A 115,343-nucleotide genomic window follows, 5' to 3' on the forward strand; every position below is an offset into this window, starting at 1 on the left:
AATTTCATTCTCGATGTTTTTTCAAATGTTGTACAACGTTGTTGTATATGGTTTGTTGCGTGTTTCAAGCAACTAATTTAGTAAATAATCACAGATAGAAAGTCCGCGAGGATTTTCGTAAGTAGGCGAGAACAAGCCATTAATTATACATGATTTATGTGAGCTATGCAGTTATGCTGGATTAACACCTATAATAAGGCAAAGCGGAACGAGCATAAATGGAAGAGCACGAATAAGTAAAATAGGCAACCAGAAATTAAGAAACCTACTGTTTATGTGCAGTTTTAATGCTTGTAAATACAACAAAGCATGCAAGGCAATTTACGATCAAATAGTAGCCAAAGGAAAAAGTAAAAAACTAGCTTTAATAGCTGTCTGTAATAAGCTCTTAAAACAGGCTTTTGCCATAGCAAAATCAGGATTAATATACGATGAAGGATATAGAAGTGTACTGGTTAGAAATTAAGTGAAATTCGCTTGTTTTTTACCACAGTTCTTTGTTACCACACGTTTTTATTTCAGAAGTTTATCTATTTCTTTTTCGATATCATTTTCTCCTTTTGAAAATCCAATGAATGATTTTACAACTATACCGTTTTTATCAATTAAAAAACTATTTGGTAATGCTGTTACTGCGTATTTTTTAATATTTTCTCCATCATAGCCATTCAAATCCGAGATGTTTAGCCAGGTAATATTATCATCATTACTTGATTTTTTCCAAGTACTTTTATTCATATCAAGAGAATAACTGATAAGAACAAAATCGTCTTCGTTATATTTCTTAATTAGATCGGGAAATTCGTTTTTATTTTGCAATCTACAAGGCAAGCAACCTGATGACCAAAAATCGAGTAATATAACTTTTCCTTTGAAATCAGATAATTTGTATTGATTATTCCTTAAATCTTTACCACTTATGTTTCTGAAATTACTACCAGCCTTCATTTCAGTTGATGAGGCGTAATCCATTAACTTTTGTCCATTTTTTGAATTCGCATTCAGGGAATCTAATTTATTGTAGAACATTAACAAACTGTCTTTTGCTATCGTTTTTCTTTCAAACAATAACGCGGTTAGTGCCATTTGATTATTTGCATTAGAATACAAAAATTCTAATTGTTTGCTCCTTCTATCTGAATTTTCACTGTACCAACCTATAGAATCGTAGCGTTGATATAATTCTGACTGATATGAACCTTTTACTTTAGCATATTCAAATTTCGAATACTCTCCTTCAATGTAAATATTTTCATTTTCTAACATAAAATATTTAAATGGTTTCAACCAATTCTCTTCTTTATCTTTAAATTCCAGATATGAAAGCGATGGTAAATCAACTTCTCCAGAGAAATTAAACTTTTCGTTTATTACATAACTAGAATCTATATATTTACCAATATTTCGATTACGTAAAAGAACCTTCGTACTATCAGGGAAATTTTTAGCGGTAACTGTCAAGTTAAAAGCCTTCTTATTATTTGCCGTTTCTTTTTGATTACAAGCAGCCAATAGTGTGATAATACCTAACAATAAAATGGTTCTTTTCATAGTCGTGGTTTTTTAAATGTGTGGTAACGTGTTTGTATAATATTAGTTGCGTATTCTAAGTACCTAATTTAGCAAATAAAAACCGAATAGAAAGTCCGCGAGGATTTTCGTAAGTAGGCGAGAAGCCAGCAATTAATTATGCATGATTTACGTGAGCTATGCAGTTATGCTGGATTAACACCTATTATAAGGCAAAGCGGAACGAGCATAAATGGAAGAGCACGAATAAGTAAAATAGGTAACCAGAAGCTAAGAAACCTACTGTTTATGTGCAGTTTTAATGCTTGTAAATACAACAAAGCATGCAAGGCAATTTACGATCGAATAGTAGCCAAAGGAAAGAGTAAAAAACTAGCTTTAATAGCTGTCTGTAATAAGCTCTTAAAACAGGCTTTTGCTATAGCAAAATCAGGATTAATATATGATGACGGATATAGAAGTGTACTGGTTAGAAATTAAGTGAAATTCGCTTGTTTTTTACCACAGTTCTTTGTTAGCTGTAGTTTTTTGGCACTTCATCTTTATCTATCCAAGTTACACCAAATCGTTTGCAAATGTTTCTTAAAGACTCTTTATCTTCTGGTTTTTCATTTCTTAAAGTTGCTCTACCTAATTTAACAATACTATTTGGTGTTTGCATAAGAGGAATTGAATAAGTGTATCTTTCATAATAATTTATACATTGTGCATAAAAGAACAGAGTTCCTGCAATCAAATTAGAGCTGTCTTCTTTTATTGTATTATACGATTCCATAATGTTCAAATCATCTTTCAGAGTTTGACCATCTCTTATAAAAATTATATAAATTCTATCGCCAGTGCAGATGTAAATTGAACTTGTTTGTATGATATGAATAAGGTTGAATTTAGACTCTTCCTCTAATTCAAAGACAAACACAGAGCCAAAAGGGTCTGGATAAGTTGTGTAATTACCTGTTAGGCAATGTAAAAAGTTTCTGCTTTTCTGTAAATAATCGTTTGAGCCAAACATATTGATTATTTTAAGACCAGGATTTTTTCTGTCAAACTCATAGAAATAATCTTTATATCTCAAAGCAGCGTGGATTTTATTTGCCCACATCCAAATATCTTTTTCTGTACAATTTTTCGTGCTTATCTTTATTTCTAATTTTGAATAAACTTCGTTGTTACATTTTTTACAACAAGGGACAACTAATTTTTTATAAGTAGTATGAGTTAGATTAGGTATCTCGATTTTCTCATCCCATAAATTAAACTTTGTCTGTAACCATTTAGGCACTGTGTGTTCTCTTGTTTGAGATTTTTTTCCACAGATGAAACATTTGTCTTTATCGAAATCAAAATTTATTAAGTCGCTTTTTACTACGGTCATTTTTTTTGATAAATTACAGCTAACGTTTATGTATAAGAATAGTGCGGTTTTGTGTGCGAGGATTTTCCGCAGGAAAATCAGACGTAACAAAAGTGCACGGACTCTTGATTAAGCACTAAACTAAGCATTATTTTTATACGGTGTTACCACACGTTATTATGCTAATTCTTCTGAAATAATATCTATTTTAATTCCACTTTCATTAATTCCCCAAATTTGTAAAGTGTCGAATCCATTTCTTTTCACTTTTTCAAAATCAATTTTCTTTCCACTTACCAATTCTATTTTTCCATTTGAATCAACTTCTTCCCTAAATTCATCCTCGTAATCAATTCCGTTATAAGTTGATATTATTAATTCAAACTTATCATTTCCATTTTCAGAAATATAGATTTTGTCCGCTATTCTATTTTTTATTTGGTCTTCTGAATATTTATCGCAGAACATTGCGTTATAACCGTGAAAACAACCGTCAAATAATAAAAATTCCTCATTATTTGAAATATCAACAGCAAATATTTTCGAAGGAGCAAATTCCGTTTGAACAATTAGGTTTTTGTACTTGGAATGAAGTTCTCCATAGTATTTTATTCTGAAAATTTTTCCGCCAGATTTTGTTTTCAATTTTCTTCTCCATTCGTGAGAGTGAAGTTTTTCTGGATTAATTATATTTTCAACATTATTCTCAAGAAAAGTCGGTCCTAAAACTCCTTTTTCTGTTGTAGAGTTTAAGTTAGATTTCTCTTTTTTAAAAATGTCAAATATTCCCATTTTTTGTTTTTTTGTAATGTGTGGTAACGGGCAAAGGTATAAGGCGTGTGAGGCGTTTTGCTTTGTATCCCAATGTTAGAGATGTTAATTTAGGATTTTAAAGATAGATTAATTTTGAATTATACAGCCTCACAGGTAGCCTTTAAAACGCCTGATAAGCTTTATGCTTTGTCCACGCCAGTTATTTGTGGCAGCATGACAAAAGCAAGTATGCACCGGATTTAAGACGAGGCGTTTTACACCTTTGCCTGTTCAGGCCAATTAGTAGTTTGGGAGTCTTAAAACAGGCTTTTGCCATAGCAAAATCAGGATTAATATATGATGACGGATATAGAAGTGTACTGGTTAGAAATTAAGTGAAATTCGCTTGTTTTTTACCACAGTTCTTTGTTGAGACCAGTTATTTTAAACGATAGATTGTTTTACTTTTTTCTCCTATTTTTTCAAATAAATCCAATTCAACTCCTTTCTTTAAATCTCTACTTGCAGTTGCTGAAGAAATATCTTTAAAAATATCCATATAATCTTTTCTTGTGAATTCAGTTTCATTTAAAGAAACATAATATTCTATTCTATCTTTTTCGGTAAACGTTCGATTATTGAAATCTAATAGTTCACTTATTGATATATCAATAACGTTTAGCATATATTCAATAAACTTAGTTGACTTTCCAGATTTATCACTTTCTGCTAAAGACTTGTAATATTTTTTCTGGTCTTTACTAATTAGAGTTTCAAAAGGCAAAAACTCAAAGATTGGATATTTTTCCATTAAAATTAATGTTTGCCATAATCTTCCCATTCTACCATTTCCATCCAAAAATGGATGTATAAATTCCATTTCATAATGAAAAACACAACTTTTAATTAATTCAATTTCATCAGACTTTTTCAAATATTCAAAAAGGTCTTTCATTAAGTATGGCACATTTCCAAAAGGTGGTGCTAAATGCTCAACTTTTGAGCCTTTTACAATTCCAACACTTTGATTTCTATATTTTCCAGAATTTTCAATTAAACCTTCCATTAAGTTTTGATGTGCTTTTAAAAAGGATTTTTCATTTGAAGGATTATAATCTTCTAAGTTTTCATAGATTTTAATTGCATTTAAAACTTCAAGAACATCTTTTTTAGGACCAATAACTCTTTTGTTTTCAAGAAGTGCTGTTATTTGTTCTTCAGTAAGTGTGTTTCCTTCTATTTTTAAAGAAGAATGAATAGTTTTGATTCTATTCTGTTTTCTCAATTTAGGTGAAGGTCTGTTTAATAAATTAGCATTTACTTCTCCTATTTTTTCTGAAATAGAAGTTATTAATTTTAAAATAGAAGATGTTATTTCGTAAGGTGGTTTCATTTATGATACTATCATTTGATACTATCAAAGATACGATCATTTAACCTGAATTATCTTATGCAAGGTGATTTCTCAAATGTTGCACAACAGTTTTGTATATGGTTTGTTGCAAGGTTAAGCAACTAATTTAGTAAATAATTACGGACAAAGAAAGTCCGCGAGGATTTTCGTAAGTAGGCGAGAACAAGCCATTAATTATGCATGATTTACGTGAGCTGTGCAGTTATGCTGGATTAACACCTAAAATAAGGCAAAGCGGAACGAGCATAAATGGAAGAGCACGTATAAGTAAAATAGGTAACCAGAAGCTTAGAAACCTACTGTTTATGTGCAGTTTTAATGCTTGTAAATACAACAAAGCATGCAAGGCAATTTACGATCGAATAGTAGCTAAAGGAAAGAGTAAAAAACTAGCTTTAATAGCTGTCTGTAATAAGCTCTTAAAACAGGCTTTTGCCATAGCAAAATCAGGATTAATATATGATGATGGATATAGAAGTGTTCTTGTTAGAAATGAAGTGAAATTCGCTTGTTTTTTACCACAGTTCTTTGTTGTACAACGTTTTTATTTCCATAGGTGTTCATTTTCATTCAACCATTTATCGGCAAATTCAGGTGGTCGAATTAACTTCACGAAATCAGAAAAACTTTCACTAATAATTTGTCCGTTTTTTATTAATTCAGACGCATTTTTTCCGCAATCGTGATAAATGTAAATAACACGTGGATTTTGTTCTTTTGTATTTATGTAATATCCATCTCCATCTTTGTTAGTATCCTCTGCAATACAGATATGATTCTCTTTTATAAGCTCAAATCCTGGAAATTCCTCTGTTGCAATAAATTCAATATTCTCAAAACTATTGAAAACTGTATTCATAAATGGAAGTTCGCTTTGACTTTTGTTTTTTAAAGATTCCCAGCCATAATTAAAAGGAATTCCAATTTTTAAGTCCGCAATTGGATATTCAATAAGCAATTCCTTGTACCAGTTCGGAATTTTGTTCTCTATTTTTCTTTTAAGATTTTGAAAAATATTTTGTTCAGATTTTACTCCGATGCCAGTCATTTCAGGATAATTCTTGAAGAATTGCTCAATATTTTCTCTAATTTCTCTTTCCAAATTCGATTTTCCTCAAATGTTGTACAACGGCTAGTATAAGAAACGTAGGGCAGGTGATAAGCACTTTTGTTTCGGTTTATTACTTAGCTAAATATAAATATTTTGCTTTTATCTTTTCTTTTATAAACGCCAAATTTTATATTTAGCGGACTTTGTTAATATGCACAGACCTTTCGGTTAAGCCACAAACGCCCTATGTTTTTTATACCTTGTTGTATGGCGTTTTACTTATTCTTCAATTCTATTTTTCGTCCATCTAAATCTTGAATAACTGCTATTATTCCCCATTCAGTTTCTTTAATATCAGATTTTATTATCCAGTCAGTTCCTCTTAGTTTATCAATAACAGAACTTAAATTAGATATGTCAAACCCTAGCCTAAGATTTCCATCCGCTTTTGTCATTGATTTAGTCAAAGGATAAATTTCAAAAACAAAACCATTTTGTTCAGAGGCATAATGAAAAGGACCTTTTCCGTGTTGATGATAGTCAAATTCAAAACCAATTTTTTCATATTGATTTTTCAATATTTCAGGTTTTTCAGTTCTAATTACAAGAAGGTTAATATTCATTTTATTGTTTAATGTTTTGTTTTTTAGAATTGATAAACAGTTTTTTAATCATATCCATTAAAGATTACTTCTCCTTTTGTTTCAGACTTCCAATATTCTACCTGTTTTCTTTCTACTTTAGATAAATTTCTAATATCCATATCGTTCAATTTTGAATTTAAATATTCAGGTTTCAAACAAGGGAATATATCTTTTACTTTATTTTCTAAAATAGTCGGGATGTCGATAAATTTAAGATTCATCCAAGAGCTCTCATTTGTTACAGCACAGGAGTATCCATATTGACCATTTATAAGTAAATCTATTTCTGTGTTTTCAATATAATCACGAAGCTTTATTCGAACATAATTACTGGATTCATTTTGGTCGTATACTGTCTTTATTTTAAATTTTTTCAAACTCAAAATGCTTACTTTTAAAGACTCAAGCTTATGGTCTAAGTCGTGCAAATCGGAACAGTTAAAACCAGTTATGCCTTCTTTTATCATATTTTAGTTCGCATTTTTTTTAATGACATACAACGTCTCCGTATATGAAACGTAGGGCAGTTAATAAGCACTTTCGTTTCGGTTTATTACTTAGCTAAATATAAATATTTTGCTTTTATCTTTTCTACTATAAACGCCAAATTTTATATTTAGCGGTCTTTGTAAATATTCCCAAACTTTCGGTTAAGCCACAAATGCCCTATGTTTTTTATACACTGTTGCCCACAGTTATTTTTTCGCAATACTGTCAATAACAACAAATTTATGTTCAAAATAAGTTTTTGGTCCAATGATACTATCGATTTTCATTCCGTCCTCATCTAATTCAGTTGGACCCATAAAATATTGCTGATAAAATCCTCGTAATGTTTTCTCTCCAACAGTTTCGTACCATTGTCCAAATGTCGCTAAATCTCTAAATTCAGCGCCTTTAAACCATTTTTGATTTATTGTGTCTTTCGTTAGGTCGTAAAAAGTGTCTAATTTAACTTCTTTTTCGTTTGAGAAATCGTAGTTATAATTGTTTTCCTCTCTTGCTAATAAAACTCTTGTATTAGCTGGATGGTCTCTTATTAAGTGAGAAAATATTTCGACAGTTCCGATTAGAGGTTCGTCCATTTTTAGAGTATCTCGATTGAAAAATATAATATCATAAACTGTAGCTCTGCGACTTACAGTATCATTTATGAATTCTTTCTGTTGATATATTCCGTCTTCACTTCGCCAAGCAAGCGTATCTCCGCTTTTGTTTAAATGCCAAATTCTGTTCAGTCTTGAATTACCTTTGAAAGGAAACCATTCCCTAATTTCCCTTAAATTTCCATCTTTATCGGATAAAACCCAATTTCCAAATTTTTGTTTTTCATTGAGCTGTTTTCCTCTTTTGAAAACATTACCATTTCGATAAAAGTAATGAACACTATCAAAGTCTTTGTAATGTGTTACCCTTTTAAATTCAGTCTGATTTTTATAATATTCAATCGTTGTCTTTTCGGAATTCCGCTTTGAAACATCATTACATCCTTTTAAAAGAATTGTGATTATAAATGTCAGCAGGATGTTTTTCATAATTGTGGGTAACGGGCAAAGGTATAAGGCGTGTGAGGCGTTTTGCTTTGGGGCCCAATGTTAGAGATGTAAATTTAGGATTTTAAAGATAGACTAATTTTGAATTATACAGCCTCACAGGTAGCCTTTAAAACGCCTCACACGCTTTATGCTTTGTTCACGCCAGTTATTTGTGGCAGCATGACAAAAGCAAGTATGCACCGGATTTAAGACGAGGTGTTTTACACCTTTGCCTGTTCAGGCCAATTAGTAGTTTGGGAGTCTTAAAACAGGCTTTTGCTATAGCAAAATCAGGATTAATATATGATGACGGATATAGAAGTGTACTGGTTAGAAATTAAGTGAAATTCGCTTGTTTTTTACCACAGTTCTTTGTTGTACGCAGTTTTTATTCTTTTCAATTATAGTTTATCGCAATTCCGCTATTCAATTCCGATGCTTTTTTAAATCCAGATTTATATAATTTTAGATGCCAATTATTTATATATTCCCAATGAACTTCATATTTGGCGTGATAAACGTGATTTGCAATTAGTTTTTCTTTATTGTAGACATTTTTTAAATCCTCAATGTCAATTGATTCCAATTCTTTACTTATCAACTTAACGTCGTTGGATTTTACGAATCGTTCATTTAATTTGGTCAAAATATTATTCGGTGAGTTGTCACATTTCTGAATCAAAAAGCGTGTAATTCCCCAACCTTTGTCCATAGAAAATACTGTGTCATTTTGTTTGTGATATTCCGAATCGACCCAAGCAAATTTTTCATCAAGATATTCTTCCACGTCGTCAATATTCAGTTTTTTTAATTCCTCAATTTCAGAGTCAGGCATTCTGTATATTTCGCAAACAATTCCCAAATTCAGTTAGTTTTAGATTAGTAGCTCAAATTGCGTACAACGGTCTTGTGTATGAAACGTAGCGTGCAAAAACACACTAGCTTTTCGGATTAACACAGAGCCGAATTTTTATATTTTGTTTTTAATTTTTCTATTCTAAAAGCCAAATTTAAAAATTTGGCGGTCTTTGCAAACCAAACCGAACCTTACGGTTTAGCACTTATTAGCTATGTTTTATACACCGTGTTAGCAGCTGCTTTTCTTTTTTCCGACTTCCGGACTCACGTATAATTGAAATTCATCATCAAGTCCAGCAGATATATTCATTTTATTAACCGCTTCTGCAAATCCAGTTCCTTTATAGTTAGTTAAATGATAAAAAGTGATGAATCCAGTAAGTGAATCTGACCACCCAATATCTACAATTGGACCAATTACACATTGATAAGGGCAAATGTTTATTTTATCCCATATCTTAAAAGCGTTAAATCCTTTACAAGCTGAAAAGCACAAAGTAATTCTACTTACATCATCTGAATATTCTGTAGAATGAGGAACATAACCAATTTTGTTGTTAATTTTTTCAAGTTCAATTTTGAAATCAGACCAATCAAATAAATCTCCATTTGTTAATTCAATTCCATCTTCATCTCCGTGGGCTGAAATATGAATGTATGGCATTGATGTCCATTTTCCTTTTTGAACAAAAAAATCTTCTATAATAAATTCCATTGCTTCAATAAAATCAGCTTTAGATTCTATCAAAGAATAAATCACATCACAATTCGCAAGAGTCAGCGCTTCAAATAATGCCTTCCCTTCAATTCTATCTTCTTCAATGTCTTCTTGATTTGGAGATTCTATAATATACACTCTGTCCATAATAGTTGCTGCTAACGTTTATGTATAAGAAACGTAGGGCAGTTGATAAGCACTTTCGTTTCGGTTTATTACTTAGCTAAATATAAAATATTACTTTTATCTTTTCTACTATAAACGCCAAATTTTATATTTGGCGACTTTGTAAATAAACACAGACCTTTCGGAAAGCCTAAACTGCCCTATGTTTTTTATACCTTGTTAGCAATAGTTTTTAATCTTTTATTGATTTAGTATTCTTATCCATTGTCGATTTAGAAGGTTGTAGAAAAACATTTTTTGGAATATCTGCACCTAATTCTTTAAGCATTTTGTCTAATTCGTAAATAGAACTTAAATCAATATCTAAATATACAGCTGTTCCGTGTGTCTCTAAATCAAATTCTCTCTGTTGTTTATCGGTTAGAAGAATACCTTTGTTTCCACTAGAAATAAAAAATGAACCACCTTTTTTACAAATATTACTTGTCATATATAGACCATAACCTGAATTTACCCATTCTCCTTTTGGTTTTCTTTTTTGGCCTGGATATACCTTTCCTGATACACCAGGTTTAATACCCCATAAAAGTGCATCTAAATCATTTTTAAGAGATAGTTTAGGATTGTCGGAAAGAGATTTTTTGAGACCTATACCATTATCTAATACTGCAAAATTGACTCTTTTTTTACTTGGTAAATATTGAGCACAAAATCTAAATTTTTCGCTTTGACTATGTTCAACGATATTCCTTAATATCTCTCTCATAGAATATCTTAAAACATTAGTTACAATATCGCTTGTGTTTTGAGTAAGTATATTACTAACATTTTCGGCATAATCATCTAGTACAACACCAGGGTTAACAAGTAAATCTCTTGCAGATTTTTTTATATCTTGAACATTTAAAACCTGTATAGGGGAGTATGTGCTTGAACCTTTTGCTTCTCCTGGTTCTTTTCCATAATCTAGACCAAAAGACTTAAAAAATCCCATATGAGCAGGATAAGTTAAGTGGGAAAAATTTCTAGCGTGAAAAGTAGATTTAGGATTGTTTTTTTTAAAAATCTCTAATTCTTGGCTTACGAATAATAATGAGAAAGGGTCTATTCTTGTTGTCTTTTTAAAATCAAAAACATAGTTTCTTTCTTTTCTGATGCTAGCAAAACTATTTACAAAATCAATTGTCTCTTCAAAGTAAAGATGCTGTGGAACCTTAATTTTTTTGTCTTTCATTTTTAATTATTGCACAACGGGCAAAGGTATAAGGCGTGTGAGGCGTTTTGCTTTGGGGCCCAATGTTAGAGATATTGATTTAGGATTTTAAAGATAGACTAATTTTGAATTATACAGCCTCACAGGTAGCCTTTAAAACGCCTGATACGCTTTATGCTTTGTTCACGCCAGTTATTTGTGGCAGCATGACAAAAGCAAGTATGCACCGGATTTAAGACGAGGCGTTTTACACCTTTGCCCGTTCAGGCCAATTAGTAGTTTGGGAGTCTTAAAATTTTTAATTTGTTTAGCCTAGTGATAGCTTTATGTTTTTCATTGCTATGGAGTAGAGTAATTTTAAGAATAGGTGGTGTTTAGGTTCCGCTTTCGCGAAAGCGGAAACCCCATCCAACTCTTTTCATTTATCCCAGTACTTCATTTAAAAGAGCTGCAAGACGCACGCCTCCTTTTTGTAACTGTCCACGTAATTTATTAAAATAGGCGTACATGTAACGGTAGCTTAGTTTTTCTCCTACCTCTGTATGTGCATAGATATCTTTTACAAGTACGCGGCTGTCTGCTAGCCACTCTCTATGGGTACCGCTGCCCATTGCTTTGCGTTCTTTTTTAGTTAATTGTGGCATGTTGCTAGCCAGTTCTGTATAAGACATGCCGTAGCTTTCTATCATTTGAGAATCCCAAACGCGGTGCAGGTTAGACCCATCTCTAAACCAGCGTACCTGAAAATCGTTACCACCTTTATCTTCACTTATACCGGTGTGTAATGGCTGGTGCAGGTCGCCTATAAAATGTACGAGCATGCGCAGTTGAAATGCTTTTTCTTCTTTACTAGCCGTTTTTGATTTAAGCGTTGCTATACAGGTGTCTATGGCTTTTATAATGTCGCCACGCTCACTTTTTTCATGACTGTCATAGTCTGCCTCAAAGGGTATGTTTACATAGTGATGTGGTCCATATTTTCTATAAAGGGTATCGCTCTTTATATCGTCTGCATAGGTAGAAACCAATGCTAGAGACTCACCGTCTAACAATCTTGAGATGGCTTTTCTAGCTTTTTTATTAAGGTACTGTTGTGCGATGGCACCAGTGGTGCGGTGGCCTGTTTTTCCCCAGTCGTCTGCAAGGGCAGGAGCGGTGGTACATAGAACTACTAGAATAAATAAGAAATGACGCATGATTATTTTTTTAATGGGGACTAAGGTAACTTGCAGGTCTGGTTTTAAGGTTATGTGGACGTTAAAATTAAAGGTCTTTTAAGTTTTAATTTTTAGGTTTTTTTCTTTTTTGTGGGTTAAAGCACAGGTCCAGCATGTTATATAATTCTGGGTGTTTTCTTCGCATTAATTTGGGTCTAGAAAAAAAGTACTCTGCAGTAACAGCAAAGAATTCTGCCTGGTTAGTTGCCCCATAAGATCTTATGTCAGACTCATCTCGGTCTATGGCGTCCATCTCTTTGTGCATGAGATTGATCCACGGCAGTACATAAGATTTATCTAGAAATGCCTCTGGTATACCGTTAGTCTCTCCATCTATTTTATCTAGCAGGTGGACAAATTCATGGATGCCTGTGTTGTGTTTATCGGTATCGTTTTTAAAACCGTGGTGCAGGGCTGTTCTAGAGAGTATCATTTGTTTTTCAAAACGTCCTGTACCTACCAGTCCACCTATCATGCGGTCTGGATGGTCACCTCCATAACCTAGGTCTTCATTAAAATTATCTGGATAGATTATAACGCCTGTAAGGTTATTATAACTCCATTCTTTAAATTTAAAAACAGGTATGACGGCACTGGCCGCGACTAGAATTTTATCGAGTTCTTCTATCTCAAAACCTACGGCGTCTACATAGGTTTCTTCTAGAAAGGCTACCATGCGCTGTCTAAATATCTTTTGATCCTCTGTAGTAAGTTGCTCATAAAAAGAAACATGCTTTTCTAGTGCAGCATGCCACGATGGATGGTCCTTTTTTCTTTGTGATGCAGATTCTTTAAAGACTAAAAAATAGAGTACAACTGCCGCGATTAAAGGAATGATAAGGTAAAACATGTAGGTAATTATGGTTAGTAATGTAAAATGGTAATAGAGGTGTAAAGTAAACTTAAATAGATCAAAGAAGTCGACTACTTAAACACTTTTATATATTGTTTACTAGTATGCGTGGTGGCAGTTACCATTTTATTGTTTTATAAAATAAACTGGGTTGTGCGTGGATAACAGTTGGGTGGCTGTTTATTACAATTGGGTTGTTTTGATTTTGGCTTTTTGTTTTCTGTTCTCATTTTTGTGGTGTTCTAAGGGAATAAAGTACTTTTAGAATTCTAAAACAGATTCATGACTTTTAAAAGGTTCATAAAATTTATAATTGCGAGTATCCTTATCTCCATAGGGATTAACCTTATTAATGCCTACATGCGTAGTGAATTTTTAACTTGGGAAAGAGAGTTAGAGGGTTTTGGTATCAACTTTTTGTTTGCCACGGTTTTAAGCATAGGTAACCAGTGGTGGTTTGAGGTGATGACCAAAAAGTTTTCATGGCAAGAAAATATTGTAAAACGTGTCGTGTACGGTGCTATAGGCTCTGTAATACTAACTTTCTTATTACTGGTGTTGCTCAACGGTATTACCTATATGTTTATATATGGTGCTAGTTGGGATTATTTCTTAAAAAAGCAAAGGCTAAGTTGGTACCTATTCGGTATGATTATAACGCTGGTAATGACGCTTATTTATCACGCGATTTATTTTTATAAACTGTCGCAGACACAAAAGGTAAATGAGCAAAAGATAATCGCAAGAAGTGCCACAGCGCAATTTGACGCGTTAAAGAATCAGCTAGATCCACATTTTTTATTCAATAGTTTAAATGTATTGGTTTCTCTAATAGAAGAGAATCCTAAAGCCGCAACAAAGTTTACGACATCTTTATCAAAAGTATATAGGTATGTACTGGAACAGCGCAATAAAGAACTGGTCTCTGTAGAAGAAGAGCTGGCATTTGCCCGTACTTATGTAGGGTTGCTCAAAACCAGATTTGAAGATAGTATCACGATAGAAATTCCAGATCATGGATCGCGTACAGACGCTATGGTTGTGCCGCTATCGCTACAACTGCTTATAGAAAATGCGGTAAAACATAATATAGTAAGCGATAGTAAACCGCTGCACCTTAAGATATATGAAAAGGATAACTTGTTGGTTATAGAAAATAACCTGCAAAAAAAGCAAGTGATTAAAAAGAGCACCGGTGTAGGGCTGCAAAATATAGCCAGTAGATATGGACTGCTCACAGATCATAAAATGACCATAGAAGAGACCAGTACTTCTTTTATAGTCAGCCTGCCTATTCTCACGCAAGAAACCATACATATGAAGACCCTAGAATTTACTACAGAAAATCTAGAAGATAAAAAACTAGTTCAGGCAAAAACGAAGGTAGCTGCCATAAAAGACCTTTATGATAGCGCGCTCAAGATGATTTTAATAATCGCTTTTCTAGCTGTAATTAATGCGTTTACAGGTGGTTTTCCTTGGGTTATATTTCCTGCTATAGGTATGAGTATAGGATTGTTTTTTCAGTACCAGCGCACTTATGATAAGAGTTTAATTTTAGGTAAAAAGTGGGAAGAAGAAAAGATCAATAGTTTAATGAACGATAAAAACTTTTAAGAGATGAAAAAAGAAGAAACCTACCAGGAGAGATATACCAGAGCAAAGGCTCGAGTAGAAGAGATAAAAGCATTTTACAGTCATTTAACGGTCTACATTATAGTTAATATAGGCATCGCAGGTTTAAATTATTACCAGAATGGTTGGGAAGAGCCATGGTTTCTATTTCCGCTAGGTGGTTGGGGTATAGGTGTGGTAGGGCATGCGATAGGCACCTTCGGTAGTAATCCGTTTACGAGTAAAAATTGGGAAGAACGCAAGATTCAAGAACTTATGGATAAAGAAGGATCTTAAATACCATTGCTCACCTTATTATACCTAACCAGCCATTAACACATCATTTACCTACCATCACATGAGTACATTTAAAGCCATTATCATAGAAGATGAAAAACCAGCAGCGCGACGTCTACAACGCATGCTAGTAGAAATAGGAGTAGAGCCAGAGGTCATGCTACACTCTGTACAGGAGTCTGTAGAATACTTGCTTAATAATGATGCACCAGACCTTATATTTCTAGACATACAGTTAAGTGATGGACTCTCTTTTGAAATCTTTGACCAGGTAGACATACATAGTGCGATTATTTTTACCACTGCTTATGACGAGTATGCTTTGCAGGCTTTTAAATTAAATAGCATCGACTATCTATTAAAACCTATCGATCAAGAAGAGTTAGAAAAGGCAGTAGATCAATTTAGGTTACGCTTTCGCGAAAGCGAGAACAAAAACAATAAAGCTGCGACCATCAATTTTGAGGACATAGCAAAATTACTAGGCAATCCCATAGAGCGCAATTATAAAAAACGATACACAGCAAAAGTAGGCGAGCACCTAAAACTGTTTCATACCGACGATGTGAAACTGTTCTATTCTGAAAATAAAGGTACCTACTTGCATCTAGAAAATGGGCGCAACTATTTAATAGACTCTAAGTTAGAATCTCTAGTAGAAGAACTGGACCCAGAGCAGTTTTATAGAGTCTCTAGGCAGGCTATAGTAAATATAAATGCCATAGATGACATGATTTCTTATACTAATTCTAGAATACAAATTAAAATAAATTCTTTTAAAGAAATGGATTTAATAGTTAGTAGAGAGCGAGTTAAGGATTTTAAAAGCTGGTTAGAACGCTAGTTTTATTCATCAAACATATTATTTAATTGGGCATTGGCAAGGTTTTAACACTCTGGTTAAAACCGCACCTTTCTTTCTGTCGTATGTAATGGTATAAATTAATAAAACCATTTTAAGATGAAAAAAATTGCCCTTTGGTCCACTCTTGCGATCGTAGCTATCGCTGGTACATTAATCGCGGCTGACCACCTTGATGCTCCTAACGTTGCTATGCAACCGTCAGACATCGCAGATTTTTATGCTTTTGAAGGAGAAGATGCTAACTCTACCACATTTATAGTAACCTTACCAGCAGCAAGCGCAGCATCAAATTTTGATGAAAACGTGATGATCGAGATCAATATCGATAATACTGGTGCAGATGTACCTGGAGGTTTTCCAGCATCTGTAGGTGTAAGTGAAGACCTAGTAATACAAGCATTGAGACAGGGCGATCGCATGTACTTTTTCGGTCCTTATGCGCCTAGTTCTACCACTATAAGTAGTTCTATCGATGTAAATGAAGCTATAGGTAGTGTTGCTATAGGTTCTACAGGAGAGACGTTAACTGGTGGTGTACGTGCTTATGCAGGACAACGTCAGGATGCATTTTTCTTTGATTTCCAACAGTTTAATACCGTAATAGGTACAGCACCGGCTGAAGGTTTTGGTACAACAGGTACTAACGCTTTTACAAATGCAAACGTAAATGCTATCGTATTAGAAGTTCCTAATACTCTTTTAGGTGCTGCACCTACACACCTTGCAGACCAGTTCCGTGCAGGATTAGGCGCGCCAGTATATGGTTTACCTAACTCTTACAATGTATGGGTAGAGACTAAAAGAAGAAACTAGAACAAGTACAAGCAAAGTTTAAATTTAAAAAACAATACAATGAAAATATTCAAATATATAATGGCAGTAGCAGTTATGGCTACTATTACAGTAAGTTGTGATAATGATGACGATGTAACCGGTGGAGAAATCGCGACAACAGACTTCTCAGGTACTTTTACTACTCAAGATCAAATGGGTAGACCTGGTATTAACACGGTACTATCTGCAACAGATGCAGACGAGAACAGTTTTAATATCACTACTCCAGCAGGGCAAATCGCTGCTTTTTCTGGACCATTTAACGATAGATTACAGGCGTATTATGACGCATATGGTGCATCATTTGAAAATAACATTCTAGGACTAGACCAGGCGCAAACTACGGCGGTACTTTCTCTAGACGTTCTTCAAGTATCTCCAGAGGCTCCTACTTCTTATTTTACAGATACGAGCAGTTTCTTAACTGGCCGTACTCTAGAAGATGACGTTATCGATGTATCTTTAATCGTACTTTTTGGTGGTAACACAGGAGCACGTTTTGATGGTAATAACGGTACTCCTAACCTTGTGTCTGATAATGTAGCACTAGAAGGTGGTGTTAGTACAAGTACATTCCCATATTTAACAGCAGCTCAGTTTTAATTAATTGATTCTATTGATAGAATGCCGATTTTCTGTCAGAAGGAAATCGGCATTTTTAATACCCATACTTATGAAATTACTTTATACCTTTTTAATACTTCTAGCAGTTACTTCTTGTAAAAATGAGACAGCAACTACCTCTTCTTCTACCACAACAGCACCTAGTGTTGTCACCTCTACAGCAGACTATGATTCTTATCTAGACCTAGATGATTCTAACTATATCGCTGCATTGCGTGCAGACATAGACAGTTTAGAATCTCTAGTAGCTGTAAATGGTACTGGTGTACTAGATTTAGGTAGACTAGCTTCAAAATTAAACGAGCTGTACGATCTTAAAGCAAACGTAAAAGATTTAAACAGAGCCGTAGAAATGCGTGAGGCTGTGGTGGCAAATATGTATGTAAATCCTGCCGGTTCTAAAAGAGCTCTTGCACAATCTTACATAAAACAACACCGCTTTAAAAAAGCAGATAGTTTAATGAAGTCCTTTGCGACAGGAAAATTATCTGCAGAGAGTCAGATGGTTTATTTTGATATAGCTATGGAACTAGGGGACTATCATCGTGCGAGAAAAATGCTGGATTCTTTAACGAGTAGCAACGATTATAATTACTTGATAAGAGCGGCAAAATGGAATGATCATAAAGGGGATTTGAGCGCCACAATTAGACTTATGGAAACTGCCAAAGATCTTGCTGATAAAAGTGGTAGTCCTGCTTTGCAATTGTGGAGCAATTCTAACATAGCAGACTATTATGGACATGATGGACAGATTCAAAATTCTTATGACCATTATTTAAAGACCTTAAAACAAGACCCAAGTAATACTTATGCTTTAAAAGGCATCGCATGGATCGTTTATTCTCATGAAAAAAATCCTGAAGAAGCCCTGCGCATTTTAAATAAAATTAAAGAGCGCCATCCATTACCAGATTATGATCTAGCCATAGCCGAGATTAAAGAATATCAAAACGATACTGAAAACGCTGAAAAATTAAAAAACGCATTTCTTACAGAGGTGGCAAAACCTGCTTATGGAGCGATGTACAACACCTATAAAATTGAACAATTGTTAAGTGGTGATGCAACACAGAAGAAAGAAGCGCTGGTTATAGCGTCTAACGAGGTGAAAAATAGATCTACACCAGAGACTCAAAGTTTATTAAGCTATGCCATGCTTAAAAACGGTAATAAGGAACATGCTCTCAAAAATCAAGAGATGCACGTGATCGATAAAACTTTTGAACCTGTTGCACAGCTACATTCTCTAGAGATTTTAATGGATAATGGTAAGAATAAAGAAGCGTTAACCTATACCAGTGATTTATCTGGTGCGGCTTATGAATTAGGCCCAGTTACTATGAAAAATTATTTTGAATTAATTTCAAAAATTTAAAACCAAGTTGTTGATATATACGTATATATAAATGTTAAGTATAAAGAAAAACAATTTGTTTTAGCAGAATTACAGTTTTTTTTTGGTTGGTTAGTTTTGGTGCCTGGTTCTGGAAAGAGTCAGGCACCTTTTTTTGTGGGCTATTTTTAAGTATTCGTGATCTGTAATAGTCTTTAAAAGAAGTTTCAATAATGTAGTTAGTAGACTGGTAATCATCTATTCTATATGTAGTTAAAGCTGTTATAGAGTCCGCTTTCGCGAAAGCGAGACCATTTTAAAGATTACTTATAATTATTATCAAGTGGATAACTAAATGAAGATGAAGTACTTAAATAAAACGGTTTACAGGTATAAAGTATTAAGGTGACTGTAAAATGATACTGTAGAAACAACTAGTTATAAGGATCAATAAAACACAAAAAAAATGCGCAACTATAGCGTTGCGCATTTCATATTTTAAAAGAAGTTTACTATTAATTAATAACTCCTAGGGTATAAAGTTGTTCTAAGTTAGGTCCTGCTGCGCCGCCATATTCTTCTAGTGTGATACCAAAAGCCTCTGTTGCGTTTGCATTTTCTACTCTTATTAAATCATTGCTATTCTCTACAACACCTAGACTGGTAGGTGTTAATGGATTTAAGGTTAATGACCATAGTTGATAAGATTTACCTTGTGGCGCTGGTGGTAAACCGGCAACATCTATATAAGTAACGTTTTCTACAGCGTTATGAAATGCTGTTGCATAGGTGTCTTCAAATCCTTTTTGTCCAGCTAGATCTACTCTACGTGTGTTCTTATCTTTTATAAAAGCAAGTGCTTCTTGATAGTCGTTATTTACTTCTTTAGTTTGTTCCATTTCTGTAGATAAGAAATCTTTTTCTTGCTCTATAGTAACTACCTGATTTTCTAAAGTAGTATTGGTTTCTTGTAGGTTTGCATTATTCATATACAAATAGCCACTACCTATAAGAAGTGCTACCGCAGCAGCCCACCCTAGATAATTGCTCCATGAAGAACCAGTTGTGGTCACCTCATTTTTATGATCACCTATAATGGCTTGTAACTTATCAAATAGTGCCACCTCGTTAGTAGTAGGAGCGAGACCTTTGGCAAGTTTTATATACGTTTCTTCAATTTGTTGTACTTCTAATTGAAGAGGTATGTTATCCTTTATTAGCTGTGTGATCTCAATGGAACGTTCTAAGTCCAGTACTCCACAAACGTAGAGTTCTAAATCGCCGCTATTTATTAATTCTTGAGTATCCATTAGTTTAATATCATGTTTCTTAATGCCATCATACACTTTCTATGTCTGGTTTTCAAGGTTCCAGAAGGCATGTCTAATTCTTTTGCACCATCTTGAAATGTAAATCCTTTAAAGAATATTACATCAATGATTTTAATACACATAGGCTCTAATTTTTCTACCCATTTTTTCAAATAAATAGCATTAGTCGCTGTATCTAAATCATCACTGGTCTCTAGTATATCTACGAAATTATCTGTGCTTAGGTTTTTTAAACCATCCTTATGTCTCTTAGATCTTAAATAATCTATAGAAGCATTGCGAGATATGTTTAAAGCCCAAGTAAAAAACCTGCCTTGTTTTACATCGTAAGAATCAGAATTTTTCCAAATTTTGATAAAAACATCTTGTAATATCTCTTCAGAGACATCTCTATCTTTAACAATATTATAAATAACCCCATGTAAAGCCTCTTGATATCGATCATAAACACGTGTAAATGCTGTTTGATCACCGCTTTTCATTCTGGCAATAAGTAAATCTGGTTGTGCGCTCATTAATTAATGATTAGTTGATAAAGATGCAAAAAAAAGCCTGACTACAGGAATAGTCAGGCGTTAAAGTTTTGGGAGCTATGATTATTCAATCACACCACAAGCGACACGAGCACCAGCTGCACCACTAGGTTGAGATTTAAAATCGTCTGCACTAGCGTGTACGATAACTCCTTTTCCTACTATGTTTCTAGTCTCATCGTCACAGTCTATACACCATTTATCTGTTGTAAATTCTAGGGTAGCTTTACCGTCCTCAGCAACTTCTAGGTTACCTATGTCTCCAGAATGAAACATTCCTTCGCCCCATTTTCCATGATCTTCACTAGTTGGGTCCCAGTGTCCGCCGGCGCTTTTACCATCGTCAGAGCTACAGTCTCCATTCTGGTGTATATGAATAGCGTGTGTTCCTGCAGTTAATCCTGCAAGGTCTGCATTCATAGTAACACCTTCTTCGGTTTGCATAAACTCGATAACACCGTTTACATCGCTACCACTTTTTGCAGACATGGTTACCATAATCTCTTTACCTACCATTAAAGTAGTGTCATCATGATTTGCATGATCGTCGTGTTCTCCATGATCGTGAGAGCCGTCATCTGTGTGCTCCGTTTCATCAGTGATTTTTTCTGTTTCTTTACCTTCTTTACAAGATGTAACACCTAGTGTTAAGGTAAGCGCGATTATTCCTATTGCAATTCTTTTCATAATTTGGTTATTTTAGGTTACTTAATACTTTAAAAGTAAGAAGTTAAAAATAACTTTATCATAAGAGTTTCTCAAATTTCATAGGGTTATGATTTCCTACCTTTAAATTTTCCATGGCATTTAATGCTAGATCTACTTTTTTCTGAGAGCCTTTTGCATTGTAAATCATAAAAATAATATTGCGCTGTTTACCAGGTAATAGATTTTCAAAAATCTCGTAGGCTTCATAATCACTTAATAAAACAGCCTCTAACTCTTCAGTCATAGGCGCTTGATATTTGCTGGTGTCCTCTTGCATGATAACATTCATAGCATCTCCATGAATGACAGCTAGTTTTTTCTGGTTAGCCTTTGAAAACATAAGGTATACAGAGCCGTGTTTTTTAACCACACCTGCATATAAAGTAATCTGGTTCTCACCAGCACTTATTTGTGCCACTACACGTTTAATTTTATCTAGTGCTAGCTGTCCGGCAATATCTTCAGGTATAGGCAGCGCACCCATGAAACCATCTGTATTAAGATAGGTGTCAAATTCAAAAATCATTAACTCATTAATTTAGTAACTACTTGTGTTTCTGAATGTAGCGTTTTATGCACAGGGCACTTATCTGCTATTTGTAATATTCTTTTTAATTGTTTCTCGTCTAGATCGCCAGTTATTTTAATTTCTCTTGTAAATGTGTCTATTTCCACACCATCTAGATTACCGTTTATAGGAAATTGTTTGTCATAATTCACGTGGCATTGTACGTTATCTACTTTCCATTCTTTGCGACGAGCATACATTTGTATAGTCATTACAGTACAAGCGGCTAGACCACTAGAAAGTAAATCAAAAGGAGTTGGGCCGAAGTTGTTACCACCTACGCTTTCTGGCTCGTCTGCGGTAAAGTAATGATTACCAGCTTTCATTTGAGTAGTGAACACGTCTTCGTGATTAAGACTAGCGGCAACGTTATCTTTAGAGTTTAATACCTCTTCTTTAGGTTCTTCTATATATCTAGAAGCCCATTTTGCGATTACTTCACCTATATATTTAGAATCAGTTTTATTCATTAATAAATGGTCTGCACCATCTAGACTTATAAAACTTTTAGGATGTACGGCAGCGTGGTATAATTTTTCGGCATGTTTTATACCTACCGTATTATCTTGTGGAGAATGTGCAATTAGAATAGGTTTTCTCAACTCCTTTAATGTATTGGTCACATGTTGCTCGTTGATATCCTTGAGGAATTGTTCCTTAATTTTAAAAGGTCTACCGCTCAATTGTACGGTAGCTTCTCCATTTTCTGTAATGGCATTAATTTGATCTCCAAAAAGATGACTCACATGTTTAGTATCACTAGGTGCGCCTATAGTTGCAACAGCTTTTATGGAGCTCGCTTTCGCGGAAGCGAATATAACAGCAGCACCACCTAAACTATGACCTATTAATAAAGAAGGAGCTTTATAGTTAGTCTCTAGAAAGTCTATTGCAGCAAGAAGATCGTCCACATTTCCAGAAAAATTAGTATCTGCAAAATCACCGTCAGAATCTCCTAAACCTGTAAAATCAAAACGTAAAACACCATATCCAGCAGTGGTTAATGCTCTAGAAATATTCTTTGTGGCGCTGAAGTTTTTACTACAAGTAAAACAATGTGCAAAAACAGCATAGTTATGAGGATGGCGATTTGCAGGTAATTCTAGCCTACCGCTTAATTCATATCCTTGTGCGTTTTTAAAATTTATCTTTTCAAAGTTCATGATCGTGATTTTGTATAAAAATAATACCTTTTTATCACAGCAATATTGCATTAACTAATTATTGTAATAGTTACAGTCATTCTTTTTAGATTCTATACTTTTACAACAGATATATTTATTATGAAAAATCTATACTTTTTACTTGTTCTATCGCTGGTTTCCTGCATGAATAACTCATCTGATAAAACACCAGAAGAGCAACAGAAAGACCAGCTTACTACCTTTTATTTTATACGTCATGCAGAAAAAGCTGTAGATCAAGGTAGAGATCCAGAGCTTACTGAAGCTGGAAAAAATAGAGCAAGTCAGTGGGTAAATTATTTCTTCATTAAAGATGTAGATCACGTCATATCATCAGACTTTAAAAGGACTAGAGAGACCGCCGCACCACTGGCTAGATCTAAGAAGCTGCCAGTAGAATTATATGATGTAAGCAAAGTAGATGGAGTATCTTTATTAGAAACTTATAGAGGTAAAACGGTTGCTTTATATGGACATAGCAACACCATAAATGTTTATGCAAACGCGTTGCAAAAAGATAGTATCTATAAAGAACTAGAAGAATCAGATTACAATCACTTTTTTATCGTGCGTGTCGATAAGGATGGAAATTCTAATGCTACAAAAGAGTCCATGGACTTCATGGAGTAAGCACAGTTAGTAAACCATCATCTATTAATAGTATCAACTACCTTTTTTATACCATATGAAAATTTTAAGCTGGAATGTAAATCGCCATGATGGGGATCTAGAACATCAATCAAATGCAACACGCAAAGAACTAATTCTTGAGCATGATGCAGACATAGTAATACTTACTAATACAAGGCTTAAATTTCATTTAGGAGATTCTTATAAGAGAATTTATACTACTGAGATGCCGCAAAGACACGACGGTATAGCGTATAAAGCTGGAGAGAATAGAGTAGCTATTTTTACTAAGTTTTCTTTTAAGAATAAAGTAAAAACCTATGACGATTATTCTAGTGTGTGTCAAATGCTAGAAACACCTCTAGGTAATCTTAATGTGTATGGTACTATAATCGGCGCTCAAAAAGATCTTTTTGAATCTGACTTTGTAGAACAAAAAGATGATCTAGAGCGCATACAAGGTGCTATATGTTACGCAGGAGATTTTAATATGTCCTTTGTAGAACCATTCTTACCTAGTGAGGATAAGGTAAAGGATATGAATAGCTTTATTGAAGAACAAAAAATGGCAGTCCTTACTGCCGATTTTGAAAACCTAAAGAACCATGTTGCAGTAAGTAAGTCTTTCTTAAAAGGTAATACCACACAGGTAGAGCTTTTTGAAGTACCTAAAGAAATCTCTGAAGAAGAAATAATCGTAGTAGAAATCAAAGAAAAAGAGATTAAAAAACAAGTTAACAACCCTTTACATGGTGTTAAACTAGCTTATATGTTAGAGAAACTTGTCGATCACTACGGTTGGGACGAGTTAGGAGATCGCATAAGAATCAACTCTTTTAATAGCAATCCTGGAATTAAATCGAGCCTTAAGTTTTTACGTAAAACAGACTGGGCAAGGAAGAAAGTAGAAGATATGTACTTGCGTACGTTTGTGGATTGATTTATCCATAAACAAGAAAAACATCGTCCTTATAAAAGGACTACAATACTTAATAGATCTATAGTTACCTTAAATTAACACAAGTCTATATGCTAATAGTAATTCATCTTAAATTATAATTTATTGATGATCAAGTTTTTAGTCATGATGTGATACTATTACTTAACATTTCTAGAGCCCAAATTAACTTTTAGTTAATGTTTACAAGATAAATTGATTCAAATAGAGTAAAAATTCGTAATATTTAGTTAAAATAGTTAGAACATACATCCATTTATTTTGCAGCTAATTAAATCAGTTAATAAAATTAGCATTATGAAAAAATTGTATGGATTCATCTTAATGGTGTTTTTCACTTATACCATTAGCTTTGCACAAAGTGGTAATATTCAAGGAGTAATATTTGACGATCAAGGTCTATTTGTACCATATGCGACGGTAACAATTCCTAATCTTAATAAGGCAACCACTACTGATGTAGATGGTAAGTTTACATTACTTTCTATACCAGAAGGAAGTCATGTATTAAAAATTATTTACTTAGGATATTCTGAGCAAGAAGCAAATGTAGAAGTAAAGAAAAGTGAAACTACAGAGATAAAAGTTAATTTATTACTAGAGGTTGAAGTCCTAGATGGTGTTATTATCACTGGCTTTAATAGCGGTCAAGCAAAGGCTTTAAACACTCAAAAAAACAAACAAAATATAACTAATATAGTTTCCACAGATCAAATAGGTAAATTTCCTGATGCAAATGTTGGTGATGCTATAAAACGTATTCCAGGTATTACGATGCAAGTGGATCAAGGTGAAGCTCGTAATATAATAGTTAGAGGTTTAGCTCCACAACTCAACTCTGTAACATTAAATGGTTCTAGAATACCATCTGCCGAAGGAGATAATAGAAATGTACAACTAGATTTGATACCTGCTGATATGATCCAATCTATTGAGGTGAACAAAGCGGTAACACCAGATATGGATGGAGATGCATTAGGTGGCTCTGTAAACTTAATAACGCGTTCAGCGCCAGAAGGATTTAGATTTTCTGCTACAGCTGGTTCTGGTATAAGTTTTATAACAGATAAAAGAATCATAAACGGTTCGTTTCTTTTAGGAGATAGATCAAAGAATGGAAAATTTGGATGGATGGTTTCTGCATCTATTAATGATAATGACTTTGGGTCTGATAATATTGAAGCAGAATGGACTGATGAATTTGAGTTTTTTGATGGTACTGATGTGGCAGAAGCAGATGTAAATCCATATACAAATGTTTTTGAAGAACGTACATATTTAGTACAACGTATAAGGCGTAGTTTTTCAGCAAATTTTGATTATAATTTCAATGCTAACAATTCTGTTTATCTAAAAACAATGTACAATTGGAGAGATGATCGCGAAAATAGATATCGATTAGAACATGAAATTCTAGATGGAGAGGATATTAATATTGGAGATTTCACTATAGATGCAAACGGAAATCCAACAAGTTTTCCTGTTGCTGTTTCTCGTCAAACTAAAGGAGGTATAGATAATGATAGGAATAAAAATAGAAGATTAGAAGATCAGCGTTTACAAAACTATACTTTAGGAGGTAATCACCTCATACATCGTCTTAAAATAAACTGGATGGCATCATATGCTAAAGCATCTGAAGAAAGGTTAAATGAACGATATGCAGAGTTTGAGTCTGAATATATTATTAACAATAGAATTTCAAATTCAGAATTTCCTTTATTTTCTTTGGTTAATCCTTTAGACGCTAATGATCTGTCTAATTTTGAATTTGCAGAAATCACTGAAGAAAATCAATATACAGAAGAGGAAGATGTTAATTTATTTTTAAACTTTGAATTACCTGCTGATTTTTTTAATGAAGGTGATGGATTTGTAAAGTTTGGTTTACGAGGACGTTTTAAAAATAAATTCAGAGACAATGATTTCTTTGAATTTGATTTAGAAGACGATTATCCTTTACTGTCTGGTGTTCCTAATCGTAATTTTTCAGACCCTGATTATCTGGCAGGTGGTGAATATCAAATAGGATTTTTTGCATCACCAGAATGGTTGGGACAATTAAACCTTGCAGATGGAGAACCTGTTTTTGATGAGTTTTTAAGAGCTAATTTTAATGTAGAAGAAAATGTATACGCAGGTTATTTAATGGCTAACCAAAAGTTATCTGATAAATTTAGTGTCCTAGCTGGTTTGCGTATTGAGAATACTGAAGTTACTGCAACAGGTAACCAAATAGCTGATGAAGAAAATTTAGAAGGTACTGTAATTGAAGAAAGTTCATACACTAATTTCCTTCCTAGTCTACATTTTAAATATGATTTAAATAACAGAACTGTTTTACGATTTGCATGGACAAATACGTTGGCACGTCCTAATTATCAAGACCTTGTACCATCTGTTGACGTTGTTAGTGCTGATGAAGAAATATTCTTAGGTAATCCAGAATTAGCCCCTACAACATCTATGGGGTTTGACCTTATGGGTGAGTACTATTTTAAAAGTGTAGGGATACTTTCGGGAGGTTTATTTTATAAAGACATTCAAGATTTTATTTATACCTCTCAATTTGAAGATGGCACTACAGGTTTTGATGTGTTTCAACCTCAAAATGGTGATGGAGCAACTATATTAGGTGCAGAATTTGCATTTCAACGTCAACTAGATTTTCTACCAGGATTTGCTAAAAATTTCAGTATCTATTTAAACTATACATATTTAACATCTAGTGCAGATGGTGTAATTAATGAAGATGGTGATGAACGTGCTGATCTAGATCTACCTGGAACTTCTCCTAATATGTTCAATAGCTCCATAGCTTATAATGATAAAAAGCTTAATATCAGACTTTCAGCAAATTATTCAGATGCATACATAGATGAAATAGGAGGTAGTACTTTTGAAGATCGTTACTATGACGAACAGTTCTTTTTAGACTTTAATGTAAGTTATACATTAACTCCAAAGCTACGAGTATACGCAGATTTAAATAATATAACAGATCAACCATTGCGTTTTTACCAAGGAATAAAAACCAGAACACAACAAGCAGAATATTACGGAAGACGTTTAACTTTAGGATTGAAATATGACTTATTTAAAAAGAAGTAATCTGGTTATTTCAACTGTATGTATCACAGTTTTATTGCTTACATCTTGCGGACATAAGCTCCCAGAAATTAAAGCAACTCTAGTAACAGAGCAAACTCCACATGACACAGATGATCCAGCTATTTGGGTCAATAATGAAAACCCAGAAAAAAGTATTGTTTTTGGAACAGATAAAGACGAAACTAATGGAGGTGTTTATGCTTTTGATTTAGATGGTAAATTAATGCCAGAAAAATCAATCACAGGGTTAAGTTATCCTAACAATGTAGATGTTGCATATGGTTTTAAAATTAACGATTCTACTAGAACAGATGTTTTAATGTTTACAGAGCGTGAAAAAAACCAAATTAGACTATTTTCTATCCCAGATATGAAAGCTCTTGATAATGGTGGTTTCCCAGTTTTTATTGAAGAAACTGAACTTATCAAGAGAAGACCTATGGGAATCGCTTTATATAAAAATCAAGTTTCTGATAAAATGTATGCCATAGTTAGTCGCAAAGTAGGTCCAGAACAAAACTATCTTGCTCAATACCAAATCGTATCAGATAGTACTGGTGTTACAGTTAATCTAGCAAGAAAATTTGGTAACTTTAATGGAAAAAAAGAGATCGAGGCTATAGCTGTAGATCAAGAGTTAGGTTATGTTTATTATTCAGATGAGATGCATTGTTTACATAAATATTATGCAGATCCAGAAAAAGGAAATGATGAATTAAGCTGTTTTGGTGCAGAGCATTTTGAAAGAGATATTGAAGGAATTGCGATTGTAAAAAGAGAAAACAATTCAGGATATTTAGTTGTTTCTAATCAGCAAGCACATAGCTTCTCTGTTTTTGACAGAGATTCTAACCTTTTTATAAAAGAGATAAACTTAGGCACCATAGAAACAGATGGTTGTGATGCTACAAGTATCCCACTAGGAACAAAATTCCCAAATGGATTATTTGTCTCCATGACAGATTCTAAAGAATTTCACTATCATGATTTAGATAGTCTAGGTTTAAAATAGATTAGCTTAGTTCAAAAGACACTACCCTATAAATGGGTGAGTTTTTACATTACCTAAACATAATAAACCACTATAGATTTAAAATCTATAGTGGTTTTATTTTTTAATAGTACTCACGAACTCAAAGACTATTCCTCAAACATATCTACCGTTACCAGTTTCATCTCTGATACAAATGCTTTCCATTCTTTATTTAAAAAGTTTTGAGCTTCTATATTGACTTCTTTTGCAAGCGTTTCTGCTTGTTGGTACAATTGCTTCTCTGTTGCTGTTTGTGCTCCCTGACGGCTTCTTATATAGCCAGACGCACTTCTCACACGATTTAAAACAGTAACCTCAGGATTGCGAGTGATTCCTTGACGCTTGTCAGGAGTACCGAAGTATTTATTCTGTAGTTTTTCTATTTGTTTTACTATAGAATCTGTAGTTTTTATTTGTTCTTTAAAAGCTTTTTTATCTTGAGATTTTAAAAGTTTTTTAAAGCTATCTGCTGTTTTTTTGTTTTTAGCCAGTTGACTAGTTACCTGCTCAATATCACTCATTAAAGTTTGTAATTGATCTTGTGCAGCGCGCATTTCTTTGCGATTAGCTAGTGTAAATTCATCAATACGTGGGTCTTCTTTTACCTCGATCATGGTCTCACTGGTTAGGTCTCCATAATGCAATACGGCTTTGTATGTACCAGGTAAAACGCTATTGCCACTTGGTTCTCTTTTAGAATCATTTACACCGCGAGATGGAGATTTTGCACCTTTTTCATCCAGTCTCCAGGACCAGTTATGGATGCCTTTTTCTTTAGGAACTTTACGATTTAGTGTTCTGATTAACTCTTCCCCTTTATAGATTTTTAAGAATAAAGAATCTGTTTTTGTAGTGTCAGATTTTGCCTTTAGATCTTTATCAAAGAAGTATTTGAACTGTCCTATAGGTCGGCTTCTGTTCTCTCCACGGAACATAGCATCTGCACCAAATCTACTACCTGTAGGTTGCTGGTAACGCGCAAAGTACGCTGTAGGAGGCTCGTATAGTGCTATAGATTGTGTTGGTCTCGCTTTCGCGAAAGCGGTAAAAGGAGCAAGGTCATCTAGAACCCATGCAGCTCTACCGAAGGTACCAATAATCAAATCGTCCTCACGTGGGTGAATTACTAGATCTTTTACAGAAACGGTAGGAAAACCGTTAGTGTATTTAGTCCAGTTATCACCAGCATCTATACTAACATAAAGCCCGTCATCAGTACCTAAAAAGAGTAGGTTGTTCTCTTCTGGATGCTCGATAATACAAAGTGCATAACTAATCACGTCGTCTTTATCCACGATGCGAGTCCAGCTTTTACCATAGTTAGTGGTGCGGTAAGCATAAGGCTCAAAGTTAAACCTGCGGTAATCGTTTGCAACGAGTAGGGCATGGCCTTTCTTAGTTTGAGAAGCTTTGATCTGTGTGATCCAGCTACCTTTAGGCAGGCCGCGTAAACCACTAGTTATATTATCCCAGCTATCGCCACCGTTTTTAGTAATGTGCACCAGTCCATCGTCAGACGCAGCATAAAGTACATCTTTTTCTACAGCGCTAGGCTCTATTACTAGTATGGTGGTGTGATTTTCTGCACCAGTGGCATCCATGGTTAAACCACCAGATTCTGATTGTTTTTGTTTTTCAGGATCGTTAGTGGTAAGGTCTGGAGATATTACCTGCCATGTAAGTCCTTTATCGGTAGATTTATGTACAAACTGACTACCAAAATACAGGGTAGAATTATCAAATGGATCGATATTAATAGCACTGTTCCAGTTGAAACGTAGTTTAACGCTAGCGTCTGGATGTGTAGGTTTTACACTATAGTTATTACCAGTTTGCCAGTCATATCGCTGTACAGAGCCTTGCTGGCTCATAGAATAACCATAACGGCTGTTATCAGGATCTGGAACGACATCAAATCCATCGCCAAAACTGATTTCTTGCCAGTAACTGTTTCTTATAGATTGTGCTCTCCACGAGTAAGCAGGACCGCGCCAGCTACCGTTATCTTGCATACCACCATAAACATTATAAGGAGTTTCCATATCTACATTAATATGGTAAAATTGTGCTACAGGTAGATTACCTATAAAACGCCATGTTTTACCACGGTCGCGAGTAATGTTTAAACCACCATCGTTACCGTCTATCATGAATTTACCATTCTTAGGGTGAATGTACCACGCGTGGTGATCTGGATGCACACCATTATCTACACCATAAGCTGGCATTAATTGGGTAAAACTCTTACCACCATCTTCTGAAACGTTGATGTATGTAAAAACAGAATACAAGCGGTTCTCGTTTTGAGAATCTACATAAATCTCAGAATAATAAAAAGGACGGTTACCTATGTCACTTTTATTGTTGATCATTTTCCACTTAAAACCACCATCGGTAGATTTGTACAATGCGTTTTTCTTTGCTTCTACTAGTGCATACACTACACTAGGATCGCTAGGAGCAATGGCAACACCTATTCTACCTAATTCACCTTTAGGAAGTCCTTCTTCACTAGTTATTTTTTTCCAGTTATCACCACCATCGTGGGTGATGTACATTCCAGAACCTTCTCCACCAGATTTAAAGAACCATGGATCACGTTTGTGTTCCCACATGGCAGCAATCAGTTTATTAGGATTTGTAGGATCCATAACAAGGTCTGCCGCACCAGACTTATCGTTAGTGTATAATATTTTTTTCCATGTCTTACCGCCATCTGTAGTTTTAAAAACACCACGTTCTGGATGCACGCCCCATGGAGAGCCTATTGCTGCTGCATATACGATATCTGGATTTGTAGGATCGATAATCACACGATGAATATTGCGTGTTTTTTCAAGTCCCATTAAAGTCCAGCTGTGACCGCCGTCTAGAGATTTATAAATACCAGCACCACCGTTTAAAGAATTACGTGGGTTACCTTCTCCAGTTCCTACCCATATAACGCTAGGGTTAGACTGTTGTACGGCAACTGCACCTACAGATGCTGTTGCTTCATTTTCAAAAATAGGTTTCCATGTGATACCGCCATTTTGCGAATTCCATAATCCACCACTGGCTGTACCTGCAAATATGTTTTCTGGATTTTCATGAACCACATCTATAGAGGTGACACGTCCAGACATACCGCCTGGGCCTATGTTTCTAGGTTCTAGATTTTTTACTAGATCTAAATCTAGTTTCTGGGCAAATGCTTGAATGGATAGTAAGCACAATGCGAGCAGTAAAATACGTTTCATATTGGTTTTTGTTGAGACCTTAAAGGTAAAACCTAAATATGGAACCTTGAAGAATTTAGGAGATTGTTAAGATTATCAAAATCTAAACCTGATCAAATAAATTAAATATACCAATCATTATTCCCGATGCTAGACCATTAACTCCCAAAACTAATCCTACGATAGAACTTATTCTTTCTAAGATAGTAAGCCCTTCTTTGATTCGTATTTTAAGAAACTGACTATTCGTAGGTTTACTGAATAAATTCTTAATTAATAATTGTGATTGATAAGACTTTACATCTGTTATATGTTCCATTTTTAAGGTATAGGTACCTGGTTGACTAATTTTAAAGCTCCAGTACTCAACACCATAAACTCCATTAGATCTAGTGACTACGTTTGGGAAACTTACTTTAAGCGGTATAGATTCATTAGTTTGAGAATGAAACAAATTTATAGTTGTGCTGCCTATTTTAATATGTCTGCAACCTATAAAGGATATTTTATAAAACCCTGCTGCGTTAAAAATAATATCATGAGCTTGAGTATCTAGCGCAAACTCTGCAATTTGTTTGCATCTATATGCTTTGATAAAAATTATAATCGAATAGTATAGCAGTAAAATGCTTATCAATCCTAATCCTAAAAAAAGTAGTTGTGTATTGCTCAATTAATCAGCTTTATAGTACGTGGATCTATCTGTAATCTCGCTTTCGCGAAAGCGGAATTACCATAGAACTATTTTGAGGGATTAAAAATCTTAGGTGGTTTAATCTCTTCTTTAGATAATAATAAGGTGATAGGTTTTCTGTTGGGACTCATACGAAGGAAATTCTCTTTACCATTCCTGAGTCGTCTTAAGTTTAAATTATCAGAATGCTCCTTATCTAAGGTATACAGCTTCCCATCTGGATATATTATAAGATTCACACCATTTACTGCAGGTCCGAAAGTGGAAATTCCTTTTCTTACGGCGTCCTTAATATCGTACACACAACCTTCAGGTATATACAGAGAACCGGCCTGTGCCATCCATACTAATTTTATAGAGTCATATTTATCTACCTTATCTTGTAATTGTTCACGACTTTGGTTTTCATTATAAAAGTCTTCGTAATCATTGGTATACAAATGAAAATCTAAAATTATCGTATCATTTCGTTTGATGGTTTGCCTAGTTAATTCAGTGAAGTATTGAGCATAAGAATTTCTTAATACGGTATCTATTTTTGTTTCTCTTTGATCTTCATGTATGACTTTAAATAGTTGTCCTTCATCAAGATTTAAATATTCTATTCTACTTATAGGTTTTGAAAACGTAGATAAATCTATTTTCTTCAGATTTTTATCTACCGTAACTAAACTGTCTGGGCTACTATCTTTTGTAACTCTCAGATACTTTTTGGTATTGATTACCGTATAATTCTGAATGAAATCTATAGGCTCAGTAAAGGTGTTTTCTTCAGAGATCCACAAAAAGGAAGGTGTCGCAATGTTAGAATTGAAATAAGTGAGCTGAAAAAAAAGTAAATCGTCATTATAAATTCCAGGTAGTTCAATTCCATTACCGTTAGGTGCAGACACGATAAGTGTATTGCCTAGATTTTTTTTAATGCTTTTAAATATTATCGAGTTTTGATAGGTATACCAGTGTTTTGAATACAATATTTCATCTCGTACTAAAGTCGCTTCTTCAATAGAAGGGTAATATAAAACGAGTAAAGGTGCTTCTGTATCAAAATTATTACCAGTGATTTGATTTATAGAGATGATTTCATCTTTGGCACTTGAGATTTTTACAGGTTTCCTTTTTAGAAACAGTTCATTAATCTCTTGATCATAGGAAGAAATAGCCATCAAAGTATCTCTTCCTTTTCTTTTTAATTTCCTGAACTCTTTTTTAGTAATTTCCACACCATTCTGATTAAGGTATAAATTCTGGCTAGTTGCTATTGCTGTTAACAATACTATGATGAGAAGTACTATTTTTTTCATGGCTATTTTAGAATTGAGGTTTTAAAATTAATGGACTTGGTTTATTTCTTAGCTTTTTCTTCTTGATGATCCATTATCTTATCCCATGCTTTTTTAGTAAGTATCAATAAAGTTTCTTCTTCTAGGTTTAAAATAGATACGTACTTTTTACTTACTACAATATGTTTATTTATACCAGTATAATCTTTGTAAAGTAACAGCGTGCATACATCTGTTACGTCTATAAAATCAGACACTACATGAGAATGAAAAGAAGATTCTACGTTTTCATTTTCTGTATAATCAAATGTCAAAATGCTCTTATGCAGTTTTTTACGATCCTTAATTTTGTTTCTCTTATTAAAAGTTATTTGGTAATCATTACCTATCAACATTTTAGGTTCATTGCTGCCAGAAATTACATATACTTTTTTCTTTCCTTCAAATATGATAGGTATTAAATTAGGATTTACCTTTTTATAGAAAGAATAGAATCCTTTTTTATTATCCATCATATCTTCAAATGCTGTTTTTCTCATTTCTAGTAAATCAGCTTCTAGATCGGTTATTTGTAAATTTTCAATATCGACAAATAGACGCTCTGGAGATGGAATACCTTTAAATAAATATCTAGCAAGAATTGAGTCCTTACCTTCTCCATAAAATACAGAGACGAGGTCATCATCTTTATTTACATAGGAAAAATAGCCTCTAATTAAGCTTTTCTTATCTGGAAAGGTAGCAAGAAAATGATCTGTAGCATGCCAAGATGCTTGCTCCATTACCAGTAATTCTTTGGCTTCTTTTAAAATAGCATCTGCTTTTTCTTGCAGATTTTGAGAAGAAACAGAAAGACAAATAAATAAAAAGGAAAGGCTAAGAAAATATTTCATGAATTTAAATTTAGAATAAATTGAGTTGGTATTCCGCTTTCGCGAAAGCGGGAAACCACAATTCACTAATTTAATTTAAATATATGAAAGATTATTTCCTCCACGGCGGATTTTTTCTATTCTCACCTGCGCGATACAATACCAAATGATTGCCATCTGGGTCGTATAAGTGCGCCTCTCTCCATAACCAGGACTGATCTATGGGATCATTTTTAAACACCACTCCTTGTGTTTTTAAATAGGTAACCTTTTTATCTAGGTCATCACATTCAAAAAAGATTTTAATACCATCGCCTTGCGGCACTTGATTTACCTGAGAAAGACTAAGTGTAGCATCTCCATGAGGTAGTTCTAACCTAGCGTAAGAGTCATGGGTATGAACTATCAAGTTTAAACCTAGTGATTCATAAAACGCAATGGATTTAGGAATGTCTAAAACAGGTACCGTGATTTGATTGAGGTTCATTAATTATTTGAAATTTCTTTCCACATCTCGTTACCAAAAGGTTTCAACTCATTACTACCCATAATCTCTTCATAAGTAGTAGTAGGGAAGGACTGTCTAGAAGCACGACCGTTTAACATAATGTCATCTAGACAACGTGCTAGAAGTGGTTCATTGATATCTCCTAAGATTCCTAAGTTTTCAAAATCTTCTCCTTGAGCGATGTCTGGCGCTAGACCGTCAAAATAATCTGTGTTTCCTACTGAGTTTAAGCTTTTAAGAATTAACGGTTGCATGGCATATCTGTGAGCAGGGTTTGCACCAGACCTTGCAAAGTTTGCACTATCGTATAAAGTAGTACTTGCTTGAAATTTACCAGCCGTATCATCTCCTACTTGAACCACGTTGATATAAGGATCTAAGGAGTTTATGACTAGTTCACTTGCACTAGCACTGTTACCGGTAGTAATAATATGAACCTGACTTAAGTTTAATGTGTTAAGTGTAGAGCCAGCACCAGTTTGATTTCTAAATAGATTGATCAATTGGTCTGGATTACTAGCTTGTAATTGTGCTTGTACATCTGGATTCCATTCTTCGGTAGAATATACGTCAGTTACTGGATTACCAGATATTAAACTACCTAGAATAATAGCACTGTTTACAGACCCACCACCATTATATCTCAAATCAAGAACTAGATGAGTAACACCTTGCGCTCTGAAGTCTGCAAAAACACCATTAAGCTCTTCGTCAAATTGAGACAAGAAACTGTTGTACATTAAATAACCTATTTTTTGAGTTCCTTGATCGATAACCTGACTTACTAGAATAGGGTTTTCTTGAATAACGGCTTTGGTTAAAGTAATCTCATTACCATTAGAAGTAGTTACTCCAGCGCTTAAAGTAGCAAGACCTATCGTGTAAGTGTCTTGAGCTAATAAGGTAGCTACGTTAGTTCTGCTTAAACGTATACCGTTAATGGAGTTAAAAATCATACCACGCTGTACGTTTTCTGCGGCAGCACTGGTATTAGGGTGTACATATCTTACATAACCATATACATCTGTGGCGCTACCTGTTTCTCCCACCAGGCCAAATTCCATACCGTTGTTAAGCGTGTTACCAGATAAGATATTTTCTAAAGCAACGTAGTCACTAAAGATGACACTAAAACGATCTGTTCTAGGTCTATCAAAAACTAGAGATTCAAAAAACGATTCTGGAGAATCAAATTGATCGTGAAAAGCTTCTAATTCTCCTTGGTTTGCAAAGCGATCATCAGCAAGAACATCAACGTCTGCTTTATAAAGGTAAAAAGCATTCATACCTCTATATATAAAATTATTGACCTCACTTTTACCTGCAAACACATCATCATTATCTTTGAAACAACTGGATAAAGTAGTGAATGCCACTAGAGCGAGTAATGTGTATTTAATAGACTTCTTCATGTTCTATGCTTTATTTGAATCAAAAATAGGGAAAAGGCGTCACAAAATAGTGTCAATATAATGATAGCTTATATTATTAGAACAGATAATAAGGTTTTGTATTTTATATGAAGCAGAAAAAAAAATAACATAACCTTGTAACAATTAAAAAGCAGTCTCGTCATGAGAGTATAACCAACCTAATGAACCAGAAAACATTTGTAAATACCTTTAGGGACGTACAGCAAAAAATGTACTTTCTTTCTAAACGTCTTCTTACCTCACATGAAGAGGCGGCAGACGCAGTGCAAGAAGTCATGGTGCGACTCTGGGAAAAGCGTTTTAAACTAGAAGAGGTTAAGAATAAAGAAGCCTATGCCATGCAAATGGTAAAGAATTATTCTCTAGACCGATTAAAAAGTAAACAAGCTAGTCATTTAAAAATAGTACATACTAACTATGATAATGAAGAACGCAACGTAGAAGAAGAACTAGAAAGAATAGGCAAAGTAAAACTGGTACAGAAAGTGATTAATGAACTACCAGAACAGTATAAAATGATTATCCAGTTAAGAGATATACAGCGATATGACTTTGAAGCGATAGAAAATATTATGGACATGAAGGCTACAGCAGTAAGAGTAGGGCTGAGCAGAGCAAGAAAAATGCTTAAGGAAAGAATAGAAGAACAATACAAAACAGAAATCGCATGAACGATTTATTAGAAAAATACTGGAACGGTGACACTACACTGGTAGAAGAGCAAAAACTTAGAACCTATTTCAGTTCTGAGAACGTATCTCCAGAGCATGAAGTGTACCGCAGCGTGTTCAACACTTTTGAGTTAGAACAAGTAATGGAAGAAGGAGATTTTGATGCTTTTGCAAAAGTGAAACAAAAACAATCTCAAGATAATAAATTCCAGAAAAAGACATGGAAAGGACTTGCTATAGCTGCTGGATTTGCTTTACTCATGACAGTAGGAGCAGGCTATTATAACAACCAGTCACAACCGCAACCTGACTTAGGAACTTATGAAACACCAGAAGAAGCTAGAGAAGCAGCATTAAACATGTTAGAACTAGTAAGTGCAAAATTCAATAAAGGCCGCAATAATATGGCACCTATAAATACACTAGATAATAAAACTGCTTCAGTTTTTAATCTTAAATAACAACAATAGAAATCTCAATCACAATTTAATAAAAGTCAACATGAAAAAAATAATCTTAACCCTAGTACTAGCAGTAATGGCAACACCATTATTTGCTCAAGATGCCTTTGAAAAAATGGGTAATCTTAAAAATATATCTGAAACAGTAGTTACTAAAGACGCCTTTGAACTCCTTGCCGAAATAGACATGGACATAGAAGATGACGGTATAAAAGCTGGTAAAGGTCTTCTAGACAGCCTTAAAGATGCACGTTTCTATTCTACTTCTAATGCAGACAGTGCAAAGAAAATGATAGCCATGGCAAATTCTTATATTTCTAGCAATGGACTTGTAAAATTAATGAGCGTTAAAGAAGATGATCAACTGTTCTCTTTTCACGTTAAGAAAGGCTCTAACTCTAAGAAGGTAAAAGTACTTGTAATGGTAATAGACGAGACTATGAATGCAGGTAATCCAGAGGCTCTAGTAATGAAAATTACAGGAGACATCGATCTAGCACAAATCTCTAAGATCACAAAAATGATCAATGTACCTGGACAGAAACAAATAGAAGACGCTACCAAAGAATAGTAGCGTCTTTTAAAAACCTATAACTAACCCCATTAAACACTAACTATGAACAAGATCATTTTAAAAGTCGTTTTTTTAAGTATCGCTATTATGGCCGCACTTACTTCATGCGATGCAGACCCAACATTACAAAGTTATATAGTAGACAGTGGTGATAAAGAAGGATTTATCAGTACTTCTATACCTAAAACTATTCTAGGAATCGATGATAATCAACTATCACCAGACTCTCAAAAAGCATTTAGATCCATTAAAAAAGTAAATGTTTTAATGTACCCTAAAACAGACGAGAACACAGCGACATTTGAAAAGGAAAGCAAACAGTTGAGCAACATTCTTGATAATGAAGATTATAAATTATTGATGACTCATAATGATAATGGAATGAAAGTGAAGTTTCTATATGAAGGTGATAAAGATTCTATCGATGAAATTATCGTTTTCGGTACTTCAGATCAAATGGGTATGGGCGTTGCTCGTATTCTAGGTGATAAAATGAATCTTTCTAGTGTAATGAAGATGATGAAAGAATTAGAAAAAGCAGATATAAATCCTGCAGGTATGAAAAGTATTCTAGGCGGTATGGGAATCGATACAGATCATAATGGAGATGTAAATGAAGACGCGGTAAAAGCAATACTAGAATCTAACGGTATAGATACCTCAGATTTAGATTTAGAAAACGAGTAAATAGTACTGGTACATAATTATAAAAATCTGCATCATCTCGATGCAGATTTTTTTATGTCCAGCTCCTTCATTTTATCATATAAAAATGAATCGCAAAGAGTTATATTTGCACGCTTTCGCGAAAGCGGAACAATAACAAATAACATTACACATGAAAGCTGGAATCGTAGGACTACCTAATGTAGGTAAATCAACTCTTTTTAACTGTTTATCAAATGCAAAAGCGCAAAGTGCAAACTTTCCTTTTTGTACTATAGAACCCAACGTAGGAGTGGTAAATGTACCAGATCCTCGTCTTAAAAAATTAGAAGAACTGGTTAATCCAGAACGCGTGATACCTGCTACTGTAGAGATAGTAGATATTGCAGGTCTTGTAAAAGGAGCAAGTAAAGGAGAAGGACTAGGGAACCAATTTCTTGGTAATATACGTGAGACAGACGCTATTATTCATGTATTGCGTTGTTTTGATAACGATAACATCGTACACGTAGATGGTAATGTAGATCCTATACGTGATAAAGAAACTATCGATATAGAACTGCAATTAAAAGATCTAGAAGCTGTAGATAAAAAGCTGGAAAAAGTAAAAAGAGCTGCTAGAACTGGTAATAAAGAAGCCATAAAGGAAGAAGAGACTTTACTAAAACTTAAGGATGCTCTAGAAGCAGGTACTTCTGTACGTGCGGTAGAATTAAGTGATGAGGTAAAAGAAGAGTTTGTAAAACCACTTCAATTAATTACAGATAAGCCTGTAATGTACCTTTGTAACGTAGATGACGAGTCTGCCGTATCAGGAAATAAATATGTAGATTTAGTAAGAGAAGCTGTAAAGGATGAAAATGCTGAGGTTCTTGTACTAGCTGTAGGAACAGAAGCTGATATTACAGAATTAGAAGACTATGAAGAGCGTAAAGAATTTCTTGCAGACATGGGGCTAGAAGAGCCAGGTAGCGCAAAATTAATACGTAGTGCTTATCAGTTATTGAATCAACAAACATACTTTACTGCTGGTGTTAAAGAAGTAAGAGCATGGACAGTCAATATAGGTTCTACAGCGCCACAAGCTGCTGGTGTGATCCATACTGACTTTGAAAAAGGATTTATACGTGCTGAGGTAATCAAGTACGATACTTATGCAGAATTCGGTTCTGAAGCAAAAGTAAAAGAAGCTGGTAAATTAAAAGTAGAAGGAAAAGAATATATCGTACAAGATGGTGATATCATGCACTTCTTGTTTAACGTGTAGAAGCGGCGCATCGCATGCGCTTTGCGTATGAGGCATGTTGATGAGGTTTTTCTCGCTCGCTTTGCTCGATTGATACTTCAAAAAAGCTCCTTTTTCAAATAGAAAAAGGAGCTTTTTTTTGTTTTCCCAAGGGTAGAATTAATTCTATCATTGGGAAAGTGAATCAACAATTATTGAATTTATTAATCAATCTCTTCCCATTCTCCTTTTCTGAAATACATGTTATTAAACTTAGGAGATTTAAATACCATCATGAAATTCCAGCTTTTTCTATATATCGTTGGATTGGTTGTTAAAATATGATGAGTAGGTTCTTCCATTCTAATTACTGGTCGAGCAGATTTAAAAGGTGCTCGAGTGTAAATTTTTCCTTTATATGTTTTGACAATATCTGAACCTTCAGTAACGTAGAAATATATGGAATCATTTTCTTTTATTTCAAATCTAAAATGATTGTACTGCCAGTCTGCTTGCTCTCCAGGAAAATAGTTGCGATCGATGGTATAAGTTCCATAGAAATCTTCTTTTTCTAGAACTATTTTTGCATTCAAGTGATGCACCCCAAGAGCTATTAAATATAAAACCAGAATGATACACCAAAATAACAATGGTAATTTGATATAATTATTATTCTTAGTAATAAGTCCAACAATAAAGAATGAAAAAGTAATTAAGAGTAGAAAAACAAGGAATAATGTTAGGAATAGCCAGCTCATAATTTATTTTTTTTTATCAATAAAAACCTTTTCTTAGAGAGCAAAGTTTAACAATAGAATCATAAAGAAGGTAATAAACTATCAAATAATTGATCAAATACATTCAATCTGAGCCCATCATCTAATCGTGCAAGCCAAGTTGCTGCTTCATTTGTTATCACATTTTTGTTGTTTCCCATGGGTAGAATTAATTCTACCCATGGGAAGTAAAAGAACAGATAAAAAGGTCAATATACCGCAGAGAAGATTTACTATATTCTTTCGTGATATGGGTTGTATTAAAAACCTCGCTATTTACAAGTATCTTAATTTTAGAACTTTAAAATCTAAATGTTCTTTAAACCGTATACTTCCTTTTCCTCAACCACATAAATACAAAACCAAAACCTGCGACAAGCAATAAAGGCATTACAACGTTGATGAATTGCCATTTAAACTTTTCATCTATTACCTTTTCAGTATTTAAAAATGGTACGTTTATGTTCTTGTTGCGCAATTTGATCAAGCCAGTATCATCTAGTAAATAGTTAATAGTATTCATTAAGAACTCTTTATTACCATACAGCTGTCCTGTTCTCATGTCATAACCTAGTTCTTGTGCTTGTCCACGATCTACTTGGTTTTTCATAATATCACCATCGGCTATAAGAACTATGGCTGCATCTTTTCCTTGATCTAGATTGCCTTTTAAATTGATAGGCTTAACGCGATTTTTATAAGCGCTAGTAAAAGAACCTTCGGCAAGAACGGCTAGTGGTAGGTTAGATCTATTATAGGTTTCTGGGTTTATTTCTTGTCCTATTTCGTTTAAAGAAACTACAGCAGGTAAAGTCATAACTTGTGTACGGTCAGACGTGCTTAATAGAATAGTCTTTTTAATTCCGTTTTTTAAAGTATCTATTGTTCCTGTGTATTCAAATTTTACGTCTTCTAGATTCTTGGTAATAAATTGTGCTGTAGCACTTGTATCTAGAGATGTTTTTGAAATAGGGTAGTAGGGCCATGCATAAGCTTCGTACTGTGTATTTCTACCCTGGCCAGAAGCTAGAGCAATAGGGCCGTGATTCATATCTTTTACCAGTCCATTATTAAGACGTAAGCCGTATTTAAAAAGCATATCGTCTAGATTTAGTTTTCTAGGTAAAGGATAGGCTTTTGCTTCTTCATTAGATAGACTATCATTCTCGATAACAATAGGATCTGCTGCCAGAAGTAATTTACCTCCTTGCATTAAATACTGATCTAGAATATATTTTTTAGTCTCACTAAAAGCTACAGTGGGTTTAGGATCTACGACCAGATCAAACTTGTTTAAAGACTCTAGAACCTGCTGTGGCTGTATAGAGTCACTAGTGGTTACAAACTCTATCCCAAAAGGCGCTGCACGATAATACTCCTGCACACCTTGTATAAAATCGCGAATTTTTAAATCGGATAACGTACCACTGTCCCTTAAAAACGCAACTGTTTTTGTTTTTTCTTGTGACGCTTTACGTAAACCGTCTGCAAATTGATATTCTAGTTGCTGTATGCTAGAATTAACACGTTCTTCCGTACTGGCACGAGCCACAGTTTTTAATAGCGGTACGGCAGTTGTTTTTCCATCATATAAAACCAGTGCATATGGAAATACAGTCACATTGGTGCTTTTACCACCTTCTTGTATGGTCGCAACAGCGCCTTTTACACCGCTTTTTGCGAGTTGTGCTGTAATTTGATCTGCCTCTTGTTGCGATGTGTTTTCAATAGGATTTATAAAATCATATTTAAGATTAGGATGTATTGACGCCATTTCTTCTAGAAACTGTCCAGTTTCAAGTTTCAGTTTGCGGAATTCTCCTGGCAGCTCACCATCTAGAAATACGTCTATTATTATAGGTTTATAAGCTTGTTCTAGAATTTTTTCAGTCTCTTTACTTACAGTATAACGACTGTCTTTAGTTAGGTCAAAACGTTTATAAATAGATCGTGATGCTACGTTCACAACGATTAACGCTATTAAGATCACGACAAAGCTGGTGTAGGTTTTTTTCATGATTAACGTTTTGAGAAGATTGATTTTAGTGAAATTTCGCTTAAAGCGAAAAACAAAACAGCAACACTAACAAAGTAAATCACGTCACGAGTATCGATAACACCTCTGGCCATACTCTCATAGTGATATTTAAGACCTAGAGAGGCCAGAAAATCACTGTCAGATAAATAACTAGACAGACCATCAAAACCAAAATAAAGAATAAAACAAAGTACCGCAGCGAGTAAAAATGCCACGATCTGGTTAGATGTAACGGTAGAGCTAAAGATACCTATAGCCGTGTAACTAGTCGCTAACAATACAGCACCTAGGTAACTACCTAATGTACTACCATAATCTAGATTATTAGTAATTTCTCCTAATTGTCCAACGCTTAACACGTAAATTAGGGTAGGAATCAATGCGATAATAATTAAAACTAAAGCAGCTAGATATTTACCACCTATAAGACCTCTAGTAGAAATAGGTCTGGTGGTAAGCATTTCTAAAGTTCCTAGATTGCGTTCTATGGTAAAACTGCGCATAGTAATGGCAGGAATTAAAAACATGAATAGCCAGGGAATAATTAGAAAGAAAGGAGCAAGGTCTGCAAATCCATAATCTAGCACGTTATACTCGCCTTTAAAAACAAATACAAAGAGACTAGTTATCAATAAAAATATAGCTATAACCAGATAACCAGTCAGACTAGAGAAAAATCCTGTGAGTTCTTTGAGGAAAATTGCTTTCATAAAAGGCTGTGAATTTTTACCACAGAGTTGGCTTGCGGTTTTTCATCAAACATAGCTTTAGTCTGTGGCCATACTTCTTCAAATAACGTACTTTTTCTATATTTATTTAAAGCCTCTTCATTTTCCCAATAACTATAGGTGTAAAAGCGCTGTGCATCATCCTTATCTTGATATAATTCTAGAAAACTACAACCAGGCTGATTTCTTATTTGTTCTTTATATGCGTCGAACATATTTTGAAACTTACCTACAGAGGTTTCTTTAAAATGCATGTTTACTATACGTACTATCATTCTTCTATAAAAGTTATAATCACAGGAGCATTAATTTGTAGACCGAATAAGGTACTAGCACTGCCCACCGTAAGCGGATTTGATTTATATGTAGCCAGTTCTAAATAACCAGCACTGTTAAAAATAACGAGACCTTTGCCATCTACATCTCGTTTCTTCTGTTCATCGTCAAAGTTAACGATATCACTATACTTTTTAAAGATCTTATTAAAACGCTCATTACGAGCAGATATCTCAAATTTGCGACCTTTTCCTACCTCATTAAAAATATCTTCGGTAATATTAGAAACAGAGTTTCCATAATTATCAATATAAATAACCTGACCATGGATCACGTTTTTATTATCAGAGATTTTAGGAGTAACACCAGATAGTGCTCTAATTCTAGAAATAGGTTTACCTATAACCTCAAGAGTACCGCCACGAGCTATGTGACACGCAGTACTTACAAAAGCGTTTAACGTCGTAAAATTAGAAGAGATGCGATCATGAATATTAATCTCTACTAGTTTTTCAGGATGTAGCTTATTCATAATTAATGCCAGCACACCGTTATCTGCACATATAAAATAATGGCCGTTAAGTAAAACGGCTATGTGTATATTTTCTACCGTATGCTCTGCATCAACACCTATAATATGTATCGTACCATCAGGAAAAGAATGGTAAGCATTTTTTATAATGTATGCAGCCTCAGCAATATTAAAAGGCGACACTTCATGAGAAATGTCTACTATGTTCACGTTTTCTATCTCTTTATAAATAGCACCTTTTACCGCACCCACATAAGGGTCTTTCCAGCCAAAATCGGTCGTAAGGGTTATTATAGGCATAAAGAATATAAATGTTGTTAATTAAATTATGGTTAAAAAATAGGCGAGATACCTATTTAACGATCGATTTTTTACTACTTTCAAGCTGTTTATCATCGATAAACAAAATTATAAAATTAAACACGTAATTACTTATATAATTTACTGCTTTTGAACGAACTTATCATTGACCTGTCAGAATCTAATCCAGGAGAATTTTTTGGAGTTAAAAACAAAAACCTTGCTTTCTTAAAATCTCATTTTCCAAAACTTAAAATAGTCGCTCGTGGTAGTACTATGAAGGTTTTTGGAGATGAGGAACAGTTAGAAGAATTTGATAAACGCATACAGATGCTACTTGCGCATTTTGCAAAGTATAATAAAATGGACGAGAACGTCATCGAGCGTCTTCTTACTACTGATAGCAATGATGCAGACCTAAGTAAGAACCATGACGACATCTTAGTACATGGTAATTCTGGTATGTTGATACGTCCCAAAACACCTAACCAGCGCAGGCTAGTAGCACTTGCAAAGAAAAACGATATGGTCTTTGCCGTAGGTCCAGCAGGAACCGGTAAAACCTATATAGGAGTGGCACTGGCAGTAAAAGCACTCAAAGAAAAACGTGTTAAACGTATCGTTATCACACGTCCAGCAGTAGAAGCAGGAGAGAATTTAGGGTTTTTACCTGGAGATCTTAAAGAAAAACTAGATCCATACATGCAGCCTATTTATGACGCATTGCGAGACATGATTCCTGCAGAGCGACTTGCTACGTATATAGAAAAAGGGACGATTCAAATTGCACCTCTTGCTTTCATGAGAGGTAGAACGCTAGATAATGCCTATGTGATTCTAGACGAATCTCAAAATACCACTCATGCCCAAATGAAAATGTTCTTAACTCGTATGGGTAAGGACGCAAAATTCTTCATTACCGGCGACCCAGGACAGATAGACTTACCTAGACGTGTAACTTCAGGACTTAAAGAAGCACTTCTTGTTCTCAAAGATATAAGCGGTATCGGTATGATGTACCTAGACGACAGCGATGTAGTACGTCACAGACTTGTTAGAAAAGTCGTTTCTGCCTACAAGAATATTGAGAATAGTAATTAATAGAATAGTAATTCCGCTTTCGCGAAAGCGGAACTATTAAAAACCCCATTGCTCATATCTAGTAGATAACTTGATTAAAAAAATAGAGATACGTACGCTAAAATCAAACTAATTGTAGAAATTTGCTTAAGACAAAATATCTAATCATGGCAACCAAAACAGCTGCAACCATTACCGATACTAATTTCGACTTTCCTAACCAGAAAAGTGTTTATAAAGGAAAAGTAAGAGAAGTTTACAATATTAATGACGAGTTGTTAGTAATGATAGCGAGTGATAGATTGAGCGCATTTGATGTAGTAATGCCTAAGGGAATACCTTTTAAAGGACAAATTTTAAATCAAATTGCTACTCAAATGATGGCAGCTACTGTAGATATAGTCCCTAACTGGTTAATTGCTACTCCAGATCCTAATGTAGCTATAGGACATCTTTGTGAGCCATTTAAAGTAGAAATGGTGATACGTGGTTATATGTCTGGTCATGCAGCTAGAGAATATAAAGCAGGTAAAAGATTGCTTTGTGGTGTAGCCATGCCAGAAGGTATGAAGGAGAACGATAAATTTCCTACACCTATCATCACACCAGCTACTAAGGCAGAGATGGGTGACCATGACGAAGATATTTCTAGAGAAGATATCATTTCTAAGAACATAGTCTCTCAAGCAGATTATGAAGTGCTAGAACAATATACTAAGGCTTTATTTGAACGCGGTACAGAACTAGCGGCACAAAGAGGTTTAATTCTTGTAGATACTAAATATGAATTTGGTAAAACTAAAGATGGTAAAATAGTCTTGATAGACGAGATTCACACACCAGATTCTTCAAGATATTTCTATGCAGACGGTTATCAAGAACGTCAGGAAAAAGGAGAAGCTCAAAAACAATTAAGTAAAGAATTTGTGCGTCAGTGGTTAATTTCTAACAACTTTCAAGGACTAGAAGGTCAGACAGTTCCAGAGATGAGCGATGAATATATAGAATCTGTAAGTGAGCGTTATATTGAACTTTACGAGAATATAACAGGACAGAGTTTTGAAAAAGCAAACACAACAGACATTATGACTCGCATAGAGACTAATGTAGTGGAGTGGATGAAAAACAATTAATATTACCTCTATACCCTTTTAACTTATCAGAATAACCTATTTTCCCTTCAGACGAAGGGAAAATAGGTTATTCTGCTTTGCTGAAAACCAAAAGGGTTTGATGCGATTTTTGAATCGATGATAAAATTGGTATTCTTTATAATTTCCATCACCGCAAACCCCTTATTTAATTCGCAAGCAAATTAAATTTCCCCCTTTACAAAAGGAGAAAGCTTTGGACTAAGGTTTTAAAAGCTTTTATTTTTTTGATGGTTATTTTTATCTGAAAGAGAACCGTTTAGGTTTCATGGTCAGAATTCAGAATTAAACAGAAAAAAACATTAATTAACTGTTGACTATTCAGCTGTTAATTTATTTAAAATCTATAGTTAAACCCTTCTAAACATTTAGTTTCCAAACCGTTTCTATTTGTATTTTTAAAATAAAAAAATGATAACAACCATAAATCCATATACAGGTAAAGAACTTAAAGATTATCAAGAGCTTAGCAAAAAAGAGATAAAAGCAAAGTTAGATATAGCTCAGTTAGCTTTTGAAGACTGGAAAAATACGAGTTTTGAACATCGTGCTGAGCACATACGTAAAGTAGGAGAGTTGCTTAGAAAAAATACAGACAGCTATGCTGTGTTAATGACTGACGAGATGGGTAAGCCTATTGCACAATCTCGAGCTGAGTTAGAAAAATGTGCCTGGTTATGTGATTTCTATGCAGAAAAAGCAGAAGGTTACCTAGCTAAAGAACACGTAGAAACTGAGCATTTTAAATCATATGTAACTTTTGAGCCTATAGGTGTTGTACTAGCTGTAATGCCGTGGAATTATCCATTCTGGCAGGTATTCCGTTTTATTGTGCCTGCACTAATGGCTGGTAACGTGGGTGTTTTAAAACACGCTAGTAGCGTTATGGGTTGTGCAGAGTTAATAGAAGATATATTTCTAGAAGCTGGTTTTCCTGAAGGTTGTTTTCAAAACTTTGTTATTAATAGTGATGAGGTAGAAGCGATCATAGAAAGTAAAATTATAAAAGCGGTTACTCTTACAGGTTCAAAACCTGCAGGTGCAGCAGTGGCATCTACTGCAGCAAAAAACATTAAAAAAGCAGTCCTTGAATTAGGTGGTAATAATGCACTAGTCGTTTTTAATGATGCAGATATTGATAAGACAGTACAAACTTGTGTAGAAGCTAGATTTCAAAACACAGGGCAAAGTTGCATAGCCGGTAAACGCCTGTTACTACAAGAAAATATTGCTGACGAGTTTCTAGAAAAATTCACTAACAAAGTAAAGGAACTGACATCAGGAGATCCTAAAGATGAGGACACTTATATAGGAGTAATGGCTAGAGAAGATCTGGCTGAAGAGCTAGAAGAATTAATGAATGCCTCTATAGATAAAGGTGCAGAATTGCATTATGGTGGCTCTAGAGACAAGGCTTATTTTGTACCTACCATCTTAACAGATGTGACTAGTGATATGCCCGTTTTTAAAGATGAGACTTTTGGACCTCTTATGGCAGTAAGCACTTTTAAAACAGAGGCAGAAGCTATTAAAATGGTGAACAATTCAAAATTTGGTCTAGGAGCAAGTCTTTTTTCTCAAGATTTGAAAAAAATGGAAAGCCTAGCTACACAAATTAAGGATGGCGCTGTTTTTATAAATCATAAAGTAGCGAGTCATCCAGCATTGCCTTTTGGAGGTACTGGTATTTCAGGTTTCGGTAGAGAGTTGTCTCATTACGGTATCAGAGAGTTTGTGAATATCAAGACCGTAGTGATCGCATAGATTTTTAATAATTCCGCTTTCGCGAAAGCGAGATAATCATACATATCTCTTTAAAAAAGAGTAAAAAAAAGCCTGTCAAAATCAATTGACAGGCTTTCTGAATTTAAAAGATAATTAGAATTACTTCTTGATAAACTTTTTAGTTACTATTTGCTCACCGTCATTGATTTGAATAAGGTAAACATTTGATTGAAGAGCAGCCACATCGATAGACTTTTCATTTACCACGCCAGCAGCAACTCGTTGACCAGTTAAGTTATAAATCGTATAAGTTAATTTTTCACCAGTCGCTGTAGTGAATAATTGAGAACCGCTTACAGGGTTAGGGTAGATGTTAATCTCATTACCTGGTATAGCGACTTTGCTTGCCGTTACCGCAGTTCTTGCTGTACCACATTCTCCTAAATTTACCCACGAAGAAACTTCTCTCTCAAAAAGAACATTTTGATATACTACTTGATCTCCTACAGAGTAGCTGTTTGCACTGTTGTAAGCTGGTACGCCAGCACACTTATCATTAGACGCAGCACCATTAGTTATTTTAAGATCATCTACAGCGATATCACCTTGCCATGAAGTACTTGTGTTTACTGTTAATCTTAACTGTAAATTATCACCAGCGTAGGCTGCGAGGCTAACACTTGCCGTTTTCCATGCCGCACCTTGATCACCAGACTGAGTGAATATAGTTGTATATGAACCACCTGTACTCGCTTCTACTTTTAAAGTACCTACGGCATTACCAGTCATTTGGTATTGAAAAGATAGTGTCGCATTACTCTCACTAGAAAGATCAAAACAAGGAGAGTCTAAAGAAGCTGTCTTACTGAAGTTAGGGTCAGATGCCTCAACATATATATAATAAGAACCTTGTGCAGCGGCACTAGGACCTGTGCTAGAAGATGGAGTTCCTCCAGTTCGTAACGACCAGTCTAGAGAATCACTTCCATTTTGAGACCACTGTCCAAGAGTATTTTCAAAACCTACAGAATAAGGGAAGGAAGAAACGCCATTTACACAACCGGTAGAACCACCGCCACCAGAAGTAGCTGTTGTAATACCAAATGCATCTACCGCAATATCACCTTGCCATGAGCTTGCTGTATCTACTACGAGTCTTACTTGTGCTGTATTTGCTGATAAACCAGCACTAGCTGTTAACCAGGCTGCACCTTGATCACCAGATTTAGTAAATACAGTAGACCATGATGTAGAGCCACTTGCTCTAGCTTGTAATCTTAAAGTACCTACTGCGTCTCCAGTCATCTGGTATTTAAATGTAGCGGTAGGAGTAGAACCGCTAGCAAAATCTAAACATGGAGAGTTTAAAATAGCAGTTTTGTCAAAATTAGGGTTAGATGCCTCTACAAATACATAGAAAGAACCTTGGTCTGCAGCGCTAGGACCAGTACTGCTAGAAGGTGTCCCGCCAGACTGTCTAGTCCAGTCTAGTGAGTCGCCAGTGTCTTGTGTCCAGCCGCCTAGAGAGCTTTCAAAACCGTTAGAGTATGGAAAACTATCTATAGTACTGTTACAGCCTGTATCATTACCGCCACCACCAGATGGAGGTGTACATTTAGTTGATAATGCAAGAGCAGAATGAAAACCACCATTTAATAAATTAGCTCTCATACGTGCTTTTTGTCCTACCGTGAATAAGTTCATACAAGAGTCGTTAGAATAATCCATGTAATTTTGCACCATATCTACAGATCCACAAGAAACATGTCCTGTGTTACAACCGCCGTTAGAAGCGTCAGATTCTGGTGTGTCGCTTACAAAGTCATCAACACCACAACCACCGTCGCCCCAAATATGGCGCAAACCAAAAAGGTGTCCTACTTCATGAGTAGTCGTTCTACCACCATCAAAAGGAGCAGATACAGCACCTGTACGACCGAAGTAATTATAACCCATTACCACACCGTCTGTTGCACGGTTGCCACCAGGAAATTGAGCATAACCTAGAATACCTGCCTGACCGTTACTATTTAAGGCAGATACCGTCCACATGTTAAGATATTGTGTGGTGTCCCATGGTGTAACTCCACCTGTTGCCGAATTTTTCATTCTGTTTTGAGTAGTATTCCATGAAGTTACCGACGAAGCTTTTCTTGTTATACCATTAGTTGCATTTCCATTAGGATCTACTTGCGCCAGACAGAATTCTATTTGCATATCTGCAGCTTGTGACCAGGTATTATCTGCATCGCTATTTGTTCTTCTAAAATCTTCATTAAGAACATCTATCTGAGACTGTATTTGAGCAACACTAATGTTTTGAGTTGAATTTGCATAAAGTACATGAACGACTACAGGGATAGTGATCACGCTACCATTTACAGATTTTTGAGTGAGCAATTGGTTTGCTTTTTGTTGAGTAAACCGCTCTGCATTTGCTACGCTTCTTGCTAGTGCAGGGTCTTGGGACATAGCGAGAACCAGGTCGTTATGAGTCGAGCATTCTCTTTGTTGAGCAAAACTAACCGCAGTAAAAAGAACTGCTATTAGAAGTGCTAATTGAGTAAAGTTTTTTTTCATTATAGGGGGTTTTAATTAGTATATATGTTGCCTAATGTAGAACCTTTTGATAATAATGCAATGAAAGTATCTATTATGCTATGAATAGTGTATGAAATAAGCTTACTAATTATCAATTTGATATTGAAGCTGCGCGCTGTTTATTAACCTACTGATTTAGTAGGTTAATATGTTTGTTTTCAGTTTGTTAAATTTATATTAATAAAGATGTCTAAAACTCTGACTTTCAAAATGAAGATAATATTCTACTCCATAATTAATTTAAATTTTAACTTTATCCATGTGTATTTCATCGATGTATGATATCGTTTCATCTTATTTGATTGATGAATTGACTTTGTGATGTAATGTTTGTTGTTGAGACTAGAGTTGTTGTAATCTCGCTTTCGCGAAAGCGGAACTACTTATATTGCAATGATACTTTTTGCTCTACGTATTTAAGTATGATCAGAGTAGAAAAAATAAGAAGTGAAATATAGCACATAGGAGTAAGATTTGCCATTTTAGGGCATTGTGCTAGATCGTTAAATTGTAGATATGATGCTACTGCGGCTATACCAAAAGCAAGTGTTGTGAAGAGGTAGTAAAATACTGTCTTCTTACGTGTTAAGTGAGATATGGCTGGTATTAAAAAGCAGAAAAATATAATGATACAAGCTGGTATCAAGGCTATTTTAGGACAGCCGTTGCCCGTTTTTAACTCTTCTAAAACCAGTCCACCTGCTCCCCATAATCCTATGAGTAGCAGGAGAGTGATAAGGTATGATAAGAATGTTTTGAATATCATTTACTTGAATTAATCACACAAGTTGGACATTCAGATCCATTAACGGTGCTTTTTAATTTAATACCATTAAGATGAGTAACCATAAACTCTTGAATAAATGCATATCTCTCGTTGTGGTTATTTACATCTATTTGAGAGTCTTTAAATTTTTTTCTTACAAGGTTACCATATTCTTGATCACCCCAACAGTTAGGGCAATATCCTTCTAGAACTTCGTCTTTTTTACTACCTGTTAGTATCGATATCAAATTCATGTTATAAAGTATTTTCGTTTAAATCTAAGTCTGTGTTTGAATCAGTGTCTTCTATATCTTGTACTTTTTGAAGTGCAACATTAACCACTGTATTTATAGCAGGATTGTTAACAGTATCTATAGTACCGTCTATGTATTCTATAGTTATTTTTTCTATTTGAGTGTCGTTTTTTAAACCAAAATGAACTAACGCTGTTTGATCACTTACGAGTCCTTCTCCGGTAACGAGCCAGTCTGTTAATTTTCTATCCTTAAGATATACGGTGATTTTTGCTCCTATTTCTTTACCGGTATCTGCAAGGTGTACTTGAACATAATTGTTTTTATTATTTCCTTTATTGATAAAGGCTTTGGCCTGATCATTAATGTTAACCCATATAAGATCTAAGTGTCCGTCTTTATTAAAGTCACTAACTAGTGGAGTGATAGCATATGTAGGATTAGTAGCACCACCTTTCTTAATACCTGGAGCAAACGTATGATCTTCTTTCTGGATTAAAAGACGTCCATCTAATTTAAAGATTTTACTCATAGGGAAATCTATGTAGTTTTCGGCAACCATTAAGTCTTGAAGACCGTCGTTATTCATATCGGCAAATGCCGCACCCCATGAAAATTCATAATCGGCTATTAAAGCTTCTTGGGCAACGTCTTTAAATTTAAAGTCGCCTTGGTTTTCAAATAAAATCCATTTCTCAGTGAATAAAGAGGCATCTTTTATATCTCCTTTTACTATAAAGACAGGAGCGGTACTACCTGTGTTAGAAAACATGAAATCTACAAGGCCATCATTATTATAATCTCCTATAGCAAGCCCCATAGGGTAAGCAAACCTATTTGTGATAGGGTTATCTACCATGGTATAAGTAAGATCTCCATTGTTTTTATAAGTTCTTACTTCTCCAGTGTCATGCACAGCGATTATATCTAACCAAGAATCATTATCGATATCAATCAAAGAACCTTGAAAAGTATTATGTATATAATCTAGTCCAGCTTCTTTAGTGATACTTTTAAAAGTATTGTCACCATTATTAAGTAGCAATTCACTTGTAGAACCATAGGTATAGTCTTCAAAAATGGTCTGACCTTCCATTAATTCTTTGCGTAAATAGGTAGACAAGAAAATGTCTAAGAGTCCATCTTTATTAATATCACCTACGGTAATACCTACTGGTGTAGACTTTTCATTAACAGGCGTGTCTATTACAGTCTCTGTGAATTTACCGTTTGTGTTGTAAAAAATTACCAATCCGTTTTCACGGCTTATCATTAAATCGGTAAAACCATTGTTGTCAAAGTCTGCACTAACTGCAGCTAGAGTAGTAGTGCTATCTATTTTTTTAGGTAGATTAACAGTTGCGCTTATTTCAACAAATTGTCCATCACGGTAAGCAAATAAAGCATCGTCTTGAGACATTCCACCACCGAAGAATAACTCATCTACATTATCATTGTCAATATCTATAAGAGCCGAAGATGCTAGAGGTAATGATTTCTCACCATTGTGTTTGTGAGTAAAATCTATGGCAACAGATTCAAATAGCGGTATTTGATCTTCAGCAATCTCTACATCATATTTGTCGGTAGTGGCATCGAGCCAAAACTTACCGAAAATGAAAATTAAAGCAATAACAATTATTGCGAGTAGGGATAAAGCTATTTTTTTAAACATGGCGATTGTTTTTGTAAAGTTGAATAAGTGAAATGGTAAATAATATGAAATGAGTAACATTCATGAGAATAGGGATGATATGCTGTCCTATACTAGGTAAAGCAAAGCCTATTAAAACGAGTGCAATTAATATGGTAATAGGGTTTAAGATGGCCATCCATTTTTTGTATTGCGTACTTCCTTTAAGTATGGCAATAATAAAGAGGATAGAAAGAACAGCAATAACTATTCTCAATACCTGAACCAGTACTTCCATGTGTGCCGTATAATGATCTATGAGATTTTTATAATCTGTAGGATTGATACTGTCTTGTAGGTGTACAATATTACCAATAGAAGCTCTAGATCCTATCCATACACCACCTATGGCAAATGCTATAAAACCTGTTGCAAGTACTAGTTGTGCGAGTAATTTATTACCAGTTTTAAGCATGTAATAAATATGAAAATACCCAGCAAAATAAAAAGGTAAACCTATCATAGCTAGGGTATGTCCTAAACTTAGATTACTTAAAGGGACGTAAGAGAAAAAGTTATAATTTTCAGATTCTCCCATAATTTGTGGAGAGTAATGAAGTAGGTATTCTCCAGCTCCTACAAGTATAGAGGCTAGAATACCTGAAAAGCCTAATATTTGGGCTGTTTTTGTAGTCATTATATTTGAATTTTAATTATTTAGTAATGATGAATTAATTACCACAACGCTACAATGATACAATAAAAATCAAAAGGTATTTGTATATACATGTAAAGCTAACTTACTTATAGAGGAGTTTTTAGATCAAATTTGCAATACATAATTCAACATATCACAAAGAGATCGCATATGTCGTTAAAAATACGGTTTTTAGAGTTTTTTATCACAAAAACATAACAAATTTTGTGAATAAAAATTTACTATTTTTATTTTTAAAGTTGTCGTCTAGACGACTGTTGAATTCAAATGAAAAGGGTTAATGACTATCTTTTAAATCGATGAAATAGCAATTAAGTTGATTCTAAATCACCTCAAATTCCTAGCTATAATGATTAACTATTTTTATTCACAGTAATAACTTAAAATATGTTAATTAAAATAGCTTTTTAGACTAGGAATTAAAGCAGTACAATTCTTATATTTCCACATACCACAGATTTTACTTTAATGGACGGAACAACACAATATACCGAGGATAATATACGCTCACTCGACTGGAAAGAACACATAAGAATGCGTCCCGGAATGTATATCGGGAAGCTGGGAGATGGCTCTAGTGCAGATGATGGTATTTATATCTTACTTAAAGAAGTTATAGATAACTCTATAGATGAGTATGTCATGGGTGCAGGTAAAACTATCGAAGTATCCATACAAGGAGAACGTGTTATAGTACGTGATTACGGTCGTGGTATACCTCTAGGTAAGGTCGTGGATGTAGTTTCAAAGATGAATACTGGTGGTAAGTATGATTCTAAAGCATTTAAAAAATCAGTAGGTTTAAATGGTGTAGGTACAAAAGCTGTTAATGCTTTATCCTCTTATTTTAGAGTAGAATCTTCTCGAGAAGGTAAAAGTGCTAGTGCAGAATTTGAAAGAGGTGAGTTAACCGGAAAAGATTTTCTAGAAGAAACCACAAGACGCAAGGGTACAAAAATGACTTTTGTGCCAGATTCTGACATATTTAAAAACTTTAAATACAGGCCAGAGTACGTTGTACGTATGTTAAAATACTACGTATACTTAAATCCAGGTCTTACTATTATATTTAATGGTGAGAAATTCTTCTCAGAACATGGTTTAAAAGACCTACTAGGAGAGACTATAACAGAGACAGATAGATTATATCCTATCATACATTTAAGGTCTGAAGATATTGAGATCGCTATGACACATAGTAGAACTCAATATAGTGAAGAATACCACTCCTTTGCAAACGGTCAGAATACGACGCAAGGTGGTACACACCAGGCAGCATTTAGAGAAAGCGTGGTAAGAACCATAAGAGAGTTTTATAATAAGAGTTATGACGCTAGTGATATACGCAAGTCTATAGTTAGTGCCATTGCTATAAAGGTAATGGAGCCCGTTTTTGAATCACAGACTAAAACTAAGTTAGGCTCAACAGAAATGGGAGGAGATTTACCTACGGTAAGAACCTTTATTAACGACTTCATTAAAACAAATTTAGATAATTATTTACACAAGAATCCAGATGTAGCAGAGGCTTTACAGCGCAAAATTATACAGGCAGAAAGAGAACGTAAAGAACTGTCTGGAATTAGAAAGCTAGCTCGTGATCGTGCAAAAAAATCTAATTTACACAACAAAAAATTACGTGACTGCCGTGTACATTTAGGGGATACTAAAAAAGCAAATAATCTAGATAGTACTTTATTTATTACCGAGGGAGATAGTGCAAGTGGATCGATTACAAAATCTCGTAATGTAAACACTCAGGCAGTATTTTCTTTAAGAGGTAAACCATTAAACTCTTATAACATGAGCAAGAAAATTGTTTATGAAAACGAAGAGTTCAATCTATTACAGGCAGCCCTAAATATAGAGGAGAGTATGGAAGACCTGCGTTACAATAAAATAGTAATCGCAACAGATGCCGATGTAGACGGTATGCACATACGTTTGTTATTAATAACGTTCTTTCTTCAGTTTTTTCCAGAATTGATTAAAAAAGGACATTTATATATTTTACAAACGCCACTTTTTAGAGTAAGAAACAAGAAAGAAACTAGATATTGTTACACACCAGAAGAAAGAGCAGAAGCTCTTGCCGAGTTAGGTAAAAACCCTGAGATAACTCGATTTAAGGGACTTGGAGAGATAAGCCCAGATGAATTTGTGCATTTTATAGGAGAAGATATACGCCTAGACCCTATCATGCTGGACGATGGTATGAGTATTGAAGATTTATTAAAATTCTATATGGGTAAGAACACACCAGATAGACAGGAGTTTATTATTAATAACCTTAAGGTAGAGCTTGATGTTGTTGAAGATCAGTGATATATAACTTATTATTTAACAATGATTAAATATAAACACATAGTAATAGTCGCAGTAATAGCTGTATTGTTCTATATAATTGGAGCATTATTTAAGATATTGCATTGGGCATTTCCTTTAGGTGAAAACAGTCATTTTGGTGGGCCAGAATTAATTGTAATTTCAGTTATGTTTTGGGCTATTGCTGCTGGGCTGCTTATCTTTAAAGCAATTACTGCTAGAGGTGATGATTTTTTAAATAAATAGTGGTTTAATTAATTCCGCTTTCGCGAAAGCGGAACGATAATAGAATAAACAGTTATTAATTAACTGAAGAGAATTAACTGATAACGGACTAGTGTCCTATGAGTGAAGAAAACGAAGAGTTAGAAAATTTAGGAGAAAACGTAGAAGAGCAATCTACAGAAACCATAACACGTGTCACGGGCATGTACAAAGAATGGTTTCTAGATTATGCCAGTTATGTTATTCTAGAACGAGCTGTACCTGCTATAGAAGATGGTTTTAAACCAGTACAACGTCGTATCATGCAGTCTATGAAAGATTTAGATGACGGTCGTTATAATAAAGTAGCAAACATAGTAGGGCACGCAATGCAGTACCACCCACATGGTGATGCGAGTATAGGTGATGCGATGGTGCAAATAGGTCAAAAAGACTTGTTGATAGACATGCAAGGAAACTGGGGTAATATCCTTACTGGAGATCCTGCTGCAGCATCTCGTTATATAGAAGCCCGTATATCAAAATTTGGTCTAGAAGTACTCTTTAATCCTAAAATTACCGAGTGGCAATCTAGTTATGATGGACGTCGTAAAGAACCTATTAATTTGCCTGTAAAATTTCCGCTTTTACTTGCCCAAGGAGCTGAGGGAATCGCCGTAGGATTATCTACAAAGGTCTTACCACATAACTTTAATGAATTAATAGATGCTTCTATAAAGCATTTACAAGGTAAGCGCTTTAAAATTTATCCAGATTTTCCGACTGGTGGAGAGGCAGATATCTCTAATTATAATGATGGTTTAAGAGGTGGAAAAGTACGCGTGCGTGCAAAAATGCATTCTCCAGAAAAGAATAGTATTGTTATTACTGAAATCCCGTTTTCCACAACGACTAGTTCTTTGATAGATTCTATTCTTAAAGCAAATGAGAAGGGAAAGATCAAGATCAAAAAAATAGAAGATAATACGGCTGCAAACGTGGAGATTATGATCCATTTACCAGCAGGTTTATCTCCAGATAAAACTATGGATGCTTTATTTGCATTTACTAACTGTGAGGTGAGTATCTCTCCTTTAAGCTGTGTAATTGAAGATAACAAACCATTATTTGTAGGTGTGTCAGAAATGCTGAGACGCAGTGCAGACCATACTGTAGAATTACTAAAAGCAGAATTAGAAATATTACTACATGAGGTAGAAGAGCAATGGCACTTTGCATCACTAGAACGTATTTTTATTGAAAACCGTATCTATAGAGATATAGAAGAGGAAGAAACTTGGGAAGGTGTTTTAAGTGCCATAGACAGAGGTTTAAAACCTCATATAGGTCATTTAAAACGTGAAATTACCGAAGAAGATATCGCAAGATTAACAGAGATACGTATCAAACGTATTTCTAAATTTGACATAGATAAAGCACAACAAAAAATAGATGCTTTAGAAGACCGCATTGCAGAGTTAAGACACCATCTAGAGCATTTGATCGATTTTGCTATTGATTATTTTGCTAAACTTAAAAAAGATTATGGTAACGGTCGAGAACGTAAAACAGAATTAAAGACCTTTGACGACATCGTAGCTTCTAAGGTGATTATACGTAGTACAAAGCTCTATGTGAATAGAGAAGAAGGTTTTGTAGGTACGACACTTAAGAAAGATGAGTATGTAGGCGATGTGTCTGATATTGATGACATCATATGCTTTACAAAAGAAGGAACTATGATGGTTACTAAAGTAGATGCAAAAACTTTTATAGGTAAAAACATCGTTCATGTAGCTGTTTTTAAGAAAAAAGATAAGCGTACCATATATAATGTCATTTATAGAGATGGTAAAACAGGACCTAGTTATATAAAAAGATTTGCAGTAACTAGTGTTACTCGAGATCGTGAATATCCTATGGGTAAGGCAGATAAAGGTTCGCTCATGCATTATTTTAGTGCAAACCCTAATGGTGAGGCCGAGGTGGTGACGGTAAGCCTAAGGCAGCAAGGTAGCATCAAGAAGATCAAGTGGGATATAGATTTTTCGGACATCTTAATTAAAGGTCGTTCTTCAAAAGGTAATCTAGTAACTAAGTATAATATCAAAAGAGTAGATCTTAAAGAAGAAGGAGTTTCTACATTAAAACCACGTAAAATATGGTTTGATGATACAGTGCAACGTCTTAACGTAGATGGAAGAGGTGAGTTATTAGGTGAATTTAGAGGAGAAGATCGTTTATTGATTATAACTCAAAAAGGTATTATTAAAACTATTATTCCTGAGGTTACAGCAAGATTTGACGACGATACGATAGTTCTAGAAAAATGGATACCTAATAAACCACTTACCGCTATTTATTTTAATGGAGAGCGAGATTTGTATTATGTAAAACGTTTTTTAATGGAAAATGAAGAACGTGAAGAGTCATTTATTCCAGATCATGAAGGGTCGTATCTAGAAGTAGTCTCGACAGATTATAAACCCATGGCCGAACTTGTTTTTAACAAGCCTAGAGGTAAAGAACAACCTGATAATGAAGAGATCAATCTAGAAGAATTTATTGCTATAAAAGGAATAGCTGCCCAAGGAAATATGCTTACTAAGGCTAAAGTAAAGCAAATAAATTTATTAGATCCCATACCTTTTACACCAGTAGAGGCTATTCCAGAAGAGGTCGTTGAGGAAGAAATAACTCCTAAAAGTGATACTACTGATAGTGATGTTCCTAAAGATCCTAATGCTCCAGATCCTGAAATAGATGATACTGGACAGTCTATTTTATTTTAAGATTATTATAAAATTTTTAAAAGCGATAAATTCTATATTTATCGCTTTTTTTATTTCAATACCGCTTTCGCGAAAGCGAGATAATTACAACTTATAAAACACTTACATTAATGGGGTTATTAAAAGAATTCAAGGAATTTGCAGTTAAGGGAAACATGATAGATATGGCGGTAGGTATCATAATAGGTACAGCCTTCAATAATGTGGTGCAAACTCTTGTAAAGAAAGTGCTATTACCACCCTTATCTTATTTAACAGATGGAGTTAATTATGAAGATAAAAAGTATGTTTTAAGAGAAGCTATTGAAGGAGCTACCGGAGATCGGGCTAAAGAAATAGCAATAAATTATGGAGAACTAGTAAATGTGAGCATAGATTTTCTAGTAATAGGTTTTACGGTTTTTATAGTCATAAAATTAATGAATAGGTTACGTAATAATGCTCAAGATCCTAAAAATAAGAAAGTCGTAACTCCTAAGGATATAGAATTACTTAATGATTTAAAAGAGTTAATGAAGGAGCAGAATCAATTGTTGAGTAAAAAATAAATTAAAATGGTTTTTTATCTAGCTTTAAAAGTAGGAATACACTTATTATTAGTGATTTAAACTGTTAAATTAACATATTAACGTTTTTATGTTTTTTTTTAATTTGAATTTCAATCTACACCTAATCTAGGGATTAAGTTTGCAGGCGATTAAAATCCCTTCAAATGAAATTTTTATTAAAAGCTATACTTTTATTAATTCCCTTTTTAAGTTTAGGACAAGTAGGTGTTAATACTATAGATCCTAAAGCAGATATAGATGTAGTGGCAACTATACCAAGTTCTCCGACTAGTGAGACTGGTATATTATTACCTAGAGTATCAAATTTTCCAACTACAAACCCTACCATAGAACAAAATTCTATGTTAGTTTACTTAAACACAGCGGTAAATAGAAATATCACAGGATCAGGTGCAAAGGATTATCCTGTAGGTTTTTACTACTGGCATTTTTTAAGCACAGACTGGATAAAACTTGAAGTTAGCGGTAATTCAAATGGGTGGCTTACAGAAGGTAATGACGATACTGTTTCTGGAACAAATTTTTTAGGTACAACTAATGCTCAAGATCTTGATTTTAGAACGAATGATGATCTTAAATTTAGAATGTCACAAACTGGACAATTAGAAGTGTTCGTCAAGGATAAATCTGTTTTCATAGGTTTTGAAGCAGGTGAGTCTTATAATCCTACAGATGGTGGGAGCATAAAAGGAGAGCAAGATGTCTTTATAGGTTATCAAGCTGGTAAAGCTACTACCACAGGTAGAGATAATATGGCGATAGGGACACTAGCTATGACAGATAATATAACAGGTAATTTTAATACTGCTATAGGTGATGAAGCGTTACAAAGCAATACAAATGGTGATGAGAATACGGCTATAGGTAACGACGCAATGAGGTATGGTACCTCAGGAGATAGTAATACTGCTATAGGTGTAGGAGCTTTATCACGTAATAGTGGAGATCGCAATGTTGCAGTAGGAATTGATGCTTTACAAAATAATGGAAGTGGTGATGATAACATAGCTATAGGCGCCGAGGCGTTAAAAGAAAATGATGGTGGTAAGGAAAATATAGCTTTAGGATATAGATCCCAACTAGCTAACTCAGGTGGGCAAAGAAATATATCCTTAGGTAAAAATTCTTTGATTGCAAATACAGGAGGAAATGATAATGTTATAATAGGTGATAATGCTGCTATAGTACTTAGGGGAAGTCAGACGGTTGCTATAGGTGCAGACTCTGGTAAAACACCTACTACAGGAGCAAGTAATGTATTTATAGGTTTTAATGCAGACGCTACTTCGACATCAACAGCTAACTCTGTAGTAATAGGTCACAGGGCTAGAACAACAGGAAATTTAAGTACTGCGGTAGGATTTAACGCTATTGCTACTGGTGCAAGTTCTTTATCTTTAGGTAGTAACTCAACGGCATCTAGTTCTAATAGTATTGCTGTAGGTTCTCTTTCTGAAGCATCTTCTAACGATGGTATAGCAATAGGTAATAGTGCAAAAGCAGATGGTAGCAATGCGCTAACCATAGGTAGTTCTGGTACAAGTACTGGTAATAATTCTGTAACTATAGGAGATACGACAAATAGTAGTGGAAACTCTTCGGTATTAATAGGTAGTAACGCAAATTCTAATGCTAGCTTTACCACTTCTGTAGGTTATAATGCAGATGTTAATGGAGCAAATGGAGTAGCAATAGGTTCAAATACAGATGCAACTGAATCATCAACCGCTGTAGGTAATGCATCACAAGCTACTGGACTGGGATCAGTTGCAATAGCACATAATGCAAAAGCCATAAGAAGTTATGCAATAGCTATAGGTTTTAGTTCTCAAGCTCAAGAGGAAGATGCTCTTGCAATAGGTAGAGATAGTGAGGCAAATGCAGCCAGATCTGTTGCAGTAGGTTTTGAATCTTCATCTACTCAGGTAGGTTCTACCTCATTAGGATTTAAATCTAAAGCAACAGGCTTAGTAAGTACTTCTTTAGGGTCTGAAAGTATAGCATCTGGAAACAATTCTATTAGTTTAGGTAATAAGGCTAATGCATCAAATTTAGATGCTATCGCTCTAGGCTTTAACGCTATCGCTTCTCAAAACGCTTCTATTTCTCTTGGAAAAAATGCTACTTCTACTGGTATTGATGGTATCTCAATAGGTCAAAGCAGCGGTGTTACAGGTAATAGAAATATTGCGATAGGAGCAAATGCAAAAGCAACCTCTAATTCTGAAAATGCTATGGCATTAGGAGCAAATACAGAGGTAAAACACAAAAGATCTATTGCTTTAGGCGATGGAGCGATAACTACTAAGGATAATCAATTAATGTTAGGTAATATTTCAGAAATACAAGCGAATGCAGCAAATATTAAAACTACAGGAACTATAACTGCAAATAGTTATGTAGCTACTGCATCTAGCACTACTTATGCAGATTACGTTTTTGATATCTATTACGATGGTGTTTCTGAGCTTAGTAAGACCTATAGTTTCCCAACTCTAGAAGAAGCAGAAGCCTTCGTTAAAACAAATGGTCACTTAATTGGTGTAAAATCCATAGAAGATATTGAGGCTCAAGGTATGACGGTTAATGTAACTGATACGGCTCTTAAAAATTTAGAAAAATTAGAAGAGCAATTTTTATATATAACAGAACTTAATTCTAAAATAAAAGCACAAAATCTAAGAATAGAAGCTTTAGAAAATCAATTAGATAAGGTAAGCGAATTAGAGAAGCGTATAATGGCTTTAGAATCTAAATAAGATTTCATTCTCTCAAAGAGAAAAGGACAGTATCATTCATTGATGTTGTCCTTTTTTTTGTTTCAAACCTTACTTATAATTAATTAAAAGTAATCTGTTTGATGATGAAAATAGTATAAAATGGTTTGTGTTGAATTATTAAAATACAACACAATTATCTAATTGTACGATTTCCTAGTCTTTAAACGGTTTTATAAAAAGGTTAGATTAGGTCACTTCAGCCGATTAAAATCACGTTTAATCGCATCTTTATATTTCAGAATTCTCTTTTTTATTAAAAGAATGTAAGGGCATTAGATTGCAGAGAATCAAAACTATTTAAATGAAAACTTTATTAAGATCGTTCTTATTATTTATACCGCTTCTAAGTATCAGTCAGGTAGGAGTTAACACTGTTAATCCTAAAGCAGATTTAGAAATAGTAGCAACGGTTCCAGGTTCTCCTACAAGTGAGACTGGGATATTGATACCTAGAATAAGTAATTTTCCTAATACAAATCCTGGAGTGGCACAGCATTCTATGCTTGTATATTTAAATAATAATATAACTAGAAATATAACTGGTTCTAATGAACTTTATGAAAGAGGCTTTTACTATTGGGATAATAACCTAAGTAACTGGATACCTTTTAATAGCTCATCAAGTAATGTTTCTGAAGGTTGGAAAGTAAAAGGAAATGATGGACTATCATCTGGAACAAATTTTATAGGTACAACAGATGCTGTAGAATTAGACTTTAGGGTTAATAATCAAGAAATATTTAGAATGTCTCAGAAAGGGCAATTTGAAATCTTGTCTAATTTCAATAATATCCTTATCGGTAGAAATGCAGGAGAGAATATTTCTGGAGGTAGAGATAATGTTATCATAGGTCAATATGCAGATACTAACAGTACTGGTTATACAGAGACTGTCATATTGGGTAATAATCTAAAAACTTACGGAAATAATTCTATTTTAATAGGTTCTGGTAGATCTAGAGCTACTACAGACGGTATTTCTATAGGTAGAGATGCTCAAAGTACCGCAACAGAAGCTATATCGATAGGTTACCTGAGTGAAGCTACTAGAAATGGAGCTATAAGCATAGGTAAAGGAGCTGTTACCCAAACTGGTGAATCTATTGCTATAGGAGTAAATGCAAAAGTATCATCTAATTATTCTAGATCAATAGCCTTAGGAGTAAATGCAAATGTGAATAAAAGCAACCAGTTAATGGTGTCTAATGATATTAAAGAAATTAGTGCAGAGCAAGCAACCGTAAGAGCTCGTAATTTTTTGGCAACTGCGTCTAATTCTAATTATGCAGATTATGTTTTTGATATGTATTATGATGGTGCTTCTGATCTTAATAATACCTATAATTTTCCAACTCTAGAAGAGGCAGAGTCTTTTGCCATAGCTAATGGTCACCTAATAGGAGTAAAGTCTATAGAAGATATACAGTCTCAAGGAATGACGGTAGATGTAGCTGAGACGTCACTTAAAAATTTAGAAAAAATAGAAGAGCAGTTCTTGTATATAACAGAGCTCAATTCAAAAATAAAAGAACAAAATAAAAGAATAGAACAATTAGAAGCTCTTTTAAATAAGGTTATTGAATTGAAACAACTTTAAGAAATAGAAAAATGAAAGTTTATTCTTTCTGAATATAAGTTAAGAGCGGTATCCTAGATACTGCTCTTTTTTTTATGTTAAAGATTCGCTTTCGCGAAAGCGGAATATATACCAAACCTGTTTTAAACTTTACACTAATTAAAAAGTCTTAATTATAATAAAACACTCTAACTATGAAAATTTTAAAAATAACTATTTGTGCAGCTGCAGTAGCTATTATGACATCATGTGGCTCAAAAGATGAAGTAGCGTCTAAAACGGCCAACTCTAAGATTTCTAAAGCAACTACAGAATTAATGACTAAAATGGATGCCAATAAAGATGGTAAGTTATCTAAAGATGAAGTAAAAGGACCTTTATCAAATGACTTTGATAAAATAGATACCAATGAGGATGGTTACATAAGTCTAGAAGAATTAAATAATGCACCCAAGCCAGAACGTGGTGGCAACCGTCAGGGGCCGCCTAGAGGTGGTAGACAGTAGTGTGATAACTCAACATCATATCGCATAAAAAAAAGCGTCAGATACTATCTGACGCTTTTTTAGTTTAATGGAAATGTATTTATGAAGATATATTGTTCTTAGCTTCATTCTCTGCTATCAACTTCTTTTGATAGCGACCTTGTACGACATCCACGATAACTAATACTACGATTACAAAGTAGAAAGTCGTCTTACTCATAGGGACTATTTCATTACCAAAGAATTCTAGATGAGCTAGATGGCCACCTTCAGTTACTAGCATGATACCTACTATAAAAAGTATAAATAACCCTAGTACTTCATACATTCTGTTTTTGTTTAAGAATATAGAAATTCTATCTGCTAAGAATAACATTAGTAAACCACTACATACTATCGCTATAGCCATAATAATAAATGCTACTACAGAGTTTTCAATATCACTAGTCAGTCCTATAGCGGCTAGAATAGAGTCAAAAGAAAAAACTAGATTCATAATAACGATACTAGTAATTACAGCATTTGCGGTTTTCTTTGATTTGCCATCTGGATTTTCTCCTATAGATAAATCAGGAGAGGAGATCATGTGCCATATTTCTTTAATAGCGGTATAGATTATAAAACCACCACCAGCAAGAACTATAAGGCTATGACCATTAAAAGCAAAGTGCACGATATCATCTATTCCACCAGATAAGAATGAAAAAGGATCTTGGAAAAAGTCAATAATAGAAACCAATACAAAGAGTAAAACGATTCTTAAAACGATGGCTATAAGAATACCCACTTTACGTACTCTTTTCTGGTCTGCCTGAGGAGCTTTCTTAGATTCTAATGAAATGTATAAAAGATTATCAAATCCTAAAACAGCTTGTAATAGGACTAACATAAGTAGGGTAAAAATGTTTTCTAACATTATATAGGGTTGTTTATTGTTTAACGGCAGTTCCTTTGTAAATCTGGTCACGACCGGACTGCTTAAATTCAAAGGTATATGAATCTTTGCTAGTTGTCAATATTTTAAAGAGGTATGCACGACTTTCTGCATTTGATTTAGGATCGATAGGAATGACTCTCCATTCACAATCATTAATCCACTCTATTCTCGATGTGTCTACTTTATTTTCAAATCTCTCGATTTGTAAATCTTTGGTTCTAGTAAATTCTGTCTTTAATAGTTTACCACCACTTTCTTGTTCCCATATAAAAGTACCTACTTGAAAATCTGTACAGTCTCTTGTGTTTTCATAACAGCTGGTTAAAGAAAATAGGAGTAGTAAAAATAGAGGTGCATACTTCATGTAATAATTTTTCACAAAGTTAATTCTTGGAAGGTGAGTTATGGTATAAAATATTCAAAACTTCCGTCGTCATATAGTAAAATTACCTTTTGTATATTTTTCCCTTTATTTTTTTTAATAGGTAAAGGGTTATTGTCTGTATAAGGAGCAGAGAATAGGTCGTTAGTCTCTGTAGATATAGGTTCTGTTTTTGTAGTGCTGGGTTCTTTTTGTAAAGGTGTTGGAGCAGGATTGTTTCTTGTAGGTGGAGAGATAGGAGCCTCGTCAGATTTAGGATAAGTACCCTTACCGTTAAGTAACCAGTATAGGTCTACTTCTGGAAATTCCTTCACGGTATTTACTACAAAATCAAGACTAGGTTTGTTACGACCGGACAGTATATGAGAGATAGAACTACGTCCTACATTAATACGTTCTGCAAAGGATGAAGCGTTTAAATCGTTTCTATCCATGATTTTTTGCAATCTTTTTGAAAAATCTACTGAATTCACCATAGGTTACAAAAGTAAACTAAATGAAGTTTACAAATGTGTTTATTATTGTAAACATATCAAAAAGTTACATCTGTATCTATGTACTTATAGTTACTTATGTGTAATGTATTACCTTACTTCAGATGATCTAATAAACTGAAAAATAGTAGTAAATGATTATTAAGAATATTGTTATTGTTAAAATATACTAAATAGAATTGATTGTTACATTAATCAACATCTGATATGTTTCCAATTGTAAACAGACTAAGGCTTGACGTTGTTTACAATTGTAACAAGCGTGGTGTTTACATTTGGAAACAGTAAAGAGTTTACATTTGTATAGTCCGATTACAGTTGTGTATAGGCGATTTTTCAACTCTTATAAACTTTTATCATTTATGCTATCTAGATACTACTCTTACCTTCAATTTGAAGATGCTTTAAAAACGATCTTAGAGACTCTTGGACAAAAAAGCTTGTCAGATATTGAGATAGGTAAATCAGTTAATGGACGTTCTGTATATGGTATAAAATTGGGTACTGGAAAAATTAAAGTGTTAGTGTGGTCGCAAATGCATGGTAATGAATCCAGCACTACTAGAGCGCTTTTTAAACTGTTTAAAAGCGATAGTTTTAATAGTTTACTTAAAAATATATCATTGTATATTATTCCTATTTTAAATCCCGATGGATCTGAAAACTGGACACGTGTAAATGCAAATAATGTAGATCTTAATCGAGATGCGATAGATTTAACTCAGCCAGAAAGTCAAATTTTAAGATCTGTTTTTGATGATTTTGCTCCAGATTATTGTCTTAATCTTCATGGTCAGCGTACCATTTTTGGATCTTTAGATGGAGACCAGCCTGCTCAAATTTCATTTTTAGCCCCTGCAGGAGATTTAGAAAAAACCATTTCTCAGGCTCGTTTAAGGTCTATGCAGATTATTAATGCTATCCATGGCCAACTTAATAATAGGGTTAGTGGTATAATAGGTAGATACAGTGATGACTTTAATATTAATTGTGTTGGTGATTATATGACGAGTAAACAGGTGCCTACTGTCTTATTTGAAGCCGGTCATTCTGGAGATGATTATTCTAGAGATCAAGTTACAGACCTTATGTATGAGTCTTTAAAAATAGCTTTTAAGACTATTCAAGATAGTCTCGTTGTAAATGAATCTAATGTGGTAGATGCTTATAACTCTATACCGCATATGAGTAAAGCTTATGTAGATGTTCTAGTTAAGAACTATAGATCGGTATCTGGATTACAGACACTAAGTGTGCAATACCATGAACAGGTTAAAGAAGGTGTCCTTTACTTTGTACCTATATTAATAGGTATAAATAGAGAAGATGTTTTAAATGGTCACAGAGTAATAGATTTAAACGATTTCCCTCATTATAATGACGATTTAATCATTGAAGGAAACCTAGAAATAAGGTCTAAATCTTTGGATATCGAAATTTTTTACTAATAATTTGTGAAATCACGAATTTTGTTAGTTTATTATCAGCTTTTGTCTTTATTTTGCAGAAAATTGACAGTAAAAGACTAATTATGGCAAAGATTGATGATATAGATAAGCAAATTTTAGACGTGCTTATAGAAAATACGAGAACCCCATTTACAGATATAGCTAAAAGATTGAGTATAAGTGCTGGTACAGTGCATGTTAGAGTTAAGAAGATGGAAGAATCTGGTATTATCCATGGATCTTCTCTTACAGTAGACTACCACCAGTTAGGTTATACCTTTATCGCTTACATAGGTGTCTTTCTTGAGAAAACTAGTGCAACACAGTTTGTGTTGAGTAGAATTAAAGAGATTCCATTTGTAACAGTAGCGCATATTACAACAGGTAAATTCAATATATTTTGTAAAATACGTGCTAGAGACACAACTCATGCAAAAAGAATTATCTTCATGTTAGATGATATTGATGGTGTGAGTCGTACAGAGACTATGATTAGTCTTGAAGAAAGCATTAATGATAAAAAGAGATTGTTACACAAAGTATTTCAAGATCTATAATGGTGTATTTAAAAGATATACCGTCTGACGAGTACACTTCATATTTTGATACTTACTTGAACCTTGTTGATAAAGAGAGTAACATAAATAATGTATTGCAACAGTCGTTAGATAAAACACTGGATTTTATAAATTCTATTGACAAGCCGCTAGACTATCGCTACGAATCTAGTAAGTGGTCTATAGGGCAAGTAATCCAGCATAATATTGATACAGAGCGTGTCTTTGCATATCGTGCATTACGTTTCCTTAGAGGTGATGATACAGCGTTATCTGGTTTTGATCAAGATGTCTTTGTTGATAGTTTAGGAGATTACGCTTTCGCGAAAGCGGAACTTTTAAAAACAACAGAGAGTACTAGAAATGCAACTATAGCTTTATTTGAAAACGTAACTGCAGATTCCCTCTTATTCAAAGGAAATGCTAGTGGAAATATAATGACCGCAAGAGTGATCCCATTTTTAATAGCTGGACACAACTTACATCACGAGAATGTTATAAGAGATCGTTATTTAAGTTAAATTAAGAAAAACATCTCATATTTAAGAGCCTGCTAAGAATATCTTAGCAGGCTCTTGTTATTTAAAAGACTTCTATCTTTTCATCTTTGTACTATAATAATTTAAACAAATATATAGACATGAAAAAGAGAGTAGCAATTTTAGCCACAGACGGATTTGAAGAAATAGAGTTAACTAGTCCTAAAAAAGCACTAGAAGACGCAGGAGTAGAAGTGGATATTATAAGTCCTAAAAAGGATTCTATAAAAGCTTGGGATAATGATAACTGGTCCGATACTTACAAGGTAGATAAACAGGTGAGTGAGGCAAATGCAAATGATTATCATTCATTAATGCTTCCTGGTGGTGTTTTAAACCCAGATCAGTTGCGACAAGACAAGGATTCTATAGAATTTATTAAAGCCTTTTTCAAGCAGAAAAAGCCTGTAAGTGCTATATGTCACGGTATACAGCCTTTAATAGATGCAGACGTACTTAATGGACGTAAATTAACCTCATATCCTTCTTTACAAAGAGATGTAGAAAATGCTGGAGGTAATTGGGTAGATCAAGAAGTGGTAGTAGATGAAGGTTTTACCACTAGTAGGACGCCAGACGATCTAGATGCGTTTAATGCAAAAATGGTAGAAGAAGTGCGTGAAGGAAAACATGAATTACAACACGCATAATTAGAAGTAGTTTTAAACTTAAAAAGGCTCGCAAAATGCGAGCCTTTTTTATTTTATAAACTATGTCAGTTTACTGATTAAGCATAACTGGCATTACAAGCATAGTTACGTTTTCACCTTCGTCTAGTCCATCTACAGGTGTTAAAATACCGGCACGGTTAGGTAGCGACATTTCTAGAGATACGTCGTCACAAGTTAGGTTATTTAGCATTTCTATTAAAAACCTACTATTAAAGCCTATTTGCATATCATCTCCTTGATAGTCACAAGTTAGGCGCTCGTCTGCTTTATTGCTATAATCTAGATCTTCAGCACTTATATTAAGCTCTGCACCAGCCATTTTAAGTCTTATCTGGTGTGTTGTTTTATTAGAGAAAATGCTAACACGTCTTACAGAGTTAAGAAGTTGCGTTCTAGAAATAGTAAGTTTGTTAGGGTTTTCTTTAGGTATAACAGCCTCGTAATTAGGGTACTTTCCGTCGATTAGACGACATATGATAGTTGTACCATCAAAGCTGAATTGTGCATTACTATCATTATATTCCACTAATACCTCAGACTCGCTTCCTTGCAGCATTGCTTTAAGCAAGTTAAGAGGTTTTTTAGGCATGATAAATTCTGCAGTTTCACTTGCAGCGATATCTTCTCTTTTATAACGTACAAGTTTATGTGCGTCTGTAGCGACAAATGTTAGTGAATCACTTGTAAACTGAAAGAATACACCACTCATTACAGGTCTTAAATCGTCATTACCAGCTGCAAATATGGTTTTGTTAACCGCAGTTGCTAGTGTATCACCCATTATGGTGGTACTGCTAGGCTCAGATATAGTTACTGCTTTAGGAAATTCTTCAGCAGCAGCGCAAGCTATTTCAGATTTACCTTTATCATGACTTACAGTAATCATAGTGCCTACTGCATGAAAAGTTAATGGTTGTTCTGGAAATGTTTTTAAAGTGTCTAGAAGTAATTTTGCTGGTAAGGCGATGCTACCGTCATCTTCACTTTCTACCTCTAGTTTACTAACTATGGTAGTTTCCATATCGCTGGCAGAAACCTTAAGCTCACTACCTGTTAATTCTAGAAGAAAGTTATCTAGAATAGGTAAGGTATTATTGTTATTAATTACTCCACCTAATAACTGCAGGTGTTTTTGTAAATATGAACTAGATACTATAAATTTCATCTTGGTGTTGTTATTTTGTGATGATAATTCCGGCTATTTAATTAAACGGAATTATTAAAATAGAACTCCATAAAATACGTGTATTCAATGTCTGTTCTGCAATTACAAAGATATTTTATATATAATTAGTAACATAACATACTTATTAACAATTAAGCCCTTTTTATAAATAAACTCATGACTTGCAAGGTGTCTTTACGATATACAGTTCTTTTGCGATCATTTTTCTTGAGCTTATGGTTTTTTAATTGGTAGATTTTAAGAGTTCTATCTTGTGATTAAGCTGTATAGAAAGGAGTTTTTTATTATTACAAACTTGTTAAATAGACTCCCTACATTTTAAATAATCAATAACTTGCCATTTGTTAAGTAAAGTCTCTTTATTATGATAGATCCAGCATTATTAGAATTTTTAAAAGAACTAGCGCAAAATAATAACAAGCCATGGTTTGAAGAGCGCAAAGCAGATTTTAAAAAACTAGATAATGAGTTTAAGGATTTTACGGCTGCCGTAATGGTAGAGTTGAATCAAAACGATGTGATCGAAAAAGCAAAAAACTATAGAATTTATAGAGATATAAGATTCTCCAAAGATAAAACTCCATTTAAAGCACATCGCAGTGTGAACTGGTTAAGAGCAGGAGCAGATAGGCGAGGTAGTTATTACATGCGTATAAAACCTAATGAAAATGTAATAGGCATAGGTTTTTTTGGGCCAGAGAAAGAAGATCTTTTAAGAATAAGAAAAGAGCTAGAATTAGATGCTCAAGAAATGAGAGATATTATTTCTAGCCCTTCATTTAAATCTTGTTGGGGAGAATTACAAGGAGAGCAGCTTAAAACAGCACCTAGAAATTTTGATAAAAACCACCCAGACATTGATTTAATTAGGTTCAAAGCTTTTTATTTTATGAAAAGCTATACAGATAAAGAAGTTACATCTCCTGATTTCATGGATAAAGTCATAGAATCCTTCCATACTGGCCGTACATTTCTTGATTACATGACAGATGTACTTACTACAGATTTAAACGGAGAATCGCTGTTATAAATCTAATTGCGGCTTTTCAAATACTTGAATACTGCTTATTAATCTTTCACGTACTAAATTCATCATGCGTTTATTCAATGCGCTAGAATTAGTGATGTAAGTACTGTATTCTGCAATAGTAAAATGTCCCATCATGATTCCTTTTAGAGAATTTCTAAATTTTTGATCTCTATTTACAGCGTTTTCTATATAATCGATACGTTTATGAGCAGTCAGGCCATAAAAGACATTTTTGTGCTTTTTTATGTAGTTTCTAAAAACCGCAATGATAAGATCGTGTTGTAATTTTGCGATAGGACGCAAGGTTACATTTTGAAAACGTTCTTCTTCACTCATTTGCTCATCTACACGTATACTGGGTATTTCTGGTCTTAATGCGACTAGATACTCGTCTCGATTATTCATAGTTTTAGGGTTTTAATAAAGGTAGTAAAGCTGTGTTCTAATTGTATATGCTATCGATCTAGTTTTCTCAACATGTTTTTAACAGTGATATTTATAGTGTAAATAGTTTTGATGGAGGTCTCGCTTTCGCGAAAGCGGAACTATTAAAAACTACTATATAATTTTTCTTACTGTGGCTTTAAATGTAAAAAGTGCTTCTTATTTTTACATCTTATGCAACACTTCATTGATGTCATATTACCGCTTCCATTAGAGCGCTTTTTTACCTACACTATTAACCCTGCAGAATCTGAGTTTCTTAAACCTGGAATGCGAGTGGCTGTGCCGTTTGGTAAATCAAAAATCTATACAGGTATAGTGCATAAAGTCCATCAAGAAAACACAGCGACTTATGAGGTAAAAGACATAGAGTTTATAATAGATGAGCAGCCGGTGGTAACTGCAGGTCAACTCAAATTTTGGGAATGGATAGCCTCTTATTATTTATGCGCTGTAGGAGAAGTAATGAGGGCGGCGTTACCTAAATCTTTTCTATTAGAAAGTGAAACTATAATACTCAAGAAAGATTCTGGTTCTATAGAAGAACTAGATCTAGACGATCGTGAGTACTTGGTTATGGAGGCTCTTAATAATCGCAATGCATTAAAAGTGCAAGAGGTAATGGATATTCTGGACCGTAAAACGGTTCTTCCTATACTTCAAAAAATGATTAATAAGGATTTGATTCTCTTGCAAGAAGAACTTTACAGTACTTATAAAGCAAAAAAGAAAAAATTCATCTACTTACATCAGGATTTTAAAGAAGAAGATGCACTTAAAACCCTTTTAGATACGTTAAGTAGGGCGCCTAAGCAAAGAGATGCTGTCATGACTTTATTCATGATGCAAACTGGAGCGACTAAGGATATTGCAAAAAAAGATCTTATCGAGCGTGCAAATGTGACCAGTACTGTCATTAAAAGTCTTATCAATAAAGATATTTTAATAGAGATAGAAAAAGATGTAGATCGAGTTAAGGATGATGTAGAAGATGGTCAGGATTTATATAATCTTAATGAAGACCAGGTAAGCGCCCTAGCACAAATTAAATCTAGTTTTAAGATTAATAAAACGGTATTGTTGCATGGAGTGACTTCTAGTGGTAAAACGCAGTTATATGTGCAGCTTATTAAAGAACAATTAGAAAAGGGGAATCAGGCACTTTATTTACTTCCTGAGATAGCGCTTACTACACAATTGATATCTAGGCTCAAAACTTTTTTTAAGCATCAAGTGTTGGTTTATCATTCAAAATACAACCTTAATGAAAGACAAGAAGTCTGGCATCATGTTCTAGAACAAAAAGAACCTTATGTTATTATAGGAGCGCGTAGTGCGATGTTGCTGCCTTTTCAAAAATTAGGACTTATCGTTATTGATGAAGAGCACGAGAGTAGTTTTAAGCAATTTGATCCAGCCCCTAGATACCATGCTAGAGATGCGTCTATTGTTTTAGGGTACATGAAAAAAGCAAATATTCTTTTAGGTAGTGCTACACCATCTTTAGAGAGTTATCACAATGCAAGTACGGGAAAGTACCAGTTGGTAGAGCTTAAAAGGCGTTATGGTAACGTTCTTATGCCCGAAATTAATATGGTGAATATTAAAGAAAAGCATAAACGTAAAAGAATGAATGGTCATTTTTCTGATACGCTTATTGAGCATATGACAGAGGCTTTTAAGGATAAAAAGCAAGTCATTTTATTTCAGAATAGAAGAGGTTATGCGCCTATTATGGAGTGTGATACTTGTGGACACGCACCACAGTGTCCTAATTGTGATGTTAGTCTTACGTATCACAAATATAAAGGTCAGTTAAGATGCCATTATTGTGGTTACCACACATTTGTCCCTAAGGAGTGTCCTGCTTGTTCAAGTACAGCTATAGATACCAAAGGATTTGGGACAGAGCAAATAGAGCAGGAGTTTAGAATGTTGTTTCCTAATCATACGGTGGCGCGTATGGATCTCGATACTACCAGAGGTAAAAATGCCTATGAAAAGATAATTAATCAAATGGATTCTGGTGAGATAGACTGTCTGGTAGGTACACAAATGATTACTAAAGGGCTAGATTTTAGAAATGTAAGTCTCGTAGGTGTTCTTAATGCAGACTCTATGCTTAATTTTCCTGATTTTAGGGCACATGAAAGGTGTTTTCAATTACTTACTCAAGTAGCTGGTCGTGCAGGTCGTACTAAAGAAAGAGGCAAAGTGTTGATACAGAGTTATAATCCAGATCATATGATTTTGCAACAGGTCAGTTCTTATGATTATGGTACTATGTATAGGGAGCAAGTAGAGGAGCGTTATCAATTTAAATATCCGCCGTTTCAACGGTTAATTAAAATCACTTTTAAACATAGAGATTATCAGACCACACTAGATTCTAGTCAGTGGTTTGTAGATGCTTTAAACCAGATACCACATGGAGTAGTGGTGTTGGGGCCAGAGTTTCCTGCTGTATCTCGTGTGCGCAATTTGTATAATATAAATGTGATTATTAAAATGAACAGACAGCAAAAACCTGATGTTATTAAAAACTATATCACCAGGGTTAAGAAGAGTTTTGAATCTATTAAATTGTATAGGTCTGTACGTTGTAATATAGATGTAGATAGTTACTAGGCTATTGGTTGTTGAGAGTCCGCTTCCGCGAAAGCGGAATTAAAACAAGTATCTTATAAAATAAAAAGCTTTCTAGATGGCATTTTTAAAACACAAAAAAGCCACTCTAAAGAGTGGCTTTTCATTGTATAAATGAAATATGTAACTAGAATTGAGATAATGCCTCAACCAGTTCTGATTTTCTATTGCGACTTAAAGGCAGTACCTCAGAGCCTAATTCTACGGCTTTAGAGTTGAATTTTTCTACTTTTCTTAGATTTACGATATATGATTTGTGAATACGTAAAAAATCTTCGGATGGTAGAGTGCCTTCAAATGATTTCATAGTAGAAAGTACGATAAGGCTGTCTTCATCGGTAATTAGTTTTACATAATCACCTAGAGCCTGTATGTATCTTAATTCTTTAAGATAAACCTTACGTTTCTTAAGGTTGCTCTTTACAAAGATGAATTCACCACGATCTTCGATCATTTCTGTCTTCATCTTGTGAGATAGAAGAGCGCGCTCTACAGCATAAAGAAAACGATCTTTCTTAATAGGTTTTTGTAAATAATCTATTGCGGCATAATCAAATGCCTTAAATGCATACTTAGTCTGACCAGTAACAAAGATAACACCTGGTTTTTCAGTAATATCGTCTAAAAGATCAAACCCTGTTAGAATAGGCATTTCAATATCTAAGAAAATTAGATCAACAGTAGTTTCCTTTAAGGCGGCTTTAGTTTCTACAGCGTTACTAAATTCACCTACTAATTTTAAATTAGGGTGACCTTCTATCATCTTTACGATAGCTAGTCTCTGTATACTAGAGTCGTCAACTACAAAACAGTTAAGGATGGTGTTACTCATTATTATTTATCAATAGTTATAAGACAATATTAAACTGTTTACAGATGAAATACAAGTTAATTTATCTTTTTGTCGGATATTTTAACGACTTAGCGAATTTATCACAGTTTTTGTAAGATGTAAATATTTAGTTTGTAGGGTGTTAGAGGTGTGTTTCGTCGATGTTTTTAATGAAGATAATTTTGGTCTTCATTAAATGAATGTATGAAATTACTGAAAAACAAGTCTTTAGATAACTTTATATTTAACTTATGTTAAGTAAATAATCTTTTATCATTCTTTAAAAGCTGTTTAACTTTTGTTTTTAATAGTGTTTTGAAAGTTTTTTTTAATGATGTTAAAATAAGGTAATGAATAATAAGTAATAATGGTTTAAAGTAAAGTTGTGTGTATAAAGGAAAAAGAGTATTTTTGCAGCCGTTTAAAACAATATTAATTATGAATCAATACGAAACTGTTTTCATTTTGAATCCCGTTTTATCTGATGATCAGGTAAAGGAAACAGTAAAGAAGTTTGAAAATTTCCTTACTGACCGTGGTGCTAAAATGATAGCCAAAGAAGATTGGGGTCTAAAAAAACTGGCTTATGCAATCGAAAACAAAAAAAGTGGTTTTTACCACCTTTTTCAATTTGACGTACCTGGTGAGGTAATCAACGACTTCGAAGTAGAATTCCGTCGTGATGAGCGTATCATGAGATACCTTACTGTAAAACTTGACAAGTATGCTGTTGAGTGGGCAGAGAAGAGAAGAGTGAAAATGTCTAAAAAATCTAAAGCTTAAAACATGGCATCATTACAACAACAAGCTAAAGGAAAGAAAGATGGTGACATCCGTTACCTTTCTCCTTTAAAGATCGAGACTCAAGAAAGAAAGAAATACTGTCGTTTCAAACGTAGTGGTATCAAATACATCGATTATAAAGATGCTAATTGGTTATTCGGATTTGTAAATGAGCAAGGGAAATTACTTCCACGTCGCCTTACAGGAACTTCTTTAAAATACCAACGTAAAGTAGCAGTAGCTGTAAAACGTGCTCGTCACATCGCTATCATGCCTTATGTAGGTGATTTACTTAAATAATAAAATCAGATTAACAATATGGAACTTATATTAAAGAAAGATGTAGAACATTTAGGTTTTACTGACGATTTAGTGAGTGTTAAGCCTGGTTATGGTCGCAACTTCTTAATCCCTAATGGTATGGCTGTAATGGCTACATCTAGTGCTAAGAAAATGCTAGCCGAAACACTTAAGCAAAGAGCTCATAAAGAAGCTGCAAATGTAAAAGCTGCTCAAGAGCAAGCTGATCAACTTGCTGCTCTTGAATTAAAAATAGCTGCAAAAACTGGTGACGGAAACAAATTATTTGGTTCTATTACTACTGCAGATGTTTCTGACTTACTTGCAAAGAACGGTATCGAAATAGAGAAGAAATTCATCTCTGTTGCTGGTGGTTCTATCAAGAGATTAGGTCAGTATGATGCTGATGTACGTTTTCACAGGGATGTGACTGCTAAAGTTACTTTTACTGTTGTAGAAGATAAATAAGACTTATTCTTATCATTATAAAGCCGTTTCATTAGATTGAAACGGCTTTTTTAATTTCAACTTTTAATTAAGGGTTTTATGAAATATAGAAGACTTACTAAAGAACAACTGGATGAAATGCATCCAGAATTCATTAACTTCCTTGCTACTCAAACTATTACGGCCAAAGAATGGGATGATTTAAAAACTAATCAACCAGAAGTAGCAGAGCAAGAAATAGACGTATTCTCTGACCTTGTCTGGGAAGGTGTTCTAAACAAAGCAGAGTTTCTAGAACATATATCTGCTAGGACCATGAATTTATTCTCTCTAGGAGAAAAAGAAATGGAATTGATATCAATTATGGTAGGAGACGAGCTAATTGATATTACCACACCAGAAGGTTATAAGTGGCTTCAAAAAAACCTGCTCGATGATGAAGTGAAAATTTTTACTGCAAAAAAAGCGTATGGAGAAGATCCTAATGCTGATAAATTTAAACTGATTGAGTCTGGTGCAATTATTACCAAAGGTCAATTGTTCAACTACTTTGACGACCTGATGGAGCTAGGTAAAGAAACTAATGGTTTCTAAATATGAAAAGAATTTATTATAACAAAAGCCGACTCTCATGAGTCGGCTTTTGTTATTCAATAATGCTAGGTGTTTACTTATTCTACAAGTTGATTTTTTTATGCTGAACCTTATTCAACAAATACCATTGTAAACTTATAATACTTATAGAATTATTGAAAAAACGATCATTAAGCTTCTGTTTAATGTCGTTTCTAGGTATTTTAATTAATTCTATATCTTCATTTTCTGAAGTAGCGCCTCCACCTCGTAGTGTTTTTTGACTAGAAGTAACTTCACCATAAAAGATGCTTATTTGCTCTGACAGCATTCCAGGAGATGGAAAGTATTCTACTATAAACTCAAGGCTTTCTATTTCATAGCCTATTTCTTCCTCAACTTCTCTAATAGCAGCTTTTTCTGCCGATTCATTTTTATCAATAGCTCCGGCTGGTATTTCTACGATCCAGCCTTGATCACGACGCGAACTAGGATAGCGGAACTGACGTATAAAAAGAAAGCTATCGGTATCTTTTTCATAAAGTAACACAGCAACCGCATTACCACGGTCTAAGGCTAGGCGAGTGCTATTAATCTCTTTTTTACCATCAAAGCTATCTTGAGTAACTTGAGCCTTATATATTTTAAGAAACTGATCAAATACTTTCTCTTCGTTGTTTATGGTATGTTTCATACTAGATAATTTTAAATAAAAAAATCGTCCATTAAATGAATAATGAACGATTTAATATACTATAAATGAGATTATCTTTTAATCTCAGCGCCAAATTTATTCATGTAACGCTCATATAATTCTGTTTGATGAGAATTAAGAGAAATGTCTCTACCGTCTATAAATGCACGTGTAATTTGGTTACCACGCATGTCTAGCGCATTTCCTTTAGAAATGAATAGAGTAGCACTTTTACCTTGCTCTAAAGAACCATATTCTTTATCGATACCTAATATTTGTGCAGGTGTAAGAGTGATCATTTTTAAAGCCTGTTCCATATCCATTCCATAACCAGCAACGGTACCAGCATAGAAAGGGAAATTACGTGTTTGGTGTCTTTCCATATCTCCAGAATTTTCTAGACCTACCATAACGCCTTTGTCAGCTAGTAGTTTAGGAAACTTATAAGGCATGTCAAAGTCTTCATCTTCACGAGAAGGAAGATCGTGTACACGACCTGCTAGAACAGGAATATTCATTGCAACAAGTTCTGTTGCTACTTTATCACCTTCACGACCACCTACAATAACAGGTTTCTTAATTCCGTTTGCTTTAATAAATTTCAAAACATCTCTGATGGCTTTTTCTCCATCTACATGGATGTAAAAATTCTCAGTACCATTAATAGCAGGTTGTAATGCAGCATATTTTAAGTTTAAACCAACTGGTTTTGTCGTTGCATTATAGGCCTTTGCATTATTTAAGAAATCTGTTAATTCAGTAACTTGCTTTTCGTAATCTTTACTAGGCTCTATAGGTCCTGGCTCATACCATGTACCAGTTCTTCTAAAACTAGATGGCCAGTTTACATGTACACCGTCATCCGTACGTATAGAAGCGTCTTCCCAGTTCCAAGCGTCTAATTGTACGACACTAGATTTTCCAGAAATACGACCTCCACGAGGTACGATTTGAGCGATAAGTACCCCATTAGGTCTCATAGACTCTATCACTTTACTCTCTGCATTATAAGCGATAATAGATCTTATGTGTGGGTTATAGGTTCCCATCTCACGCACATCAGAACTCGCGTTTACCGCATCTATTTCTACTAGACCTATAGTGGCATTCATAGCAATTAATCCAGGATAAACATGCATGCCAGATGCGTCTATTCTTTCTCCTTTAATATCCATTTTAACCACTGTCGCGTCTGCAATTGCAGTAATAGTACCGTTTTCTAAAACTATTATAGAGTTATCTATAACCTCACCATTACCTATGTGGGCAGTGGCATTCATAATCGTGTAAATACCTGTTTGTGCAGGTGCTGGTGTCTGTTGTGCAGTTGCAGTCATGGCAAATAAGGCACAAATCGTATAAAATAAGTTTTTCATTGTCTTCATATTACCAGTGAATAGTTTCGCATTCATATAATGTCTTGTCTTTCTTTTTAGGCGTTTGGGTTTTCATCCCTTTGTTTTTGGCCATGATCATTTCATTAACAAGTTCTTGTCTTTCTGCTTTTATGCTTTCGCGAAAGCGTAAGTCACGTTCTTTATCAAAAAACACAATTCCATCTATCATTGTGATTTCTGGCCTAGCAGTCACGCTCAATGGATTAACATTCCATAAAACAAGATCTGCATCTTTTCCTTTTTTGATACTACCTGTACGGTCATCGATGTGTAAAAGTTTTGCAGGGTTTAAAGTCACAAACTTCCATGCATCTTCTTCACTAACGCCACCATATTTCACAGCTTTTGCAGCTTCTTGGTTTAAACGTCTAGACATCTCAGCATCATCAGAATTAAAAGCAACTACCACACCTTGCGAGTGCATAATGGCACCGTTATAAGGAATAGCATCATTCACCTCATATTTATAAGCCCACCAGTCGCTGAAGGTAGATCCACCTACACCATGTTCGGCCATTTTATCTGCTACTTTGTAACCTTCTAAAATGTGTGTAAATGTGTTGATACGGAAACCGTGTTTCTCTGCTAATTTCATTAACATATTGATCTCACTTTGTACATAAGAGTGGCAAGAAACAAAACGTTCACTTTCTAAAATTTCTAGAAGTACTTCCATCTCTTCATCATAACGGAAGTCTTTACTTCCTTTAGCATTTGCATAAGCACGAGCTCTTGAGAAATAATCTTCAAAAACTTGTTCTACACCCATTCTAGTTTGTGGGAAACGCACACCGTTTTGATAACGAGATTGTTTTACATTTTCACCTAGAGCAAATTTGATAAATTTAGGAGAGTTAGAATAGATCATCTCGTCTGCTTTGTAACCCCATTTTAATTTAATAATAGCGCTACGACCACCTATAGGATTTGCACTACCGTGTAGCAGTTGTGAGGTAGTAACACCACCAGCAAGGTCTCTATAAATATTTACATCTTCATGGTCTACAACGTCTTCTATGGTAACCTCGGCAGTAGAGTTGTGACCAGCCTCATTTACACCGTTATCTATAGCGATGTGACTGTGCTCATCTATTATACCACTAGTTAAGTGTTTTCCAGTTGCATCTATTACTCTTGCATTACCAGCACTTAGGTTTTTACCTATTTTAGATATTTTACCATCTTTAACGAGTACATCAGTATTTTCTAAAATACCATCTTTCTCATTAGTCCATACTGTAGCATTGCGGTATAAGATAGTTTCTTCGGTAGGTTGGGTTTCACTACCGTAACCTACGTTAGGAAAAGTCATGCGACCCATTTTTTTGATTTCTTTAGAATCGCCTTTTTTATTTCCATCCTTACCATTTGTTTTTGAATCTGTAGGTTCTTTTACAGCTACAAAGGCAGGTTCCTGACCATTAGGTAGGTAAGCGATACCATGAAAATTATTATCATCACTTATTACACCTAATAATCTGGTATAAGATTTATCTTCTTTATCTTTTTGAGTAGTGATAATATTGATCCAGTTACCGTCATAAGTTATTTTAGAACCTAGAGTCGTACTGTCTATTTTTACCGTAGATTTTTTACCGTTTCCTTTAATAGATATATCATATTTTACTCCATTTAAGGTAGCTACATAAGAGCCATCAATATCTTTAATACTTCTGTTTTTGATAACTTGTTTAGATCCTTTTACCCAGTTTTCATAGATTTCTGTGTCGTCTTCAAATAATTTTCCAGATGTAATAATGAAGTTTGCTAGTTTTCCTTTTTCAAGGGTACCTACCATATCATTTACTTTTAAGATACTTGCCGGAGTAGTAGTAAGAGCAGCTAAGGCTTGATCTTCAGTAAGACCATATTCCATAGCTATTTTTAATTTCTTCATTAATTCTGCAGGAGATTTTAAGTCCTTAGTAGTAATGGCATAAGTAATACCAGCTTGAGATAACATCATTAAGTTACCAGGAGCTTGTTTCCATTCTCTCATGTCACCTAGGTTTACAAACCACTCTAGATTAGGATTAGAAACATCATATGGATTAGGGAAGTTAATAGGTACAATTAGTGCCGCGTTAGTTGCTTTTACGTCTGCTATCATTTCATAAGCATCTTCACCACCTACGATAACAAATTGTTTACCTACACGATCACCCAGTTTGTCTACTCTTAGTACATTCTTTTTATCTCCAGCTTCAATTATCTGAACAAGATTTTTCTTTGTGTTTAATGCTTCTAGAGATAGGTCTTTTGTTTTAGAATGTCCATTTGCATACCAGTCTGCATCAAAATGTGTCTGACGTAATAAAGCCAGCGCACCCATAAGAGATGTAGGATAACTCTGTCTAGACTGACGGCTTTTACTCAATGAAAAGAAGTTACCACTCTCTTGTTTAAGAATACGGTCTGCATCAGTTCCTGTGTTATCTAGAGCGATTAACATACCATTACCACGAGCGATACCATCTTGAAAGTGAGTTTGTACGGTACCAAAACCAGCATCAATATACTTCTTAGCTTCTTTAGAATCATATTCAAAATGATCCATAGCGCTTTGTTCTGCTCTTATGTGATCATTCCAGTAATATCCTTTACGACCTTCGTCATATTGCGCTGTTCTACTACCAGCAGCTCTTTTAGGAGATTTCATAGCTATGTTTCCATAAGACTCTATAAAAGAAGGGTAGATGTAATTACCTGCAGCGTCTTCAATAACAGCATTTTTAGGAATAGAAATACCACTACCTATAGCTTCTATCTTACCATTTTTAATGATAATAGTACCATTAGATATCATTTTACCAGGACTGGTGATTATGGTAGCGTTAGTAATTGCACGAGTGACATTGCTTACCGCACTTATGTCATCGTTGTTAGGAAAATACTCTTGAGCCTGCATGGAAAAACAAGCCAAAAGCATGAGAGATAATAATCTTTTCATGAATATAGGTTTAGTCCATAAAGATAGATCAAAGTCCTATAAAGTCGTTTCTTAAAGATTTCATAAAAAGCTAATAGTTATATGAGGTAATTAACAAATGTGTTCTGTACAATCTCTTCCGTTTTTTTTATGACGTTAAACGGTATAAAGTCCTTGTGTCTAACTTATACTTCATAACTTAAAGAGAGAAAACTCACCGATGCAGTAGTCTAGATTTACTTATAATAATTAACTAATAAGGCTACTACATAGCTATAGGTCTCCATACCACCAGGTTGATTATTAGCTTTTAAATAAGTATTATAAGTAGCTTGTGATACATCTTCTATAACACCTTCATATTGTACCCAGAAATCTCGCAACTCCTTATAATTCTTAAAAATACCATCTTTAATTATAGGTCTTATTTCTTCATAAGCTGCTGGATCACGGCGGTACAAGTCATTAATACAATAGCGTAAGGCAAAAATACTCGCGCTGTATTGAAAATGAAGGTCGTCATGATTCATACCTGCTATTATGGCTATAAAATTGGCTTCATTTTCCTTTGCAAACCCTAACTGGTGAGACATTTCATGTAAAGTAAGGACAGGTGTTTTATAGTTGTTGATCCAGGCATTAGTATGCGCCTCTCCAGTAATAGGGTTTAAATAACCGCTGTATCCCATATAAGAAAGTGGCATGGTGAGCAATGATTTTTTAATACTCGCATTTCCATAATCCAGTGCAGGGTAAACATGATTTATCTTTTCAAAACCCTGTGGTGCGAGATCAAAAATTTCTGACTGAGGACGTGTAAATGCGACTGGTAAGGAGTCTATTTTTTGTAATTGCTCGTGTAATTTATTAGAGGTGTAAACCAGTTGTTGCACTACGGTCTTCAGTTCTTCGGTAGTGTACTCGTTATCTAGTTCTAGTACTTTGTGCAGGGGTTCTCTGTAATAATTAAAACCCCACATGCAATGAAATAATGCGATAATTATATTTAGGGAAAGGAATAGTTGTGTGTACCGCTTTCGCGAAAGCGAGATCAAATCCTTCTTACTTATCCACAACCATCTTATGATCATGATAATAGCAATGCTGTACACAAGATCGCCAAAGGAGAACGGCAACCAGCCTAACCCAAATCTCATAGCTTTGGATATATAAGGATAAATACCTGTGCTATATAACGACTCTACTACAGCGGGAAAAAACCTTAAACTGTAATAAAATGCAAGTTGTGCTAATAGTAGAAATAGGGCAAGAAGTAAGGATCTATTTTTATGCATAGGGCTAAGTTATTAATTAAAGTAGAATAAGTAGGAAATGAAAATGTAAAATGAGAATAGTTTTACGACCTTTGAATTCTGAAAAGAATGACCATCATGAATTTTATCCTAGCAGACTTTAATAAACACCAAGCATTATTACCTTTTACTTATACACGACCTACTTGCGAGATACGTTGTGGAATTATTACACTACGTGAGAAATGGGAAAAGCAACTAGGAGAGAGCGTGAGTTTCCAGACAGAGGACTATTTACAGGCTAAATATCCACTGGTAGAGACAGATGATAATGTAGTAATCGCAGGAAATGTGTTTGCAACTGCTTCATTGTGTAAAGCTATTAAAGCATTAAAACCTCAACAGAAATTACTAGCAGGAGATGCTATAATCGCTTATAGAGTTAAAGATTTACATACCCCTACTATAGAGTTAGAACAGGTACTTTTCTTAGAAGAAGAGGTAGATGCTATTAATTTTACTTGGGATATTTTTTCTAAAAATGGAAAAGCTCTAGAGGCAGATTATGACCTTATTACACAAGGTAGAAAATCGCAGCCTATACCAGCAACGGTTCAGTCTATAAATGAAGACCGCATTTTTATTGAAGAAGGTGCAAAATTACAGTTTGCTATCTTAAATGCTTCTACTGGTTCTATATACATAGGTGAAAATGCAGAGGTTATGGAAGGTTCGATCATACGTGGTGCATTTGCTTTATGTAACAATAGTGCAACAAAGTTAGGGACTAAAGTATACGGACCTACTACGGTAGGACCACATTCTAAGATAGGTGGAGAGGTGAGTAATTCTGTGATTTTTGGTTATTCTAATAAAGGACATGAAGGTTTCTTAGGAAACTCTGTTCTAGGAGAATGGTGTAATATAGGTGCAGATTCTAACACAAGTAACCTTAAAAACAACTATGCCGAAGTAAAACTATGGAATTATGAAACCAGCCGTTTTGCAAAAACAGGATTGCAGTTTTGTGGTCTCATGATGGGTGATCATTCTAAGTGTGGTATCAATACTATGTTCAATACAGGGACTGTAATAGGAGTGAGCGCAAACATTTATGGAGCTGGTTATCCACGTAATTTTATTCCATCCTTTAATTGGGGCGGTCCACAAGGTAATATGACCTATAAAACTAATAAAGCATATGAAGTGGCCGATGTGGTTATGAAACGTCGCGGTCTTTCATTAGAACAAATCGATATCGATATTCTAGATCAAGTTTTTGAGAAAACTGCTCAGTATCGCAAGGATTAATTATGAATTTTATATAAATTGGAATTACTGATACACATACTATCGTGGATTTTTCTACTACTATTATCCGTAATTCCATTTTTAATTCTTCAAAGTATTTTAAAGAGAAATAATCTAAAATTTAAGTTTTGGATTTATTTTATATTCACTTTAATAGTAGGCTCGGTTATCATTTCATCTTTTGCTTATTATGTTCATTTATCAAACGGTTTTTTACTAACACATTACGGTTATAATAATGATGGCATATCAATATCTGAAAGATTTACAGATGTTTCAACGAACAATAATGAAGTCATTGAAAATCTATTGATTTCTCAATCAGGAATAGGATGGCCTTTGAAAGCAGTTTTTGGAATAATCTTTTATATGCCGTATTTACTGATAACTTACCTCTTTTATCTAATTTATTTTAGATATAGAAGAAGGATTAATTTACCCTAACATAGCGCTCACCACAAGGTTCAATGCACAAGTGTGAAATTTCTATCGTATCTGCATCAATAAAAATGTAGGTTCCTATACAATTTTCTACATCGATAGTTGTGGTCATTACGTCATAAGTACCGGTGCTTGTAGCTTGTGTCAAACTACCGAAGCAGAAACTTACATTACAATTCACAACACCTTGATCTGTAAAATTTAAACTTTTACCACTAGCTGGTTGAAAGGTACCGCTACCATCGCCAGGATCTGCAAGAGTTGCAGTTAGATTCCAGTTTCCTACTATACTTAACGGTGTTATACTGTCATTACCATCATCATTATTGCAGGAGATAAAAGCTATTGCAATAGTTAAGATGATTAAAATTTTCTTCAAGTATTTCATGGCGGTTGAGTTTATAATAAGATGCAAATCCTAATAATAGGTTGCGTGGTTAGATTCATTTTTTATTTTTATGATTTATCTTTCTGACCTTAAATATCCATACATGAAAAGCACCTGTTATATTTTCTCTTTGTTTTTATTTGTTTCCGCTTTCGCGAAAGCGCAATCTACATCTAACACTCAACAATTTACAGGCTATTATAACTTTACTTATCAAGAAGATAAAGGTAGTATAATGCTAGAGGTCAAAGATCTAGATAAAGAGTTTCTATATGTACATTCTTTAACTAGTGGTCTAGGATCTAATGATATAGGACTGGATAGAGGACAATTAGGTGGTGGTGTCGTAGTAAAATGGGTGAAGAGTGGTAATAAACTATTACTCATGCAACCCAATTTAAAATACCGTGCGAGTTCTTCTAATGTTGATGAAAAAGCATCTATTGAGCAGGCATTTGCAAGATCGGTATTATTTGGTTTTGAAATTAAAGAATCTAAAAATGGTGCTTATACCATTGATTTGACACCATTTTTAATGCAAGATGCTCACGGCGTGGCAAAACGTTTAAAAGATCGCAGACAAGGAACATATAAACTTGATAAATCTCGTAGTGCTTTATGGATGGAGAATACCAAGAGTTTTCCAAAGAATTCAGAGTTTGAAGCTATGCTCACTTTTACAGGTACACCTACAGGTCGTGATGTAAGAAGTGTTGCGCCAGATGCGAGTAGTATATCTGTAATTCAACACCATAGTTTTGTAAAATTACCAGATGCTGGTTATGAACCTAGAGAATTTCATACACGTAGTGGTTCTTTTTATACCAGTTATATGGATTATAGCGCACCAGTTTTTGAACCTATACAGAAAAGATTTATTACCAGACATAGACTAGAAAAGAAAAACCCTAATGCAGCACAAAGTGAAGCTGTTGAGCCTATTGTTTATTATCTCGACCGTGGTACACCAGAACCTATACGTGCAGCATTATTAGAAGGTGCAGGATGGTGGAACGAGGCTTTTAAAAGTGCTGGTTATATAGATGCTTTTCAGGTAAAAATGTTGCCAGAAAATGCAGATCCTATGGATTTGAGATATAATGTGATTCAATGGGTACATCGCAGTACACGTGGCTGGAGTTATGGCGGTAGTATTACAGATCCACGTACAGGAGAAATTATTAAAGGTCATGTAAGTCTAGGTAGTTTAAGAATAAGACAAGATTTTTTAATCGCACAAGGTTTAATTAAAGAACCTTTTAAGAATAGTGATGATAATTATAAACCTATGATGGAAATGGCACTGGCTAGAATCAGACAGTTAGGCGCTCATGAAGTAGGTCATACACTAGGTTTTGCACATAATTTTGCCGCAAGTGTAAACGATCGCGCTAGTGTTATGGATTATCCGCATCCTAAGTACGACATCGTAAATGGAGAGATAGCACTAGATGATGCTTATGGAGTAGGTATAGGAAGTTGGGACGACCTTATCGTTCAATATTCTTATGGAAACCCAAATGGTAACCAGTCTGAGGTAGATTATTTAAAATCTATTATTAAAAAGGCTGATGTTGCTGGTTTAAAATTCATATCTGACAGTGACGCAAGAGCTACCGGTGGTGCGAGTGCGAGTGGCCATTTATGGGATAATGGTTCTAACCCTAGTGAAGAGTTGGACCATATATTAAGAGTACGTGAAATCGCGATGAATCAATTTTCTATTCATAACATAAAGTCAGGTGAACCTTTAAGTGTTTTAGAAGATGTTTTTGTACCAGTTTATTTTGCACACCGCTATCAAGTGGAGGCTACGGTAAAATTAATAGGTGGAGTAGAGTATGGGTATTTAACTAAAGAAGAGTCACAAAATTTTAAAGCCGTAGATGTAACCTTACAACGTGAGGCTCTACAAAGTATCTTGAGAAGTATAGAACCAGAAACATTAAAGATACCAAGTTCTGTTCTCCAATTATTCCCACCAAGAGCTTATGGGTATGGAAGAACTAGAGAAAGCTTTAAGTCTGAAACTGGTGTCAGCTTTGATGCACTTAATGCTGCAGCAACTAGTGTAGATATGACTTTTGATTTATTGTTCCATCCACAACGTATGAATAGAATAGCAACGCAGAATTCAACAAGAATGAGCGGCAATAATGATAATTACTTGGACTTATCTACTGTGATTAAAGGTGTATCAGAGATTGTTTTTGATTCTAATAATGGAATTGATTCTTATGAAACATCCATTGCACATAGAAGTCAAGAATTGTTCTTAAATCACTTAATGAACTTGATAGCAAGTACGCGAACTAATATAGAAGTAAAAGCTGCGGCAAGAAATGAGTTGAATTCTATTGAAAAAGAGTTGAATAAGCGTGATTCTTTTGAAAACCAACTACTTTCTCAAATCAAAAATTTCAACATGCATCCAGAATTATTTAAAGTAAAGCAATTACCTAGCATCCCAGATGGTAGTCCTATAGGATGCGGTTATTAGGTAATTGAGAGAGTATGAGGAATGTTTTTAAAATTAAAACGTTATTTCTGTACAATGGTTGCCGTCTCTTTGGCTATACCAATAGTTGCTATAGAACCACTATTAAATTTTAGGAAGTCCTTTTCTACACCATCACTAAATATAACGCCGTTATTAGGCATAAAGGATTCTATTGTTAATGTGTTTTTTCTAATAATACCAGCGGTAATTTTAGTTTGCGTTCTGATACTTTTAAAAGGTTCTCTTACAACAAAGAGCAAATCATTTTCCCTAAGTTTAGGTTGTTTTACAGGTTGGTTTCTTTCAAATAAATTTGTGATACCATATGCCATGTTAAATACAGAACTAAGCCATCCAGTAGAGCCAGCTTGTGTAGAGACTATAATACCACTTGAAGAGTGTTGTTCTGATTTATCTTTGAAAGTTAATTTATACCGCGCTGAAACATGTGAAGAAGCACCAATAAAAAGATCATTAAAAGCAAGCAATCTTTGACCATCATTTAAAATAACCTCAGCAAAACTCATTACTTTATAGCGGTGAGTTTGTTTCATAACGTTATCAACGGCCTCTATAAAGTTATTTGTAGTGAATGGTAATAATACTCCGTCATATCTCTCTGGATCTGGATTAACCGCAATTATGGGTAGGTTATTAGAATATTTTGCTGTGTTGGCCACAAGTCCATCTTGCCCAATAACGACAATAATGTTTTTATTAGAGAATATATAGGAGGATACAAATTGCTTATCTATAGTTTTATTTTTTATAATCTTAGATAATTGTGTTTGCAAAGAGTTTAAAGATTTTTTAAATATTTCATCTTCAACTTCATATTCATTGAAATCGCCCCCCAATCGTTCGATATAAAACTTAGCTTGAGCTTTAGTATTAAATCTGTCAACTAGATCTTCTAATCGCGTTTTACTTTTTACAATAATGGCATATTCATAACCCATTTATCTAGAGTTATTTTTATCATTTAAGATGGAATCTAATAGGTCAGGGCTAATGTTCAAATTACCTATTTTACCAGCATTATCAGCTAATTCTCTAAAAGCAAGGGATATGTTGAATCGTGGATCTGAATTATTATTCAGAGCAGTTAATGTTTTCCAATCCATATCTCGATAAGGCTTTAGTGTTGTTTCTAAAACATAACCTTTAGTTTCTGCTTCCTTCTTATCATTTTCAGTTTTCTGTTCGATAAGAGATTTACGTTGATTTTCTACTGAGATATCAGCTTCTATTTTCATTTCTCTTAACTTTCTTTGATTATCAGATTTTTGAACATCTGACTCCATTTTCTTTTCTGCTATTTGCTTTTGTTTTTCTTCTACAGCAATTTCTGTATTTAATTCAGATTCTTTAATTATACGCTCTTGTTCCACAGCAAAATTTCGTCTTTCATAAATAGCTTGATCGGCTTCTTGTTGTAATTTTTCACGTGTTTCAGTTTCTAGAGCTCTAGCCATTTCTGGAGTTGCTTGAATAGCGAGAATATTTGCTCCTAGAATTTCTATCCCTAACATTCCTATTGCTGCTGAAGATTTAAGACCTTCTGTTATGTTATTTTCAATTGCTTTGGCAGACCTTATGGATTCCTTTAATTTTATACCATGGATATAAGCTGAAGTTGCCGTTTGCGCTTCGTTTATGATTCTCTGATTTAATTTTTCAATATCATTTTTTTTATACTGTCCGTTATCTTGCACAGTAAAATCTAATACATCAGCCAGTGTTTTTGGTGCATTTATTTTATAACTAATCTGTCCTTGAATGGTAACGGTTTGATAGTCGTTAGTGGACTCGTTAAATACAAAAGGAAGGTCGTTACTTCCCATAGGTATAGCGACTATGGAACTATTGGGCGAAAAATAGAAAAAAGAAAGTCCTCGACCTTCTTTATTTATGGCTCCATTTTTAAAATGAAGTACATAGGTCATTGAGTCAAATTTTATATGTTTAATTCCGAACATAAACTTTCTATTTTTAAATTGGTTGTCTTAATAATTACGTTTTATTAGTAGCATAATTATCATTAAATAAAGATACAAAAACAGCAGGCATTAAAATTAGGAATATATAACTATTGAGAATTAAATTATAAACCATTATTTCATGATTAGAAACACAGAAGATTTTATCTATTTTTGTTTAACATGAAGATTATTCAACTATTTCAACATGTTGTTATCAATTTATTATTTAATCTGCTTAAAATGTCTGTTTAATTAGGGTATCATCAAAGGATTCTTAATTTTGCAAGAACTTTTATAAAATTGTAATGAATAGTAAGATGTTAGATTATGTGATAATAGGTGGTGCACAAGCAGGTCTAGCTATGGCTTATCATTTAAAACAAATGAATAAGAAGTTTATAGTTCTTGATGGAGAAAATGAAATAGGTGCCTCCTGGTTAAATAGATGGGATTCTTTAAAGCTTTTTACCCCTACAGAATATAATCACCTACCAGGACTGGACTTTGACGCTCCTAAAAGTCATTATCCATCTAAATTTGAGGTAGCCAACTATTTTAAAAATTACGTAGAAAAATTTGAAATCCCTGTTCAATTAAACACGCTAGTTATTTCCGTTAAAAAGAAAGAGAAAACCTTTTGTGTAGAACATAAGGATGGTGTCATAGAAACTAAAAATGTGGTAGTGGCAACTGGTCCTTTTCATATACCGTACACACCACCATGTCACGTAAAAGCATCAGACAGTATATTGCAAATGCACAGTAACTATTACAAAGGAATCGATCAATTACAAGATGGTGATGCACTAGTAGTAGGTGGTGGAGATTCTGGTTATCAAATTCTTAATGAACTATCTAAAGACGGTACGCGCAAGGTCTATTTTTCTGGTGATACGACTGTAAAATCTTTACCTCAAAATTTCTTAGGTAAAACGCTATGGTGGTGGTTTACTAAAATAGGTTTTTTAAGCTATAACAAATACAGCTGGATAGGGAAGAAGATCAATTCTTCTACGCAACCAGTTATAGGTACTGACGTAAAGGGTATTCTAGCTAGAGAGAATGTATTTCCTGTAGGGAGAACAAAAGATGCTTTGAAGGATAAAATCTTCTTTGAATCTAAAAACGTTTCTACCATTAAAAATATAATTTGGGCTACAGGTTACCGCCCTAACTTTTCATGGATAGAAGGTCTAGAACTTGATGCAGATAATTATCCTAAAAACTATAGAGGTGTCAGTAATATAGAAGGACTTTATTTTATGGGCTTACCATGGATGTACACTCGTGGGTCTGCAACACTAGGTGGAGTTTCTAAAGATGCGAGCTATCTAGCAGGTATCATGTCTAAAAAGTAATAAATAATCTTCTTATTAATAGAAAATAGAAACGCCGCTTCATTTTACATGAAGCGGCGTTTTAAGTATAAGGTTAAAAACTCTTAGATAGAATCTACAAATTTAGAAAACACATTCTTATGTAATTCAAGATCTAGGTTAGGAGATAGAGATGCACGTACGATGTAATCTTTATCACCTTCTTTAGTCGTTCCTTGTGTAGACGTTGCTGGTATAGTCCAGTAACAGCCTTTTAACTGTCCATAGCTCACACAAAATTTACTTTCGTCAGGAATCTCTGTAATCATCAAGTTAATTAACTTAAGGTTTAATTCCCTTTTATAAGCTTCTTTCTCTTCAGCATTAGCACCTTTTGTAGGTAGATCTAGTGAAAATACAGAAGGGGTAAACCCTTGCTGCGCTAATTCTTCTGATACAAAATTGATTTTTGCACCAGGTAGAGCCTCGTGAATATAATTTACAAATTCGCGAGTATTCTTATACGCATCTGCAATCCTTTGATTCATGGACGGCAGTTGCTCTGCAAGTATTTCATATTGAAGATCTGTAGCTTCGTTATCACAAATACCTAGGTGCAATTCTATTTTTTCCATTAAAGCAGTAGTTTTCTTATTTCCTACACAGTAACCAGCCGTACAACGACCACCACTAGGGAATTTAGAACCACTAGCAAAAGAGATAGTTCGCACACCTGATAACATATCGTCTTCACCTAAAAAGTGAACATTAGGACAGAATGTTTGATCAAGAATAAATACAGGATCTATCGCAAGATCTCCATGAGGTGTTTTACGTTCTTTTGTTAAAACCTCTTTTAATTGAACCAGGTCCGGTACCTCAACTCTAGGATTAGTAGGTATTTCGGCAATAATGTAAGGTATCGCGTCTTCCTTAGCAATTTGATTTAAAACGGTATCGATACTTTGTACCATATCATTATCACCATCTACTAGTAAATCTACAATATCTACATTATCAATACATGCCGCGACTCTTCTTGCCTGGTCATTTGTACCACCATAACAGTTAGGTGGTACGACTATTTTAATCGCTTTTCCTTTATGATTTTCCTTGGCATCGTTAATAAGCCCCATCATTATAGCATACTGAATCGATAAACCACTAGAACCTACTAGAGGTGTAGTACTCGATCTTGTAATCTCTTTAATAGAGTTTAAAACACTTGCTTTGTCACTAACTACAGTAGTTTCTTCTACTTTAAAAGCAGTTTGTGATACTAGGGATTGTATAGCTATAACAGAGTTTGCAGGAGTCATCGCAATCGTTTCTCTTCTACGCACATGTTGTATGTCTGCAACATAACTTTCATTCTCCTGACCATTAATAACCAGTACACTACCTAACTTACCGTGCAGGCTTATATAAAAATCTATGTTGTCATGCAGCTCTATAGCACCTATTTGTTGTTCATTCTTGATAAAAATCGTACTACCGTCAAAGGCTGAAACATCTTTAATAGAATCTACCTTTTTTAATTCAAACTGGTATCCATAAACTCGTTCTATTGCTTGTGCATCAAAAGAGTCAGGTAAAGTACCAGTATAAATAATTTGGGTATTCTTATGGTCAAAAAGATTTTTTCTCAATACGGCTAGAACAGGTACTGTCTTTGACGAAAAGCTAATTACGTTCTCAGATTTAAGTCCATCTAATTGTGCAATTCCCCATTCTAGAACACAAGATAATGGATGCCCTAATCTTATATAATCATAAGCTGTAGGTAATATTTCTAGTGCAGATTTCTCTGAATTATTATCATTATATAAAGCTTCAAATTGCTCTAGAAACTGAGTTTTTGCAAGTTCTTCATTATAAATATCTAGTCTATGCGTTGTAATATCCACCCAATCAGATGGCATATTTTCTAATACGTCTTTAATATAATCTAGCATTTTATTCTTTTCCATAATTTTACCATATTAATGGTCAATAATATACGTTAATTTCAATTGTTACCATCCAGTATATAAGCTTTGAAATACTTATGATTACTCATTTTGATAGACATTTGTTTTACAAAGGGAAGCTAAATTATCTTAGTTACCCAGCGAGGACTTTTAAACTTTTCCTAATGTTTATTTTATCTAATCATCACCTGTCAAAACTAGTGTTTTAAATCATTGACTTATAGAGTCGTATTTAAACGTTAGACATAACTGCCTTTTCTCATCATACTGGTCTCTTAGTTGGTTTTAGATTCGCTTTCGCGAAAGCGGAACTCATAACAACCTTTTTTTATTAATTTAAAACTCATACAGTAATCCAGTAGGGCAGTAGCATCATTTACCTAACGATATGATCTAGAGAACTTGTTTTTTAAATAATTCTTCTAGCGTCTGTTGTGGATCTTCACACAGTCCGGAGTGTGTATTTGAGCTCTGGATAATCGTGCTTCTACAAGCGGTTAACCATCTAAAACGGTCAGATAATTCCATTGCGCCTATTTTGCCACCAGCAGGCGAGCCATCGCATACTTTTATCCAAGCATTTAAATAATCCTCAAAAACTTCTATATCTACATCAGGAGAAAAAGCCTTTAATTTTTCTGGATTTATGTAATATTTCATGCCCACAAACTTCTTGCGTTTACAAAAAAGAATCACACCTACATTAATAAACTCTTCTCGCTCTACCTTAGGTACGATTCTTATCGTAGCATACTCAAATGTAAATTTATCTTGCATCTTGAGCTTCTTTAATAAGTAAATCTATCTTAGATAGGCGCGTGTTTAAAAACAGGTTATACGCCTCTCTTATCTGGTCGCTAGTCATAGCGTCAGACTCATTTATAAGCCAGTCTTCTGGTATGTTAGAGATTATTTCATTAATTCTTTCTGGAGTAAAAAGCGGTATAATTTCTTTAGAAGCGTCTTCTAATTGGGTAGCTTTTTCTAAAAGCACATGATCTTTTATCAAAGGAAATGTTCTGGTCAAATGATTTTCCCATGTTTTCCAATCGTGATGAAAATAGAAACTGGCACCGTTATCAATAATCCACAGTTCTTTATTCCATTGCAATAGATTGGTATTCTTTGCGGTTCTATCGATGTTGCTTATAATGCTGTCCAGTAAAACGACTTTAGAAGCAGTTAAAGAATCTACCTCACTAACTAGTGGATCATAGGTTATAGAGCCGGTTAAGAAGTGAAGCCCTAAGTTTAAACCCACACTAAATTTTAATAAATCCTGTATCTCTTCATCTGGCTCGGTTTTACTAAAAGAGTCGTCTAGATTCATGAAAACTATTTCAGGAACGTGTAAGCCTAATATGCGAGCTAGTTCACCACCTATAAACTCTGATATAAGTGCTTTTTTACCTTGTCCTGCGCCTCTAAACTTGATTACGTATAGAAAGCCATCGTCTGCTTTTACAATAGCAGGCAATGAGCCGCCTTCTCTCAAAGGCTGTACATATTGCACCACATTTACAGTGCGAATATCAATTTTATTCATAGAAACCAAAATTACTAAATTTAGAAGTGCTTATTCTGATTTTTAGTATTCTTATAAGGCATAAAAAAACTCACCGTATCTAATAAAAGAAACGGTGAGTGATGAATTAAAATACTATGTAAAAACTAGAGAATTTAAAGCATTAATAATTTGCTCATTAGTTACTCAAAGGAGCTTTAAACCAAAACTCTATAGAGACCGGTTCTCCTTGCGATTGTGCTCTATCGCCACGACTGCCGCCACCTTGACCACGACCACCTTGTCCGCGTCCACCGCCGCCTTGACCACGACCGCCGCCACCTTTGCCGCCTCTTTTACCTTGAGATGCACCTTCTTTATTTTGCCCTTCAGACTTTCTTTCCAGCTTATTAGTCATAACACCTATTAATAGTTGAGAAAAATCTGCTGTACCGTTAGCATCTATTCTTGTTTTAGGAATTTTTAAATCATATTCAAAAAGTTCTCCTGTAACCTTATAACCTAGTGCGATGTCATACGCATTAAGATCTTTATGAAACTGCTGTCTTTCTTGAAAGTAAACGTATTCAGCCTCACCAGGTAAGTCTGCTATAATGGTATTTAAATCTATAGATGGCTTTTCGTCACTGTCACTATCTTCTTTAGATGGTTTAGGCATGCGCACCGGTTTTGAATCGTATGGATATTTTACATAAACACCCTTATCTTCATTTCCTTTTACATCAAAGTAAATCGATAGACCATGTCTTAAAATAGACATAGAGGTTTTCTTATCCTCTGTACTTATGTTCACATAAACATAGTCTGCGTCATCATGTACTTTATAAACAACACGATCATTTGTAACCACTACAGGATCTGTAACTAGAGGTGTTTTATCACTTGTTTCAGGAGTTGTAAATGATGCTAAGGCAATAGATAGGAATAACAGAAACTTCATAAAATGTTTTTTATATTCTATGAGACTTTACATTTATAAAAAGGTTTAAACAGTAGCGGTGATCTAATTAAAAAGCTCATAAAATCAAGGAAATGATTTTATGAGCTTACTAACTAAAATAGGTAAGAGCAGCCTACCTGAGATATCTATTACACTAAAGCGCCATTTGCACCTATCACTTGTCCAGAGATCCACTTAGAATCGTCAGATGCTAGAAATAAAACCACCTTTGCAATGTCCATAGGTTTTGCTAGTCTATTAAACGCATTCATAGAACTTAATTTATCAATTTGTTCTTGCGACTTACCGTCTAGAAATAATTTAGTTTCTGTTGCTCCAGGTGCTAGTGCATTAACAGAAATACCTCTTCCTATTTCCTTAGAAAATACACGAGTCATTTGCTCTACCGCAGCTTTGGTAGCTGAGTAAATAGAGTAGGTGGGCAACATTAATTTTGTAGTACTAGAAGAGAAGTTGATAATAATACCGTTATCAGCTAGTTTGCTATCTGCTTCTTGTAGTGTGTTAAAAATACCTCTCACATTAACGTCAAATTGTTTTGTAAAATCATCCTGAGTAGTATCCTTTAATTTTTTAGAGATCATGGTACCAGCATTGTTTACCAGTACATCTATTTTGCCATATGCCGCAATCGCTTTGTCAAATAACATCGTTACCTGTTCTCTATCGCTTACATCTGCTTTAATCGCAATGGCATCACCACCATTTTTAATAATAGTAGCAACCGTATCATTTGCTTGTTCCTCACTGTTAGAATGATTAACAATAACTTTGGCTCCATTTTTACCTAATAGAATAGCTGTTTCTTTACCTATTCCTTTAGAAGAACCAGTAACTATAATTACTTTGTTTTTTACATCACTCATAATTTCTATTATTTTAATGCGATTAATTGATTTGTAATTAACTTTAAATCTTTTTCATTGAATTCAGGGTTAGGAGCAAGCGGATATAACTGTGCCCCAGGTCTACCTATAAAAGCACCTCTCCATTTTGCCCATAAAGCACCAGCAATATCCCAACCATGCGCCGCTATTAACATACACTCTTCAGGTTGTACACCCATCATTCTAGCTGCCCAATCATAAGCATCTGTATGCGGTTTATATTTACCTAGGTCTTCTATACTTAAACGCTCATCAAAATACTCTATTAAACCAGCATTTTCAAACTGTGTTTTTACACCTATGTTAGAAGAGTTAGTAAAAGAAACTAACTTATAACCAGCTTTTCTTAAACGAGCAAGAGATTCCTTCACCTCAGGATGTGCAGGTATAGAACGCAATGGCGTTAAAATAGCAGTTTTTGCCTCTTCTTCGCTTATCTTAATTCCATGGTTAGCAGCAACCATTTGTAAGGCTGCCGCACCTATAATACCAAAATCATTATACTGTCTCCCCACCGTAGTTACTAGAGAATACTGTAACATAGTAGTAAACCATAAAGGCAATAAATCTGGTCTATTACCTAGTGCATTTCCCACACTAGTCTTCATGGTCGTTAAGTCTAATAATGTCTCGTTAACATCAAAGAATAACACTTTAGGTCTCGTTGTGTTTTCTAAGCCATTAGACGCTGTTCTCGTTGAGGTAGCCGCCATTGCTGGTGCTGCTGCTAGACCCATTCCTAATACGGCAGTTTTCTTGATAAAATCCCTTCTATTGTTACTCATTTATACGCTGTTTTTTAAAACATACCTAGTGGTATGTTTTTAGTTAAAAAAAATATTAGACTTTAATTTGTTTTAGATACAGTTGTAAACCAGATAGATAGTCTACTAGAATAGCGTCGTTATCATATAGTTTTCTGATACCTCTTATACCTTCAAAAGAGCTTATCAAATACACCGCTACCGCCTGATTAGATATTTCTTGTTTTATACTATTCTCTCGCTTACCTCTTTCTATAAGTTCTATTAAGGCAGCCTTCCATTTTTCAATAATACTTTTAAGCGCAGTTTGATATAACACCTCGTTATCACCCAGTTCATTAATAAAATTATTCATGGGGCAACCATGCTGCTTATCATAAAAAGGAAACTCCTTAAGTCTATTAATAAAAACAGACTCTAAGATATCAAATGCGTTACCAGGCTCTTTTAAAGGAGCTATCATACCGTCTACAACTCTCTTTTGTACCTTAAGCTGAATCACCTCTAGACCCAGTTCTTTTTTACTTTTATAATGATGGTAAAAAGCACCTTTACTCAATGCCGTTTCCTTCATTATTTTATCGATGCTCGTCGTTTTAAATCCATGTTCATAGAAAAGGTTAAATGCCTTATCTATAATAAGTTGTTTAGTAAACTCAGATTTTAATTCTTGTTGCATATGGTAAAGGTATATAAAAATACCAGTTAGTATGTTTTTGTTATGTTAATTAAAATAATTTCGCTTTCGCGAAAGCGAGACCAAAAAAAACTCACAGAATCTAGTATTAGATTTTGTGAGTGGAATAGGGTGGAGGTAGTTGTTATTTTAGTTTTTGTTATTGGTTCTGTCTATATTTTCTCGTTGATCCAAAATAACTTTGACATTGTGGTAAGCAATTTTCCATTTATCAGTCTGTTTAAAGTAAATTATTGAGTCATCTAGTAATTCTGGGTTTGTAATGAAATCAGATTTTTCTAGTGTTTCTTCACAACGTCTTAATTTTGTAAGGTATCCTAATAACTCCTTCGTTCCCTTTTTCTCTAGTTCAATAATGCTTAAAACTATCGGTTTCTTTCTTTTAGGCATTTTAATAGTATCAGCAAATTATTTCTCAGATTTCATACTGAAGCCTTTTTCAAATGCTCTTTGTTCCGCTTCAGTTAGTTTTCTTTCTTGTATTTCTTCCCAAAGTTTGTAGGCTTCTTCTTCTGTAAATTGTTCAGTCATTTTAATAGCTTTTGCCCATAGTAAAATGCCCATGTCTTTACGGTTATAAAGAGTGTTTTCCACGCGATAAAATGGTGTAGAGACATCTTTCATTTTTAACTCAAAATCCAGTTTCCCACCTATAGTTTCTTGTTTAAAGTACTCTATAATAGTTTCCTTGTCTTGATCATAGACACTAAAATTAGACTGCCCAAATACAGAGTAGGATACTGTCATTAAGAATAGCAATAAGAATTTATTCATGTTATATGATTTTATTAGTGGATTACATTTTAATATTTTAAAATCCCTAAAGGTTCTAAACTATCTTTTTTAACGTACCAAAATTGACTTTTATGAATGTGTCCAGTTACATTTAACTCTATGATGGTATCATTTTGATTACAATTGTTTGTAAGTGTAGATAATATGCTTATTCTTTTAGGAACATCAAAGTCTTGTATAGAATGTAACGGATACTTTTTTATACTATCCACTCTATAGGATTTTGTATTATTTATTAAAATAGAATACAATTGGTTCTTAGCTTGATAATTAATGGATTGGGTTTTCATGTATCGTTGAGAAAAAATAAATGAAAAGCCAAAGAAGATAACTATGATTCCACTTCCTATAATTTTAAATATTATTTTTTTAAACAATAAGAAATTAGCGATAAGGATAAAAACAATGATTATTCCAAACATGGTTATTTATTTTACTAAGAGTACAATTTCAGAATTATCGTTATTTACAAGCCAAAATTCGTACGTAAACCATATTTTCTCATATTTCAAATAAAGAATTTTAGTATTTGCCTCACAATATATGTCTTTAAAGAAATGTTTAAAATCGTCATCGTACTCTGTAACTAATTTTTGATTTAAATAATCAGGTTTACCGAATTCAGCTATTATTTGTTCTTTATTTAAACCAATATATTTATCACCAAAATTTTGAGATTTAGAGAGTTCCTTTCTGAATTGCCAACCAGAAATAGTAGTTAGAACAATTAATAATACAAAAGATAGAATTTTTAAAAATATTCTCATTGTTTAAAGATAGTTAGTTTTTGTAGTTACTATTAATAGTTATTATTTGCGTATGTTAAATTCTATGCATCGAGATTATTTTTTGTTTCATCGTTTCTGAATCCCAAGTATTTATTGTTTTAATATTAATTTTAGAAGTAATAGTTGAGTCGTTGACTAACTCTTCAATTACTTTACTTTTTTTAGCTTGTTCAATAAATTTCTTAGTCATTTCTCTATCATTTGATATAGAAAATTGTTTGTCTACGTTTTGAAAATTTAATATCCATAATTTACTAATTTTATATCCTGAATTCGATAATAAATCGTTTAAAGTTGTGAATTGTTCTTTTGTTTTAGGATATCCTATAATCAATAGATCATTTTTAATTACACTAATTTTTTTACGTAATAGTGCTGTAATTAAAGATGTAGGAATCAATTTACCAGATTTTAAGTACTCATTTATTGAATCTGATAATTTAGATTCATTACGCAATTCATTAATTAGTAAATCTTTCATTCGAATTTTGGATAAATTAAAACAATCTATCAATTGTTTAGCAAATACTTCTTGTGTTATAAATGAAGCTGATATTATTAAATGACACTGTTTCATATACTTTTTTCAAAGACAATATTTATAAATTTTACTATAAAAATACCGATTAATTAAAAACAGCAGTTCTAAATTTATTTTAACCCCAGCAATATACCTATTTAACCCAAATTGCATTTACGGTTTTCCGCAATGGGTTATGCGTAGCAGCTTTAAAAGTAAGTAAATTTAAAAAAAATACACTCCTATAAGTATTACTACTTAAAGGAGTGCTTTTATAATTGGTCTTATCTATGGAATAGGATAAGGGCAAGGTGATGGATGGTGTTCTGCTTTCGCGAAAGCGGAATTTTTCTAAAACAACTTTTTCCTTAATGCTATGACACTGGTGGCACATACAGTAAAAACGACGAGTAGGGACAGTCCCATGGTCAGGTCGCCATAGAGTAATTTACCGGTGGCAAATAAAAGGCTATAGATTCCTATAACGCCTAGTAAGAAACCGAGAGTCTTGTACTGGAAATTATGAAACTTAGATTCTGCCCCAAAGATGGCTGCTTGAAATTTATCTAGGGTATTCTGGTCGCTTTTTTCGGTGATGAAGGTAACGGCTAGCCATGCGATACTGGTAATAAGTACGTTAATGCATATCATGTGCCAGTTGAGTAACTCACCAAATAACTGTCCTTCTAGTCCTAATAGCTCGCTAGAATTAATAAAGAAAAGTACTGCCATGGTAAAGGATACTGCCATAGCGGTGATCTCTGACCATGGGTTAATGCGGTACCAGAACCATCTAAGGATAAATAATAATCCTGATCCTGCGCCTATCTGTATAATAAGGTCAAAGGCAAATTTTGCCTCTTCTAACACAAAGGAGAGTGCTGCTGCGGCTACCATCATGACTATCATGGAGAGGCGTCCTGTGATTACTTTTTCCTTTTCGGTAGCGTTTTTATTTATAAATCGGGCATAATAATCGTTTACTACATAACTAGAACCCCAGTTTAAATGGGTAGAAATGGTGCTCATAAAGGCTGCGATTAATGAGGTAACGACTAGTCCTAATAGTCCTGCTGGTAAGAAGGTAAGCATGGCTGGATAACTGAGGTCGTCTTTTATGAAACCTGGTTCTAGTTCTGGAAATGCTATGGCAAGTGATTCTAGGTTGGGATATATGATAAGTGACGCGAGTCCTATGATAATCCACGGCCATGGACGTAGGGCATAATGAGCTAGGTTAAAAAAAAGTACTGCCCAAGTGGCGTTTTTTTCATCCTTTGCGGCGAGCATGCGTTGTGCGATGTAACCACCACCGCCAGGCTCTGCTCCAGGATACCAGGTGCTCCACCATTGTACGGCTATGGGAACTATAAATATACCCATGAGTAAATCGGTGTTTGAGAAATCTGGTAATAGATCTAGTTTGCCTTGTACATTAGGATGTGTAATAAGATTTGCCATTCCATTAATTTCTGGCAGGTCGAGTATGTACCAGGTAGCCCATATAGAACCTACCATGGCGATGATAAACTGTACAAAATCTGTTATTAGAACACCTTTTAAACCACCTAATAAGGAATAGGCTAGTGTAATGATAGAAGCAAAGGTAAGTGTGGTCCACGCATCAAAACCGAACATAACGTGTCCTATCTTAATAGCAGCAAGGCATACGGTAGCCATAATGATGATATTAAAGACTACACCTAGGTAAAGGGCTCTAAAACCACGTAGGAATGCAGCGCTCTTACCGCTGTATCTCATTTCATAGAACTCTAGGTCTGTAGTGATACCGCTGCGACGCCATAATCGAGCATAAAAGAAGACGGTAAGCATACCGGTAAGTAAAAATGCCCACCAGACCCAGTTACCAGAAACACCGTCTGATCGCACGAGACCTGCAACAAGGTTGGGCGTGTCTGCCGCAAATGTGGTTGCGACCATAGAAACTCCTAAAAGCCACCACGGCATATTTCTACCAGATAAATAAAAGGAAGAGCTGTCTTTGGAACTTTTTTTAGAGACTATTAAACCTATGGCTAGTGATATTAAAAAGAAGACAATAATGATGCAAATGTCGATTAATTCTAATTTCATGAATAAAAGTTATTAACGATAACGTTTGAATTTTATTAAAAAGCTAAATATAGAATAAATGACTGTTTATAATCGCAAAACTTTAATAGATTAGCGTAGTTATTATCAAAAAAACAATGGATATCAAGATAAATAAAATAGGTGTGATGACTTCTGGAGGTGATTCTCCTGGTATGAATGCCGCGATAAGAGCCGTAGTTCGTACGTGCGCATTTCATGAAATAGAATGTGTAGGTATTTACAGAGGTTATCAAGGTCTGATAGAAGGTGATTTTAAACAAATGAATGCTCGTAGCGTTAATAATATCATCAATAAAGGTGGTACTATATTAAAGAGTGCTCGTTCTAAAGAATTTATGACTAAGGAGGGACGTGTTACCGCTTACGCGAAAGCGAAAGAAGAAGAGCTAGATGCTCTAGTAGTAATAGGTGGAGATGGTAGTTTTACTGGTGCGATGGTATTCTCTCAAGAATTTGATTTTCCTGTAATGGGAATTCCTGGTACTATTGATAATGACATTTATGGAACGTCTTCTACTCTAGGATATGACACAGCACTTAATACTGTTGTCGAGGCGATAGATAAAATACGTGATACGGCTAGTTCTCATAATAGACTATTCTTTGTAGAGGTAATGGGTCGTGATGTAGGTTATATAGCTCTTAATGCTGGTGTAGGTGCTGGTGCTGAAGAGATTTTAATCCCAGAAGAAAATTTAGGTAAGGAACGTCTTATAGAAAGTCTTAAAAGATCTAGATTATCTGGTAAGTCTTCTAGTATAGTAGTCGTTGCCGAAGGTGATAAGACTGGTGAGAATGTTTTTGAACTTAAGGATTATGTAGAAGAAAATTTACCTGAGTATGAGGTAAGAGTATCTGTATTAGGTCACATGCAGCGTGGTGGTTCTCCATCCTGTTGGGATCGTGTTCTTGCTAGTAGAATGGGTGTGAAGGCTGTAGAAAGTTTGCTAGAAGGTAAAACTAATTTTATGGTAGGTATAAAAGATACTAAAATGGTTTTATGTCCTATAGATAAGGCTGTAAAAGGTAAGACAGACATAAATCTAGAGTTATTGCGTGTAAGTGATATCATGACCACTTAAGAAAGGGGCTAATAACTAGTACAATGAATTAACAGACTCTAACTGTATAAAAAGGAGAAACTAAAAAAGTAAAAGGCAGTTTTGCTGCTTTATAGAGTACTTAAAAAAGATTGTTAAAAAATTTAAATATAAAAAGATGAGTAAAAAACTTAGATTAGGAATTAACGGATTCGGTCGTATAGGTCGTATCGTTTTTAGAGCTACATTAAAAAGAGAAAATGTAGAAGTAGTAGCTATCAATGACCTTGTAGATGTTGAGCAACTTGCATACTTACTTGAATATGATTCTGTACACGGTAAATACGGTGGTACAATAGAAATTAAAGATGGTAACCTAGTTATCGATGGTGTTGAAGTACGTGTTACTAGTGAGCGCGATCCTAAGAACCTTAAATGGAATGAAGTGGACGTAGATGTGGTTGCAGACTGTACAGGTATCTTTACAGATTTAGATAGCGCACAAGCTCACCTAGATGCTGGTGCAAAGAAGGTAGTAATATCTGCTCCATCAAAAACGGCTCCTATGTTTGTAATGGGTGTTAATGATTCTGAATTAACTGCAGACCATAAGATCGTTTCAAATGCATCTTGTACCACTAACTGTCTTGCGCCAATGGCAAAGATTCTTAATGACAACTTTGGTATCAAAGAAGCATTAATGACTACTATACACGCAGCTACAGCGACTCAACAAACTGTAGATTCACCTAGTAAGAAGAACTACCGTCTAGGACGTAGTGCTTTAAATAACATCATTCCTGCAACTACTGGTGCGGCTGTGGCAGTAACTAAGGTAATTCCAGAATTAGCTGGTAAATTAACTGGTATGGCTTTCCGTGTACCTGTAGTGGATGTGTCTGTTGTAGATCTTACTGTTAAGTTAGAAAAAGAAACTAGCATAGAAGAAATTAATGCTGCGTTTGAAAAAGCTTCTAAAGGTGATATGCAAGGTGTAGTAGGTTATACTACTGAGGCTGTTGTATCTCAAGACTTTGTAAGTGATGACCGCACAAGTATCTATGACGCAAGTGCTGCCATAGAGCTTAATCCTACTTTCTTTAAATTGGTAAGCTGGTATGATAACGAGTTTGGTTATTCTAACAAACTAGTTGACCTAGCAGAGAAAGTTAACTCTTTATAAAATAATTATCAAAGCTGTTAGGTAATCATCTAACAGCTTTTTTATTTTTACACAAAATTAAATATTACTTATGATCCTCATAACAGATAGTGGTTCTACTAAATGTGACTGGATAGCCATTAATAACGATGGTGAGCAGTTATTTAAAGTACGTACTCAAGGTTTAAATCCAGCTATTTTAACTGTTGAGCAACTACAAGAACGTATTCTGGCTAGTGATGAGCTAGTTGCTGTAAAAGAAAAGGTAGAAAGGGTTTACTTTTATGGAGCAGGATGTGGTACTGAAAAACCACGTGCTACACTAGAAGGTTTGCTACAGTCCTATTTTAATAAGGCAAGCGAGGTAGTCGTGAGAGAAGATACAGCTGCGGCCGTGTTTGCAGCGGTAGGAGACAAGCCTGGTATCGTTTGTATTCTAGGTACTGGATCTAACTGTTGTTATTCTGACGGTAAAAAAATCCATCAAAAGGTAGTATCTCTGGGATATACAATTATGGATGAGGCTAGTGGGAACTGGTATGGTAAAGAACTGATAAGAGATTACAGTTTTAAAAGAATGCCAGAAATTATTAGAGAGCGATTTGCAGCAAACTATAATCTAGAATGTGATTATATGAAACGCAATCTTTATAAAGAACCTAATCCTAATGCATTTCTAGCTTCTCATGCTGAGTTTATTTTTCAAAATCTAGACGAACCTTATATTAAAAAGGTATTACGTCGTGGTTTGAGAAAATTCTCTAGAAATATGATTCTTCAATTTCATGAAGAGATAAAACAGTATAAAGTTCACTTTGTAGGTAGTATAGCGCATTTTGCAGAGCGACGTATCAAACAAGTTGCAGACGAGTTTGATTATGAAGTAGGTAATATAGTACGTAGACCTATAGATGGTCTAGTAAAATACCATATCAATAAATTGAAAACAAAACAATAGTTTTCATACCTATTAAAAACAAAAGCCGTTTCTATTTTTAGAAACGGCTTTTGTTTTATAATGTATTGTAAATAGAGTGATTAGAAGAATTTAATAGACTCTATTTCTATTTTAAAATCACCTACTATTCCTTCGGCTACATAGAAATTATACCTAAGAATATGTTTTAAAACAGAAAGATCTACGTCATAATCTACTATTTCACCGAACTTTACATGTTGAAAATCTGCAATGGGAAAATGTACGGTGGTCCAGTTATCTGGTAAAGTATGTATCATGAAACCTATTTTTTCATGTTGCCATCCTTCATTGTATTCTATTTCAAATGCATAAGGACGTCCATCTGTCTTAAGTTTTATTTCTATAGAAGTGTACTGACTTAAATCTTGATCTATTTTATTAGACCTTATGCAGCTCCATGCACTATTGTTTATATTTCTTATGGTACCACTATAAGTAATGTGGTTATCATGCTGTTCTATTATACTAGAAGATTTACCTCCAGTTACTCGATCATCAAAGGGCAACCATTGATATCTCAATTGCTCCTTACCAAATGTAATCTCGGTAGGAACGATTTTATTAACTTTAATCATTCAGGGGAATTTAAAATTAGGGGTATGCAAAATTACTCCACAACTTCACGTTATACAAGTCTAACGTTTATAAATCATCAACATTGTATGTTCTAATCGTAAATTATCCTTAATAAACTAGGCCTTTTGTTCCATTATTAATAGTTCTTGGGTGGTGAGATCTTTAAAAAAATAAATAGAGTATTCCTTTTCATTCACTCTATATTCCATTAAAAAATCTAGATTTTTTAACTTTCTAAAATCTACATCATTTACACGCCATTGAGGATAACCGCCCATTAAAACAGGTGCAGTGGTAGGTTTAAAAGTTTCTTTAACCTTTTTGTAAAGTGTCCATGGATGGTTAGGTTCCATAGTGGTTATAGCTTTATGTATATCTGGGAATCTGTGAATTACTTCTTCCCAAATAGGAAGACTTTCTTGTTCTATTTTCTCAATATTAGACAGCTCTTGTTTTAAGGTATCAGGTAGATTTTCTTTTTTATGTACCACATAGTCATATTTCTTTTTATCATTAAAACCTTTAGTTAGATCTATGTATAAACTTATAGCTACATTTTCAAATAGATAGGTACCTGTGTATAAAAATGCTATTTCTTTTTTATTCTGTGGGATAGGATAAATATCAGCGAGAGGATAGGAGTCAAAGGACATGGTTTCCTTTTCTAAGGCATATGCTTTTAAAACATGAGGTTTCAATGTATTTACTACAGTTTCTATCTCTAAAGCAGTAATCTCGGTATGTTCTTTTTTACTAGCCATTAAGTTTTCATAATACCTAATGGGTTTACCTAATAATTTTTCTAAATATTTAAACATAGTGATCTGCTTTAAGAGGTTTAAAACTAAAAAAAGCGCTGATGTAAATCAGCGCTTTTTGAAACATTTTTAATAAATATTACTCGTTTTCTTCTGAAGCTTCACTTTCGTTAGCTTTTTCTGCCGCTTCAGCTTCAGCAGCTGCGGCTGCTTCTTCTTCCTGTTTTACCATTTGTCTTTGAAGAATGTTCAATTGCTTTTGCTTTTCTTTGATAACATCTAGTTCTTTAGAAAGCTCTGCAATGTTTTTCTTAGTTTGAACTAAGAATGGATTCTTATCATCCTTTGCGTTGATAAACTGCAGGTTGTTATCCAGTTGTCTAACTTCATCCTGTATTTCATCACGTCTTTTCTTCAGGTAAAAACGCTCGTTTTTGAAATCATTTGCATCACCATTTTCTAGACTAGCTAGTTTATTTTGATACTTCAACATTTCAGCATCTACAGCATTTAAGCCGGCAGCTTTTAACTTTGCATGAAGCAGTTTTTCAAACTTTTCTTGAATCATGCGTTTGTTATAAGGTACACGACCTATAGCAGCCCATTGCGACATGTGTTGCTCAACATCTGCAAGCATTGCTTTTTTATCATCTTGAGGAATCATTTCTTTTAATGCATCATAGACTTTCATCTTTGCATCAAAGTTCTCAAGCTCTTCTTTACTGTCCTCTTTCTTTTGAGCACTTTTCTTATCAAAGAACCCATTACATGCCTTTTGAAAACGTTTCCAGATTTTATCACTGTCTTTTCTAGGGACATGACCTATTTGTTTCCACTCTGCCTGTATACGCTTCATGATTTGAAGTCCTTCAGCAAAATTCTCGTTATCTTGATGCTCTTCAGCGATCGCGATTAACTTCATTTTTGCGTCTAGATTATCTTGTTGCTCTTTCTTAAGACCTTTATAGAAATCATTTTTTGCTTTATTGAATTCTCTAGTACCGTTTCTAAACTGGTTCCATAATTCATTATTTACCGCTTTAGGTGCAGGACCTGTTTTAGTAAATAATTCTCTTAAAACATTAATTTCTTCTAGTCTGTCCTGCCATTCTTTATGATTTTTGGCACCTTGGTGCGTAATCTTCTGAATTTCGGCAACGATATTCTCTTTTACTAGTTGGTTTTGAGCACTCATTTTATCACGCTCTTCATAATAAGCTTGTCTCTTATCATGAATAATTTTTGTAGCAGCGCTGAATTCGTCCCATATAGGGTCACGCTCTTCCTTTGCAACAGGGCCTGCATCTTCTTTCCACATGCGGTGTAACTCTTGTAACTCTCTAAGTGCTTTGTGTATATTTTCTTCGGCACCTAATTCTACAGCACGAGCTATAATTTTCTTTCTGAAATCAAGATTACGTTCAAAATCTTTATCTCTTAACTCTTTACTTAGATCTATGTAATCATAGAAATTTTGAGTAGCAAGTCTGTAATCTTCCCAAGTAATGTTATAAGCATCGTGTGGTATGTTACCAGTAGCTTTCCATTCATCTTGATAATTATGGAACTTTTTAAATGTAGTCCCTATGTTTTCTTCTTGGTTGATCAATTGCTTGATTCCTTCAATGATCTGGCGACGCTTCTCAAGGTTATCTTCTTGCTGCTTGCGCTTATCTCTTTGAAATTGACCTTTTTGTTTTCTATATAAAGAATGCAGCTCATAAAATTGAGTTGCTAGTTCATTTTTGTATTCAAATACAGGTGCAGGCTCGTCTTCTACAGGAGGATTTTCTTCTGTAAATTTTGCTAGCGCTTCTTTTTTTGCATCAGCATCTGCAGTTTCAAATGCTTTTTTGATATCATCAGCTTGTGTTCTAAAACTGTTGATAGGGTATTCCTGCATTAACTCTCTAAGCTCTGCGATAAGAGCTGGCATTTCCATTGCATTATAATCCTTTTCAGGAATTTCTTTTATACTATCATCTTGTGGCTCGTTATCATCATCTTCATCCACTTCTACGATAGGATCTGTCGTGTTTGCAACAGTATCTTTTTCTTCTACAATAGCATCTTCATGAGTAGTAGAGACATCTTCTACCTTTTCTTCTACTTTATTACTACCTTCTTTAACAGGCTCGTCATTTAAACCGTCACTGTCTGTTGTTTCTTGACCTTCAAGTGTTTGCTTAGGCGTGGTAGATTCTTCTACCATTGCATTTTCAAGAGAATCTTGTGCTTCCATATGTACATTATCCATTTCTGGTTGGTTTCCGTCTGCGTTGTGCAGGTTGTCATTCTTATCCATTATCTATTTTTTAATAGTAGTGGCAAGATAAATAGATTTTCTTGAACCACAATTCTATAGCTGTTTACTTATTCCATAGTTCCCAAGCTTTTTCTGCTTGGTGAACTAACATTTGATATCCATTAGTCACTCGAGCCCCTTTTTGCTGTCCCAATTTCATAAACATGGTTAAAGCAGGGTTGTACACCAGATCATAAAGAACGTGAGATTCATTAAGATATTCATAAGGAATATTAGGTCTTAATTCTACATCTGGCGTCACACCTAGTGGTGTGGTGTTTACTATTAGACTTACCATTTCCATAACTTCTTTAGTAATAGATTTATAATCTATAGTAAATTCGTCTTTTGGGTCTCTACTCACAAAAAGATATGGTACTTGTAACGCCTCTAGAGTATAGGCTATTGCCTTAGAGGCACCGCCAGTTCCTAAAATCAGAGCATTTTTTTGTATAGGTAGAAAAGGTTCTAGACTTTTACCAAATCCATAACAGTCTGTATTATGACCAGTCCATACGTTATCTTCTATAGTGATAGTATTTATGGCGCCTATTGTCTTTGCCTCGTCACTTAGCACATCTACCACTTCTAGCATGTCTTCTTTATAAGGAATAGTCACATTGAGACCTCTTATAATTTCAGATTTGCCATTTGTGGTGCGAGATTCTTTGTTGTAGGTTACGCTTTCGCGAAAGCGAGACAGCAAAAACTCTCTACTCATTTCAAAATTTCTATAATGATGATCATCTAGTTTTAAATTCTCAAATTTTTCTGAGAAGTAGGCGCGTGAAAAACTGTAATCCAGTCGTTCTCCTACTAATCCAAAAACACTAGATGGGATTTGCTTTATTTCCATAACGGTCTAATATGTATACACTTAAAAACCCTATTATAACCATTATTATGGCTATCCAGGTTTGAGTTTCATTAATTTCTGGCCAGTAACGGCTGTAGTTTTCTAATATTTTTTCACCACTAGCATCTATGGCTATACTGCCAGAGTTAGTGAGCTGATATATTTCTTTTTTCCATGGCCATACTACGCCCAAAGATCCTGCTATAAAACCTATAATCATGGCATTAGTCTCATTGCGATAGTGTTTAATAGTCCAGCCTAAAAGATGGGAAAGGCTTATAAGGCCTACTATAGAACCTAGAACAAATGAGGTAAGTATAGCCAGCATATCCATGTGTGCTGTGTTATACCACCATGAAAAATCACCTTGTACAACAGCGACCATAGTGTCAAAAAAGGTGTTGATGCTGTCTACTAATAATAAGACATAATTGCCTAATAAAATTAGTATAAAGCTACCACTGAGGCCAGGTAGAGTCATCCCAGAAATACTCACCATACCGCAAAAGAAAACAAATATAAGATTGGGGTTTTCTCTAGCTGGGTCGAGTAGGGAAGTGCCTACACCTATGGCTATACCTATTATAAGAATGATTACATTATTGCGTGTCCACTCTCCATAACTTCTAGATATATAATAAATAGAGCCTAAAATCATACCGAAGAAAGTAGCCCATACGAGTATAGGATAATACTGTATCAATAGATCAAAACCTTTACTTACGGTAAAATAGCTTAGTGCTTCTCCTAAAATTAATAGAGTGAGAAAACGACCATTTATATAATGGAAGAATGTCGCATACCTTCCAGAAATAAGTAATTTAAAAGCTTTGAGATTGAGTTTTTGAAGAGAGTAGATAAATTCTTCATAAAAACCACCTACATAAGCTACTACACCACCGCTTATACCAGGAACCTTATTTGCGGTTCCCATGGCTACTCCTTTTAGAATAAGGAATAGTTTATCGGTAAAGCTTCTCGTGGATTGTCTCAATTAGTCCGTTTTTTTATGAGCCCATTTTTCTAGGGCAAGTATCAATAAAAAGCCAGTGATGGTAAGTAAAATTACATATAATATTTGTGGATCGCCATTAAATGAAGAAGGTGATATGCTTTTTTCTAAAAATGGTACTTCTACACCATGACTATCTATACGTGTCTTAATGACTTGTTTCCAAGGCCATAATTTATTTAAAGAACCTATCATAAAACCAGTAAGTAAGGCTAGAGTTAGGTTCTTCTGATTTTCAAATAGCCAGGTTAGTATTCTAGAAAAGACTTTTAATCCTACTATACAACCTATGGCAAATAGAAATAAATTTACAAAATAATCCCATGCCGCGTTCCAGTCTCCAGCAAGAATAGCTTCTAGAAAGCCAGATATAGAGCCTAAAACGGTTTTATAACTACCTAATAGTAATAAAAGAAATGCACCAGAGACTCCAGGTAAAATCATAGCTATAATGGCTATGAAACCAGAAAAGATAATATACCACCAGCTATCTGGAGATCCTAAAGGCTCTGCAACGGTGATGTAATAAGAAATCGCGGTACCTATAATGATAGCTATTAACGCGGTTATGTTCCACTTAGTAATTTGTTTACCTATATATAGCACACTTGCAAGTACAAGTCCAAAGAAAAATGCCCAAACTAATACAGGATAGGTGTGTAGTAAGTAAGTGATAAGCTTAGAAAGGCTCAATATACTTATGGCTATACCTGCGAGAAGACTCAATAAAAAGCCGAGATTGTATTTTACAAAGGTGTTCTTAATTCCTACTTTAAAGAGATCTTTAAACACATTAAAATCGAGTCCATCTATAGTTTTTATTAACTCTTCATAGATCCCTGTTATAAACGCTATGGTACCACCAGATACTCCTGGAACAACATCTGCCGCGCCCATGAGTAGTCCTTTTAATACGGTAGTGATATTTTTATTTAAAGACATAATGGTTGTTTAAAATGAAATCCCAAGTTTTGACGCTTGGGATTTAAAATAGTTATATAAGAAAGAACGGTTTATCTATGGATAGTTTGTGTTCTATCTGGACCTACACTTACTACTTTGATAGGAATTTCTAATTCTTTTTCTAAGAAGGCTATGTAGTCGTTTAATTCTTTAGGAAACTGAGAAGGTTCTCTCATTTTAGTAAGATCTTCTTTCCAGCATTCAAACTCAGAATAAATAGGTTTTACATTTTCTGGTTCTATGTTATAAGGTAAGTGATCGATTACTTCTCCTTTATATTCATAAGCCGTACAGATTTTAAGTTTATCAAAACCAGAAAGTACGTCACCCTTCATCATCATTAATTGAGTTACCCCATTTACTTGACAAGTGTATTTAAGAGCTACAAGATCTAACCATCCACATCTACGTGCACGACCAGTTACAGCGCCAAATTCATGACCTACCTTTGCCATTTCTGCACCTACTTCATCAAAAAGCTCTGTAGGGAATGGTCCACTACCTACACGAGTTGTGTATGCTTTAAAGATTCCATAAACTTCACCTATTTGATTAGGTGCAACACCTAGACCAGTACATGCTCCAGCAGCAGTGGTGTTAGAAGATGTTACAAATGGATATGTTCCAAAATCTATGTCTAATAAAGATCCTTGAGCACCTTCGGCAAGAATAGTTTTACCATTCTTTTGTGCTTTTTGTAAATACTCTTCAGAATCTATGAAGGTAAGTTCTTTAAGCAATTCTACTGCTTTAAAGAATTCTTCTTCCATCTCTACAAGATTGTATTGAATATCTACGTTGTGAAAAGCGATAAGTTCTTCATGCTTGTTAGCAAGAGCTCTGTATTTTTCTTTCCAGCTGTCTAGTTCTAGATCACCTATTCTAATACCGTTACGACCAGTCTTATCCATATAAGTAGGACCTATTCCTTTAAGAGTAGAACCTATTTTTGCTTTTCCTTTAGATGCTTCAGATGCTGCATCTAGTAAACGGTGTGTAGGCAAGATGATGTGAGCTTTTCTTGAAATAATCAATTTACTCTTGATATCTAAATCAAATTGTTTTAACCCATCTAGTTCTTGTATAAAAACTACAGGGTCTATAACCACACCATTTCCTATCACATTAGTAGATTTCTCATGAAAAATACCTGAAGGAATAGTTCTTAATACGTGCTTAATACCGTCAAATTCTAGTGTGTGCCCAGCGTTTGGACCACCTTGGAATCTTGCAATAATGTCATAATTAGAAGTTAGAACATCTACAATTTTACCTTTTCCCTCGTCGCCCCATTGAAGACCGAGCAATAAATCTACTGCCATTTTTACTGTTTTTCAGTTGTGTTTTTAACGCCGTAAAAGTATAAAGAATGATTGGTAATCTT

Annotated in this window: 109 protein-coding genes and 3 pseudogenes (1 of these 112 running past the window's edge); 44 read left to right on the top strand and 68 right to left on the bottom strand. The window is 34.4% G+C overall.

The window, feature by feature from the left end; genetic code table 11:
* Positions 1–160 precede the first annotated feature (160 nt).
* A pseudogene (locus ACJJVJ_RS00040) lies at positions 161–466 on the top strand (transposase); the annotation flags it as partial.
* 47 nt (positions 467–513) lie between these two features.
* Here the strand turns inward: ACJJVJ_RS00040 and ACJJVJ_RS00045 are convergent.
* Complete coding sequence (locus ACJJVJ_RS00045; RefSeq protein ID WP_405368082.1) at positions 514–1,551, bottom strand: redoxin family protein; 1,038 nt, start codon at positions 1,549–1,551, stop codon at positions 514–516.
* A gap of 153 nt (positions 1,552–1,704) precedes the next feature.
* On the opposite strand from ACJJVJ_RS00045, the pseudogene ACJJVJ_RS00050 reads away from it, so the two are divergent.
* Positions 1,705–2,010, top strand: a pseudogene (locus ACJJVJ_RS00050) (transposase); the annotation flags it as partial.
* 34 nt (positions 2,011–2,044) lie between these two features.
* Here the strand turns inward: ACJJVJ_RS00050 and ACJJVJ_RS00055 are convergent.
* From ACJJVJ_RS00055 to ACJJVJ_RS00065, 3 genes are all read right to left on the bottom strand, one after another.
* A complete protein-coding gene (locus ACJJVJ_RS00055) occupies positions 2,045–2,905 on the bottom strand; it encodes a hypothetical protein (RefSeq protein WP_405368084.1) in 861 nt (286 codons plus the stop codon).
* A 156-nt stretch (positions 2,906–3,061) separates the two neighbouring features.
* The gene (locus ACJJVJ_RS00060) at positions 3,062–3,676 is read right to left on the bottom strand and encodes a hypothetical protein (RefSeq protein WP_405368086.1); all 615 of its coding nucleotides are present in this window, start codon (positions 3,674–3,676) and stop codon (positions 3,062–3,064) included.
* A gap of 400 nt (positions 3,677–4,076) precedes the next feature.
* Positions 4,077–5,030, bottom strand: a complete 954-nt coding sequence (locus tag ACJJVJ_RS00065) for a Fic family protein (RefSeq protein WP_405368088.1) — start codon at positions 5,028–5,030, stop codon at positions 4,077–4,079.
* A 212-nt stretch (positions 5,031–5,242) separates the two neighbouring features.
* Here ACJJVJ_RS00065 and ACJJVJ_RS00070 point away from each other — a divergent pair.
* Positions 5,243–5,542: pseudogene (locus ACJJVJ_RS00070) on the top strand (transposase); the annotation flags it as partial.
* 53 nt (positions 5,543–5,595) lie between these two features.
* Here the strand turns inward: ACJJVJ_RS00070 and ACJJVJ_RS00075 are convergent.
* The 9 genes from ACJJVJ_RS00075 to ACJJVJ_RS00115 form a co-directional block, all read right to left on the bottom strand.
* Positions 5,596–6,153 (bottom strand): hypothetical protein, encoded by a 558-nt coding sequence (locus ACJJVJ_RS00075; protein ID WP_405371267.1) that lies wholly within the window; start codon positions 6,151–6,153, stop codon positions 5,596–5,598.
* A 224-nt stretch (positions 6,154–6,377) separates the two neighbouring features.
* Positions 6,378–6,725, bottom strand: coding sequence for a VOC family protein (locus tag ACJJVJ_RS00080; RefSeq protein ID WP_303558722.1), 348 nt, complete (start codon positions 6,723–6,725; stop codon positions 6,378–6,380).
* Between the two features lie 44 nt (positions 6,726–6,769).
* Positions 6,770–7,213 (bottom strand): hypothetical protein, encoded by a 444-nt coding sequence (locus tag ACJJVJ_RS00085; RefSeq protein ID WP_303558720.1) that lies wholly within the window; start codon positions 7,211–7,213, stop codon positions 6,770–6,772.
* A 228-nt stretch (positions 7,214–7,441) separates the two neighbouring features.
* Positions 7,442–8,281, bottom strand: coding sequence for a hypothetical protein (locus ACJJVJ_RS00090; protein ID WP_405368090.1), 840 nt, complete (start codon positions 8,279–8,281; stop codon positions 7,442–7,444).
* Between the two features lie 397 nt (positions 8,282–8,678).
* Complete coding sequence (locus ACJJVJ_RS00095) at positions 8,679–9,143, bottom strand: DUF1877 family protein (RefSeq protein ID WP_405368092.1); 465 nt, start codon at positions 9,141–9,143, stop codon at positions 8,679–8,681.
* A gap of 225 nt (positions 9,144–9,368) precedes the next feature.
* Positions 9,369–10,004 carry a hypothetical protein gene (locus tag ACJJVJ_RS00100; protein ID WP_405368094.1) on the bottom strand — a complete coding sequence of 212 codons (636 nt, stop codon included), beginning with the start codon at positions 10,002–10,004 and terminating at the stop codon, positions 9,369–9,371.
* A gap of 211 nt (positions 10,005–10,215) precedes the next feature.
* Complete coding sequence (locus tag ACJJVJ_RS00105) at positions 10,216–11,217, bottom strand: hypothetical protein (RefSeq protein ID WP_405368096.1); 1,002 nt, start codon at positions 11,215–11,217, stop codon at positions 10,216–10,218.
* 401 nt (positions 11,218–11,618) lie between these two features.
* Positions 11,619–12,392 (bottom strand): S1/P1 nuclease, encoded by a 774-nt coding sequence (locus tag ACJJVJ_RS00110; RefSeq protein WP_405368098.1) that lies wholly within the window; start codon positions 12,390–12,392, stop codon positions 11,619–11,621.
* 85 nt (positions 12,393–12,477) lie between these two features.
* Positions 12,478–13,263 (bottom strand): zinc-dependent peptidase, encoded by a 786-nt coding sequence (locus ACJJVJ_RS00115; protein WP_405368100.1) that lies wholly within the window; start codon positions 13,261–13,263, stop codon positions 12,478–12,480.
* Between the two features lie 285 nt (positions 13,264–13,548).
* Between ACJJVJ_RS00115 and ACJJVJ_RS00120 the strand changes: the two genes are divergently transcribed.
* The 6 genes from ACJJVJ_RS00120 to ACJJVJ_RS00145 all read left to right on the top strand — a co-directional run bounded on the left by ACJJVJ_RS00120 (position 13,549) and on the right by ACJJVJ_RS00145 (position 18,878).
* The gene (locus ACJJVJ_RS00120) at positions 13,549–14,883 is read left to right on the top strand and encodes a histidine kinase (RefSeq protein WP_405368101.1); all 1,335 of its coding nucleotides are present in this window, start codon (positions 13,549–13,551) and stop codon (positions 14,881–14,883) included.
* A gap of 3 nt (positions 14,884–14,886) precedes the next feature.
* A complete protein-coding gene (locus ACJJVJ_RS00125) occupies positions 14,887–15,177 on the top strand; it encodes a 2TM domain-containing protein (protein ID WP_104515842.1) in 291 nt (96 codons plus the stop codon).
* Positions 15,178–15,238: 61 nt separating this feature from the next.
* Complete coding sequence (locus ACJJVJ_RS00130) at positions 15,239–16,021, top strand: LytR/AlgR family response regulator transcription factor (protein ID WP_405368104.1); 783 nt, start codon at positions 15,239–15,241, stop codon at positions 16,019–16,021.
* A 117-nt stretch (positions 16,022–16,138) separates the two neighbouring features.
* Positions 16,139–16,855, top strand: coding sequence for a DUF4331 family protein (locus tag ACJJVJ_RS00135; protein ID WP_405368106.1), 717 nt, complete (start codon positions 16,139–16,141; stop codon positions 16,853–16,855).
* 39 nt (positions 16,856–16,894) lie between these two features.
* Positions 16,895–17,479 carry a DUF4331 family protein gene (locus tag ACJJVJ_RS00140; RefSeq protein ID WP_348114920.1) on the top strand — a complete coding sequence of 195 codons (585 nt, stop codon included), beginning with the start codon at positions 16,895–16,897 and terminating at the stop codon, positions 17,477–17,479.
* Between the two features lie 70 nt (positions 17,480–17,549).
* Positions 17,550–18,878: a tetratricopeptide repeat protein gene (locus tag ACJJVJ_RS00145; protein ID WP_405368108.1), complete on the top strand. Its 1,329-nt coding sequence runs from the start codon at positions 17,550–17,552 to the stop codon at positions 18,876–18,878.
* Positions 18,879–19,351: 473 nt separating this feature from the next.
* Here the strand turns inward: ACJJVJ_RS00145 and ACJJVJ_RS00150 are convergent, their stop codons facing one another.
* The 5 genes from ACJJVJ_RS00150 to ACJJVJ_RS00170 all read right to left on the bottom strand — a co-directional run bounded on the left by ACJJVJ_RS00150 (position 19,352) and on the right by ACJJVJ_RS00170 (position 23,139).
* Positions 19,352–20,146: an anti-sigma factor domain-containing protein gene (locus ACJJVJ_RS00150; protein ID WP_405368110.1), complete on the bottom strand. Its 795-nt coding sequence runs from the start codon at positions 20,144–20,146 to the stop codon at positions 19,352–19,354.
* Complete coding sequence (locus ACJJVJ_RS00155; protein ID WP_405368112.1) at positions 20,146–20,682, bottom strand: RNA polymerase sigma factor; 537 nt, start codon at positions 20,680–20,682, stop codon at positions 20,146–20,148. The genes ACJJVJ_RS00150 and ACJJVJ_RS00155 overlap by 1 nt, the downstream gene beginning before the upstream one ends.
* An 81-nt stretch (positions 20,683–20,763) precedes the next feature.
* Positions 20,764–21,387, bottom strand: a complete 624-nt coding sequence (locus ACJJVJ_RS00160; protein ID WP_405368114.1) for a superoxide dismutase family protein — start codon at positions 21,385–21,387, stop codon at positions 20,764–20,766.
* Positions 21,388–21,445: 58 nt separating this feature from the next.
* Positions 21,446–21,934, bottom strand: a complete 489-nt coding sequence (locus tag ACJJVJ_RS00165; RefSeq protein ID WP_405368116.1) for a YdeI/OmpD-associated family protein — start codon at positions 21,932–21,934, stop codon at positions 21,446–21,448.
* Complete coding sequence (locus tag ACJJVJ_RS00170) at positions 21,934–23,139, bottom strand: alpha/beta fold hydrolase (RefSeq protein WP_405368118.1); 1,206 nt, start codon at positions 23,137–23,139, stop codon at positions 21,934–21,936. The genes ACJJVJ_RS00165 and ACJJVJ_RS00170 overlap by 1 nt, the downstream gene beginning before the upstream one ends.
* Positions 23,140–23,259: 120 nt before the next feature.
* On the opposite strand from ACJJVJ_RS00170, the gene ACJJVJ_RS00175 reads away from it, so the two are divergent.
* The 4 genes from ACJJVJ_RS00175 to ACJJVJ_RS00190 all read left to right on the top strand — a co-directional run bounded on the left by ACJJVJ_RS00175 (position 23,260) and on the right by ACJJVJ_RS00190 (position 28,871).
* The gene (locus ACJJVJ_RS00175; protein WP_405368120.1) at positions 23,260–23,790 is read left to right on the top strand and encodes a SixA phosphatase family protein; all 531 of its coding nucleotides are present in this window, start codon (positions 23,260–23,262) and stop codon (positions 23,788–23,790) included.
* A gap of 721 nt (positions 23,791–24,511) precedes the next feature.
* Positions 24,512–24,730 (top strand): VF530 family protein, encoded by a 219-nt coding sequence (locus tag ACJJVJ_RS00180; RefSeq protein ID WP_262497520.1) that lies wholly within the window; start codon positions 24,512–24,514, stop codon positions 24,728–24,730.
* Positions 24,731–25,045: 315 nt separating this feature from the next.
* Positions 25,046–27,859 carry a TonB-dependent receptor gene (locus tag ACJJVJ_RS00185; protein WP_405368122.1) on the top strand — a complete coding sequence of 938 codons (2,814 nt, stop codon included), beginning with the start codon at positions 25,046–25,048 and terminating at the stop codon, positions 27,857–27,859.
* Positions 27,837–28,871 (top strand): phytase, encoded by a 1,035-nt coding sequence (locus ACJJVJ_RS00190; RefSeq protein WP_405368124.1) that lies wholly within the window; start codon positions 27,837–27,839, stop codon positions 28,869–28,871. The genes ACJJVJ_RS00185 and ACJJVJ_RS00190 overlap by 23 nt, the downstream gene beginning before the upstream one ends.
* 128 nt (positions 28,872–28,999) lie before the next feature.
* On the opposite strand, the gene ACJJVJ_RS00195 is transcribed toward ACJJVJ_RS00190, so the two are convergent.
* The 6 genes from ACJJVJ_RS00195 to ACJJVJ_RS00220 all read right to left on the bottom strand — a co-directional run bounded on the left by ACJJVJ_RS00195 (position 29,000) and on the right by ACJJVJ_RS00220 (position 36,879).
* Positions 29,000–32,131: a WD40/YVTN/BNR-like repeat-containing protein gene (locus tag ACJJVJ_RS00195; RefSeq protein ID WP_405368126.1), complete on the bottom strand. Its 3,132-nt coding sequence runs from the start codon at positions 32,129–32,131 to the stop codon at positions 29,000–29,002.
* Between the two features lie 82 nt (positions 32,132–32,213).
* The gene (locus ACJJVJ_RS00200; RefSeq protein WP_405368128.1) at positions 32,214–32,783 is read right to left on the bottom strand and encodes a hypothetical protein; all 570 of its coding nucleotides are present in this window, start codon (positions 32,781–32,783) and stop codon (positions 32,214–32,216) included.
* Positions 32,784–32,851: 68 nt separating this feature from the next.
* On the bottom strand, positions 32,852–34,108 hold the full coding sequence (locus ACJJVJ_RS00205; RefSeq protein ID WP_405368130.1) for a hypothetical protein: 1,257 nt from the start codon (positions 34,106–34,108) through the stop codon (positions 32,852–32,854).
* 41 nt (positions 34,109–34,149) lie between these two features.
* A complete protein-coding gene (locus ACJJVJ_RS00210) occupies positions 34,150–34,980 on the bottom strand; it encodes a hypothetical protein (protein WP_405368132.1) in 831 nt (276 codons plus the stop codon).
* 91 nt (positions 34,981–35,071) lie between these two features.
* Positions 35,072–35,446 carry a VOC family protein gene (locus ACJJVJ_RS00215; protein WP_405368134.1) on the bottom strand — a complete coding sequence of 125 codons (375 nt, stop codon included), beginning with the start codon at positions 35,444–35,446 and terminating at the stop codon, positions 35,072–35,074.
* Complete coding sequence (locus tag ACJJVJ_RS00220; RefSeq protein WP_405368136.1) at positions 35,446–36,879, bottom strand: S41 family peptidase; 1,434 nt, start codon at positions 36,877–36,879, stop codon at positions 35,446–35,448. The genes ACJJVJ_RS00215 and ACJJVJ_RS00220 overlap by 1 nt, the downstream gene beginning before the upstream one ends.
* Before the next feature lie 182 nt (positions 36,880–37,061).
* Between ACJJVJ_RS00220 and ACJJVJ_RS00225 the strand changes: the two genes are divergently transcribed.
* The 5 genes from ACJJVJ_RS00225 (at position 37,062) to ychF (ending at position 40,539) form a co-directional block, all read left to right on the top strand.
* A complete protein-coding gene (locus tag ACJJVJ_RS00225) occupies positions 37,062–37,571 on the top strand; it encodes an RNA polymerase sigma factor (protein WP_405368140.1) in 510 nt (169 codons plus the stop codon).
* Complete coding sequence (locus ACJJVJ_RS00230; RefSeq protein WP_104515856.1) at positions 37,568–38,032, top strand: hypothetical protein; 465 nt, start codon at positions 37,568–37,570, stop codon at positions 38,030–38,032. Before ACJJVJ_RS00225 ends, ACJJVJ_RS00230 begins: the two co-directional genes overlap by 4 nt.
* A gap of 40 nt (positions 38,033–38,072) precedes the next feature.
* Positions 38,073–38,603 carry a DUF4252 domain-containing protein gene (locus tag ACJJVJ_RS00235; RefSeq protein ID WP_405368142.1) on the top strand — a complete coding sequence of 177 codons (531 nt, stop codon included), beginning with the start codon at positions 38,073–38,075 and terminating at the stop codon, positions 38,601–38,603.
* 45 nt (positions 38,604–38,648) lie between these two features.
* Positions 38,649–39,293, top strand: a complete 645-nt coding sequence (locus ACJJVJ_RS00240; RefSeq protein WP_405368144.1) for a DUF4252 domain-containing protein — start codon at positions 38,649–38,651, stop codon at positions 39,291–39,293.
* 151 nt (positions 39,294–39,444) lie between these two features.
* Positions 39,445–40,539 carry a redox-regulated ATPase YchF gene (ychF, locus tag ACJJVJ_RS00245; RefSeq protein WP_104515859.1) on the top strand — a complete coding sequence of 365 codons (1,095 nt, stop codon included), beginning with the start codon at positions 39,445–39,447 and terminating at the stop codon, positions 40,537–40,539.
* Positions 40,540–40,721: 182 nt separating this feature from the next.
* On the opposite strand, the gene ACJJVJ_RS00250 is transcribed toward ychF, so the two are convergent.
* The 5 genes from ACJJVJ_RS00250 to ACJJVJ_RS00270 all read right to left on the bottom strand — a co-directional run bounded on the left by ACJJVJ_RS00250 (position 40,722) and on the right by ACJJVJ_RS00270 (position 45,147).
* A complete protein-coding gene (locus tag ACJJVJ_RS00250; RefSeq protein ID WP_405368146.1) occupies positions 40,722–41,255 on the bottom strand; it encodes a hypothetical protein in 534 nt (177 codons plus the stop codon).
* Positions 41,256–41,592: 337 nt separating this feature from the next.
* Positions 41,593–43,290, bottom strand: coding sequence for a gliding motility-associated ABC transporter substrate-binding protein GldG (gene gldG / locus ACJJVJ_RS00255; protein WP_405368147.1), 1,698 nt, complete (start codon positions 43,288–43,290; stop codon positions 41,593–41,595).
* 2 nt (positions 43,291–43,292) lie between these two features.
* Positions 43,293–44,021 (bottom strand): gliding motility-associated ABC transporter permease subunit GldF, encoded by a 729-nt coding sequence (gene gldF / locus ACJJVJ_RS00260; RefSeq protein ID WP_405368148.1) that lies wholly within the window; start codon positions 44,019–44,021, stop codon positions 43,293–43,295.
* A complete protein-coding gene (locus tag ACJJVJ_RS00265; RefSeq protein ID WP_104515863.1) occupies positions 44,018–44,314 on the bottom strand; it encodes a putative quinol monooxygenase in 297 nt (98 codons plus the stop codon). Before ACJJVJ_RS00265 ends, gldF begins: the two co-directional genes overlap by 4 nt.
* The gene (locus tag ACJJVJ_RS00270; RefSeq protein WP_405368149.1) at positions 44,311–45,147 is read right to left on the bottom strand and encodes an S-adenosyl-l-methionine hydroxide adenosyltransferase family protein; all 837 of its coding nucleotides are present in this window, start codon (positions 45,145–45,147) and stop codon (positions 44,311–44,313) included. The genes ACJJVJ_RS00265 and ACJJVJ_RS00270 overlap by 4 nt, the downstream gene beginning before the upstream one ends.
* A gap of 150 nt (positions 45,148–45,297) precedes the next feature.
* Here ACJJVJ_RS00270 and ACJJVJ_RS00275 point away from each other — a divergent pair, with 150 nt between their 5' ends.
* From ACJJVJ_RS00275 to ACJJVJ_RS00285, 3 genes are all read left to right on the top strand, one after another.
* Positions 45,298–46,248, top strand: a complete 951-nt coding sequence (locus ACJJVJ_RS00275; protein WP_348114943.1) for a PhoH family protein — start codon at positions 45,298–45,300, stop codon at positions 46,246–46,248.
* Positions 46,249–46,394: 146 nt separating this feature from the next.
* Positions 46,395–47,360: a phosphoribosylaminoimidazolesuccinocarboxamide synthase gene (locus ACJJVJ_RS00280; RefSeq protein ID WP_405368151.1), complete on the top strand. Its 966-nt coding sequence runs from the start codon at positions 46,395–46,397 to the stop codon at positions 47,358–47,360.
* Positions 47,361–47,789: 429 nt separating this feature from the next.
* A complete protein-coding gene (locus ACJJVJ_RS00285; RefSeq protein ID WP_405368153.1) occupies positions 47,790–49,142 on the top strand; it encodes an NAD-dependent succinate-semialdehyde dehydrogenase in 1,353 nt (450 codons plus the stop codon).
* A 120-nt stretch (positions 49,143–49,262) separates the two neighbouring features.
* On the opposite strand, the gene ACJJVJ_RS00290 is transcribed toward ACJJVJ_RS00285, so the two are convergent.
* The 5 genes from ACJJVJ_RS00290 to ACJJVJ_RS00310 all read right to left on the bottom strand — a co-directional run bounded on the left by ACJJVJ_RS00290 (position 49,263) and on the right by ACJJVJ_RS00310 (position 55,054).
* A complete protein-coding gene (locus ACJJVJ_RS00290) occupies positions 49,263–51,683 on the bottom strand; it encodes a M43 family zinc metalloprotease (RefSeq protein ID WP_405368154.1) in 2,421 nt (806 codons plus the stop codon).
* Between the two features lie 400 nt (positions 51,684–52,083).
* On the bottom strand, positions 52,084–52,470 hold the full coding sequence (locus tag ACJJVJ_RS00295; protein ID WP_405368155.1) for a hypothetical protein: 387 nt from the start codon (positions 52,468–52,470) through the stop codon (positions 52,084–52,086).
* The gene (locus tag ACJJVJ_RS00300; protein WP_104515870.1) at positions 52,467–52,724 is read right to left on the bottom strand and encodes a hypothetical protein; all 258 of its coding nucleotides are present in this window, start codon (positions 52,722–52,724) and stop codon (positions 52,467–52,469) included. The genes ACJJVJ_RS00295 and ACJJVJ_RS00300 overlap by 4 nt, the downstream gene beginning before the upstream one ends.
* Position 52,725: 1 nt before the next feature.
* The gene (locus ACJJVJ_RS00305) at positions 52,726–54,399 is read right to left on the bottom strand and encodes a CRTAC1 family protein (RefSeq protein ID WP_405368157.1); all 1,674 of its coding nucleotides are present in this window, start codon (positions 54,397–54,399) and stop codon (positions 52,726–52,728) included.
* Complete coding sequence (locus tag ACJJVJ_RS00310) at positions 54,392–55,054, bottom strand: DUF6796 family protein (protein ID WP_405368159.1); 663 nt, start codon at positions 55,052–55,054, stop codon at positions 54,392–54,394. Before ACJJVJ_RS00310 ends, ACJJVJ_RS00305 begins: the two co-directional genes overlap by 8 nt.
* A 489-nt stretch (positions 55,055–55,543) precedes the next feature.
* Between ACJJVJ_RS00310 and ACJJVJ_RS00315 the strand changes: the two genes are divergently transcribed.
* The 7 genes from ACJJVJ_RS00315 to ACJJVJ_RS00345 all read left to right on the top strand — a co-directional run bounded on the left by ACJJVJ_RS00315 (position 55,544) and on the right by ACJJVJ_RS00345 (position 65,827).
* Positions 55,544–57,400 (top strand): DNA topoisomerase IV subunit B, encoded by a 1,857-nt coding sequence (locus tag ACJJVJ_RS00315; protein WP_104515873.1) that lies wholly within the window; start codon positions 55,544–55,546, stop codon positions 57,398–57,400.
* Positions 57,401–57,421: 21 nt separating this feature from the next.
* A complete protein-coding gene (locus ACJJVJ_RS00320; RefSeq protein ID WP_104515874.1) occupies positions 57,422–57,646 on the top strand; it encodes a hypothetical protein in 225 nt (74 codons plus the stop codon).
* A gap of 98 nt (positions 57,647–57,744) precedes the next feature.
* Positions 57,745–60,396 carry a DNA gyrase/topoisomerase IV subunit A gene (locus tag ACJJVJ_RS00325; protein ID WP_405368160.1) on the top strand — a complete coding sequence of 884 codons (2,652 nt, stop codon included), beginning with the start codon at positions 57,745–57,747 and terminating at the stop codon, positions 60,394–60,396.
* A gap of 110 nt (positions 60,397–60,506) precedes the next feature.
* Positions 60,507–60,944, top strand: coding sequence for a large-conductance mechanosensitive channel protein MscL (gene mscL / locus ACJJVJ_RS00330; protein WP_104515876.1), 438 nt, complete (start codon positions 60,507–60,509; stop codon positions 60,942–60,944).
* A gap of 164 nt (positions 60,945–61,108) precedes the next feature.
* Positions 61,109–63,724 (top strand): hypothetical protein, encoded by a 2,616-nt coding sequence (locus tag ACJJVJ_RS00335; protein WP_405368162.1) that lies wholly within the window; start codon positions 61,109–61,111, stop codon positions 63,722–63,724.
* A gap of 322 nt (positions 63,725–64,046) precedes the next feature.
* Positions 64,047–65,342, top strand: a complete 1,296-nt coding sequence (locus ACJJVJ_RS00340) for a hypothetical protein (protein WP_405368163.1) — start codon at positions 64,047–64,049, stop codon at positions 65,340–65,342.
* Positions 65,343–65,515: 173 nt separating this feature from the next.
* Entirely contained in the window at positions 65,516–65,827 is a 312-nt protein-coding gene (locus tag ACJJVJ_RS00345) for an EF-hand domain-containing protein (RefSeq protein ID WP_245890704.1), read from the top strand.
* A 79-nt stretch (positions 65,828–65,906) separates the two neighbouring features.
* On the opposite strand, the gene ACJJVJ_RS00350 is transcribed toward ACJJVJ_RS00345, so the two are convergent.
* Genes ACJJVJ_RS00350 through ACJJVJ_RS00360 form a run of 3 tightly spaced genes read right to left on the bottom strand, consistent with a single transcriptional unit; the run spans position 65,907 to position 67,601 of the window.
* Positions 65,907–66,722, bottom strand: coding sequence for a TerC family protein (locus ACJJVJ_RS00350; RefSeq protein WP_104515879.1), 816 nt, complete (start codon positions 66,720–66,722; stop codon positions 65,907–65,909).
* Positions 66,723–66,735: 13 nt separating this feature from the next.
* Positions 66,736–67,107 (bottom strand): DNA topoisomerase IV, encoded by a 372-nt coding sequence (locus ACJJVJ_RS00355; protein ID WP_104515880.1) that lies wholly within the window; start codon positions 67,105–67,107, stop codon positions 66,736–66,738.
* Between the two features lie 38 nt (positions 67,108–67,145).
* The gene (locus ACJJVJ_RS00360) at positions 67,146–67,601 is read right to left on the bottom strand and encodes a helix-turn-helix domain-containing protein (RefSeq protein ID WP_405368165.1); all 456 of its coding nucleotides are present in this window, start codon (positions 67,599–67,601) and stop codon (positions 67,146–67,148) included.
* A gap of 380 nt (positions 67,602–67,981) precedes the next feature.
* On the opposite strand from ACJJVJ_RS00360, the gene ACJJVJ_RS00365 reads away from it, so the two are divergent.
* From ACJJVJ_RS00365 to ACJJVJ_RS00380, 4 genes are all read left to right on the top strand, one after another.
* On the top strand, positions 67,982–69,067 hold the full coding sequence (locus ACJJVJ_RS00365) for a DUF2817 domain-containing protein (RefSeq protein ID WP_405368166.1): 1,086 nt from the start codon (positions 67,982–67,984) through the stop codon (positions 69,065–69,067).
* 83 nt (positions 69,068–69,150) lie between these two features.
* Positions 69,151–69,624 carry an Lrp/AsnC family transcriptional regulator gene (locus ACJJVJ_RS00370; RefSeq protein ID WP_104515883.1) on the top strand — a complete coding sequence of 158 codons (474 nt, stop codon included), beginning with the start codon at positions 69,151–69,153 and terminating at the stop codon, positions 69,622–69,624.
* On the top strand, positions 69,624–70,145 hold the full coding sequence (locus tag ACJJVJ_RS00375) for a DinB family protein (protein ID WP_104515884.1): 522 nt from the start codon (positions 69,624–69,626) through the stop codon (positions 70,143–70,145). Before ACJJVJ_RS00370 ends, ACJJVJ_RS00375 begins: the two co-directional genes overlap by 1 nt.
* A gap of 119 nt (positions 70,146–70,264) precedes the next feature.
* Entirely contained in the window at positions 70,265–70,813 is a 549-nt protein-coding gene (locus ACJJVJ_RS00380) for a type 1 glutamine amidotransferase domain-containing protein (protein WP_405368168.1), read from the top strand.
* A 70-nt stretch (positions 70,814–70,883) separates the two neighbouring features.
* On the opposite strand, the gene dnaN is transcribed toward ACJJVJ_RS00380, so the two are convergent.
* Positions 70,884–71,999: a DNA polymerase III subunit beta gene (gene dnaN / locus ACJJVJ_RS00385; protein ID WP_104515886.1), complete on the bottom strand. Its 1,116-nt coding sequence runs from the start codon at positions 71,997–71,999 to the stop codon at positions 70,884–70,886.
* 385 nt (positions 72,000–72,384) lie between these two features.
* Here dnaN and ACJJVJ_RS00390 point away from each other — a divergent pair, with 385 nt between their 5' ends.
* Positions 72,385–73,050, top strand: coding sequence for a DUF2461 domain-containing protein (locus tag ACJJVJ_RS00390; RefSeq protein ID WP_104515887.1), 666 nt, complete (start codon positions 72,385–72,387; stop codon positions 73,048–73,050).
* Here ACJJVJ_RS00390 and ACJJVJ_RS00395 read toward each other — a convergent pair.
* Positions 73,045–73,455 (bottom strand): glyoxalase, encoded by a 411-nt coding sequence (locus tag ACJJVJ_RS00395; RefSeq protein WP_104515888.1) that lies wholly within the window; start codon positions 73,453–73,455, stop codon positions 73,045–73,047. The two genes, ACJJVJ_RS00390 and ACJJVJ_RS00395, sit on opposite strands and share 6 nt — an antisense overlap.
* Positions 73,456–73,668: 213 nt before the next feature.
* Here ACJJVJ_RS00395 and priA point away from each other — a divergent pair, with 213 nt between their 5' ends.
* Positions 73,669–76,122 carry a primosomal protein N' gene (gene priA / locus ACJJVJ_RS00400; protein ID WP_405368170.1) on the top strand — a complete coding sequence of 818 codons (2,454 nt, stop codon included), beginning with the start codon at positions 73,669–73,671 and terminating at the stop codon, positions 76,120–76,122.
* 145 nt (positions 76,123–76,267) lie between these two features.
* On the opposite strand, the gene ACJJVJ_RS00405 is transcribed toward priA, so the two are convergent.
* Positions 76,268–76,972, bottom strand: a complete 705-nt coding sequence (locus tag ACJJVJ_RS00405; protein ID WP_104515890.1) for a LytTR family DNA-binding domain-containing protein — start codon at positions 76,970–76,972, stop codon at positions 76,268–76,270.
* Positions 76,973–77,410: 438 nt separating this feature from the next.
* Here ACJJVJ_RS00405 and rpsF point away from each other — a divergent pair, with 438 nt between their 5' ends.
* The 4 genes from rpsF (at position 77,411) to ACJJVJ_RS00425 (ending at position 79,096) form a co-directional block, all read left to right on the top strand.
* Entirely contained in the window at positions 77,411–77,755 is a 345-nt protein-coding gene (gene rpsF, locus ACJJVJ_RS00410) for a 30S ribosomal protein S6 (RefSeq protein WP_104515891.1), read from the top strand.
* 3 nt (positions 77,756–77,758) lie between these two features.
* Complete coding sequence (gene rpsR / locus ACJJVJ_RS00415; RefSeq protein WP_104515892.1) at positions 77,759–78,055, top strand: 30S ribosomal protein S18; 297 nt, start codon at positions 77,759–77,761, stop codon at positions 78,053–78,055.
* Positions 78,056–78,073: 18 nt separating this feature from the next.
* Positions 78,074–78,523 (top strand): 50S ribosomal protein L9, encoded by a 450-nt coding sequence (gene rplI, locus ACJJVJ_RS00420; protein WP_104515893.1) that lies wholly within the window; start codon positions 78,074–78,076, stop codon positions 78,521–78,523.
* A 78-nt stretch (positions 78,524–78,601) separates the two neighbouring features.
* Entirely contained in the window at positions 78,602–79,096 is a 495-nt protein-coding gene (locus ACJJVJ_RS00425; RefSeq protein ID WP_348114971.1) for a DUF6495 family protein, read from the top strand.
* A gap of 82 nt (positions 79,097–79,178) precedes the next feature.
* On the opposite strand, the gene ACJJVJ_RS00430 is transcribed toward ACJJVJ_RS00425, so the two are convergent.
* From ACJJVJ_RS00430 to ACJJVJ_RS00445, 4 genes are all read right to left on the bottom strand, one after another.
* Positions 79,179–79,769, bottom strand: coding sequence for an NUDIX domain-containing protein (locus ACJJVJ_RS00430; RefSeq protein WP_405368172.1), 591 nt, complete (start codon positions 79,767–79,769; stop codon positions 79,179–79,181).
* 71 nt (positions 79,770–79,840) lie between these two features.
* Entirely contained in the window at positions 79,841–81,154 is a 1,314-nt protein-coding gene (locus tag ACJJVJ_RS00435; protein ID WP_405371216.1) for an amidohydrolase family protein, read from the bottom strand.
* 1 nt (position 81,155) lies between these two features.
* Entirely contained in the window at positions 81,156–84,116 is a 2,961-nt protein-coding gene (locus ACJJVJ_RS00440) for an amidohydrolase family protein (protein ID WP_405368174.1), read from the bottom strand.
* 215 nt (positions 84,117–84,331) lie between these two features.
* Positions 84,332–85,390 carry a DUF3810 domain-containing protein gene (locus ACJJVJ_RS00445; protein WP_405368176.1) on the bottom strand — a complete coding sequence of 353 codons (1,059 nt, stop codon included), beginning with the start codon at positions 85,388–85,390 and terminating at the stop codon, positions 84,332–84,334.
* Between the two features lie 96 nt (positions 85,391–85,486).
* Between ACJJVJ_RS00445 and ACJJVJ_RS00450 the strand changes: the two genes are divergently transcribed.
* Entirely contained in the window at positions 85,487–86,659 is a 1,173-nt protein-coding gene (locus tag ACJJVJ_RS00450; RefSeq protein ID WP_104515999.1) for a GlmU family protein, read from the top strand.
* Positions 86,660–87,089: 430 nt separating this feature from the next.
* Here ACJJVJ_RS00450 and ACJJVJ_RS00455 read toward each other — a convergent pair whose 3' ends face one another.
* Positions 87,090–87,488, bottom strand: a complete 399-nt coding sequence (locus ACJJVJ_RS00455; protein ID WP_405368177.1) for a hypothetical protein — start codon at positions 87,486–87,488, stop codon at positions 87,090–87,092.
* A 103-nt stretch (positions 87,489–87,591) separates the two neighbouring features.
* Between ACJJVJ_RS00455 and ACJJVJ_RS00460 the strand changes: the two genes are divergently transcribed.
* Entirely contained in the window at positions 87,592–89,988 is a 2,397-nt protein-coding gene (locus ACJJVJ_RS00460; RefSeq protein ID WP_405368178.1) for a zinc-dependent metalloprotease, read from the top strand.
* A 41-nt stretch (positions 89,989–90,029) separates the two neighbouring features.
* On the opposite strand, the gene ACJJVJ_RS00465 is transcribed toward ACJJVJ_RS00460, so the two are convergent.
* Positions 90,030–90,947: a sugar kinase gene (locus tag ACJJVJ_RS00465; RefSeq protein WP_405368180.1), complete on the bottom strand. Its 918-nt coding sequence runs from the start codon at positions 90,945–90,947 to the stop codon at positions 90,030–90,032.
* Complete coding sequence (locus tag ACJJVJ_RS00470) at positions 90,948–91,967, bottom strand: SPFH domain-containing protein (RefSeq protein ID WP_405368182.1); 1,020 nt, start codon at positions 91,965–91,967, stop codon at positions 90,948–90,950.
* A gap of 320 nt (positions 91,968–92,287) precedes the next feature.
* On the opposite strand from ACJJVJ_RS00470, the gene ACJJVJ_RS00475 reads away from it, so the two are divergent.
* Positions 92,288–93,328: a flavin-containing monooxygenase gene (locus ACJJVJ_RS00475; protein WP_405371218.1), complete on the top strand. Its 1,041-nt coding sequence runs from the start codon at positions 92,288–92,290 to the stop codon at positions 93,326–93,328.
* Between the two features lie 83 nt (positions 93,329–93,411).
* On the opposite strand, the gene ACJJVJ_RS00480 is transcribed toward ACJJVJ_RS00475, so the two are convergent.
* The 13 genes from ACJJVJ_RS00480 to ACJJVJ_RS00540 form a co-directional block, all read right to left on the bottom strand.
* The gene (locus ACJJVJ_RS00480) at positions 93,412–95,256 is read right to left on the bottom strand and encodes a cystathionine beta-synthase (protein WP_405368184.1); all 1,845 of its coding nucleotides are present in this window, start codon (positions 95,254–95,256) and stop codon (positions 93,412–93,414) included.
* A 393-nt stretch (positions 95,257–95,649) separates the two neighbouring features.
* Positions 95,650–96,033 carry a DUF3037 domain-containing protein gene (locus ACJJVJ_RS00485; protein WP_405368185.1) on the bottom strand — a complete coding sequence of 128 codons (384 nt, stop codon included), beginning with the start codon at positions 96,031–96,033 and terminating at the stop codon, positions 95,650–95,652.
* On the bottom strand, positions 96,023–96,802 hold the full coding sequence (locus ACJJVJ_RS00490) for a HipA family kinase (protein WP_405368186.1): 780 nt from the start codon (positions 96,800–96,802) through the stop codon (positions 96,023–96,025). Before ACJJVJ_RS00490 ends, ACJJVJ_RS00485 begins: the two co-directional genes overlap by 11 nt.
* 157 nt (positions 96,803–96,959) lie before the next feature.
* A complete protein-coding gene (locus tag ACJJVJ_RS00495; RefSeq protein WP_405368188.1) occupies positions 96,960–97,721 on the bottom strand; it encodes a hypothetical protein in 762 nt (253 codons plus the stop codon).
* Between the two features lie 149 nt (positions 97,722–97,870).
* Positions 97,871–98,608: an SDR family oxidoreductase gene (locus tag ACJJVJ_RS00500; RefSeq protein ID WP_405368189.1), complete on the bottom strand. Its 738-nt coding sequence runs from the start codon at positions 98,606–98,608 to the stop codon at positions 97,871–97,873.
* A gap of 8 nt (positions 98,609–98,616) precedes the next feature.
* Positions 98,617–99,414 carry a haloacid dehalogenase type II gene (locus ACJJVJ_RS00505; protein WP_104515906.1) on the bottom strand — a complete coding sequence of 266 codons (798 nt, stop codon included), beginning with the start codon at positions 99,412–99,414 and terminating at the stop codon, positions 98,617–98,619.
* Positions 99,415–99,469: 55 nt separating this feature from the next.
* Positions 99,470–100,072: a TetR/AcrR family transcriptional regulator gene (locus ACJJVJ_RS00510; protein WP_104515907.1), complete on the bottom strand. Its 603-nt coding sequence runs from the start codon at positions 100,070–100,072 to the stop codon at positions 99,470–99,472.
* Positions 100,073–100,219: 147 nt separating this feature from the next.
* On the bottom strand, positions 100,220–100,480 hold the full coding sequence (locus ACJJVJ_RS00515; RefSeq protein WP_405368190.1) for a hypothetical protein: 261 nt from the start codon (positions 100,478–100,480) through the stop codon (positions 100,220–100,222).
* Between the two features lie 18 nt (positions 100,481–100,498).
* The gene (locus ACJJVJ_RS00520; protein WP_405368192.1) at positions 100,499–100,864 is read right to left on the bottom strand and encodes a hypothetical protein; all 366 of its coding nucleotides are present in this window, start codon (positions 100,862–100,864) and stop codon (positions 100,499–100,501) included.
* Positions 100,865–100,893: 29 nt separating this feature from the next.
* Positions 100,894–101,307, bottom strand: coding sequence for a hypothetical protein (locus tag ACJJVJ_RS00525; RefSeq protein WP_405368194.1), 414 nt, complete (start codon positions 101,305–101,307; stop codon positions 100,894–100,896).
* Between the two features lie 6 nt (positions 101,308–101,313).
* Positions 101,314–101,652, bottom strand: a complete 339-nt coding sequence (locus ACJJVJ_RS00530; RefSeq protein WP_405368196.1) for a hypothetical protein — start codon at positions 101,650–101,652, stop codon at positions 101,314–101,316.
* A 55-nt stretch (positions 101,653–101,707) separates the two neighbouring features.
* Entirely contained in the window at positions 101,708–102,250 is a 543-nt protein-coding gene (locus tag ACJJVJ_RS00535; RefSeq protein WP_405368198.1) for a nucleoside monophosphate kinase, read from the bottom strand.
* 294 nt (positions 102,251–102,544) lie between these two features.
* The gene (locus ACJJVJ_RS00540; RefSeq protein WP_405368199.1) at positions 102,545–104,287 is read right to left on the bottom strand and encodes a sodium:solute symporter family protein; all 1,743 of its coding nucleotides are present in this window, start codon (positions 104,285–104,287) and stop codon (positions 102,545–102,547) included.
* A gap of 116 nt (positions 104,288–104,403) precedes the next feature.
* On the opposite strand from ACJJVJ_RS00540, the gene pfkA reads away from it, so the two are divergent.
* The 3 genes from pfkA (at position 104,404) to ACJJVJ_RS00555 (ending at position 107,468) form a co-directional block, all read left to right on the top strand.
* Entirely contained in the window at positions 104,404–105,390 is a 987-nt protein-coding gene (gene pfkA, locus ACJJVJ_RS00545) for a 6-phosphofructokinase (RefSeq protein WP_104515910.1), read from the top strand.
* A gap of 136 nt (positions 105,391–105,526) precedes the next feature.
* The gene (gene gap / locus ACJJVJ_RS00550) at positions 105,527–106,531 is read left to right on the top strand and encodes a type I glyceraldehyde-3-phosphate dehydrogenase (RefSeq protein WP_104515911.1); all 1,005 of its coding nucleotides are present in this window, start codon (positions 105,527–105,529) and stop codon (positions 106,529–106,531) included.
* 70 nt (positions 106,532–106,601) lie between these two features.
* Complete coding sequence (locus ACJJVJ_RS00555; protein ID WP_104515912.1) at positions 106,602–107,468, top strand: N-acetylglucosamine kinase; 867 nt, start codon at positions 106,602–106,604, stop codon at positions 107,466–107,468.
* An 80-nt stretch (positions 107,469–107,548) separates the two neighbouring features.
* On the opposite strand, the gene ACJJVJ_RS00560 is transcribed toward ACJJVJ_RS00555, so the two are convergent.
* The 8 genes from ACJJVJ_RS00560 to ACJJVJ_RS00595 all read right to left on the bottom strand — a co-directional run.
* Positions 107,549–108,064, bottom strand: coding sequence for a CIA30 family protein (locus tag ACJJVJ_RS00560; RefSeq protein ID WP_104515913.1), 516 nt, complete (start codon positions 108,062–108,064; stop codon positions 107,549–107,551).
* 117 nt (positions 108,065–108,181) lie between these two features.
* Positions 108,182–108,883: a hypothetical protein gene (locus tag ACJJVJ_RS00565; RefSeq protein ID WP_405368200.1), complete on the bottom strand. Its 702-nt coding sequence runs from the start codon at positions 108,881–108,883 to the stop codon at positions 108,182–108,184.
* 79 nt (positions 108,884–108,962) lie between these two features.
* Positions 108,963–111,128 (bottom strand): DUF349 domain-containing protein, encoded by a 2,166-nt coding sequence (locus ACJJVJ_RS00570; RefSeq protein ID WP_405368201.1) that lies wholly within the window; start codon positions 111,126–111,128, stop codon positions 108,963–108,965.
* Positions 111,129–111,192: 64 nt separating this feature from the next.
* A complete protein-coding gene (locus tag ACJJVJ_RS00575) occupies positions 111,193–111,984 on the bottom strand; it encodes a shikimate dehydrogenase family protein (protein WP_405368202.1) in 792 nt (263 codons plus the stop codon).
* Positions 111,959–112,978 (bottom strand): DUF368 domain-containing protein, encoded by a 1,020-nt coding sequence (locus ACJJVJ_RS00580; RefSeq protein ID WP_405368203.1) that lies wholly within the window; start codon positions 112,976–112,978, stop codon positions 111,959–111,961. Before ACJJVJ_RS00580 ends, ACJJVJ_RS00575 begins: the two co-directional genes overlap by 26 nt.
* The gene (locus tag ACJJVJ_RS00585) at positions 112,979–113,938 is read right to left on the bottom strand and encodes a DUF368 domain-containing protein (protein WP_405368204.1); all 960 of its coding nucleotides are present in this window, start codon (positions 113,936–113,938) and stop codon (positions 112,979–112,981) included. It abuts the gene before it with no gap.
* Positions 113,939–114,009: 71 nt separating this feature from the next.
* Complete coding sequence (locus tag ACJJVJ_RS00590; RefSeq protein WP_104515919.1) at positions 114,010–115,281, bottom strand: adenylosuccinate synthase; 1,272 nt, start codon at positions 115,279–115,281, stop codon at positions 114,010–114,012.
* Positions 115,282–115,283: 2 nt separating this feature from the next.
* Positions 115,284–115,343, bottom strand: the final stretch of a protein-coding gene (locus ACJJVJ_RS00595) for a Fur family transcriptional regulator (protein WP_104515920.1). The gene runs 405 nt beyond the window's last position; the window shows 60 of its 465 coding nt (coding positions 406–465); its start codon lies beyond the right edge, outside the window — the gene reads right to left on this strand; its stop codon occupies positions 115,284–115,286.

Source organism: Nonlabens sp. Asnod2-A12 (assembly GCF_045063745.1).
GTDB lineage: Bacteria > Bacteroidota > Bacteroidia > Flavobacteriales > Flavobacteriaceae > Nonlabens > Nonlabens xylanidelens.

Bases quoted from the DNA above. Each gene is read 5' to 3' on its own strand.
- ACJJVJ_RS00060 (WP_405368086.1), bottom strand. From the start codon at position 3,676: ATGGGAATATTTGACATTTTTAAAAAAGAGAAATCTAACTTAAACTCT.
- rpsR (WP_104515892.1), top strand. From the start codon at position 77,759: ATGGCATCATTACAACAACAAGCTAAAGGAAAGAAAGATGGTGACATC.
- ACJJVJ_RS00425 (WP_348114971.1), top strand. From the start codon at position 78,602: ATGAAATATAGAAGACTTACTAAAGAACAACTGGATGAAATGCATCCA.
- ACJJVJ_RS00345 (WP_245890704.1), top strand. From the start codon at position 65,516: ATGAAAATTTTAAAAATAACTATTTGTGCAGCTGCAGTAGCTATTATG.
- ACJJVJ_RS00320 (WP_104515874.1), top strand. From the start codon at position 57,422: ATGATTAAATATAAACACATAGTAATAGTCGCAGTAATAGCTGTATTG.
- ACJJVJ_RS00530 (WP_405368196.1), bottom strand. From the start codon at position 101,652: ATGAGAATATTTTTAAAAATTCTATCTTTTGTATTATTAATTGTTCTA.
- ychF (WP_104515859.1), top strand. From the start codon at position 39,445: ATGAAAGCTGGAATCGTAGGACTACCTAATGTAGGTAAATCAACTCTT.
- ACJJVJ_RS00140 (WP_348114920.1), top strand. From the start codon at position 16,895: ATGAAAATATTCAAATATATAATGGCAGTAGCAGTTATGGCTACTATT.
- rpsF (WP_104515891.1), top strand. From the start codon at position 77,411: ATGAATCAATACGAAACTGTTTTCATTTTGAATCCCGTTTTATCTGAT.
- ACJJVJ_RS00115 (WP_405368100.1), bottom strand. From the start codon at position 13,263: ATGTTTTACCTTATCATTCCTTTAATCGCGGCAGTTGTACTCTATTTT.
- ACJJVJ_RS00205 (WP_405368130.1), bottom strand. From the start codon at position 34,108: ATGAAAAAAATAGTACTTCTCATCATAGTATTGTTAACAGCAATAGCA.
- gldG (WP_405368147.1), bottom strand. From the start codon at position 43,290: ATGAAAAAAACCTACACCAGCTTTGTCGTGATCTTAATAGCGTTAATC.
- ACJJVJ_RS00365 (WP_405368166.1), top strand. From the start codon at position 67,982: ATGCTATCTAGATACTACTCTTACCTTCAATTTGAAGATGCTTTAAAA.
- rplI (WP_104515893.1), top strand. From the start codon at position 78,074: ATGGAACTTATATTAAAGAAAGATGTAGAACATTTAGGTTTTACTGAC.
- ACJJVJ_RS00155 (WP_405368112.1), bottom strand. From the start codon at position 20,682: ATGAGCGCACAACCAGATTTACTTATTGCCAGAATGAAAAGCGGTGAT.
- ACJJVJ_RS00585 (WP_405368204.1), bottom strand. From the start codon at position 113,938: ATGTCTTTAAATAAAAATATCACTACCGTATTAAAAGGACTACTCATG.
- ACJJVJ_RS00510 (WP_104515907.1), bottom strand. From the start codon at position 100,072: ATGCAACAAGAATTAAAATCTGAGTTTACTAAACAACTTATTATAGAT.
- ACJJVJ_RS00150 (WP_405368110.1), bottom strand. From the start codon at position 20,146: ATGGATACTCAAGAATTAATAAATAGCGGCGATTTAGAACTCTACGTT.
- ACJJVJ_RS00465 (WP_405368180.1), bottom strand. From the start codon at position 90,947: ATGGGTTATGAATATGCCATTATTGTAAAAAGTAAAACGCGATTAGAA.
- ACJJVJ_RS00215 (WP_405368134.1), bottom strand. From the start codon at position 35,446: ATGAACCTCAATCAAATCACGGTACCTGTTTTAGACATTCCTAAATCC.
- ACJJVJ_RS00495 (WP_405368188.1), bottom strand. From the start codon at position 97,721: ATGAAGTTTCTGTTATTCCTATCTATTGCCTTAGCATCATTTACAACT.
- ACJJVJ_RS00120 (WP_405368101.1), top strand. From the start codon at position 13,549: ATGACTTTTAAAAGGTTCATAAAATTTATAATTGCGAGTATCCTTATC.
- ACJJVJ_RS00440 (WP_405368174.1), bottom strand. From the start codon at position 84,116: ATGAAAAGATTATTATCTCTCATGCTTTTGGCTTGTTTTTCCATGCAG.
- ACJJVJ_RS00380 (WP_405368168.1), top strand. From the start codon at position 70,265: ATGAAAAAGAGAGTAGCAATTTTAGCCACAGACGGATTTGAAGAAATA.
- gap (WP_104515911.1), top strand. From the start codon at position 105,527: ATGAGTAAAAAACTTAGATTAGGAATTAACGGATTCGGTCGTATAGGT.
- ACJJVJ_RS00555 (WP_104515912.1), top strand. From the start codon at position 106,602: ATGATCCTCATAACAGATAGTGGTTCTACTAAATGTGACTGGATAGCC.
- ACJJVJ_RS00220 (WP_405368136.1), bottom strand. From the start codon at position 36,879: ATGAAGAAGTCTATTAAATACACATTACTCGCTCTAGTGGCATTCACT.
- ACJJVJ_RS00080 (WP_303558722.1), bottom strand. From the start codon at position 6,725: ATGAATATTAACCTTCTTGTAATTAGAACTGAAAAACCTGAAATATTG.
- ACJJVJ_RS00290 (WP_405368154.1), bottom strand. From the start codon at position 51,683: ATGAAAAAAAACTTTACTCAATTAGCACTTCTAATAGCAGTTCTTTTT.
- ACJJVJ_RS00270 (WP_405368149.1), bottom strand. From the start codon at position 45,147: ATGCCTATAATAACCCTTACGACCGATTTTGGCTGGAAAGACCCTTAT.
- ACJJVJ_RS00110 (WP_405368098.1), bottom strand. From the start codon at position 12,392: ATGCGTCATTTCTTATTTATTCTAGTAGTTCTATGTACCACCGCTCCT.
- ACJJVJ_RS00165 (WP_405368116.1), bottom strand. From the start codon at position 21,934: ATGATTTTTGAATTTGACACCTATCTTAATACAGATGGTTTCATGGGT.
- ACJJVJ_RS00375 (WP_104515884.1), top strand. From the start codon at position 69,624: ATGGTGTATTTAAAAGATATACCGTCTGACGAGTACACTTCATATTTT.
- gldF (WP_405368148.1), bottom strand. From the start codon at position 44,021: ATGAAAGCAATTTTCCTCAAAGAACTCACAGGATTTTTCTCTAGTCTG.
- ACJJVJ_RS00355 (WP_104515880.1), bottom strand. From the start codon at position 67,107: ATGAAGTATGCACCTCTATTTTTACTACTCCTATTTTCTTTAACCAGC.
- ACJJVJ_RS00295 (WP_405368155.1), bottom strand. From the start codon at position 52,470: ATGATATTCAAAACATTCTTATCATACCTTATCACTCTCCTGCTACTC.
- ACJJVJ_RS00460 (WP_405368178.1), top strand. From the start codon at position 87,592: ATGAAAAGCACCTGTTATATTTTCTCTTTGTTTTTATTTGTTTCCGCT.
- ACJJVJ_RS00505 (WP_104515906.1), bottom strand. From the start codon at position 99,414: ATGAGTAACAATAGAAGGGATTTTATCAAGAAAACTGCCGTATTAGGA.
- ACJJVJ_RS00085 (WP_303558720.1), bottom strand. From the start codon at position 7,213: ATGATAAAAGAAGGCATAACTGGTTTTAACTGTTCCGATTTGCACGAC.
- ACJJVJ_RS00470 (WP_405368182.1), bottom strand. From the start codon at position 91,967: ATGTTCGGAATTAAACATATAAAATTTGACTCAATGACCTATGTACTT.
- ACJJVJ_RS00325 (WP_405368160.1), top strand. From the start codon at position 57,745: ATGAGTGAAGAAAACGAAGAGTTAGAAAATTTAGGAGAAAACGTAGAA.
- ACJJVJ_RS00285 (WP_405368153.1), top strand. From the start codon at position 47,790: ATGATAACAACCATAAATCCATATACAGGTAAAGAACTTAAAGATTAT.
- ACJJVJ_RS00055 (WP_405368084.1), bottom strand. From the start codon at position 2,905: ATGACCGTAGTAAAAAGCGACTTAATAAATTTTGATTTCGATAAAGAC.
- ACJJVJ_RS00360 (WP_405368165.1), bottom strand. From the start codon at position 67,601: ATGGTGAATTCAGTAGATTTTTCAAAAAGATTGCAAAAAATCATGGAT.
- ACJJVJ_RS00525 (WP_405368194.1), bottom strand. From the start codon at position 101,307: ATGTTTGGAATAATCATTGTTTTTATCCTTATCGCTAATTTCTTATTG.
- ACJJVJ_RS00350 (WP_104515879.1), bottom strand. From the start codon at position 66,722: ATGTTAGAAAACATTTTTACCCTACTTATGTTAGTCCTATTACAAGCT.
- ACJJVJ_RS00395 (WP_104515888.1), bottom strand. From the start codon at position 73,455: ATGAATAATCGAGACGAGTATCTAGTCGCATTAAGACCAGAAATACCC.
- ACJJVJ_RS00310 (WP_405368159.1), bottom strand. From the start codon at position 55,054: ATGACTACAAAAACAGCCCAAATATTAGGCTTTTCAGGTATTCTAGCC.
- ACJJVJ_RS00590 (WP_104515919.1), bottom strand. From the start codon at position 115,281: ATGGCAGTAGATTTATTGCTCGGTCTTCAATGGGGCGACGAGGGAAAA.
- ACJJVJ_RS00435 (WP_405371216.1), bottom strand. From the start codon at position 81,154: ATGAAGACAATGAAAAACTTATTTTATACGATTTGTGCCTTATTTGCC.
- ACJJVJ_RS00195 (WP_405368126.1), bottom strand. From the start codon at position 32,131: ATGAAACGTATTTTACTGCTCGCATTGTGCTTACTATCCATTCAAGCA.
- ACJJVJ_RS00065 (WP_405368088.1), bottom strand. From the start codon at position 5,030: ATGAAACCACCTTACGAAATAACATCTTCTATTTTAAAATTAATAACT.
- ACJJVJ_RS00450 (WP_104515999.1), top strand. From the start codon at position 85,487: ATGAATTTTATCCTAGCAGACTTTAATAAACACCAAGCATTATTACCT.
- ACJJVJ_RS00535 (WP_405368198.1), bottom strand. From the start codon at position 102,250: ATGAAACAGTGTCATTTAATAATATCAGCTTCATTTATAACACAAGAA.
- ACJJVJ_RS00485 (WP_405368185.1), bottom strand. From the start codon at position 96,033: ATGCAAGATAAATTTACATTTGAGTATGCTACGATAAGAATCGTACCT.
- ACJJVJ_RS00210 (WP_405368132.1), bottom strand. From the start codon at position 34,980: ATGAAATATTTTCTTAGCCTTTCCTTTTTATTTATTTGTCTTTCTGTT.
- ACJJVJ_RS00570 (WP_405368201.1), bottom strand. From the start codon at position 111,128: ATGGATAAGAATGACAACCTGCACAACGCAGACGGAAACCAACCAGAA.
- ACJJVJ_RS00560 (WP_104515913.1), bottom strand. From the start codon at position 108,064: ATGATTAAAGTTAATAAAATCGTTCCTACCGAGATTACATTTGGTAAG.
- ACJJVJ_RS00315 (WP_104515873.1), top strand. From the start codon at position 55,544: ATGGACGGAACAACACAATATACCGAGGATAATATACGCTCACTCGAC.
- ACJJVJ_RS00500 (WP_405368189.1), bottom strand. From the start codon at position 98,608: ATGAGTGATGTAAAAAACAAAGTAATTATAGTTACTGGTTCTTCTAAA.
- ACJJVJ_RS00520 (WP_405368192.1), bottom strand. From the start codon at position 100,864: ATGAATAAATTCTTATTGCTATTCTTAATGACAGTATCCTACTCTGTA.
- ACJJVJ_RS00145 (WP_405368108.1), top strand. From the start codon at position 17,550: ATGAAATTACTTTATACCTTTTTAATACTTCTAGCAGTTACTTCTTGT.
- ACJJVJ_RS00490 (WP_405368186.1), bottom strand. From the start codon at position 96,802: ATGAATAAAATTGATATTCGCACTGTAAATGTGGTGCAATATGTACAG.
- ACJJVJ_RS00240 (WP_405368144.1), top strand. From the start codon at position 38,649: ATGAACAAGATCATTTTAAAAGTCGTTTTTTTAAGTATCGCTATTATG.
- ACJJVJ_RS00455 (WP_405368177.1), bottom strand. From the start codon at position 87,488: ATGAAATACTTGAAGAAAATTTTAATCATCTTAACTATTGCAATAGCT.
- ACJJVJ_RS00160 (WP_405368114.1), bottom strand. From the start codon at position 21,387: ATGAAAAGAATTGCAATAGGAATAATCGCGCTTACCTTAACACTAGGT.
- ACJJVJ_RS00575 (WP_405368202.1), bottom strand. From the start codon at position 111,984: ATGGAAATAAAGCAAATCCCATCTAGTGTTTTTGGATTAGTAGGAGAA.
- ACJJVJ_RS00225 (WP_405368140.1), top strand. From the start codon at position 37,062: ATGAACCAGAAAACATTTGTAAATACCTTTAGGGACGTACAGCAAAAA.
- ACJJVJ_RS00175 (WP_405368120.1), top strand. From the start codon at position 23,260: ATGAAAAATCTATACTTTTTACTTGTTCTATCGCTGGTTTCCTGCATG.
- priA (WP_405368170.1), top strand. From the start codon at position 73,669: ATGCAACACTTCATTGATGTCATATTACCGCTTCCATTAGAGCGCTTT.
- ACJJVJ_RS00300 (WP_104515870.1), bottom strand. From the start codon at position 52,724: ATGAATTTGATATCGATACTAACAGGTAGTAAAAAAGACGAAGTTCTA.
- ACJJVJ_RS00250 (WP_405368146.1), bottom strand. From the start codon at position 41,255: ATGAGCTGGCTATTCCTAACATTATTCCTTGTTTTTCTACTCTTAATT.
- ACJJVJ_RS00130 (WP_405368104.1), top strand. From the start codon at position 15,239: ATGAGTACATTTAAAGCCATTATCATAGAAGATGAAAAACCAGCAGCG.
- ACJJVJ_RS00565 (WP_405368200.1), bottom strand. From the start codon at position 108,883: ATGTTTAAATATTTAGAAAAATTATTAGGTAAACCCATTAGGTATTAT.
- ACJJVJ_RS00390 (WP_104515887.1), top strand. From the start codon at position 72,385: ATGATAGATCCAGCATTATTAGAATTTTTAAAAGAACTAGCGCAAAAT.
- ACJJVJ_RS00265 (WP_104515863.1), bottom strand. From the start codon at position 44,314: ATGATAGTACGTATAGTAAACATGCATTTTAAAGAAACCTCTGTAGGT.
- ACJJVJ_RS00230 (WP_104515856.1), top strand. From the start codon at position 37,568: ATGAACGATTTATTAGAAAAATACTGGAACGGTGACACTACACTGGTA.
- ACJJVJ_RS00430 (WP_405368172.1), bottom strand. From the start codon at position 79,769: ATGAAACATACCATAAACAACGAAGAGAAAGTATTTGATCAGTTTCTT.
- ACJJVJ_RS00475 (WP_405371218.1), top strand. From the start codon at position 92,288: ATGTTAGATTATGTGATAATAGGTGGTGCACAAGCAGGTCTAGCTATG.
- ACJJVJ_RS00340 (WP_405368163.1), top strand. From the start codon at position 64,047: ATGAAAACTTTATTAAGATCGTTCTTATTATTTATACCGCTTCTAAGT.
- ACJJVJ_RS00540 (WP_405368199.1), bottom strand. From the start codon at position 104,287: ATGAAATTAGAATTAATCGACATTTGCATCATTATTGTCTTCTTTTTA.
- ACJJVJ_RS00190 (WP_405368124.1), top strand. From the start codon at position 27,837: ATGACTTATTTAAAAAGAAGTAATCTGGTTATTTCAACTGTATGTATC.
- ACJJVJ_RS00045 (WP_405368082.1), bottom strand. From the start codon at position 1,551: ATGAAAAGAACCATTTTATTGTTAGGTATTATCACACTATTGGCTGCT.
- ACJJVJ_RS00185 (WP_405368122.1), top strand. From the start codon at position 25,046: ATGAAAAAATTGTATGGATTCATCTTAATGGTGTTTTTCACTTATACC.
- ACJJVJ_RS00125 (WP_104515842.1), top strand. From the start codon at position 14,887: ATGAAAAAAGAAGAAACCTACCAGGAGAGATATACCAGAGCAAAGGCT.
- ACJJVJ_RS00445 (WP_405368176.1), bottom strand. From the start codon at position 85,390: ATGCATAAAAATAGATCCTTACTTCTTGCCCTATTTCTACTATTAGCA.
- ACJJVJ_RS00370 (WP_104515883.1), top strand. From the start codon at position 69,151: ATGGCAAAGATTGATGATATAGATAAGCAAATTTTAGACGTGCTTATA.
- ACJJVJ_RS00305 (WP_405368157.1), bottom strand. From the start codon at position 54,399: ATGTTTAAAAAAATAGCTTTATCCCTACTCGCAATAATTGTTATTGCT.
- ACJJVJ_RS00135 (WP_405368106.1), top strand. From the start codon at position 16,139: ATGAAAAAAATTGCCCTTTGGTCCACTCTTGCGATCGTAGCTATCGCT.
- ACJJVJ_RS00100 (WP_405368094.1), bottom strand. From the start codon at position 10,004: ATGGACAGAGTGTATATTATAGAATCTCCAAATCAAGAAGACATTGAA.
- ACJJVJ_RS00280 (WP_405368151.1), top strand. From the start codon at position 46,395: ATGGCAACCAAAACAGCTGCAACCATTACCGATACTAATTTCGACTTT.
- ACJJVJ_RS00090 (WP_405368090.1), bottom strand. From the start codon at position 8,281: ATGAAAAACATCCTGCTGACATTTATAATCACAATTCTTTTAAAAGGA.
- ACJJVJ_RS00405 (WP_104515890.1), bottom strand. From the start codon at position 76,972: ATGAGTAACACCATCCTTAACTGTTTTGTAGTTGACGACTCTAGTATA.
- mscL (WP_104515876.1), top strand. From the start codon at position 60,507: ATGGGGTTATTAAAAGAATTCAAGGAATTTGCAGTTAAGGGAAACATG.
- ACJJVJ_RS00335 (WP_405368162.1), top strand. From the start codon at position 61,109: ATGAAATTTTTATTAAAAGCTATACTTTTATTAATTCCCTTTTTAAGT.
- ACJJVJ_RS00480 (WP_405368184.1), bottom strand. From the start codon at position 95,256: ATGGAAAAGAATAAAATGCTAGATTATATTAAAGACGTATTAGAAAAT.
- ACJJVJ_RS00170 (WP_405368118.1), bottom strand. From the start codon at position 23,139: ATGAACTTTGAAAAGATAAATTTTAAAAACGCACAAGGATATGAATTA.
- dnaN (WP_104515886.1), bottom strand. From the start codon at position 71,999: ATGAAATTTATAGTATCTAGTTCATATTTACAAAAACACCTGCAGTTA.
- pfkA (WP_104515910.1), top strand. From the start codon at position 104,404: ATGGATATCAAGATAAATAAAATAGGTGTGATGACTTCTGGAGGTGAT.
- ACJJVJ_RS00515 (WP_405368190.1), bottom strand. From the start codon at position 100,480: ATGCCTAAAAGAAAGAAACCGATAGTTTTAAGCATTATTGAACTAGAG.
- ACJJVJ_RS00235 (WP_405368142.1), top strand. From the start codon at position 38,073: ATGAAAAAAATAATCTTAACCCTAGTACTAGCAGTAATGGCAACACCA.
- ACJJVJ_RS00105 (WP_405368096.1), bottom strand. From the start codon at position 11,217: ATGAAAGACAAAAAAATTAAGGTTCCACAGCATCTTTACTTTGAAGAG.